This is a genomic window from Nonomuraea sp. NPDC047529, from assembly GCF_040642995.1.
GTDB lineage: Bacteria > Actinomycetota > Actinomycetes > Streptosporangiales > Streptosporangiaceae > Nonomuraea.
Map to the genome: position 1 here is coordinate 113,679 of NZ_JBEYTJ010000015.1, position 103,599 is coordinate 217,277.

Annotated in this window: 72 protein-coding genes and 2 pseudogenes (1 of these 74 cut by a window edge); 34 read left to right on the forward strand and 40 right to left on the reverse strand. The window is 72.3% G+C overall.

Features of this window, described 5'->3' with window-relative positions; translation table 11 throughout:
- Positions 1-133, forward strand: partial view of a tetratricopeptide repeat protein gene (locus ABZ815_RS24330; protein WP_357701512.1) — the end only. Its footprint begins 2,921 nt before the window's first position; the window shows 133 of its 3,054 coding nt (coding positions 2,922-3,054); its start codon lies beyond the left edge, outside the window; it ends in the stop codon at positions 131-133.
- 234 nt (positions 134-367) lie between these two features.
- Here ABZ815_RS24330 and ABZ815_RS24335 read toward each other — a convergent pair whose 3' ends face one another.
- From ABZ815_RS24335 to ABZ815_RS24345, 3 genes are all read right to left on the reverse strand, one after another.
- On the reverse strand, positions 368-1,738 hold the full coding sequence (locus tag ABZ815_RS24335; RefSeq protein ID WP_357701514.1) for a UDP-glucose/GDP-mannose dehydrogenase family protein: 1,371 nt from the start codon (positions 1,736-1,738) through the stop codon (positions 368-370).
- A 226-nt stretch (positions 1,739-1,964) separates the two neighbouring features.
- Positions 1,965-3,008, reverse strand: coding sequence for a serine hydrolase domain-containing protein (locus ABZ815_RS24340; protein WP_357701516.1), 1,044 nt, complete (start codon positions 3,006-3,008; stop codon positions 1,965-1,967).
- Between the two features lie 325 nt (positions 3,009-3,333).
- Complete coding sequence (locus ABZ815_RS24345) at positions 3,334-6,777, reverse strand: protein kinase (RefSeq protein WP_357701518.1); 3,444 nt, start codon at positions 6,775-6,777, stop codon at positions 3,334-3,336.
- Positions 6,778-7,078: 301 nt separating this feature from the next.
- Between ABZ815_RS24345 and ABZ815_RS24350 the strand changes: the two genes are divergently transcribed.
- Positions 7,079-7,774 (forward strand): hypothetical protein, encoded by a 696-nt coding sequence (locus ABZ815_RS24350; RefSeq protein WP_357701520.1) that lies wholly within the window; start codon positions 7,079-7,081, stop codon positions 7,772-7,774.
- Positions 7,771-8,730: a LysR family transcriptional regulator gene (locus tag ABZ815_RS24355; RefSeq protein ID WP_357701522.1), complete on the forward strand. Its 960-nt coding sequence runs from the start codon at positions 7,771-7,773 to the stop codon at positions 8,728-8,730. Before ABZ815_RS24350 ends, ABZ815_RS24355 begins: the two co-directional genes overlap by 4 nt.
- A 116-nt stretch (positions 8,731-8,846) precedes the next feature.
- Here ABZ815_RS24355 and ABZ815_RS24360 read toward each other — a convergent pair whose 3' ends face one another.
- Genes ABZ815_RS24360 through ABZ815_RS24370 form a run of 3 tightly spaced genes read right to left on the reverse strand, consistent with a single transcriptional unit; the run spans position 8,847 to position 23,783 of the window.
- Complete coding sequence (locus tag ABZ815_RS24360; RefSeq protein ID WP_357701524.1) at positions 8,847-10,073, reverse strand: MFS transporter; 1,227 nt, start codon at positions 10,071-10,073, stop codon at positions 8,847-8,849.
- A gap of 20 nt (positions 10,074-10,093) precedes the next feature.
- Positions 10,094-11,410: a serine hydrolase domain-containing protein gene (locus ABZ815_RS24365; RefSeq protein WP_357701526.1), complete on the reverse strand. Its 1,317-nt coding sequence runs from the start codon at positions 11,408-11,410 to the stop codon at positions 10,094-10,096.
- Position 11,411: 1 nt separating this feature from the next.
- Positions 11,412-23,783 carry an amino acid adenylation domain-containing protein gene (locus tag ABZ815_RS24370; RefSeq protein WP_357701528.1) on the reverse strand — a complete coding sequence of 4,124 codons (12,372 nt, stop codon included), beginning with the start codon at positions 23,781-23,783 and terminating at the stop codon, positions 11,412-11,414.
- Between the two features lie 331 nt (positions 23,784-24,114).
- Here ABZ815_RS24370 and ABZ815_RS24375 point away from each other — a divergent pair, with 331 nt between their 5' ends.
- Positions 24,115-24,657 (forward strand): hypothetical protein, encoded by a 543-nt coding sequence (locus ABZ815_RS24375; RefSeq protein WP_357701530.1) that lies wholly within the window; start codon positions 24,115-24,117, stop codon positions 24,655-24,657.
- Positions 24,650-25,819: an MAB_1171c family putative transporter gene (locus tag ABZ815_RS24380; RefSeq protein WP_357701532.1), complete on the forward strand. Its 1,170-nt coding sequence runs from the start codon at positions 24,650-24,652 to the stop codon at positions 25,817-25,819. Before ABZ815_RS24375 ends, ABZ815_RS24380 begins: the two co-directional genes overlap by 8 nt.
- Before the next feature lie 7 nt (positions 25,820-25,826).
- Here ABZ815_RS24380 and ABZ815_RS24385 read toward each other — a convergent pair whose 3' ends face one another.
- Positions 25,827-35,495 carry an amino acid adenylation domain-containing protein gene (locus tag ABZ815_RS24385; protein WP_357701534.1) on the reverse strand — a complete coding sequence of 3,223 codons (9,669 nt, stop codon included), beginning with the start codon at positions 35,493-35,495 and terminating at the stop codon, positions 25,827-25,829.
- A gap of 18 nt (positions 35,496-35,513) precedes the next feature.
- On the reverse strand, positions 35,514-36,542 hold the full coding sequence (gntD, locus tag ABZ815_RS24390; protein WP_357701536.1) for a guanitoxin biosynthesis L-enduracididine beta-hydroxylase GntD: 1,029 nt from the start codon (positions 36,540-36,542) through the stop codon (positions 35,514-35,516).
- A gap of 251 nt (positions 36,543-36,793) precedes the next feature.
- Between gntD and ABZ815_RS24395 the strand changes: the two genes are divergently transcribed.
- Positions 36,794-37,837, forward strand: coding sequence for a hypothetical protein (locus ABZ815_RS24395; RefSeq protein WP_357701538.1), 1,044 nt, complete (start codon positions 36,794-36,796; stop codon positions 37,835-37,837).
- Positions 37,838-37,848: 11 nt separating this feature from the next.
- On the opposite strand, the gene ABZ815_RS24400 is transcribed toward ABZ815_RS24395, so the two are convergent.
- The 3 genes from ABZ815_RS24400 to ABZ815_RS24410 are packed head-to-tail and all read right to left on the reverse strand — an operon-like array spanning position 37,849 to position 39,899.
- Entirely contained in the window at positions 37,849-38,760 is a 912-nt protein-coding gene (locus tag ABZ815_RS24400) for a TauD/TfdA family dioxygenase (RefSeq protein WP_357701540.1), read from the reverse strand.
- A 3-nt stretch (positions 38,761-38,763) separates the two neighbouring features.
- Positions 38,764-38,976 (reverse strand): MbtH family protein, encoded by a 213-nt coding sequence (locus ABZ815_RS24405; RefSeq protein WP_357701542.1) that lies wholly within the window; start codon positions 38,974-38,976, stop codon positions 38,764-38,766.
- Positions 38,977-38,996: 20 nt separating this feature from the next.
- Positions 38,997-39,899 carry a winged helix-turn-helix domain-containing protein gene (locus ABZ815_RS24410; RefSeq protein ID WP_357701544.1) on the reverse strand — a complete coding sequence of 301 codons (903 nt, stop codon included), beginning with the start codon at positions 39,897-39,899 and terminating at the stop codon, positions 38,997-38,999.
- A gap of 434 nt (positions 39,900-40,333) precedes the next feature.
- Between ABZ815_RS24410 and ABZ815_RS24415 the strand changes: the two genes are divergently transcribed.
- From ABZ815_RS24415 to ABZ815_RS24425, 3 genes are read left to right on the forward strand one after another with little or no spacing between them, the layout of a single operon-like run.
- A complete protein-coding gene (locus ABZ815_RS24415) occupies positions 40,334-41,926 on the forward strand; it encodes a tryptophan halogenase family protein (RefSeq protein WP_357701546.1) in 1,593 nt (530 codons plus the stop codon).
- Positions 41,923-43,230 carry a cation:proton antiporter gene (locus tag ABZ815_RS24420; protein ID WP_357701548.1) on the forward strand — a complete coding sequence of 436 codons (1,308 nt, stop codon included), beginning with the start codon at positions 41,923-41,925 and terminating at the stop codon, positions 43,228-43,230. Before ABZ815_RS24415 ends, ABZ815_RS24420 begins: the two co-directional genes overlap by 4 nt.
- A complete protein-coding gene (locus ABZ815_RS24425; RefSeq protein WP_357701550.1) occupies positions 43,227-43,766 on the forward strand; it encodes a flavin reductase family protein in 540 nt (179 codons plus the stop codon). Before ABZ815_RS24420 ends, ABZ815_RS24425 begins: the two co-directional genes overlap by 4 nt.
- A gap of 5 nt (positions 43,767-43,771) precedes the next feature.
- Here ABZ815_RS24425 and ABZ815_RS24430 read toward each other — a convergent pair whose 3' ends face one another.
- Positions 43,772-45,193 (reverse strand): glycosyltransferase family 39 protein, encoded by a 1,422-nt coding sequence (locus ABZ815_RS24430; protein ID WP_357701552.1) that lies wholly within the window; start codon positions 45,191-45,193, stop codon positions 43,772-43,774.
- Positions 45,194-45,468: 275 nt separating this feature from the next.
- Between ABZ815_RS24430 and mppP the strand changes: the two genes are divergently transcribed.
- The 6 genes from mppP (at position 45,469) to ABZ815_RS24460 (ending at position 53,012) form a co-directional block, all read left to right on the forward strand.
- Entirely contained in the window at positions 45,469-46,593 is a 1,125-nt protein-coding gene (mppP, locus tag ABZ815_RS24435; RefSeq protein WP_357701554.1) for an enduracididine biosynthesis enzyme MppP, read from the forward strand.
- Positions 46,590-47,831 carry an aminotransferase class I/II-fold pyridoxal phosphate-dependent enzyme gene (locus ABZ815_RS24440; protein ID WP_357701556.1) on the forward strand — a complete coding sequence of 414 codons (1,242 nt, stop codon included), beginning with the start codon at positions 46,590-46,592 and terminating at the stop codon, positions 47,829-47,831. Before mppP ends, ABZ815_RS24440 begins: the two co-directional genes overlap by 4 nt.
- Before the next feature lie 48 nt (positions 47,832-47,879).
- Entirely contained in the window at positions 47,880-48,752 is an 873-nt protein-coding gene (mppR, locus tag ABZ815_RS24445; RefSeq protein WP_357701558.1) for an enduracididine biosynthesis enzyme MppR, read from the forward strand.
- A 113-nt stretch (positions 48,753-48,865) separates the two neighbouring features.
- On the forward strand, positions 48,866-49,315 hold the full coding sequence (locus tag ABZ815_RS24450; RefSeq protein WP_357701560.1) for a helix-turn-helix domain-containing protein: 450 nt from the start codon (positions 48,866-48,868) through the stop codon (positions 49,313-49,315).
- 216 nt (positions 49,316-49,531) lie between these two features.
- Complete coding sequence (locus ABZ815_RS24455) at positions 49,532-50,599, forward strand: hypothetical protein (protein ID WP_357701562.1); 1,068 nt, start codon at positions 49,532-49,534, stop codon at positions 50,597-50,599.
- A gap of 334 nt (positions 50,600-50,933) precedes the next feature.
- The gene (locus ABZ815_RS24460) at positions 50,934-53,012 is read left to right on the forward strand and encodes a prolyl oligopeptidase family serine peptidase (RefSeq protein ID WP_357701564.1); all 2,079 of its coding nucleotides are present in this window, start codon (positions 50,934-50,936) and stop codon (positions 53,010-53,012) included.
- Between the two features lie 145 nt (positions 53,013-53,157).
- Here the strand turns inward: ABZ815_RS24460 and ABZ815_RS24465 are convergent, their stop codons facing one another.
- The 7 genes from ABZ815_RS24465 to ABZ815_RS24495 are packed head-to-tail and all read right to left on the reverse strand — an operon-like array spanning position 53,158 to position 62,027.
- Entirely contained in the window at positions 53,158-53,349 is a 192-nt protein-coding gene (locus ABZ815_RS24465; RefSeq protein WP_357701566.1) for a DUF1918 domain-containing protein, read from the reverse strand.
- Complete coding sequence (locus ABZ815_RS24470) at positions 53,346-54,899, reverse strand: AMP-binding protein (protein WP_357701568.1); 1,554 nt, start codon at positions 54,897-54,899, stop codon at positions 53,346-53,348. Before ABZ815_RS24470 ends, ABZ815_RS24465 begins: the two co-directional genes overlap by 4 nt.
- Positions 54,880-56,952 carry an acetate--CoA ligase family protein gene (locus ABZ815_RS24475; RefSeq protein WP_357701570.1) on the reverse strand — a complete coding sequence of 691 codons (2,073 nt, stop codon included), beginning with the start codon at positions 56,950-56,952 and terminating at the stop codon, positions 54,880-54,882. The genes ABZ815_RS24470 and ABZ815_RS24475 overlap by 20 nt, the downstream gene beginning before the upstream one ends.
- Entirely contained in the window at positions 56,949-58,505 is a 1,557-nt protein-coding gene (locus ABZ815_RS24480; protein WP_357701572.1) for an FAD-dependent monooxygenase, read from the reverse strand. Before ABZ815_RS24480 ends, ABZ815_RS24475 begins: the two co-directional genes overlap by 4 nt.
- A 6-nt stretch (positions 58,506-58,511) precedes the next feature.
- On the reverse strand, positions 58,512-60,281 hold the full coding sequence (locus tag ABZ815_RS24485) for an FAD-dependent monooxygenase (protein ID WP_357701574.1): 1,770 nt from the start codon (positions 60,279-60,281) through the stop codon (positions 58,512-58,514).
- A gap of 25 nt (positions 60,282-60,306) precedes the next feature.
- Positions 60,307-61,167: a VOC family protein gene (locus tag ABZ815_RS24490; RefSeq protein ID WP_357701576.1), complete on the reverse strand. Its 861-nt coding sequence runs from the start codon at positions 61,165-61,167 to the stop codon at positions 60,307-60,309.
- A gap of 26 nt (positions 61,168-61,193) precedes the next feature.
- Positions 61,194-62,027, reverse strand: coding sequence for an alpha/beta hydrolase (locus tag ABZ815_RS24495; protein WP_357701578.1), 834 nt, complete (start codon positions 62,025-62,027; stop codon positions 61,194-61,196).
- A 236-nt stretch (positions 62,028-62,263) separates the two neighbouring features.
- Here ABZ815_RS24495 and ABZ815_RS24500 point away from each other — a divergent pair, with 236 nt between their 5' ends.
- On the forward strand, positions 62,264-63,424 hold the full coding sequence (locus ABZ815_RS24500) for a helix-turn-helix domain-containing protein (RefSeq protein ID WP_357701580.1): 1,161 nt from the start codon (positions 62,264-62,266) through the stop codon (positions 63,422-63,424).
- A gap of 53 nt (positions 63,425-63,477) precedes the next feature.
- Here ABZ815_RS24500 and ABZ815_RS24505 read toward each other — a convergent pair whose 3' ends face one another.
- Complete coding sequence (locus tag ABZ815_RS24505) at positions 63,478-64,809, reverse strand: MFS transporter (RefSeq protein ID WP_357701582.1); 1,332 nt, start codon at positions 64,807-64,809, stop codon at positions 63,478-63,480.
- A gap of 397 nt (positions 64,810-65,206) precedes the next feature.
- Here ABZ815_RS24505 and ABZ815_RS24510 point away from each other — a divergent pair, with 397 nt between their 5' ends.
- Positions 65,207-66,391, forward strand: a complete 1,185-nt coding sequence (locus tag ABZ815_RS24510; protein ID WP_357701584.1) for a lipase — start codon at positions 65,207-65,209, stop codon at positions 66,389-66,391.
- Positions 66,392-66,519: 128 nt separating this feature from the next.
- A complete protein-coding gene (locus tag ABZ815_RS24515) occupies positions 66,520-66,801 on the forward strand; it encodes a hypothetical protein (RefSeq protein ID WP_357701586.1) in 282 nt (93 codons plus the stop codon).
- Between the two features lie 151 nt (positions 66,802-66,952).
- On the opposite strand, the gene ABZ815_RS24520 is transcribed toward ABZ815_RS24515, so the two are convergent.
- Positions 66,953-67,882, reverse strand: coding sequence for a LysR family transcriptional regulator (locus ABZ815_RS24520; protein ID WP_357701588.1), 930 nt, complete (start codon positions 67,880-67,882; stop codon positions 66,953-66,955).
- Between the two features lie 96 nt (positions 67,883-67,978).
- On the opposite strand from ABZ815_RS24520, the gene ABZ815_RS24525 reads away from it, so the two are divergent.
- Positions 67,979-68,995 (forward strand): nitrilase family protein, encoded by a 1,017-nt coding sequence (locus ABZ815_RS24525; protein ID WP_357701590.1) that lies wholly within the window; start codon positions 67,979-67,981, stop codon positions 68,993-68,995.
- Positions 68,996-69,219: 224 nt separating this feature from the next.
- Here the strand turns inward: ABZ815_RS24525 and ABZ815_RS24530 are convergent, their stop codons facing one another.
- A complete protein-coding gene (locus ABZ815_RS24530; RefSeq protein ID WP_357701592.1) occupies positions 69,220-70,107 on the reverse strand; it encodes an MFS transporter in 888 nt (295 codons plus the stop codon).
- On the opposite strand from ABZ815_RS24530, the gene ABZ815_RS24535 reads away from it, so the two are divergent.
- Complete coding sequence (locus ABZ815_RS24535; RefSeq protein ID WP_357701594.1) at positions 70,037-70,219, forward strand: hypothetical protein; 183 nt, start codon at positions 70,037-70,039, stop codon at positions 70,217-70,219. The two genes, ABZ815_RS24530 and ABZ815_RS24535, sit on opposite strands and share 71 nt — an antisense overlap.
- Before the next feature lie 170 nt (positions 70,220-70,389).
- On the opposite strand, the gene ABZ815_RS24540 is transcribed toward ABZ815_RS24535, so the two are convergent.
- The 3 genes from ABZ815_RS24540 to ABZ815_RS24550 all read right to left on the reverse strand — a co-directional run bounded on the left by ABZ815_RS24540 (position 70,390) and on the right by ABZ815_RS24550 (position 73,347).
- Positions 70,390-71,790: an MFS transporter gene (locus ABZ815_RS24540; protein ID WP_357701596.1), complete on the reverse strand. Its 1,401-nt coding sequence runs from the start codon at positions 71,788-71,790 to the stop codon at positions 70,390-70,392.
- A 624-nt stretch (positions 71,791-72,414) separates the two neighbouring features.
- On the reverse strand, positions 72,415-72,615 hold the full coding sequence (locus ABZ815_RS24545; protein ID WP_357701598.1) for a hypothetical protein: 201 nt from the start codon (positions 72,613-72,615) through the stop codon (positions 72,415-72,417).
- Between the two features lie 120 nt (positions 72,616-72,735).
- On the reverse strand, positions 72,736-73,347 hold the full coding sequence (locus ABZ815_RS24550) for a hypothetical protein (protein WP_357701600.1): 612 nt from the start codon (positions 73,345-73,347) through the stop codon (positions 72,736-72,738).
- A gap of 65 nt (positions 73,348-73,412) precedes the next feature.
- On the opposite strand from ABZ815_RS24550, the gene ABZ815_RS24555 reads away from it, so the two are divergent.
- Positions 73,413-73,655 carry a hypothetical protein gene (locus tag ABZ815_RS24555; protein WP_357701602.1) on the forward strand — a complete coding sequence of 81 codons (243 nt, stop codon included), beginning with the start codon at positions 73,413-73,415 and terminating at the stop codon, positions 73,653-73,655.
- 89 nt (positions 73,656-73,744) lie between these two features.
- On the opposite strand, the gene ABZ815_RS24560 is transcribed toward ABZ815_RS24555, so the two are convergent.
- A complete protein-coding gene (locus ABZ815_RS24560) occupies positions 73,745-74,173 on the reverse strand; it encodes a calmodulin-binding protein (RefSeq protein WP_357701604.1) in 429 nt (142 codons plus the stop codon).
- Between the two features lie 117 nt (positions 74,174-74,290).
- Here ABZ815_RS24560 and ABZ815_RS24565 point away from each other — a divergent pair, with 117 nt between their 5' ends.
- From ABZ815_RS24565 to ABZ815_RS24575, 3 genes are all read left to right on the forward strand, one after another.
- Positions 74,291-74,551, forward strand: coding sequence for a LysR substrate-binding domain-containing protein (locus ABZ815_RS24565; RefSeq protein WP_357701606.1), 261 nt, complete (start codon positions 74,291-74,293; stop codon positions 74,549-74,551).
- Between the two features lie 57 nt (positions 74,552-74,608).
- Entirely contained in the window at positions 74,609-75,424 is an 816-nt protein-coding gene (locus ABZ815_RS24570; protein WP_357701608.1) for a GNAT family N-acetyltransferase, read from the forward strand.
- Positions 75,425-75,531: 107 nt separating this feature from the next.
- Complete coding sequence (locus ABZ815_RS24575) at positions 75,532-77,268, forward strand: long-chain fatty acid--CoA ligase (protein WP_357701653.1); 1,737 nt, start codon at positions 75,532-75,534, stop codon at positions 77,266-77,268.
- Here the strand turns inward: ABZ815_RS24575 and ABZ815_RS24580 are convergent.
- A pseudogene (locus ABZ815_RS24580) lies at positions 77,167-78,018 on the reverse strand (helix-turn-helix domain-containing protein); the annotation flags it as partial. The gene ABZ815_RS24575 and the pseudogene ABZ815_RS24580 sit on opposite strands and share 102 nt — an antisense overlap.
- A gap of 246 nt (positions 78,019-78,264) precedes the next feature.
- On the opposite strand from ABZ815_RS24580, the gene ABZ815_RS24585 reads away from it, so the two are divergent.
- Complete coding sequence (locus ABZ815_RS24585; RefSeq protein ID WP_357701610.1) at positions 78,265-78,438, forward strand: DUF6011 domain-containing protein; 174 nt, start codon at positions 78,265-78,267, stop codon at positions 78,436-78,438.
- Positions 78,439-78,658: 220 nt separating this feature from the next.
- Here the strand turns inward: ABZ815_RS24585 and ABZ815_RS24590 are convergent, their stop codons facing one another.
- The gene (locus tag ABZ815_RS24590) at positions 78,659-79,099 is read right to left on the reverse strand and encodes a MarR family winged helix-turn-helix transcriptional regulator (protein WP_357701612.1); all 441 of its coding nucleotides are present in this window, start codon (positions 79,097-79,099) and stop codon (positions 78,659-78,661) included.
- 44 nt (positions 79,100-79,143) lie between these two features.
- On the opposite strand from ABZ815_RS24590, the gene ABZ815_RS24595 reads away from it, so the two are divergent.
- Complete coding sequence (locus tag ABZ815_RS24595) at positions 79,144-79,548, forward strand: hypothetical protein (protein WP_357701614.1); 405 nt, start codon at positions 79,144-79,146, stop codon at positions 79,546-79,548.
- A 149-nt stretch (positions 79,549-79,697) separates the two neighbouring features.
- Here the strand turns inward: ABZ815_RS24595 and ABZ815_RS24600 are convergent, their stop codons facing one another.
- Positions 79,698-81,263 (reverse strand): chitobiase/beta-hexosaminidase C-terminal domain-containing protein, encoded by a 1,566-nt coding sequence (locus ABZ815_RS24600; protein ID WP_357701616.1) that lies wholly within the window; start codon positions 81,261-81,263, stop codon positions 79,698-79,700.
- A 294-nt stretch (positions 81,264-81,557) separates the two neighbouring features.
- Positions 81,558-82,058 (reverse strand): GNAT family N-acetyltransferase, encoded by a 501-nt coding sequence (locus tag ABZ815_RS24605; RefSeq protein WP_357701618.1) that lies wholly within the window; start codon positions 82,056-82,058, stop codon positions 81,558-81,560.
- Positions 82,059-82,268: 210 nt separating this feature from the next.
- On the opposite strand from ABZ815_RS24605, the gene ABZ815_RS24610 reads away from it, so the two are divergent.
- Complete coding sequence (locus ABZ815_RS24610) at positions 82,269-83,408, forward strand: right-handed parallel beta-helix repeat-containing protein (RefSeq protein ID WP_357701620.1); 1,140 nt, start codon at positions 82,269-82,271, stop codon at positions 83,406-83,408.
- Positions 83,409-83,420: 12 nt separating this feature from the next.
- On the opposite strand, the gene ABZ815_RS24615 is transcribed toward ABZ815_RS24610, so the two are convergent.
- Positions 83,421-84,272 carry an oxidoreductase gene (locus tag ABZ815_RS24615; protein WP_357701622.1) on the reverse strand — a complete coding sequence of 284 codons (852 nt, stop codon included), beginning with the start codon at positions 84,270-84,272 and terminating at the stop codon, positions 83,421-83,423.
- Positions 84,273-84,368: 96 nt separating this feature from the next.
- Entirely contained in the window at positions 84,369-85,238 is an 870-nt protein-coding gene (locus tag ABZ815_RS24620) for a helix-turn-helix transcriptional regulator (RefSeq protein ID WP_357701624.1), read from the reverse strand.
- A 412-nt stretch (positions 85,239-85,650) separates the two neighbouring features.
- Here ABZ815_RS24620 and ABZ815_RS24625 point away from each other — a divergent pair, with 412 nt between their 5' ends.
- The 3 genes and pseudogenes from ABZ815_RS24625 to ABZ815_RS24635 form a co-directional block, all read left to right on the forward strand.
- Positions 85,651-85,803: a hypothetical protein gene (locus tag ABZ815_RS24625; protein WP_357701655.1), complete on the forward strand. Its 153-nt coding sequence runs from the start codon at positions 85,651-85,653 to the stop codon at positions 85,801-85,803.
- Positions 85,800-86,240, forward strand: coding sequence for a CocE/NonD family hydrolase (locus ABZ815_RS24630; RefSeq protein WP_357701657.1), 441 nt, complete (start codon positions 85,800-85,802; stop codon positions 86,238-86,240). The genes ABZ815_RS24625 and ABZ815_RS24630 overlap by 4 nt, the downstream gene beginning before the upstream one ends.
- A pseudogene (locus ABZ815_RS24635) lies at positions 86,228-86,401 on the forward strand (CocE/NonD family hydrolase C-terminal non-catalytic domain-containing protein); the annotation flags it as partial. The gene ABZ815_RS24630 and the pseudogene ABZ815_RS24635, both read left to right, overlap by 13 nt.
- A 148-nt stretch (positions 86,402-86,549) precedes the next feature.
- Here ABZ815_RS24635 and ABZ815_RS24640 read toward each other — a convergent pair.
- On the reverse strand, positions 86,550-90,248 hold the full coding sequence (locus tag ABZ815_RS24640; RefSeq protein WP_357701626.1) for a right-handed parallel beta-helix repeat-containing protein: 3,699 nt from the start codon (positions 90,246-90,248) through the stop codon (positions 86,550-86,552).
- 228 nt (positions 90,249-90,476) lie between these two features.
- Here ABZ815_RS24640 and ABZ815_RS24645 point away from each other — a divergent pair, with 228 nt between their 5' ends.
- Positions 90,477-93,341, forward strand: a complete 2,865-nt coding sequence (locus ABZ815_RS24645) for a CHAT domain-containing protein (protein WP_357701628.1) — start codon at positions 90,477-90,479, stop codon at positions 93,339-93,341.
- On the opposite strand, the gene ABZ815_RS24650 is transcribed toward ABZ815_RS24645, so the two are convergent.
- From ABZ815_RS24650 to ABZ815_RS24665, 4 genes are all read right to left on the reverse strand, one after another.
- A complete protein-coding gene (locus tag ABZ815_RS24650; protein WP_357701630.1) occupies positions 93,322-94,119 on the reverse strand; it encodes a hypothetical protein in 798 nt (265 codons plus the stop codon). The genes ABZ815_RS24645 and ABZ815_RS24650 overlap by 20 nt on opposite strands.
- The gene (locus ABZ815_RS24655; protein WP_357701632.1) at positions 94,116-94,475 is read right to left on the reverse strand and encodes a hypothetical protein; all 360 of its coding nucleotides are present in this window, start codon (positions 94,473-94,475) and stop codon (positions 94,116-94,118) included. Before ABZ815_RS24655 ends, ABZ815_RS24650 begins: the two co-directional genes overlap by 4 nt.
- A gap of 142 nt (positions 94,476-94,617) precedes the next feature.
- Positions 94,618-94,836: a hypothetical protein gene (locus tag ABZ815_RS24660; protein ID WP_357701665.1), complete on the reverse strand. Its 219-nt coding sequence runs from the start codon at positions 94,834-94,836 to the stop codon at positions 94,618-94,620.
- A gap of 138 nt (positions 94,837-94,974) precedes the next feature.
- Positions 94,975-95,724 carry an alpha/beta fold hydrolase gene (locus tag ABZ815_RS24665; protein ID WP_357701634.1) on the reverse strand — a complete coding sequence of 250 codons (750 nt, stop codon included), beginning with the start codon at positions 95,722-95,724 and terminating at the stop codon, positions 94,975-94,977.
- A 449-nt stretch (positions 95,725-96,173) separates the two neighbouring features.
- Here ABZ815_RS24665 and ABZ815_RS24670 point away from each other — a divergent pair, with 449 nt between their 5' ends.
- Complete coding sequence (locus tag ABZ815_RS24670; protein ID WP_357701635.1) at positions 96,174-97,034, forward strand: 3-hydroxybutyryl-CoA dehydrogenase; 861 nt, start codon at positions 96,174-96,176, stop codon at positions 97,032-97,034.
- A gap of 17 nt (positions 97,035-97,051) precedes the next feature.
- Positions 97,052-98,002: an acyltransferase domain-containing protein gene (locus tag ABZ815_RS24675; RefSeq protein ID WP_357701637.1), complete on the forward strand. Its 951-nt coding sequence runs from the start codon at positions 97,052-97,054 to the stop codon at positions 98,000-98,002.
- A gap of 14 nt (positions 98,003-98,016) precedes the next feature.
- Here the strand turns inward: ABZ815_RS24675 and ABZ815_RS24680 are convergent, their stop codons facing one another.
- A complete protein-coding gene (locus ABZ815_RS24680) occupies positions 98,017-98,271 on the reverse strand; it encodes a phosphopantetheine-binding protein (protein ID WP_357701639.1) in 255 nt (84 codons plus the stop codon).
- Positions 98,272-98,385: 114 nt separating this feature from the next.
- On the opposite strand from ABZ815_RS24680, the gene ABZ815_RS24685 reads away from it, so the two are divergent.
- Complete coding sequence (locus ABZ815_RS24685; RefSeq protein ID WP_357701641.1) at positions 98,386-99,915, forward strand: AMP-binding protein; 1,530 nt, start codon at positions 98,386-98,388, stop codon at positions 99,913-99,915.
- A gap of 29 nt (positions 99,916-99,944) precedes the next feature.
- On the opposite strand, the gene ccrA is transcribed toward ABZ815_RS24685, so the two are convergent.
- Positions 99,945-101,282, reverse strand: coding sequence for a crotonyl-CoA carboxylase/reductase (ccrA, locus tag ABZ815_RS24690; protein WP_357701643.1), 1,338 nt, complete (start codon positions 101,280-101,282; stop codon positions 99,945-99,947).
- A 43-nt stretch (positions 101,283-101,325) separates the two neighbouring features.
- Positions 101,326-103,599: SDR family NAD(P)-dependent oxidoreductase (locus ABZ815_RS24695; protein WP_357701645.1), on the reverse strand; the 2,274-nt coding region annotated here is incomplete at its 5' end.

Below are 103,599 nucleotides of genomic sequence, written 5' to 3' on the forward strand. Positions count from 1 at the left end.
GGCCGCCCACCTGGACCTGGTTCGAACGCTGACCGGAGCTCGCCGCCATGGTGAGGCCCGTAGACGCTACCGGCTCTATGCCGAGGCGATGAGGGAACTCGACGTGGAACCGGCCCCGCTCAGCCTCACATAAGCGCAGAAACGCGAAGCGTCCCCCGAAGGAACCGCGACCGGACGTCCACAACGACGACGCCACCGCCGCTCACCCCGCTCGACCGCATTTACGCCGTCAACCAGGCCGAGAACCTCCCGCACGGCGTGCCCGAACTCGGCACGCGGGCGGGGCCAGGCTGCGCAGAGTCGGTGGCCGGCGGGGGAGTACCCGCCGAGAGCCCCAGGTCTCGGAACTACGAGGGCCGACGCCTGGTCACGGTCGGCCGACGCTGAGATACGTGAAACCGGCCGAGCGCATTCCTGCCGGATCCAGCATGTTCCGACCATCAAAAAGCACCGGCCGTCGCATCCGCGACACCATTCGCGCCCAATCGACGTCCTTGAGATCGGGCCATTCCGTGACGATGATCGCCGCGTCCATGCCCTCGATTGCGGACTCGGGGCTCGCATGCCGGGTGGTCGACGTCCACGGCTCGGCTTCGGCAGGGCGTGCCATCGGATCCCAACAGTGCACCTCGGAGCCCTCGGCCAGCAAGCGGGCGGCCAGCACCGCGCTCGGCGCCTCCCGCATGTCATCGGTCCCCGGCTTGAAAGTCAGCCCGAGCAGCGCCACCCGCGTGCCCACCAAACTGCCCAGCTCATCTTTGATCTTCTGGATCGCCCGGCGCTTCTGCAGGTTGTTCACCTCGATCACGGCCGACAGCAACTGCAGGTGGTAGCCGGTGTTGTTGGCGAGCTGCCGCAACGCCTCGGAGTCCTTGGGGAAACAGGAGCCACCCCAGCCGATCCCGGGACGCAGGAAGTGCGGGCCGAGCCGATGGTCCAGACCGACGGCGCGGGCCACCTCCTGCACGTCAGCACCGGTCTTCTCGCACAACGTGGCGATCTCGTTGATGAAGCTGATCTTCGTGGCCAGCAGTGCGTTCGAGGCCAGCTTCACCATTTCTGCCGAGCGTACGTCCATCATGACGACGGGTCCGTCCACGTCGGCGTGCAGTTCAGCGACCAGACGGGCCGCGGCCTCATCCGAGGAGCCGACAACGATCCGGTCCGGATGCATGAAGTCGTGGACAGCCATGCCCTCGGCGGTGAATTCCGGGTTCGCGACGTAACCGACGTGTCCCAGGCCGGCCGCGTCCAAGGCCGCCCGGACTCTGGTGCCCGTCCCCACCGGAACAGTGGACTTCACCACGACTGCCCGCAGGTGCGCCGCGCCCTGCAGCGAGGTCACCACCGACCAGACCCGCGACAGATCCGCGTCGCCGGAGGGTGACGGCGGTGTGTCGACGCACACATACGCGACCTCGGCGTCCTGCAGCGCCTCACCAAGGTCCAGGGTGAACGTCAGACGCTCCTTGTTGCGCGCGATCATTTCGCCCAGCCCCGGCTCGTAGATGGGCAGATCACCGGCCTGCAGGAGCCGGATCCTCTCAGGGGCGATGTCCCGGATCACGACCCGGTGACCGAGCTCCGCCAGACAGGCGCCGGTCACCAGTCCGATGTAGCCGGCGCCGAACACAGCGACCCGCTGTTCTGCCTTGGCCTTCATGACCGACCATCCAATTCCGGCGCGGATCGAGCCGCTGCCTGGCAGTTCGTGAGCGATATCTTGAAAGGCGATCACTCTAACGCGTGGTGCGAATCATCATCCGACGGCATGGGGACTCGCGGTCCGGTCGCGGTCGATCCCCTTCTTGAGTGACGCGGTGTTGCCCGATGACGCGCTCGTCGCGGGGCTTTCCACCTCGCCCACAGGGCGGGCAGGAGCGCCGGTCGTCGGTCATGGCACTGATGCCGGCAACGCTCTGACGGGTCTTCCGGCGATCGGAGGCTGTGATCAACGTTGGTGATCATTGGAAGGCCAGTGCGCGAAAGGCGTTGCGGACGGTCATGAGTGGATCGCGGTCGCGGCTGAAGAAGAGCTTGTTGGTGAGCAGGACGGCCCATCGCTCCCGCTCTGTGGAGATCCACAAGGCGGTGCCGGTGAACCCGTAGTGGACGTAGATGCCGTCTTCAGGACAGGTGCCAGGGGCCGGGTGCCAGAACAGGCCGCGGGCCGGGGTCAGGTCGCCGGTGTGGACCTGCAGGGATTCACTCCCCCAAGCCGGGCCGAACCCGACATGCGCCGGCCCAGGCATCGGGGCCAGCAGGTGACGTTGGAAGAGTGTCAGGTCGTGCACGGTGGAGAAGACACCGGCGATGCCGCAGACACCACCGAGCAGCCGGGCGGAGAAGTCGTGAGGGACACCCTTGAGGTGCACGCCGGTCTCCTCGTCGAACTCGGTGGGCGCGCATCGCGCCGCGAGCGGTGCGGGCAGCGGGCCGAAGCGGGTGTGGGACATCCCCAGTGGTTGCCAGATGCGCTGGTGGGCGAGCTGGTCCAGTGGGGTGGCCGTCAGGTGTTCGGCGAGGTAGCCGAGGATGAGGGCGGCGCGGTCGGTGTATTCGACGGCCTGTCCGGCGGGACGATGCAGGGCTTCGGCCAGAACGCCGAGGCGGATGGCCTGGGGGTCGGTGCCATAGAGGCTCTTCAGGTTGGCCCGCAGAGGAACCCCGGCGGTGTGGGTGAGCAGGTGGCGGGCGGTGACCTGACCGAGCGGGCGGCCGGCGACTTCAGGCCAGAAGGTGCCCAGCTGTTCGTCGAGGGGAAGGACGTGGTCCTGCCACAGCGCGCCGAGGGCGGACCATACCGCGAGGATCTTGGTGAGACTGGCGACGTCGAAGATAGTCTCCATGCTCATCTCGACCTCGGGATGCGCCGGGTCGAGCAGGCCGGTGCGGCCGGAGTGCAGCGTGGTGTCGGCGTCGCCGACGGCCCAGACCGCACCGGGGAAGGTCCTTTGACGTACTGCGTCGGACAGCAGGTGGGCGATGTCGTCGGTGGGGTCGGCCATCGGCTCGGCCTTCCTACGGGATCGGCGGACGATGCCGGCCAGCGTAGTGACCGAATGCCGCCGTAGCGGTGATGTGCGGGCTGACCGCGCCTTCGGTGGCGGGACAGCTGATCTGATCCGCGTGGCAGGGGCCTGAGGCTGACACGGCGGCCGGACTTCAGGTCGAGTCGGCGCAGCCACTTGTACGTGATCCCACATATGCCCGGCGGCAGCGGCCGGTCCCGCGGTCACCGTGGACGCCGGTCACCAGGAGCCCCCATGGCTCTTCGCAGCGGCAGTCGTCACCGCGATCACATTCGGACCCGCACGGAGGCCATGCGTGCGTTCAGCAGAGTTCGCGGTACGGGGCGTCCGGGACGTAGCGTGACCAGTCGGTCCGGGAAGGGGAGCCGCCGACGCGGGCGCACAGCAGGGCGGCGGCGCGGGGGCCGTCGGTGACGTAGGTGAACAGGGCGCCGTCGCCGGTGAGCGCGTACAGGGTGCGGCCGTCGGGGGAGAAGGACAGGGCGAGCACGGGGCCGGCGGCGCCGGGGAACGGGAGGTCGGCGGCCTGGCCGGTGGAGGTGTCGCGTACGCGTACGCGCTGGTCCCGGTCGACGGTGGCGAGGGTGCGGCCGTCGGGGGAGGAGGCGGCGACGATGCCGGATTCGCTGACCAGCGGCGGCTCGATGAGGCGGCCCGTCCGCAGATCGGCCAGGTACAGCGCGTTGACGCCGGTGAGCGCGTACCGGGGGTCGGGCGCGAGGCCGCTCAGCGATCCGCCGACGGCGTCGGTGGTGATCCGCCGGACCGTCCGCCAGGAGGCGACGTCGAGCAGCACGAGCCCGTGGTCGTCGCGCGCCACCACTTCCCGGCCACCGGGGAGGAAGGCGAAGCTCCCGTAGGTCGCGCTCACCGTGTGGGCCGGCCGCCAGGAGGGGGCTGCGGTCCAGAGCTGGGTGGTCCGTTCCTCCTGGCAGGTGCCGGCCGCGCGGTAGGTCGTGGCGGCGGCGAGCGTCCTGCCGTCGGGGCCGAACGTGAGGTCGCCGACCCGCCACAGATCGCCCGGCCGTCGGGTCCGGCGGCCCGGGAGGCGGGCCAGTTCGCGGCCGGTGACGACGTCGCCGATCCGTACGGCTCCGCCCGGGGTGACCGCCGCGAGGGTGGCGCCGTCCGGGCTGAGGGTCACCGTGTGCTCGGGGTCGTTCGTGGTGGCGCACGGCGAGGTCGCCTCCTTGCCCTGGAAGACCAGGGTGGGCCCGACCTGGCGGCGGGTGCGCAGGTCCCACACCCGTACGCCGTCCGGCCCGGCCGTGGCGGCCCGTCCCGCCCCGACCGCCAGCGCCGCCTGCGCGGCCTGCCCGCCCAGCCGATCGGGCGCGGTCCAGGCGGCGACGTCGGCGAACCGTACGCCGCCCGGCCGTACCGTGTAGGCCAGGCCGCGGCCGTCGCCGGTGAACGCCAGCTCCTCCACCAGCGACGGCAGGCCCGGTACGACGGTCGCCGACCGGCGGGCGGGTACGTCCCAGAGCCGCAGGCCCTGGCTGCCCGCGGTCGCCAGCCACCGCCCGCCGGGGTCCGTGGCGAAGCTCTCCACGTGCTCCCCGGCCGCGGCGTGGTCGGCGAGCTCGGCGCCGGTGCCCGTGTCCCAGAAGCGGAGCTCGACGGCGTGGGTGATCAGGGTCCTGCCGTCCGGGGTGAAGCGCAGGGCGCGGATCTCGTCGTCGGAGGGCGGGACGGTGAACGCGCGTGCCGTACGCCCCGACGCGAGGTCCACCAGCTCCACGCGGCGGTCGGCGCCGGCCAGCGCGAGCGTCGAACCGTCGGGGCTCAGGGCCGCCGCCGTGACCGTCTTCCTGGTCAGCGTGCTCACGACAGTGCCGCGGCGCAGGTCGAGCACCGAGACCGGCCTGCCGGAGCTGTACGTGAAGACCGCCGCCCGGCCGCCCCCGGCGGCGAAGGCCGCTCCGTTGCCCACCAGGGGCAGTTCGTGCAGCAGGCGGCCGTCGCGCACGCCGAACACGCGGGCCGTGGACTGGTAGGAGTCGATGGCGAGCAGGAGGGAGGCGTCCGGGCTGAGGAAGCTGTTCGCGCAACAGCCGGGCGAGGCGATCGTGCCCAGCGTCCGGCGCGTGGCCGGGTCGCGGACCGTCGCGCCGTCGCTGTCCCAGGTCAGGACGTGCCCTTGGGCCGACACGGCGAGGTACCTGCCGTCGATGCCCGTACTGACGTCGGCCTGGCCGAGCGAGGCCAGCAGCCCGAGCCGCACCTCGGGCACGGGGGACAGCCGCCAGGCGGCGAGGCTGAGCTGCATCGCCGTGGTGGGTGTGTGCAGGCGCAGCGCGGGCACCCGCGCGGCGAGCCCGCGGGCGATCGCCTCGTCCCGCTGCCCGGTGACGGTGCGTCGCTGCGTCTCGGCCAGCGTGCCCAGGACCGCCGCCACCGCGAACAACGCGGCGAGCAGGGCGAGCAGCAGGGCCCTGCGCCGCCTGCGACGGCCCGCCAGCGCGGCCGAGGCGGCGAGGAACCGCCGTTCGACCGGGTCGAGCCGCAGGTGCCGCCTGGTCTGGCCGGCCCAGCGGTGGTCGCGTTCGAGCGCGGAGCCCTGGTGCAGGTCGGCGTCCTTGTGCCCGTTCGCCGCCCAGGACCGGGCCGCGTCGCGCAGGCGCTCGTGATCGGCCAGGCCGGGACGTTCGTCGGCCAGCCAGCCGCGCAGCCGGTGCCAGGCGACGGGCAGGGCGGGCGAGGCGATGCGCACGCCGTTCGCGTCGCCGGTCAGCATCCCCGCCCGGCGCAGGGCCTCGACGGCGACGGGCGCCGCCGGGTCGTCGCCGAGTTCGTCCAGGGCGGCGGATCTGAGCTGGTCGCCGGGGCCGACCAGGCGTACCAGGAGGCCGGGGACGGCGGCCTGCGCGGGCTCGGGCAACGCCGCGAACGCCTGCTCGGCGCGCTCGCCGAGCGGCGGCCGTACGGCGCCGTTCCTGGCGGCGACGACGCCCGCCGCCCGGCTGCCGGCCTCCATGAGGCTCCCGTGCGCGGCCCGGTGCTCCAGCAGGCCGAGCAGGAGGTCGCGGGTCGCCGGACGCTCTTCCGGCCGCTCGGCCAGCCCCGCGTCCACGAGCGCGCGGAGCGGCTCCGGCAACGGGACGGTGTGTGCCTGCGCCCGGTACGGCGGACGGCCCGACGCGGCGTACAACATGACGGCCGCCCAGCCGTAGACGTCGGCCGCCCCGCCCGCGGGGGCGCCGCGCAGCACCTCGGGGGCCATGTAGAGCGGGGTGCCGACGGCGCCGCCCGGGGTGATCGAGCCGGTGAGCAGCCGGGCGATGCCGAAGTCGATGACCCGGGGCCCGTCGGGGCCCAGCAGCACGTTGTCCGGTTTGAGATCGCGGTGCACCACGCCCGCGCGGTGGACCGCCACCAGGGCCGTGGCCACCCCCACCGCCAGCCGGTGCAGCTCGTCGCCGCGGAAGGGGCCGAGCTCCTCGACGGCCGCGCGCAGGCTCGCCCCCGACACGAACTCGCTGACGATGTACGGCCGCCCGGCCTCCAGGTCGAAGTCGAGGATCCTGGCGGTGCAGAAGGGGGCGATCCTCGACAACGCCCGCACTTCGCCGTCGGGCGGGCGGAGGGAGGCCGCGCCGGCGTGCAGCACCTTGACCGCCACCTGGTCACCGGCCGGCCCGTACGCCTCGTAGACGACCCCCTGGCCACCCGCGCCGAGCCGCCCCGCGAGGGCGTACACGCCGATGCGCCGGGGGTCACCGTCGAGGAGCGGGCTCCAAGCCACGACCCATTGTGTGCGCGAGGCCGTCACGAACGTCAATGCCCGGCCGGTCGGGAGGGCCGGATGGGGGGTCTTCTCCGACCACTACCGGGCGGCGCATGGTCGAGCTGCGGCACGTCGAGGGGTGTGCTCACTTCCGGAGTTCCAGCGGCGCGGCGTGGCTCTGACCCCGGGTGGAGACGCGGGCATGGCCGACGCGGATCGCGTTCGAGAGCGCCGGCGCCGAGATGGACATGAGCGATTGCTCACGGCGCACGCATGGTCCGGTATTGGCGCTCAGACCGGAACGCCGCATAGTGAGGCCATGGACCGACCCCTGCGCGTCGCGGTCATCGGCGACCGCGATCCGGCTTTTCCCCCGCACGTGGCTACCGACGACGCGCTGCGGCATGCCGCCGCGCACCTTGGCATCGGGGTGGATGTCCGCTGGCTGGCCACCGGACCGCTCGAATCCGACCTGGCCGAGGTCAAGGCCGCCGACGTGTTGTGGTGCGCGCCAGGCAGCCCGTACCGCAGCCTGCGCGGCGCACTGGCCGCACTTCGTCACGGCCGCGAGCACAGCCTCCCCACCCTGGGTACGTGCGGCGGCTGCCAGCACATGATCATCGAGTACGCCCGCCACGTGCTCGGCTACGAGGACGCAGAGCACGCGGAGTACGACCCGTACGCCTCCACCCTCTTCGTGACGGAACTGGCCTGCTCGCTGGCCGGCAAGACCATGCCCGTCACCCTGAACCCCGATACCCGGGTGGCCGCACTGTACGGACGGACCGAGGTCGAAGAGGAGTATTACTGCAACTTCGGTCTCGACCCCAGCCGGCAGAAGACCCTGCACGACGGTGGCTTCTCCGTCACAGGAGTGGACGGTGATGGCGAGGCCCGGGTGCTGGAGATTCCCGGCCACCCCTACTACGTGGCCACACTGTTCGTGCCGCAGGCCCGCTCGCGTCCCGAGGCCCCGCACCCGCTGGTCGTCGGCCTGCTGCGCGCGGCGCTATGACCTTCACCCAACTGAGGATCCTGCAGGCGGTCGCACGGACCGGCAACATGACCCGGGCCGCCGAGGAACTGTCCACCACGCAGTCTGCCGTCAGCCACGCGCTGCGCGCGCTGGAGAGCGAGCTCGGGATCGCGCTGCTGGTGCGGGGCAACCACGGGGTGAGCCTGACGGCGGCTGGACGTGCCGTGTGCCGCCGCGCCACGCTCATCCTCACCCAGGTGGAAGCGTTGGAGCAGGAGGTGGCCGCAGCCCAGGAGCATGAGCGTGGCAGCCTACGCGTCGGTGTCATCCCCAGCGCCAACGTCCGGCTGCTGCCGCCGATCCTGCGGCGGTTCGGGGAGTCCTACCCGCAGGTGCGGCTCACGGTGATGGAGGGCTCGGACGACGAGGTGCTGGAGTGGCTCGAAACGGGAGCGGCGGACATCGCAACCGTGTCCGCCGGGGTGGCGCGCGCACAGGCCACGCCGGCCTCGCTCCCCGCAGGGTTGACGGCGCGACCGCTCGCCACCGACCGCATGCTGGCCGTCCTGCCCAGCGGTCACGAACTGGGCGTCCGCGACTCGATACCGGTGGCCGAACTGTCCCGGCATCCGTTCATCATGTCCACGGGCGGCTGTGAGCCTCTGATCACGACACTCGCGCGGGCGGCGGGGGCGAGCCTGAAGTGCCATTACCGGGTGCGCGACACCAGCAGCATCCTCGCCATGGTCGCCGAGGGGCTCGGGGTGAGCATCGTCCCTGAACTGGCGCTGCCCGCCCATCGCCCGGGCGTGCACGCGATCCCGCTGGACCCGGCTGCCGAGCGCACCATCCTGCTCGCCTTGCCCGCGACCCCGCTCCCGACGGCCACCGCCTTCGCCGAACTGGCCCTTACCCTCACACCTCAACCCATCTGCGCCGAAGGGATGGGGCCCGGCAGGGAGTTCGCGGGCCCGGTCCAGGATTCCGTCGTATGAGCCGGAGGCTCCCGCCCCCGCCGGCGTCCAGTCGGAGAGGTCGGAGAGGTCGGAGCCCAGGACTACCGGCTCATGCCCACGCACGGCTACAAATGCGTGGCCGTCGTGAGGGTGGGTCAGTGGCGGGCGGTGGGGAAGCGGCGGAGGGTCGGGCTGAGCGTGGTCGCGGTCGCCACGAGGGCGAGCGCGGCGGCGCAGGCCAGGATGCCGCCGGTCCCCGCCGTGACCAGCGCTCCGCCGAGCAGCGGCCCGACCGCCGCCGCGCCGCCGCCGCACAGCCCCGTGACGCCCGTCAGCCGCCCGCGCAGCGCGTCCGGGGTGACGGTGATCTGGTAGGTCAGGATCGTGGTGTTGGCCAGGGGGACGAAGAAGGCGGCGCAGCCGAGCAGCAGCCCGAGCGGCAGGCCGCTCGGCACGACCGCCATCAGGGCCGTCAGCGCGGCGGTGACCCAGGAGAAGCCCACGATCACCACCGGCGCGGGCAGCGCGGCGTGCAGCCGGTCGGCCAGCGCGGCGCCGAGCAGCCCGCCCGCCCCCATGCAGGCCATGCTCAGCCCGATCACCCCGGCGCCCACCTGGTCCTCGTGGGACGTCGCCAGCACGATGATGATCAGGGCGGTGAAGACCAGGTTGGACAGCAGCATCCACAGCAGCGTCGTCCTGATGACCCGCCGGCCCAGCACCCACCGCAACCCGGCCACGAGGTCACCGCCCGGCCCCCGCTCCTCCCCGGCCGGATCCGGACGCGCGGGCAGCCGCAGGAAGAGCAGCGCGACGGAGGAGAACGCGAGCATGACGGCGTCCACCACGAACGGGATCGCCCGCTGCAGGGCGAACAGGAAACCGGCCAGCGCCGGTCCCACCAGGGTCGCGATGAACGGCCGCGCGGTGTTGGCCGCCACCGCCCGCGAGAGCTGCGAGGCGGGCACCACCTGCGGCAGCGCGGCCTGCTCGGCGGGCTCGAACGCGGCCCCGAGCAGGCCGTCGAGCAATGCCACCAGCAGGATGTGCGGGAAGGAGTAGACGTCCAGCCACACGGCGGCGGCGACGGAGGCCATGGCCAGCGCCCGCCCTGTCTGGCAGATCAGCAGGGTGCGCCTGCGGTCCCAGCGGTCGGCGATCACCCCGGCCGGCAGGTTGGCGATCATGTGACCGGCCGCCACCACCGACGAGGCCAGCCCGGCCTCCAGGGCGGAGCCGGACATGGCCAGGATCAGCAGGGGGATCGCGATGAAGTTGATCTCGTTGCCCAGCTCGGAGAGGAACTGGCCGCTCCACAGCGTGGCGTAGCTCCTGTTGCGCGACAGTGGCGCAGGCGCGGGTTCGACGGCGGAATCCTTCATGGTCGACGTGTTCCTCCCGTTCAGGACTCCGGCGGCAGGCGGCGGGCCAGTCGTCCGGTCACTTGGATCAGGCCGATCCGGCCGGCGTCGCCGCTGGGGACGTCGGGGATGAACCGGCCGGCGTGCGCGGTGCGGCCGTGGGGCGGCGGCTCGCCGACGGCGAACACCAGGCCGGGGAAACACGTGATCGCGCCCGTGGACCGCAGGCTCAGGCGGCCCCCGCCGTCCTCGGCCACCTCGAACCTGGCCGCGCCGTTCGCGTACGCTCCCGCGCAGCCCGGCGGACCCGGCACGGGCGGCCCGGGAGCGGCCAGCGGGCGGTGGTCGCCCACCTCGACGCCCGCCGCCGCCAGCCGGTCCACCAGGTCGCGCCACACGGCCAGGCCGGTGTTCGCGTTCGTGGTCAGCGCGACGACCGTGCCGCTGACGGGATCGGCGCGCAGGTGGCACGAGGTGCCCTCGCCCGTGCCGTCGTGGCCGAACCACTCGGCGCCGTCGCGGCGGTGGATCGCCCAGCCGAGACCCCACCCGTCCGCCATGCCGTACGGGCCGATCGCGGCGCCGGCCAGCCGGTCCACGCGCATCCGCAGCAGCGTGTCCGCGCCGAGCAGGGCGGGCAGGGACGGGTCGCCCAGGTGCAGGCGGGCGAAGGCGACCAGGTCGGCGGCGCTGAGCGCCAGCGCGCCGTCCGGGGCCTCGACGGGCGACTCCTCCTCGGCCGCCGCCACCACCACGTCCCGGGACGGGTGCACGGTGTGGCCGGTCGCCGCCCGGCGGGCCGTCGGCGGGCCCGCCACGTACGCGGGCGTGATCTCCAGCGGGGCCAGCAGCAGGTCCTCGACCGCCTCCCACCAGGTCATCCCGGTGACGGACTCGATCAGGTGCCCGGCCAGGACGTACCCGGCGTTGGAGTAGGAGAACGCGGGGACGATGCCGGGCCAGGCGGGCCCGCAGTGTCCTTCGGCCCACGCCCGCCTGCTGGGCGCACGGTCGGCGTCCTCGGCGTTGGCCGCCAGGCCGGCGGTGTGGCTGAGCAGCCGGCCCAGGGTGAGGTCCGCGGCGTACGGACCCAGCTCGGGCAGCGGTCCGGCGAGCGGCGTGCCGAAGCCCACGTCGCCGTCGTCGGCCAGCATGGCGGCCAGCGTCGCGGTGAACGGCTTGGTCAGCGACCCGAGCGGGAACGCGGTGCCGGCCGTCACCGGCAAGCCGCCGGGGGTCTGCACGCCGTACTCGGCGGTCGTCGTCCGGCCGTCGCGGTGGACGGCGAGCTGGGCGCCGGGGACACGGTGCCCGCGCGCCAGCTCGGCCAGCAGGCCCGGCAGGTCGAGGCGGTCCATGTCAGTCCACCCCACCGGAGCCGGAGCCGGAGCCGGAGCCGGAGCGGGAGTCGGGGGCGGGGGCGAAGCCGGAGCGGGAGCCGGTGGCGTGGCGGGGGCCCGGGTGGCGGGCCAGCGAGCGCAGGCAGGCCAGGAAGTCCGCCATGAGCCGGTCCACCGTGGCCCGGTCGTGCACGTTCCGCGAGTGGTACCAGTCGAAGGACAACCGGCCGTGCCGGATCGCGCCCACGACCTCCAGCAGGTGGTCGGCCCGCTCCAGCGGGCTCTGCTCGCGGCCGATCGGGTCGTGGAAGGCGCGAAGGAGGCCGCCACTGTGGCCGCCACTGTGAACGCCACTGTGGCCGCCGGGCGCGTCCGCCTGCCCGTGGTAGTTGAAGGCCACCTGCGGGACGGGCCGCGACGCCAGCTCCGCCCCGGCCGATCCCGGCGGGCCGAGATGGCGCAGCAGGCCGTAGCCGAGCCCGTTGCCGGGGATCGCGCGAAGCTGCTCGCGCACCGACCGGACGATCTTCACCCAGTCGTCGCCGCCGGGCAGCGTGAGGGCCGCCGGGTACTCCGTGGTGAACCAGCCGACGGTCCTGCTCAGGTCGAGGTCGTCGAACAGGTGCTCGCGGCCGTGGCCCTCCATGTCGATCACCACCCGCTCGTCGCCGCTCCACCGGCTGAGGGTCCAGGCCAGGGCGGCGACCAGCAGCTCGTGGAGCCGTACGCGGAAGGCGGCGGGGGCGGCGCGGACCAGCGCGCGGGTCTCCTCCTCCGACAGCGCGCCGGGCACGACGGCGACCGAGCCGACCAGGTTGTCGCCGTCGTGGTCCACGGGCAGCGGCGGCGGATCCGGCAGCCCGGTCCAGTACGCGGCCTCCCGGCCCGGTCCGTCGCCCGCGGCGTACCCGGCCAGCCTGGTCGCCCACGTGCCGAACGGAGAAGACGCGGGGCCGAGGTCGATCGGCTCGCCGTCGGCCGCCTGCCGGTACGCGGTCTCCAGGTCCTCGGTCAGGACGCGCCAGGAGACGGCGTCCACGACCAGGTGGTGGGCGGTGAGGTACAACCACGGCCGGCGGCCGGGGCCGGTGTCGAACAGCAGGGCCCGGCACAGGGGGCCACGGGCGAGGTCGAACCCGGCGTCCGCGGCGGCGGCCCGTTCATCCATGGCCCCTCGCAGGTCGGTGTCCGTGTCCAGGTGCGTCAGGTCGTGCCGGGCCAGCGGCAGCCGCGCGTCGTCGGCGGGGGCGATGTGCTGCCGCCATTGGCCGCCGTCCCGTTCGAAGCGGGACCGCAGCGCGTCGTGCCGCCGCGCCAGCGCGGCGAGCGCGGCCCGCAGGGCCTCCTCGTCCACCGGGCCGGTCAGCTCGGCCAGCATGGACTGGTTGTAGTGGTGCGGGGCGACCCGGTGACCGGCCAGGAAGGCCCGCTGCACCGGCGTCAACGGCACCGGCCCGCCGGTGACCTCGCCCGCCCCGAGAGCGCCGCCGGCCGCGGCGCCCGTGGAGGCCGGGGCGGCGCGAGCCACCGGGGCCAGCTCGGCGATCGTCTGGTGCAGGAAGAGGTCCTTGGTGGTGACGCCGATCCTGGCGCGCCGGGCCCTGGCGACCATCTGCATGCTGAGGATGGAGTCGCCGCCCAGGTCGAAGAAGTTGTCCTCGACCCCGAACGCCCCGGGCTCGACGCCCAGGACCTCCGCCCACACCTCCACCAGCGCCGACTCCACGCCGTCGCGCGGCGCGATCCGCTCGTCCGCCGCCGTGCCGACGTCCGTGGCGGACGGGTGCGGCAGGGCGCGCCGGTCCACCTTGCCGCTGCTGGTCAGCGGCAGCTCGTCCAGCGTCACGAAGAAGTGCGGCACCATGTAGCCGGGCAGCCGGCCGCGGGCGAACTCGCGCAGCGCGGCGGTCTCCGGCGCGGCCCCGGCCGCCGGCACGACGTACGCGGCGATCCGCGGCACGCCCTGTCCGTCCCCGAGCACCACGACGGTCGCCCGCGCCACCCGCGGGTGCTCGCCGAGCACCGCCTCGATCTCGCCGGGCTCGATCCGGAACCCGCGCACCTTCACCTGGTCGTCGGTCCTGCCGAGGTACTCCAGCGTGCCGTCGGGACGCCACCGCGCCAGGTCCCCGGTGCGGTACATGCGCCCGCCCGCTTCCTCGAACGGCCCGGCGACGAACCGTTCGGCGGTGAGCGCGGGCCGGCCGAGATAACCGCGGCCTAGCTGGTCACCGGCGAGGTACAGCTCCCCGGCCACGCCCACGGGGGCCGGCCGCAGCGTCCCGTCCAGAACGTACGCCCGGGTGTTGCGCATCGGCCTGCCCACGATGGGCCGTTCGCTGTCGGACAGGCGGCAGTACAGGGTGTCCACGGTGCACTCGGTCGGCCCGTAGTAGTTGTAGCCGGCGGTGTCCGGAGCCGTGCGCAGGTCGTGCCAGAGCGCCTCGCCCACCGCCTCGCCGCCCAGCATGACCACCGCCGGCCGGTGCCGTTCCCCGGTGAGCAGGCCGAGCGGCACGAGCTGCTCGGCGTAGGACGGTGTCAGGTCCAGCACGTCGATCCGGTGCCGGTCGATGTAGGACAGCAGCGCCTCCGGGTCGCGCCGCGTGAGGTCGTCGATCACGTGCAGCTCGTGGCCGTCGGCCAGCCACAGCACGCCCTCCAGCGAGGTGTCGAAGCTGAACGCCGCGGTGAGCCCCGCCCTGAGCCGCCCGCCGCCCGCCTCGGGCCGGATGAGGCCGGCCCGGTGGTCGAGGAACAGGTTGGCCAGCCCGCGGTGTTCGAGCACCACGCCCTTGGGCCGGCCGGTCGAGCCGGAGGTGTAGATCACGTACGCCGGGTGCCCGGGGAGCGGCGCGGGCCAGTCCGGGGGGCCGTCCGGCTGCCCGTCGAGCAGCGCGGGATCGTCCAGCATGATCAGCTCGCCGGGCACGGGCGGGCCGAACGCCGCCTCCCGGTCGGTCAGGACGATCACCGGCGCGGCGTCGTCCAGCATGAACGACAGCCGTTCGTCCGGCAGGTCGGGATCCAGCGGGAGGAAGGCGGCCCCGGCCTTGAGCACCGCCAGCAGGGCCACGACGGTCCGGTCGCCGCGCGAGCAGGCCAGTCCCACCAGCGTCTCGGGACGGGCCCCGCGCGCCCGGAGCAGCCGTGCCAGGCGGTCGGCGCGGGCGTCCAGCTCGGCGAAGGTGAGCGTGCGGTCGCGGAAGGACAGCGCGGGCAGCGCCGCGTCCGCGCGGGCCCGTTCGGCGAACAGGTCGGTGAACAGCGCGGACGACGCCGGGGCGCGCGTGCCGTTCCAGCCGGTCAGGACCTGCTCCCGTTCGGCGTCCGTCATGATCGGCAGGTCGGCCAGGAGGGCGCCGGGGTCGGCCGCGACGGCGTCGAGCAGCGTCGTCAGGTGGCCGGCCAGCCGTTCGGCGGTGGAATGGTCGAACAGCGCGGTGCTGTAGCCGATGGCCGCCGTCAGCCGGCCGCCGTGCTCGTGGAAGTCGACCGTCAGGTCGTGACTGACCTGGCCGGAGACGGCCGGCAGCGGCGCGGCGCGCAGGCCCGGCAGGTCCGGGTCGGCCGACGGCGTGTTGTCCAGCACCACCATGACGTCCACCAGCGGGTTCCTGCTCGGGTCCCGCTCCGGACGAAGCAGCTCGACCAGCCGCTCGAACGGCACGTCCTCGTGCTCGAACGCCTCCAGCACGGTCGAACGCACCTCGGCCAGGAAAGCGGCGAACGACGACGAGCCGTCGACGGTGGACCTGAGCACGACGGTGTTGACGAAGAACCCGACCAGCCCCTCCAGCTCGGCCCGGCCGCGTCCGGAGGTCGCCGTGCCGACGGCGACGTCCCGCTGTCCGCAGATCCGGGACAGCAGGAGCTGCGTCACGGCGGTCAGGACCATGAACAGCGTGGCGTCGTGCCCGCGGGCCAGCGCCTTGAGCCGGTCCAGCGTCCCCGGCGCGACGTCGAGCAGGCGCATCGCGCCGTCGGCCACCCGTACCGGCGGGCGGGGCCGGTCGACCGGCAGCGCGAGCGGCGTGAGGCCGGCCAGCCGGCGTTCCCAGTAGGCGGGGTCGGACGGGTGCCGGCGCTGCCAGGAGGCGAAGTCGGCGTACCGCAGCGGGAGCGGCGGCAGCTCGGCCCGCTCGCCCCGGAGCGCGGCGGCGTAGCAGGCGCCCAGCTCGGCGCCGAGCACGCCCATCGACCAGCCGTCGGTCGCGATGTGGTGCATGACCAGCGCGAGCGCGTGCTCGGCGGCGCCCAGCCGCACCAGCGTGGCCCGCAGCACGGGCCCGCGCCGCAGGTCGAACGGCCGGGACGCGGCCCGCTCCACGGCCTCCCGCATCGCCCGTTCGGGATCGTCGTCGCCGGACACGTCGGTCACCGGCAGGGGCACCGGGCCGGGAGGCAGGATCGTCTGCGTGCCGCGGCCGTCCACGTCGCCGTAGACCGTGCGCAGCGACTCGTGCCGCTCCACCAGCCGGTCGAGCGCGGTACGCAGCGCCGCCACGTCCAGCTCGCCGGACAGGCGCAGCCCGTACACGGTGTTGTACTCCGAGCCGCCGGGCTCGAACTCGCTGAGGAACCACAACCGCTGCTGGGCGAAGGACAGCGGCAGGCCCTCGTCGCCCGCGACCCGCTCGACGGCGTCGGGCACGGGCGCGGCGGTGAGCGTGCCGGCGAAGGCGGCGATGGTCGGGGTGTCGAAGAGCTGGCGCGGCGAGGGCGCCGCGCCGAGCGCCGCGCGCACCCGCGAGATCACCCGGATGCTGAGGACGGAGTCGCCGCCGAGGTCGAAGAAGTCGTCCTCGACGCCCACGTCCGCCACGTCCAGCCCCAGCACCTCGGCCCAGATCCCGGCCAGCAGCGATTCGGTGGCGTCGCGCGGGGCGACCCGGGGCACGGCCGCGTCGAGCGGCCCGTCGGGCACGGGCAGCGCCCGCCGGTCGAGGGTGCCGCCCGCGGTCAGCGGCAGGGCGTCCAGCCGGGCGAACGCCGACGGCACCGCCTGCGCGGGCACGTGCGCGGCCATGAACGCGCGCAGCTCGGCCGGACCCGGGACGTCCTCGCCGGCCGGCACGACGTAGCCGACCAGCCGCGTCCGCCCGGCCTCGTCGCGGTGCCCGGCCGCCGCGGCGGCGGCCACCCCGGGATGGCGGGCCAGCGCGGCCTCCACCTCGCCCAGCTCCACGCGGAACCCGCGGACCTTGATCTGGTCGTCGGCGCGCCCGACGATCTCCAGCTCGCCGTCCGCCCGGCGGCGGCCCAGGTCGCCGGTACGGTAAACGCGCTCCCCGGAGGCGTCGCGCAGGAACCGGCTCGCGGTCAGCTCGGGACGCCCCCAGTAACCGCGCGCGACCCCGTCGCCCGCGACGCAGATCTCGCCGGTCACGCCCACGGGCACCGGACGCAGCCCGGCGTCGAGCACGTGCACGCGGGTGTTGGCGAACGGCCGCCCGATCGGCGCGTACGCCCCCTGCCCCATGGGCGCCGCGCCGAGCTGGAACACCGTCGAGTCCACGGTGGTCTCCGTCGCGCCGTAGGCGTTGACCGCGATCGTCCCGGGCCCGAGGCGGGCGAGCACCCGTTCGGCCTCGGCCACCGGCCAGCCCTCCGAACCGACCATCAGCACCCGCAGCGCCTCCGGCCGCCGGCCCGAGCGCGCCAGCTCCTCGGTCACCGCCGCCGCCAGCGACGGCACGGTCACCATGAGGTGCGCGCCGCTGCTCACCAGCAGGTCGGCCATGGCACGGGGGTCGCCGACGTGGTCGGCCGGGCAGATCACCATCTCGCCGCCGAACATCGCCGACAGCAGGAAGTCGCCGAAGAACAGGTCGACCGACTGGCTGGAGACCGCCAGGCAGCGCGGCCGGGTCCCGGCCAGGCCGTAGCGGGCGTCCCAGGCGTGGGTCATGTGGTGGACGTTGCGGTGCTCGACCATCACGCCCTTCGGCCGTCCCGTCGAGCCCGAGGTGTAGATCACGTACGCCAGGTCGTCCGGCCCGACGTCCACGCGCGGCGGCCGGGCGGGGGCGCGGGCCGGATCGAGGGCGGGATCGTCCAGCAGGACGGCCTCCGTCCCGCCCAGCCGGTCGAGCAGCGCCGTACGGGTGACCACGAGCGGGGCGGCGCAGTCGGCCAGCATGGATTCCAGCAGGGCAGGCGGGTAGTCGGGGTCGAGCGGCACGAACGCCGCCCCCGACTTGAGCACGCCGAGCAGCGCGGCGACGGCGTCCACGCCGCGTTCGACGCAGACGCCGACCAGCGTGCCCGGCCGCGCGCCGCGCTCGATCAGCAGGTGGGCCAGCCGGTCGGCCCGCCCGTCCAGCTCGGCGAAGGTCAGGCTGTCGGGGCCGCAGCTCACGGCGGTGTCGCCGGGCGTGCGCGCGGCCTGCTCGGCGAACAGCTCGTGCACCGGGCGGGCGGCGGGGAAGCGCGCCGCGGTGTCGTTCCAGGCGGCGAGCTGCGCGCGTTCGGCGGCGGTGAGCACGGGCAGGTCCGCCGTCCGCCGGGCGGTGCCGTCGGCGAGGGCGTCGAGCAGGGTCTCCAGGTGGCCCAGCAGCCGGGCCGCGGTGGCCTCGTCGAGCAGCGCCGGGTCGTAGTCGGCGGCGATGGTCAGTTCGTCGCCCGCGTGCACGGTGATCATGAGCGGGTAGTTGCTGCGCTCGTCGCCGAGGTGTTCCAGCACCCGCACGCCGTGCCCGTCGCGCCGGCCCTCGGGGTAGTTCTCGAACACCAGCACGCTGTCGAACAGGGGCACGCCGCCCGGCAGCTCGCCGCACCGGTGGACCTGGGCGGGGGACAGGTAGTCGTACTGGCGGCACTCGGCCTGGTGGTCCTGGAGCCGGCGCAGCCAGCCGAACACCTCGGCCTCGCCGTCCACCTCGACCCGGACGGGCAGCATGTTGATGAACAGCCCCACGATCGACCCGGCGTCCCGCAGGCCGGCGGGGCGGCCGGAGACGGTGGCGCCGAAGCACACCTCGCGCTCTCCGGCGTACCGCGACAGCAGGATCGCCCACGCGCCCTGGAGCAGCGTGTTCACCGTCAGGCGCGCGTTCCTGGCCCGCTCGTACAGGCGGGCGGAGCGGTCGGCGGGCAGGCTCACCCGTACGGCGGCGGTGGAGCGTGACCGGTGCGCCCGCGCCGGAGGCCGGTCGTACGGGATCGGCGTCGGCGCGGCGAACCCGGCCAGCTCCCGCCGCCAGTGCCTCTCGGCCGCCGCCACGTCCTGCCGCCCGAGCCATTCCAGGTAGTCCCGGTACGGCCTGCGCACGGGGGCCGGACGGCCCGCGTACCGCTCGAACACCTGGGTCAGCACCTGCGCCGCGCTCCAGCCGTCGAGCATGAGGTGGTGCGCGGTCCAGAAGACCCGTACCCGGGTGTCGGTCAGGCGGGCGACGACCAGCCGCGCCAGCGGCGCGGTGGCCAGGTCGAGGCGGCGTTCGGCGCGGCGCGCCCACAGCCGTTCGGTCTCGGCCCGCCACGCGGACTCCGGCAGCCCGCGCCAGTCGTGCAGCTCGACCGGGAGGCGCACGCCGCGCCGCACGACCTGCACGGGCTCGGGCACGTCCTGCCAGACGATCGCCGTGCGCAGCGCCGGGATCTCGTCGGTGACCTGCTGCCAGGCCCGTACCAGGCGGTCCGGGTCGTCCACGCCGTCGAGCAGGAGGCTGAAGTGGGAGGCGTAGGTGTCGGCGGCGGGGTCGGCCAGCGAGTGGAAGAGCAGGCCGCCCTGCAACGGCGTGAGCGGGTAGACGTCCTCGACCGAGCGGCCGTCGCCCGCGACGCGGTCCACGGCGGCCTGGTCGAGCCGGGCGAGCGGGAAGTCGGAGGGGGTGCAGCCGCCCGCGCCGGGCTCCGCGCAGTGCTCGACGATCTCCGCCAGCGCCGCCGTCATCCGTTCGGCCAGGGCCGCCACGGTCGCCTCCCGATGCCGCCGGCACGAGTACGACCAGCGCATCTCCAGCCGGTCCCCGCGCACCACCGCGTTGACCTCCAGCAGGTGGACGCGCTCCTGGCGCGGGTCGCGCTCGGTCCCCTCGGGGGTCGGCAGCATGCCGCGCGACTCCATCCGGCCCAGGTAGTTGAAGGCGACCTCGGGCTGCCGGTCGTCGCGCAGCTCGGCCCCCGCGGGGGACAGGTGGCGCAGCGCGCCGTACCCGAGTCCGCGCAGCGGGACCGCCCTGACCTGCTCCTTGACGGACCGGAGCAGGTCGCCCCAGCCGCCGTCCGGGAGTTCCAGCACCAGGGGGGAGACGGTGGTGAACCAGCCGACCGTGCGCGACAGGTCCACCTCGGGGAACAGCTCCTCGCGGCCGTGCCCCTCCAGCTCGACCAGGACGCGGGCGCCGCCCGCCCAGCCGGCCAGCACCCGGCCGAGCGCGCCGAGCAGCACCTCGTCGACGCGCGTCCGGTAGACCTCCGGCACCTCGCGCAGCAGCCGCCGGGTGAGGCCGGCGTCCAGCGTGGCCGTCACCGTCCGCAGGTCGCCGGCGACGTTCGCGCCCTCGGCGTCGTCCACGGGCAGCGGGGGGACCTCGGAGGCCAGCTCCCGTACCCGCCGCCAGTGGGGCAGCTCGTGGTCGAAGCCGCCGGACGCCGCGTGGTCGCCCAGCCGCAGCGCCCACTCGCGGAACGACGTGGAACGCGGGCCCAGCCGGATCGGCTCGCCGGCGGCGGCCTGGCGGCAGGCGATCTCCAGGTCCGACAGCAGCACCCGCCACGACACGCCGTCCACGACCAGGTGGTGGGCGGCCAGGAACAGCCGCCGGGGGCCGTCGCCGGTGAACAGCACGGCCTTGATCAGCGGCCCGCGGTCGAGCGCGAACGAGGTCTGCGCCTCCACGGCCGCGCGGTGGGCGTACCCGGCGCGCTCGTCCTCGGGGACGCCGGACAGGTCGACGCGGCGCAGCACCCGGCCGTGCTCGGCGGCGGCGTTGTGCTGCCGCCACCCGGCGTCGTCCCGCTCCAGCCGCAGGCGCAGCGCGTCGTGCCGCTCGACCAGGGCCGTCAGCGCCGCCTCGACGACGTCGTCACCGGCTTCGGCGGGCGGTTCCAGCGCGACCGCCTGGTTGAACCGCGGCAGGCTGCCGGCCAGGTTCTCCAGGAACCAGTGCTGGATCGGCGTGAGCGGCACGTCGCCGCTCACCGGGCCGTCCCCGCCCGCCCGGTCGTCGGGCAGGTCGTCAGGCAGGTCGTCGGGCAGCTCGGCGGCCAGGTCGGCGACGGTCTGGCGGAGGAACATCAGGCGCGGGGTCAGCGCCAGCCCCGCCGCCTGCGCCCCGGCGACGACCTGGAGCCCAAGGATGGAGTCGCCGCCGAGGTCGAAGAAGTTGTCGTGCACGCCCACGCGCTCGACGCCCAGGACCCGCGCCCACACCTCGGCGAGCGCACGTTCGGCCGGGGTGCGCGGCTCGGCGTACTCCTCGCCGCTGTGGCGGGCGCCGGTCGGCGCGGGCAGGGCCCGCCGGTCCACCTTGCCGCTGTGCGTGAGCGGCAGGGCGTCCAGGATCACGAACGCCGTCGGCACCATGTGCTCGGGCAGCCGCCGCCGCAGGGCCTCGCGCAGCTCCGCGGGGTCCGCGCCGCCCTCGGCCGGTACGACGTAGCCCACCAGCCGCCTGGTCCCGTTCGCGTCCTCCTTGACCGCGGCGGCGGCGGCGACCACGCAGGGCTGCTCCGACAGCGCGGCCTCGACCTCGCCCGGCTCGATCCGGAACCCGCGCAGCTTGACCTGGTCGTCGGTGCGGCCCGCGTGCTCCAGCCGGCCGTTCGCCAGCCAGCGGGCCCGGTCCCCGGTGCGGTACATGCGCGTGCCCGGCGGCCCGTACGGATCGGCCACGAACCGCTCGCCGGTCAGGCCGGGCCGGTTCAGATACCCCCTGGCCAGGCGCGTGCCGCCCAGGTACAGCTCGCCCGGCACGCCGATGGGCGCGGGCCTGAGCCGCTCGTCCAGCACGTACGCCCGGATGCTCGGGAACGGCCGCCCGATGGGGACCGGCCCCGGGCCGGCGTCCGCCGGGGTCAGCGGCTCGCTCAGCGTGGCGCCGACCATCGTCTCCGTGGGCCCGTAGCCGTTGAACACCCGGCGCCCCGGCGACCAGGCGCGCACCAGCTCGGGCGGGCACGTCTCGCCCGCCACCACCACGACCGCGCCGCGCGGGACGCCGTCCTCGGGCAGCGTCGCGAGCGCGGTGGGCGGCAGCGTGACGTGGGTGACCCGCTCGCGGGCGATCAGCCCGGCCAGCGGCGCGCCGGGCGGGCGTTCGTCGTCGTCGGCGACCACGAGCGTGCCCCCGGACAGCAGGGCGAGCACCAGCTCCCAGAACGCGCCGTCGAAGGAGAGCGAGGCGAACTGGAGCACCCGCGCGCCCGGCCCGGCGTCCATGCGCTCGCGCTGGACGCGCACCATGTCGTGCACGCCCTCGTGCGTGACCACCACGGCCTTGGGCCGGCCGGTGGAACCGGAGGTGTAGATCACGTACGCGGGGTTCTCCGGTCGCGCGGCCGGGGGGCCACCGGACGGTCCGGCGGGCGCCGGGTCGTCCGGCCCGACGAACGGCAGACCGGCGGGCAGCGCGGACGCGCTCTCCCGGGTGGCCACCGCCAGCACCGGACGGGTGTCGCCGACCATGGCGGCGATCCGGCCGGCCGGCTGCCCCACGTCCACCGGCAGGTACGCGGCCCCCGCCTTGAGCACCGCCAGCACCGCCACGACCATGTCGATCGACCGGGGCAGCGCCACCGCGACGTACCGCTCCGGCCCCGCGCCCCTGGCGGCCAGCAGCCGGGCCAGCCGGTCGGTGCGCTCGTCCAGCTCGCCGTAGGTGAGCGAGCGGCCGCCGCACACCACGGCCTGGGCGTCCGGCCGGGCCGCCGCCTGCTCGGCGAACAGCCGCGTCACCGTCAGCGTCTCCGGCCCGGCGCCGGTCCCGGGCCACAACGAGGTCAGCAGCCGGTGCTCGGTCCGGCCGAGCAGCGGGATCCCGGCCAGCGGCCGGCCGGGCGCCGCCGCGATCCCGGCGAGCAGGCGCACCAGGTGGGCGGTCATGCGCTCGGCGGTGTCCGGGCCGTACAGGCTCGTGTTGTAGGCCAGGCTCCCGGCCAGGGCGCCGTCCCGTTCGGTGAAGTCGAACGACAGGTCCATGCTCGCGGCCAGTACGGGCGGCGGCAGCTCGGTGACCCGCAGGCCGGGGAAGGCGGCCGTGCCGGGCGGCAGGTTGCGCAGGTTGACCGCCACCTCCGTCAGCGGCGGGCGGCTCGGGTCGCGTTCCGGGCGCAGCGCCTCCACCAGCCGCTGGAACGGCACCCGGTCGTGGGCGAACGCGTCCAGCACCGTCGTGCGCGTACGGCCCAGCAGCTCCTCGAACGGGCGCGACTCGTCCACCTCGCCGCGCAGCACCAGCGTGTTGACGAAGAAGCCGACCAGGTTCTCCGTCTCGACCCGGTCCCGGCCGGAGACGACGGTGGCCACGGCCACGTCCGGACGGCCGGTGTAGCGGGCCAGCAGCGTGTGCACCGCGGCGACCAGCGTCATGAAGAGCGTGGCGCCGGCCCGCTCACCGATCTCCCGCAGCCGCCCGGTGGCGTCCGCGGGCACCTCGAACGCGCACGCCGCCCCCGCGGAGCTCCTGACCGGCGGGCGCGGCCGGTCCGTCGGCAGGTCCATGGGGGCCAGCCGGTCCAGCCGGCGCCGCCAGTACGCGAGCTGCTCCCCGGCCTGCGGCCCCGAGGCCCGCTCCCGCTGCCAGGCGCTGACGTCGGCGTAGCTCACCGGCAGCGGCGGCAGGGCGGCGGGCGGGCCGCCGGCGGCCTCGGCGTACAGGGCGGCCAGGTCGTCGAGCAGCACCCGCGAGGACCAGCCGTCGGTGACGATGTGGTGGGCGTGGGCGGTCAGCACGTGCTCGCGCGCGCCGAGCCGGATCAGCCGGGCCCGGAACACCGGCCCCACCCGCAGGTCCACGGGCCGGCGGGCCTCCTCCTCCAGCAGGCGGTCCAGCTCGCCGGGACGCTCCGACAGGTCCGTCAGCGGCAGCGGCACCTCGGCGGCCGGCATGACCCGCTGCGTGCCGCGCCCGTCCAGGGAGCCGAACGTCGTGCGCAGGGTCTCGTGCCGGGCCACCATCCGGGTGAGCGCGGTCCGCAGCGCGGGCACGTCCAGGTCGCCCCTCAGCCGGACGGCCAGCGGCACCAGGTAGTCCACGGCGTCCGGGTCCAGCTCGTACATGAACCAGAGCCGCTCCTGGGCGGGGGAGAGCGGGATCGGGCCGGTGGTGTCCGTACGCGGGATCGGGTCGGCGGCCGACCGGCCGGACAGTCTCCGCAGCATCTGGTCACGGAGGTGTTCCGGCAGTGCCGCGATCCGCTCGTCCCGCTGGGAAGAGATGTGCATCGGGGTGTCTCCAAGCCCTCCGGTTGACGGTCGGCCGCCCGCGCCTGGATGACGTTTCGATGAACTGCGGTAAGCGCGCGGCCCGGACCTCGCGGGCGTCGTCCGAGGCCGCCCGCCGCCTCCTCCTGATGGTGTCAACGGCCGCCCGGCCGCTCCAGAGCATTGAACCGACGGCTAAAGAACCAGGTCGGAGGCAGGTACGGGCGGCGGGCGCGGAGGTGGTTAGGCCGGTGGCCCAAGGGGCAGAGCAAGCACGACGTTGTCACGGTCGAAGCGGATGCGACACGATCGTGATCGGATGTCGATGCTGAATTGTTAGCCCTGGAGAGGTATGACTCCCGCCGGCAAGAAGTTCAGGCTCATGCGGCGTCGCTGCGCGGAGATCGCCCGCCGATTACCGATGCCGCGGCCCTATCGCGTCAGAACGCTCTGCGACCTGGTCGCCGCCGAGCGGGGGCGTCCCATCCGGCTCCTGGAGCTGCCCGGCGACGACGAGATGCTGGGCGCCTGGCTGGCCACCGAGGCGACCGACCTCATCTTCTACAAGCCCGACACGACGCCGCCGCACCAGGACCACATCATCCTGCACGAGCTGAGCCACGTGATCTGCGGCCACTACCCCGAGGCCGACCCGAAGGCCCAGCGGCACGTGTTGTTCCCCAGCCTCAACCCCGCCCTCGTCCGCCGTGTGCTCAGGCGTTCGATCTACGGGTCGGAGGAGGAGCAGGAGGCCGAGCTGCTCGCCTCGCTCATCTGGCAGCGGGCCTGCCGGGAGTCGCACCCGCGGGCGTCGGACGTCCGGCGCGTGGACGCCGCGCTCACCGGGACCGCCGAGGCGATCCACGGCGGGGTGTCCGGCCTCGGCCGTGGGTGAGTGGCTGCGGCTCAACGGCCCCGCGGTGCTGGCGTGCGCGCTGACGGCGTACCGGCTGGCCGCCGTGCGCTCCTGGGTGCGGGACCCGGCCGGGCGGGCGGTGTTCGTCATCCTGGCCGCGATCGCCGCCTCGACGACGGTCAACACGCCCTGGGCCTACGACGTCGTCTGGCGGCTGACCGGCGTGCCGAACCTGGCCAGGCTGGTGTCCCACGCGTTCATGCTGGCCCTCGCCTGGTCGGTCGGGACGTTCGTGCGGCAGGTGGGCGGGCCGCCGGAAGAGCCGCGCCGCCGTACGTGGGGTGAGGCCGCCTGGCCGGCGCTCGTGCTGCTCGGCATGTGCCTGACCTTCGCCCTGGCCCGTACGCCGGTCAACAGCCCGCGCTTCGCCGTCCGCTACGGGGACACGCCGGGCGTGCTCGAATACTGGCTCATCTTCCTGTGCTACCTCGTGCCGGTGTTGTGCCACGTCACCTGGTTCGCCCTGCGTGAGGCCCGCCAGACGGGGAACCGGGCGGTGAGCGCGGGACTGCGTCTGGTCGCCGTGGGCGCGTCCCTGACCGTGCTCTACCACCTGCACAAGGCGGCCTACTTCGCCTGCCGGCGGATCGGCGCCGACTACCCCGACCTGCTGCGGGCGCCTCTGGACATGCTGCTGGTGCCGCTCGGCGTGCTCGCGGTGCTGATCGGCCTGGCCCTGCCGTCGTGGTGGCCCGCGCGGCTGCGCTGGTTCCGCGACTTCCGGCTGCACCTGCGGCTGCGTCCGCTGTGGCGGGCGCTTTACCGGGCCAGCCCGGACATCGCGCTGCTGGCCCCGGCGCCCTTCCTGACCGAGCTGGTCACCTTCCGCGACCTGGACCTGCGGCTGTACCGGCGGTTCGTGGAGATCCGGGACGGCCGGATCGCGCTGGAGCCGTACCTGGACCAGCGCGTGACGGACGCGGCCCGCCAGGAGGGCGTGCGGTCCGGCCTGCGCGGGCAGCGGCTGGAGGCGTTCGCCGAGGCCGCCTCGGTGGACGCGGCCATCCGCGCCCGTGCCCGCGGCCGGCCGCCCGACGGCGGCGCCCAACCGGCGGCCGTGCCCGGCGGCGTCGACCTGAGCAGCGACGCCGCCTTCCTCGGCCTCGTCTCGCGCGCCTACCGGCGGCTGGGCGCGCGCTGAGCCGCCGTCACGACCGGTGGACCGCCTCCTCCAGGGAGTCCAGGATCCTGTCCTGCACCACCTCCGACAACGCGGCGACGGTCGGCGTCAGGAAGAGGTCGCGCGGCGACAGCTCGACGCCGAAGGCCGGTCCCACCCGCGACGTCACCCGCAGGCTGGTGATCGAGTCGCCGCCCAGGGCGAAGAAGTCGTCGTGCACGCCCACCCGGTCCAGGCCGAGCACCTGCTCCCAGATACGGCCGAGCGCCTCCTCGGTCGGGTTGCGCGGCGCGACGTACGACTCCGCCTTCTCCCGCGGCGGGGCGGGCTCCGGCAGGGCGGCGCGGTCCACCTTGCCGTTGGCGTTCAGCGGCAGCCGGTCCAGGGACACGAACGCCGCGGGCACCATGTACGCGGGCAGCCGCGCGCCCAGGCTCGCGGCCAGCTCCTCGTGCGAGGGCGCGGGCCCGCCGGCCGCCGGCACCACGTACGCCGCCAGCGTCCGGCGTCCGGCGGCGTCCTGCCGGGCCATGGCGACGGCCTCGGCGATCCCGGGATGCGCCAGGAGCGCGGCCTCCACCTCGCCCGTCTCGATCCGGAAGCCCCGGATCTTCACCTGGCCGTCCACCCGGCCGAGGAACTCCAGATCGCCTTCGGGCGTCCAGCGGACCCGGTCCCCGGTGCGGTAGAGCCGCCCGCCGCCGCCGAACGGGTCGGCCACGAAGCGTTCGGCGGTCAGCGCCGGCCTGCCGAGATAGCCCCTGGCCAGGCCGGCGCCCGCCAGGTACAGCTCGCCCGGCGCGCCGACGGGCACGGGCGCCAGGGCGGCGTCCAGCACGTAGGCGCGGGTGTTGTCCATGGGACGGCCGATCGGCGCCCGTCCCGCCCGTACGAGCTCGGGGGTCATCTCCCGGGTCGTGACGAACGTGGTGGTCTCGGTGGGCCCGTACCCGTTGTGGAACGTGGTCCTGGGGCAGCGGTCGATCACCCGCGCGAGCGCCTGCGGCGAGGCCGCCTCGCCCCCCGTCCACACCTCGCGCAGCCCGGCGAAACACTCGGGCAGCTCCTCGGCGAACAGGTTGAACAGCGCCGCCGTGAGGAACATCCCCGTGACGCCGTGCTCGGCCGCCAGCGCCCGCAGCCGCCGCGCGTCCAGGTCGCCGGGCGCGACCACCACCTCGCCGCCCGCCAGCAGCGGCACCCACATCTCGTACGTGGCCGCGTCGAAGGCGTGCGGCGAGTGGAACAACACCCGGTCGTGCCCGCCGCCGCGCCAGCGGTGGTCCATGGCCAGGCTCACCACGTTCTCGTGGGTGACCGCGACGCCCTTGGGCAACCCGGTCGAGCCCGAGGTGTACATCACGTACGCCAGCGACCCGGGCGGGGTGGCGGGCAGGGGGGTGGAAAGGGGGCCGGGCGCGGGCAGGTCGCCGTCCACCTCGACGGCGGGCAGGCCCAGATCGGCGGCGCGCCCGGCCAGCGACCGGTCGGTCAGCACCGCGACCGCGCCCGTGTCCCGCAGGATCCACCGCATGCGTTCGGCCGGGAAGTCCGGGTGCAGCGGCACGTACGCGCCGCCCGCCCTGAGCACGGCCAGCATCGACACCAGCGCGTCCGGCGAGCGCCCCTGCAACACCGCCACCCTGGACTCGACGCCCACGCCCAGCCCGGCCAGCACCTCCGCCAGCTCCCCGGCACGGCGGTCGAGCTCGCCGTACGTCAGCTCCGCGCCGCCGCCGCGCACCGCCACCGCGCCGGGCGCCTCCCGGGCCCGCTCGGCGAACAGCTCGTGGACCGTCCGGCGCGGGTGGTCACGCGCGGTGTCGTTCCACTCCGTCAGCGTCAGCCGCCGCTCCCGCGCGCTCACCGCGCTCAGCGACCCCACGGTCCCGCCGGGGTCCGCGGCGAGCTGCCCGAGCAGCGCCGACAGGCCCTCACCGAGCCGCCGCACGGTCGCGGCGTCGAACAGCTCCTCGTCGTGCAGCAGGACGAACGACAGCTCCTCGCCCGGGTAGACGACGAGGCCGAGCGGGTAGCCGTTCGCCTCGGCGGCGTCCACGTCCCGCAGGCGCGGGCCGGGGGCGGAGTAGTCGATCGGGTAGTTCTCGAAGACCACGATGCTGTCGAACAGCGCCGTCCCCGGCGGCACGTCGCTCCACGCGCGGATCCGGGTGAGCGAGGCCGCCTCGTGCTCCCGCGCCCCCGCCTGCGACTCCTGGAGCTCGCGCAGCCAGGGCAGCAGCGGGCGGGCGCCGTCCACGTGGACGTGGACGGGCAGCGTCTGGATGAAGATGCCGATCATGGACTCGGCGCCGTCCAGCTCCTCGGGGCGGCCCGACACCGTGGCGCCGAAGCACACCCGCGGCTCGCCGCTGTGCCGGGACAGCAGGATCGACCACGCGCCCTGGACCACGGTGTTGAGCGTCAGGCCGGCCGCCGCGGCCCGGTCGGCCAGCCGCCCGGTCAGGTCGGGCGGCAGGGCGGCGCGGACCCGTCCGGCCGCCTTGGGCCGGTGCCGCCTGCCGGGCGGCCGGTCGTAGGGGAGCGGCGTCGGGGCGGTGAGCCCGGCCAGCGCCTCCCGCCAGTAGGTCTCGTCCGCGGCGAGGTCGCGGCCGGCCAGCCATTCCACGTAGTCGCGGAAGGGGCGGCGCGGCTCGGGCGGGCCGCCGTCGCCCTCTCCGGTGAGCCGGGCGTACGCGGCCAGCACGTCGCGCAGCAGCCGGTGCACGCTCCAGCCGTCCAGCAGGATGTGGTGCAGGGTCCACACGACGCGCACGGTGTCGTCGTCCAGCCGGATGACCGCCAGCCTGGACGGCGGCGCGGCCGTCAGGTCCAGGCCCTCGGCCCGGTCGGCGGCGAGGAGGGCGGCCAGCGCGGCCCGCCGCTCGTCCTCGGGCAGGCGGCGCCAGTCCTGCCTGACGACCGGCAGGCGGGCCCGCCCGTGCACGATCTGCACAGGATGGTCCAGGCCCTCCCAGGCCAGGGACGTGCGCAGCACGGGCGTCCGGTCCACGACCGACTGCCACGCCCGCGCCAGCGTCCCGGGGTCGGTGACGCCGTCGAGCAGCATCCCGAACTGGGCCACGTACAGGTCGTCGCCGGCCGCCAGGCACTCGTAGAGCATGCCGGCCTGGCCGGGGGTGAGCGGGTAGACGTCGGCGATGTCGGCCGCGTCGCGTCCGTCGCCGAGCAGCCGATCCAGGCGCGCCTGGTCCAGCCCTGCCAGCGGGTAGTCCGACGGGGTGCGCCCGCCCGCGCCCGGTTCGGCGCAGTGGCGTACCAGCCGGGTCACGTTCGCGGCGAACCCGTCCGCGAGCCGGGCGACGGTGGCCTCGTCGTGCAGGTCGGCCGAGTACTCCCAGGTCACCTCCAGCCGGCCGGCGCGCACCGCGGCGACGACGTCCAGCAGGTGCGGCCGGACGTCGCCGGGGTCCTGGAACAGGCCGATGGGCGCGACGTCCCGGTAGAGGTCGCCCAGAGGCGGGTCGAACCGGCCGAGGTAGTTGAAGCAGACGCCGGGGTGGCAGTCGGGCGCGGTGCCGCGCAGGTGACGCAGCACGCCGTACCCGAAGCCGCGCCCCGGGACGGCCCTGACCTGCTCCTTGACGCTCTTCAGCAACTCGCCCCAGCCGCCGCCGTCGCCGTCTTCGTCGGGCAGGCTCAGGGCCAGCGGGAAGTAGGTGGTGAACCAGCCGACCGTGCGGGACAGGTCGGTGCCGGGGAAGATCTCCTCCCGGCCGTGGCCCTCGGTGGCCAGCAGCAGGTCCGTACGCCCGGTCCAGTCGCCCAGGGTGCGGGCCAGCGCGGCCAGCAGCACCTCGTTGACCTCCGTACGGTAGACGCCGGGGACGTCGCGCAGCAGGGCGCGGGTGGTCTCCTCGTCCAGCGACACCGTCGTGCGCCGTCCCGACGCCACGAGATTGGGCCCCTCGCGGTCCAGCGGGACGTCCGCCCTGTCCGGGGCGCCGGTCGCCCGGGTCCAGTGGGGGAGTTCGCCGTCGAAGGCGCCGGAGGCGGCGTGGGCAGCCAGGGTGCGGGACCAGCTCACGAAGGAGGCGGTCTCCGCGCCCAGGTCGACGGGCTCGCCGCGGACGGCCTGCCCGTAGGCGGTGTGCAGGTCCTGGAGCAGCACCCGCCAGGACACGCCGTCCACGACGAGGTGGTGCGCGGTGAGCAGCAGCCGCGGCGCGCCGGAGCCGGTGAACGACACCGCCGCGAACACGGGCCCGCGCTCGGCGTCGATGCCACGCTGCACGGCCTCGCTCTCGCGCGCGATCACGCCCTGTGCGTCGCCGTCGAGACGGACGTGGCGCAGGACGTTCCCGGCCGGTGGCGGGGTGACCTGCTGGGATCGTCCGCCGTCGTGCCGGGTGAAGTGGGTCCGCAGCGCGGCGTGCCGGGTGACCAGGGCGGACACCGCCACGCCCAGCGCCTCTACGTCCACGTCCGCCGCCAGTTCGGCCTCCACGTACTGGTGGAACGTCCCCGGCACGGTGAACCGGTCGAACAGGAAACGCTGGATCGGCGTCAGCGGGGCGGGCCCGCCGTCGGCGGCATCCCCGGCGGTGGCGTTCGCGGGCTGCCCGGCCCGCCGCACGTACGGCGCCAGGGCCGCCACGGTCTGCCGCCGGAACAGGTCGCGCGCGGTGAGCCGCAGCCCGGCGCGCTGCGCCCTGGACACGACCTGGATGGCCAGGATCGAGTCGCCGCCCAGCGTGAAGAAGGAGTCCTCGGCCCCCACGCGCTCGACGCCCAGCACCTCGCCCCAGATCGCGGCCAGCTCCCGCTGCACGGGCCCCGAGGGCGCGACGTAGGCCGCCGCCCCCGCCCGCGCGCCGGGCTCGGGCAGCGCCGCCCGGTCCACCTTGCCCCGCTCGGTCAGCGGGAACGCGGGCAGCACCATGATCACGGCGGGGATCATGTGGTCGGGCAGCGACCCGGCGAGGAAGGCGCGCAGCGCGGCGGGGTCGGGTTCGGCGTCGCCCGCCGGGGTGACGTACCCGTTGAGGCGGTCGCGTCCAGAGGAGGCCAGCACGACTGCGCCGCCCACCGAGGGGTGGCGCTGGAGGGCGGCCTCGATCTCGCCCGGCTCCACCCGGAAGCCGCGGATCTTCACCTGGTCGTCGCCGCGCCCCAGGTACTCCAGCTCGCCGCCGGGCAGCCGGCGGACCAGGTCCCCGGTCCGGTACATCCGTCCGCCCGGCGGGCCGAACGGGTCGGCGACGAAGCGCTCGGCGGTGAGACCGGGCCGGTTCAGGTAGCCCCTGGCCAGGCCGGGCCCGGACAGGTACAGCTCGCCGGGCACGCCCTCCGGGACCGGGTTGGCGTAGGCGTCCAGGACGTACCCGGCGCTGCCGGTCAGCGGGCGGCCGATCGGCGGCAGCCCGTCGCCCTCCCGGCTCACGTCCCCGGCGGTGGCCACGACGGTGGCCTCGGTGGGCCCGTAGTTGTTGACCAGCCGGAACGGGATGCCGGGCCGCGGCCTGCGGCGCAGCACGTCGCCGCCCGTCAGGACGGTACGCAGCGCCGTCCCGTCGATCGCGGGCAGGTCGAGCACGGTCTCCAGCCGGGGCGTCGGCAGGAAGCAGATCGTGGTGCCCATGGCGGTGAACCAGGCCACCAGCTCGTCCGGGTCGTCCAGCGCGTCCTGACCGGGGAAGGCGACGCGGGCCCCCGCGCACAGGTAGGGCCAGACCTCCCACACGGCGGCGTCGAACCCGAGCGAGGCCACCTGGGACGCCCGGTCCCGGGGCACCACCCCGAACGCCGCCACGTGCCAGGCGCACAGGTCGGCCAGGCCGCGGTGCTCGATCATGACGCCCTTGGGACGGCCGGTGGAGCCGGAGGTGTAGATGATGTACGCCAGGTCGCCCGGCTCCGTTTCGCGACCGGACCCGGGTCCGGGATGGTCGTCGCCCGTCTCCGCGTCGGGCCCCTCGTGGTCGTCGCCCGTCTCCGTGTCGCGGGGGCGTACGACGGGCAGCCCCTCGTGGTCCTCGTCGGCCAGCAGGATCGGCGCGCCGGTGTCGGCCATCACGTACGCCAGCCGCTCGGCCGGGATGCCGGGGTCGAGCGGCACGTACGCGCCGCCCGCCTTGAGCACGCCGAGGGCGGCGGTCACCATGTCCGGGCCACGTTCCATGCACACCACCACGGGCACGCCCCGGCCCACGCCGAGGCCGCGCAGCCGGTGCGCCAGCAGGTCGGCGCGCCGGTCGAGGTCGGCGTAGGTGCGGGTGCCGCCGTCCCACTCCAGCGCGACGGCGTCGGGCGCGACCCGCGCCCACTCACTCACCTGCACATGCACCGGCCGCCCGGCCTGGTCGCCGCGGCCACCGGCGGCGGGAGCGGCGGGACCGGTCAGCGTGGGGCCGGTCAGGGTGGCATCGGTCAGGGTGGCATCGGTCAGGGGGGCGTCGGCAGGCGCGGGGGCGGGATGCGGGGTGGGGGGCAGGGGCAGGCGGGCCAGGGGGCGGTCGGGGGCCGCGGTCACCGCTTCCAGCAGCGCGATCAGGTGCGCGGCCATCCGCTCGGCGGTCGCGGCCTCGAACAGGTCCGTGCTGTACTCGATCATCGCGTCGAGCGCGCCGCCGTCCTCGCGCTCGACGAACTCCAGCGTGACGTCGAAGATCGAGGACACGTGCGGCAGCCGGTACGGCTCGGTACGCGCCCCGGCGAAGCGCGGCGTCTTCGGCGGCGCGTTCTGCAACGCCACCATGGCCTGCACCAGGGGCGTCCTGCTGGGATCGCGCTCGGCGTCCAGCTCGCGCACCAGCCGGTCGAAGGGCACGTCCCGGTTGGCGAACGCGTTCAGCACGGTCTCCCGTACCGCGCCCAGGAACTCGGCGAACGTGGCGCGCTCGTCCACGGTGGAGCGCAGCACCAGGGTGTTGACGAAGCAGCCGATGAGCGGTTCGAGCTCGGGCAGGTCGCGTCCGGAGACGGGGGTGCCGACCGAGACGTCCCGCTGGCCGGCGTACCTGGACAGGAGCACCTGGCACGCCGCGACCAGCACCATGAACGGCGTCGCCCCGGCGCGGGCGGCGAGGTCCCCGAGCGCGGAGGCCAGCTCCGCGGGGACGGTGAAGCGGTGCGCGGCCCCCGCCGAGCTGCGTACGGCCGGGCGTGGCCGGTCGGCGGGCAGGTCGAGCGGGGTGATCCCGTCGAGCCGGCCACGCCAGTGGTCGAGCTGGTCCGCCAGGCTGTCGTCGGTCCAGCGGTCGCGCTGCCAGGCGGCGTAGTCGGCGTACCGGACGGGCAGCGGCGCGAGGGAGGCCCGGTGGCCGTGGCGGGCGGCGTCGTAGAGCAGGCCCAGTTCGTCGGCCAGGATGCGCATGGACACGGCGTCGATCACCGAGTGGTGCAGGCTCAGCACCAGCAGGTGGTCCTCGGCGGACCGGCGCAGCACGGCCAGGCGCAGCACGGGGCCGCGGGCCAGGTCGAAGGGCCGGGTCACCTCGTGCCGCACCATGCGGTCCAGCTCCTCGCCGGGGAGGCCGGCGACGTCGGTGACGGTCAGCGGCACCTCGACGGCCGCATGCACCTTCTGTACGGGTTCGGCCCGCGCGGGGTCGGCGTCGCCGTGCTCGATCGTCGTGCGCAAGGGCTCGTGCCGGGCGATGAGCTCGCCGAGCGCGGTGCGCAGCGCCTCGGGGTCGAACGGCCCGCTCAGCCGGTAGCCGAACCGGACGTTGTACTCGGTGCCGCCGGGGTCGTGCGCATGGAAGAACCAGAAACGCCGCTGGGCGTAGGAGAGCGGCGCGTCGCGTCCCGGCGGGAGCGGGGTGACGACGTCCGCGCCCGCGTCGCCCGCCTCGTCGCGGCTCGCGGCGCGAACCCCGCCCGGAACCCCGCCCGGAACCCCGTCCCGATTCCCGGCACGGTTCTCGTCGCCGGACTCGGCGGGGTTCTCGGTGGGGTTCTCGGCCGGTTTCAGGGAGGCGGCCAGGGCGGCCACCGTGCGTTCGCGGAAGATCGCCCGGGGGGACAGGCTCGTGCCGAGCGCGGCACGGATGCGCGGCACCACGCGGAAGGCCAGCAGGGAGTTGCCGCCGATGGCGAAGAAGTCGTCGGTCACGCCCACCCGGTCCAGGCCCAGCACCTCGGCCCACAACTCGGCGATCACCCGTTCCTCGTGACCGCCGGGAGGCGTGTAGCCGGTGGCGCCCTGGGGGCCCGTGGCGGGCAGGGCGGCGCGGTCCACCTTGCCGCTGGCGGCGAGGGGGAGCCGGTCGAGGTGCTGGAACACCGAGGGGATCAGGTACTCGGGCAGGTCCCGCGCGAGGAAGGCCCGCAACTGCTCGGGCGACGGCCCAGCCGCCCCCTCAAGGGACGCACCGCCCGGAGCGCCCGAAGGTGCCTCGGAGGTGGTGGCGGGCTGGGGGACGGGCCGGGTGACGGGGACGACGTGGGCCACCAGGCGGTCGCCGTCGGCGACGACCGCGGCGGCGGCCACCCGCGGATGCCGGGTCAGGGCGGCCTCGATCTCGCCGGGCTCGATCCGGTGCCCGCCCACCTTGACCTGGTCGTCCGCCCGGCCGAGGTATTCGAGCTCCCCGTCAGGCAGGAGGCGGACCACGTCCCCGGTGCGGTACATGCGTTCGCCGTCCGTCCCGTACGGGTCGGCGACGAACCGTTCGGCGGTGCCGCCGGGACGGCCCCGGTACCCGCGGGCCACCCCGGAGCCCGCGACGTACAACTCGCCCCGCTCACCCGGCGGGACGGGCCGCAGCCGGGCGTCGAGGACGTAGGCCCGCGACCCGGACATCGGCCGGCCGATCGGCACCGCGCCGCCGGGCGTGCCGTCGCCGGGTTCGAGGCGGAAGGCCACGCAGCCGACCGTCGTCTCCGTGGGGCCGTACTCGTTGACCACCGTCACGCCGGGACGGTCCGCGCGCCACCGGCCGAGCGCGTCGCCGTGCAGCGCCTCGCCGCCGATCACCAGCTCGCCGCGCTCCGGAGAGGCGTCCCCGCCCTCCAGCAGCGGCAGGTGGCTCGGGGTGATCTTCAGGAAGGACGGCCGGACGCCGCCCGGCTCGTCGAGCGTCCCCGCGTGGACGCGCCCGCCCGCGACGAGCGGCCCCCACAGCGTGGTCACCGACAGGTCGAACGAGATCGACGAGTGCAGCAGCGCCGTGCCCGCCAGCCCCGGGTAGTCCCGCAGGCAGCAGGCCAGGTAGGCGGCGAGCTGCCGGCGTTCGACGAGCACCCCCTTGGGACGGCCGGTGGAACCGGAGGTGTAGATCGCGTACGCCAGGTCCGCCGGACGGCCCGGGGGAGCGGGCGGCGCGTCGGCGAGCGGCGCGGGATCGTCGTCCACGCACAGCACCCGCGCCGCCGTCACGGGCAGGCGCCCGCGCAGCGCCCGCTGGGTGACGACGACGGGCGCGCCCGCGTCGTCGATCACGACGGCCAGGCGGCTCGCCGGCACGCCGGGATCCAGCGGCAGGTACGCGGCGCCCGCCTTGAGCACGCCGAGCAGCGCCACGACGAGGTCGAGGCCGCGCTCGGCGTAGACGGCGACGAGCGTGTCCGGGCCCGCCCCGAGCCCGCGCAGGCGATGGGCGAACCCGTTCGCGCGCGCGTCGAGCTCCCGGTAGGCCAGCGAGCCCGCGGCCGAGGACACGGCGGTCGCGCCGGGGGCCAGCCGGACCCGCTCGGCGAACAGATCGAGGACGTCACGTGTCGAGTTGTCCATCACCCGGTGCTCCTAGCCTCAGTAGATGACGCGGGACCGCGCGTCCAGCCGGAACTCGCGCGACTTGCGAAGATCCCTGGCCACGTTCAGCCGGCGCAGCCACCGGTCCGTCCCGTCGAAGCGGGCGCGGAAGGGCTTGCGTCCGTGCACGGCCTTGTAGTTGTCGATGACGCAGATGTCGCCGGGTTCGAGCACGACCCCGGTCATGGCCGCGTCCACGGTCGCGGCGAGGGCGGCGAGCGCTTTCTCCTCGTCCTCTCCCTGTATTCCTTGCATATAGTGCGGATCGACGCAGAGATACGGGTCGTCCGGGGCGCCGAAAAGCACCGGCATGGGCTTCGGGTCGGTCAGCGCGCTTTCGACCTGGCGATAACTGCGGCGTTTCAGGTCGGCCACCCTCGGGTCGTCGTCCCGGTCCGGGGCACGATTCTCCGGACGGTGCGAGTCGTCCGGGAGAATGAGAAATCGGTGCTCCCGGAGGAAGGCTTCTGTTGCCTCGTCGAGATGTATCGAACCGACCTCGGCGAAGGTCGTCTCCACCTTGTCGGGATTACGCAGGCAGAACAGCCCGAGATAATCCGTGCGGAGCGGGTGGAAGGCGTCCTCGGTGTGCCAGACCAGCGTTTCCTCGCTGCTCCAGCCGATTTGCTCGCGTTCGAAGCCGCGCATCGGGAAAACGTCGTGCATGATGCGCCCGTCCTGCTGCGTCACCCAGCCGATCGGCTCGCCCAACAGGCTCATGACCAGGTAGAACGCGATGTCCAGCGTCAGTGTCGGCGACGGCGTGGGACGTGATCTCCAGTCCTCGGGAGTGGGGCCGAGGGCGGCGTCGTCCACCGGCAGCCCGGAGATCACCAGCAGGCCGGAAGGCTCGGCCAGCCGGAAATCGTGCAACTCCGCGCGGAGGCGTCTCGGCAGCTCGTCGGCATAAACCCGGCCGATTTCCTGGAATTGCGCGGACTCGACTCCCGGATGCTGCCGGGCGAGCTCGCCCGCCAGCTCCGTGATCGCCGTCGCCTCGTCTTTCCGCAGTTCGAAAGTCGACACAACTCGCTCCCTTCCTCGGCGACACCCGTCCGGTCAAGGTTCGGTCGTCGGAGGGCCGGAGCTCAATGTGTTTGAGCCTCAAGCTAAACAGGGCAGTCACGAAGCCGGTGTGCTAGCGTCGAAAAGGTATCAGCGAGCGTCCCGTGCCGGTGTCGGCCCCCGGGCGGAAGCGCCGCGCAAGTGAAATTCGCCGACGACCCGGCTCCTGGTCGGCGCTTCCCACGACGTCATTGACAGCGGAGGAGGACCCGGTGCGCCGATCACGACTGGCAAGGATCACCAGTGCGGCGGCTCATCTGCAGGTGTTCGCCATCGCGGGGATCAGCGCGGTGCTGCTGATCAGGACCTGGCTGGCGAGCACGGGCTACCCGAAGCTCGGCGGCGGCGACCTGCACATCGCGCACGTCCTGTGGGGCGGCCTGCTGATGGCGGTCGGGCTCGGCCTCACCCTCGCCTTCCTCGGCGAGCGGGCCAGGACGTGGGGCGCGCTGCTCGGCGGGGCCGGTTTCGGCACGTTCCTCGACGAGGTCGGCAAGTTCGTCACCGAGCGCAACGACTACTTCTACCGGCCCGCCGCCGGCATCATCTACCTGGTCTTCGCCGTCCTCGTCGTGCTGGCCCAGTGGCTCAAGGGCCGCACCGGCTACACCGGCGCCGAGCGGACCGCCAACGCGCTGCACGCCGCCCTCGTCGGCGTCACCTCCGGGCTGACGGTCGAGCAGCGGCGCAGCGCGATCCGCCTGGTCCAGGACTCCGGCGACCCGCTCGACGCCGCCACGGTCCGCCTGCTCGGCATGGTGCCCTCCAGCGAACCGCCCCGCTTCCCCGCCGTGCGCGCCGTCCTGGCCTGGCTGGAGCGCTTGTGCCGGCGGCCGGTCGTGGTGGTGCTCGCGGTGGTCTACCTCGCCGTACGGGCCCCGCTGCCCCTGGTCGGCCTGGCCCTGGAGAGCTCCTACGACTCCCTCGGCCAGGAACGGGAGTGGGGAGCGGTGAGCGGCCTGGCGGCGTCCGCGGCGGTGACGGTGCTGCTCAGCCTGTGGGGCGCGGCCCGGTTACGGTGGAACCGGGCGGCCGCCTTCCAGGCGCTCTACCTCGCGCTTCTGGTCGACATCCTGTTCGGCCAGGTGTTCGCGTTCATCGTGAACCAGTTCTCCGCGGTGCCGGGGCTGGTCGCGGACCTGCTGGTGCTGGCCGTGCTCGGCACGACGAACCGGCACCTGCGCAGAACCGCCCCGGCCCGCGACCCCGGCGACGGGCCGGGGGCGCGGGCCGGGAACGAGGACCGGGACGGCTGAGGTCCCGGGAGCTACGACCCCGACGGCTCCGCCATGGCGACCGCGATCCGCCGCGCCCCCGTGTACGGCTCGCGCCCGTGCGAGGTGAGCATGTTGTCGATGACGAGCAGGTCGTCGGCCGCGTAGTCGAAGCGGCGGGAGGCCGCCCGGTAGCACTTGCGCAGGTGGTCGGTGACCTCGTCGGGGATGGCGCCGCCGTCGCCGTAGTAGGTGTTGCTCGGCAGCCCCTCCTCCCCGCACATCTCCAGCAGCCCCTCGCGCACGGCCTCGGGCAACGTCGTGACGTGGAAGAACGTGGCGTGGTTGAACCAGACGGGCTCACCGGTCACCGGATGCCGGTGCACCGCCGCGCGGACGGCCTCGGTGCGCAGCCGTCCGTCCCCGAGCCAGGTCGCCCGTACGCCGTTGCGCTCGCAGTACGCGGTGACCTCGTCCCGGTCGGAGGTGTTGAACGCCTCCGACCACGGCATGCCGAGTTCGTCGTCGTAGGTGCGCACGACCATCCAGCCGCGCCGCTCGAACTCCTCGCGCACCGCCGGGTCGAGGGTGTCGTGCACCTCCCGCGTCGAGGCCAGGGGCGTGGCCCCCTGCGACTCCGGCGGCCGCATGCAGTGGAAGAACAGCACCATGGGCCAGACGGCCTGGTAGGAGTTCTCGTTGTGGAGGAAGATCTCCTCCTCGGGCGGATAGTCGGTCGAGGTGTAGACGTTGCCCTTGATCACGCTGCGCGGCGACGACCGTTCGGTGTAGGCCAGTGGCGTCCCGGAGAACGCGCGCACGGCCGCGTCGAACCCCTCGACGCCGCCCACCTCGAAGCCGCGGAACAGCAGCGCCCCGTGGCTGGTCAGGCTCTCGCGCAGCGCGCGGTGCCCGGCCCTGATCCGGTCCTGGACGGGCTCGCCGCCGCCCTCGATGATCAGCACGGCTCACTCCTCCATCGCCGCGATGAGGCTCTTGGGCCGCAGGTCGGTCCAGTTCTCGTTGATGTAGCCGAGCGCGCGTTCGCGGTCGGTCTCGGGCAGCGCGACCGCCCATCCGGCCGGCACGTCCACGAAGGCCGGCCAGAGCGAGTGCTGTCCTTCGTCGTTGACGAGCACCAGGTAGATGCCCTCGGGGTCCTCGAAGGGGTTCGTGCTCATCGTGCGTCCTCCAGGGAAGGTCAGTTGCGTTGTGAGATGAGTCCGCCGCCGCGCAGCAGCGCCATGCCGAGCGACGTCAGCGTGTGCAGGGCCGTGTTGCGGTTGCGGGCGGTGGTGATGAGCCCGGCCTTGCGCAGCACGGTGGCGTGCTTGCTGGCGCCGGCCAGGGAGATGCCGAGCCGCTCGGACAGCGCGCCGGTGGTGCAGCTGTCCATGAGCGCCTGCATGGCCGCGGCCCGGGTGTGCCCGACGAGCGCGCCGAGCGCCTCGTCGTCGGCCGTGGGCTCGGCCACCAGGTCCGACAGTACGGCCGGCGTCCAGGGGACCGAGACCACGAGCGCGGGCAGCCCCGTCTCGTGCTCCCGGTCCAGGAACAGGCAGTGCCTGACCTGGAGGAAGAACGAGGGGCTGAGCAGCAGGCCCTTGCCGTCGAGGTACACGTCGCGGTCCTCGTCGTGCGGGACCTCCAGGACCGGCGGGTTCCAGACCAGCTTCGGGTGCAGGGTGTCCAGCAGGCACTCGACACCGTTGGTGATGGTGATCCGGCCGAACGTCTCCCGTTCGAGCTCCAGGTAGGCACGCACCCGCCCCCAGTACGGCAGCACCGCGGCCCGGCAGAACGCCAGCACGGTCGCGGTCGCCCACGGGACGGCGGCGTCCCCGGCGCGGAAGCCGGACTCGCCGGGGGAGCGGTCGAGCAGTCCGAGCAGCTCGCCGAGCGGCCGGCGCTCGCGGGCCAGCCGATCCACCTGGCCGGCCGTGCCGTTCATGCGTTCGCGCACGTCCCTCCGCCACTCGCCGTGGACCGCGCCGCCGCTTCTGGCGAACAGGTCGAGGGCGAACACGCTCTCGGTCACCGGGCCCAGCGTCGCCGCCATGCGCAGGCGTGCCAGGTCTTCGACCGTGAAATGAATCCGCAGCACCGCGGCTCCCATTTCGCTTTTTCCGGGTTCGTCGATCACGCCGCGGCGCGGGAAAAAGCGCACGACGCGGTGGCCGCGTGGATCAGGGCGGCTTGGCGATGAGGGCGTCCGCGGTGGGAGCCCCCAGTTTTGCTCAAGCTAACTCGGAGGCAGTTGGGAAGTCAACTGGGGTTGGTGGATCAGGAGTTTTGCATCTACGCCAGTTGATGACCGCCTGTGGGCAACCGTGAACGCCCTGCACAGGGGGCGCATGCCAAGCCGCGGGGCCGCGCGCCACCACCCTCCTGACCGCCCTGTTTAGCTCCGGCGTCAATGAGCTGGAAATCGGCCGGGGCCGTCCGGCACGCTCGGAAAAGGGCGGTCGGAGCACTGCCCAATCCTTTTTCCGGTTCTTCCGACGCGCGTTTCCCAACGCCATGGACAAGGGCTCAAGAATGGTAAAGAACGTCGTCATCGTGGGCGGCGGCACCTCGGGCTGGATGACCGCCGCATATCTCCGGGCGGCATTCGGTGACCGAATCGCCGTCACTCTGGTCGAGTCGAAGAACATCGCGACGATCGGCGTGGGAGAGGCCACGTTCAGTACGATCCGTCACTTCTTCGACTATCTCGGGCTGGACGAGCGGGAGTGGATGCCCGCGTGCAACGCCACGTACAAGCTGGGGATCCGGTTCGAGAACTGGCGCGCCCCGGGCCATCACTTCTACCACCCGTTCGAACGCCTGCGCGTCGTGGACGGCTTCCCCCTCACCGACTGGTGGCTCGACGCCCGTCCCGGCGGCGACTTCGACCGCGACTGCTTCGTCATCAGCTGGCTGTGCGAGGCCAAGCGCTCGCCCCGCTACCTGTCGGGTGAGCTGTTCGAGCAGGACTTCACCGAGAACCCCGACGAGCGCGCCTACCGCACCACCCTCACCGAGCAGAACACCCAGTTCCCCTACGCCTACCACTTCGACGCCGCGCTGCTGGCCTCCTACCTCACCCGGTTCGGCACCGAGCGCGGCGTCCGGCACGTCCTCGACGACGTCGTGGACGTCCGGCTGGACGAGCGCGGCTGGATCGACCACGTGCTCACCAAGGAGCACGGAGAGCTGTCCGGCGACCTGTTCATCGACTGCACCGGCTTCCGCGGCATGCTGCTGAACAAGGCGCTGGACGTCCCCTTCGTCTCCTACCAGGAGAGCCTGCCCAACGACCGGGCGGTGGCGCTGCGCGTGCCCGCCGACATGGCCCGCCGCGGCCTGCGCCCCTGCACCACCGCCACCGCCATGGACGCCGGCTGGATCTGGACCATCCCCCTGTACGGCCGCATCGGCACCGGCTACGTCTACGCCGGCGACTACTGCACCCCCGAGGAGGCCGAACGCGCCCTGCGCGAGTTCGTCGGCCCCGAGGCGGACGAGCTGGAGGCCAACCACATCCGCATGCGGATCGGCCGCAGCGAGCGCTCCTGGGTGAACAACTGCGTGGCCGTCGGCCTGTCCAGCGGCTTCGTCGAGCCCCTGGAGTCGACCGGCCTGTTCTTCATCCAGAACGCCATCGAGCAACTGGTCAAGCACTTCCCCGCCGAGCGCTGGGACGACCGGCTGCGGGAGTCGTACAACCGCCAGGTCGGCAACGTCATGGACGGCGTGCGCGAGTTCCTCGCGCTGCACTACCACGCCGCCGCCCGCTCCGACAACGACTACTGGAAGGACGCGGCCACCCGGCCCCTCCCCGATGGGCTGGCCGAACGCCTGGAGCTGTGGCAGGCGCGCCTGCCCGACAACGAGACGATCTTCCCGCACTACCACGGCTTCGAGTCCTACTCCTACATCGCCATGCTGCTCGGGCTCGGCGGCGTCCCGGTGCAGGCCCCGCCCGCGCTGCGGCACTTCGACCACGGCCGCGCGGAACGTGAGCTGCGGCTCGTACGCCAGCAGGCCGAGGCGCTGGTCGCCAACCTGCCCAGCCAGTACGAGTACATCGCCGCCCTCAACGGCGACGCCATGCCCGGACGGCGACCCGAGCTGAGCCGGACACGATGATCCCGGCAGAGGGACCGGCGCGGATCGCCCTGTTCGGCGTCCTGCTCGCGGCGGTCCTCCTCCTCGCCTGGGCAGGGCGGCGGCTGGCCGGCGTGCTGCGCCAGCCGGCCGTGATCGGCGAGGTGGCGCTCGGGATGGCGGCGGGCCCGCTGGTCGTCGCCGTGGCCGGTCCCGGCGCCGCGCGGGCGCTGCCCCTCGACTGGCTGAGCTGGTGCGGGCACGCCGGCCTGGTGCTCTACCTGGTCGGCGTGATCCACGAGCTGCGCCTGGCCGCGCCGCTCGTGCGCGGCCGGGCGGTGGGCTGGACCGCGGCGGGCGCGCTCATCGTCCCGCTGCTGGCCGGCGCCGCCGTGGCCGTGTGGGCGCTGGCCGGGGACGAGCCCGGCCTGCGCGGCACGGCCCCGGCGTCCGCGCTGGTCGTCTTCCTGGCGGTGTCGTTGTCGGTCACCGCCGTCCCCGTCCTGGCGCGGATCCTGTCCGAACGTGACCTGGTCGGCACCCGGGTGGGGGTGTTGTCGATGACGGTCGCCATGGTCACCGACGTGGCGGCCTGGCTGCTGATCGCGCTGGCGGTCAGCCTGGCGACCGGCGGCCTCGGGAACGTGGCCGTGCTGCTCGCCGTCACCGCCGCGGCCCTCACGGGTGCGGTCGCGGTACGGCGCGCGCTGAGCCCGGCCCCGCTCCTGGGGCTGCCCGCCCGCGCCCCGCGGGCGGCGGCGGTGCTCCTCGCCGTCTGGGCGCTGGCGGCCGCGGCGGCGATGCGCTCGTGGGGGCTGACCGAGATCCTGGGCGCGGCCCTCGCCGCCCTCGCCCTGCCCCTGACGGCCGCGGCTCCCGCCGATGGGAGTGCCACGGGCGGCGGCGAGGATCCGTGGGCACGGCCCGTGCGGCTGGTCGCGGGCGCCGGGCGGCTGCTCGTCCCGGTGTTCTTCGTGGTCACCGGGTTCACCGTGTTCGCCGAGCCGTTCGCGGTGGCCCCCTGGTCGGCGATCGTCCTGGTCACGCTGCTCGGCATGGCGGCCAAGGCCGGGGGCGCGTACGCCGGCGCCCGCCTCGGCGGCGAGCCGCCCGGGACGGCGCTCCGACTGGGCGTGCTGCTCAACACCCGGGGCCTGACCGAGCTGGTCGCGCTGCAGATCGGCCACGAGGCCGGGATCCTCACCCCGGCCATGTTCCTCGCGCTCGCCGTCATGGCGCTGGTGACCACGGCGGCGACCGGCCCGTCGTACGCCCTCCTCCAGCGGCCGCGACGGCCGCGCGGGACGGCCCCGGTACCCGTCGCACAGAACGGAGGCTTGCGATGACGGATCTCCCGCTGGTGGAGGCCCTGCCCATGACGCCGACGGTCGACCCCGACCGTTTCCGGTCACTGATGTCCACCTTCCCGAGCGGCGTCGCCGTCGTGACCGTGACCGACCCGGACGGCCGCCCGCGCGGCATGACCTGCTCGTCGGTGTGCAGCGTCACCCTCGACCCGCCGACGCTGCTGGTCTGCGCCCGCAGCCTGAGCCCCACGCTGCACGCCATGCTCAAGACCGAGCAGTTCACCGTGAACCTGCTGCACGCCCACGCCCGCGACACCGCCGAACTGTTCGCCTCGGGCGCCGCCGACCGCTTCGACCGGGTCAGATGGTCCGCCCGCCCCGCCTACGGCGGGCCGCACCTGGTGGAGGAGTCCCACTCCGTCGCCGACTGCCGGGTCGCCAGGACCGTGGAGGCCGGCGACCACATCGTGGTCTTCGGCGAGGTGTACGGCATCGAGTGGTGCGCGCCGGCCGTACCCCTCCTGTACGGCCTGCGCGCCTACTCGTCCTGGCGTCCGGGGACCGAGCCGTCATGACCGGCTCAGAAGGTGCCCGTCCACCGCAGCCGCCGCCACGTCTCCGCCCACGGCAGGCGCGGCTCCCGGCACACCAGCAGCTCCTTGCCCTCCTCGAAGTGCGGGACGTCGAAGGTGAGCCGCCCGCGTGCCTCGCACCGGCCGAACAGCGCCGAGAACGACGCCCGGTCCACCCCGACCGCGACGACCACGTCCACGCCGTCGGCCGGACGCCCGAAGTCGGCGTAGGAGTTCTGGGCGCTGTAGGTCCTGGGCAGCCCGTACGCGCCGCCGTACCGGGCCAGGGCCCCGGCCTCGCCGTAGTTCTGGGCGTACACGACGGCCCGCCGCCGTTCGTCCACCGGCAGCGCGCGGTGGACGGCGGACACCTGCGCGGCCAGGTCCGGCCAGCCGGTCTCCCCGAACTGCTCCTCGCCGAGCACGGCCAGCACCGGGTTGCCGGCGTACGTCGCGATGGGCAGGACCGGCAGCACCATGAGCGCCGCGAGCACCCCGTTGAGCACCGCCGCCGCCCCCAGCCACAGGCGGCGGCCGAGCGTCGCCGCCCGCACGCACCCGGCCGCCACCAGCACGGTCAGCAGCCCCTCGGTGTAGCGGGGCTCGGCCCCGAGCAGCATCAGCAGCGGCGCCACGACGAGGTACGCCGTGGCGACCGCCCGGTACGGTCGCCACTCCGCCCGCCGGAGCAGGGCCACCAGCCCGATCACCCAGACCGGCGTGAGGAAGGGCCCGATCATGAGCACCTGGCCCACCAGGAAGTTGACGGCGCCCGCCGGCCCCGCCGACATCTCGCTCGCCATCGTGAACTGCGGCCACCCGTGCGCGGCCTGCCAGACGAGTCCGGGCGAGGCGATCAGCAGCGCGACCCCGGCGCCGCCCAGGAGCCACCCGCCGCGCAGCACGCGCCGCGGCCCGGCGACGAGCAGCCCCGCCGCGAGGGCCACGACCAGCAGCACCACCAGGTACTTGGCCAGCAGCCCCACGCCGACGACCGCGCCCACGGCGAGCCACAGCCGCTCGTCGCCGGTCCGCAGGACGCGGATCACCAGCCAGCAGGCCGTGACCCACACCAGGTGGTCGACGGCGGTGGGGTGCAGCACGTGCCCGGCGGCGAGCGTGGCCAGCGTGGCGGCGCAGACGCACGCGGTCAGCACCTGGAGCCGGCGTCCCGCGCCGAGCTCGCCCGCGATCAGCCCGGTGACCAGCACCGACACGGCGGTCAGCAGCGCCGGCACGACCCGGATCGCCGTCAGCGAGTCGCCGAACAGCACGATCTGCAGCCGGGCCAGCAGGGGGACGAGCAGCGGCTGGTCGACGTACCCCCACGCGAGGTGCTCACCGGCGACCCGGAAATAGAGCTCGTCGACGTAGTAGCCGGGGCCTCCGGCGAACGCCAGAAAGACCGCGAGGACCGCGACGGTGACCACGGACAGGCCGATGGCGGCCCTTTGCGGAGATGTTTCCGCCCGAGGCGGAGAAATAGCTGCGACGGTGTCCACGAAAACCCCTTCCAGCGTTTGTGTGGAGGTGTAACCGCTGGTCGCAGCCTCCCATCGAGTCGATGAGGACACAATGGAATTGACTCGTCCGGAAAACACACAGCTCGTCGGCCGAGTCCTCCGCCATGCATTGACGGGAACGAATCGAGCGACTTATTTTGCGTCCGGGTATCCCACTCCAAAACGCACGTGAGGTGAATGTGATGCAGGAACTCCAGGCGATCAATCTCACCGAATTCGAATGTCTGGCGCTGAACAGCCCGCTGAACCTCGCCGACGGGCACGCCCGGCAGGCGCTCACCGCCAGCCAGGCGCGGATCATCGACGACCTGCCCAACCTGTTCGCCAAGGCCGCCGCGCGGGCTCCCGAGGAGGTGGAGCTCGACGCCTGCCGGGCGTACCTGGGCCTGCTCGGCCAGCACAGCCACCCGGTCGGCGAGAACCGCGTGTTCGCCTGCTACTCCTCCTCGGTGGCCATGGAGATCTTCGCCAGGGCCCTGGCCCAGAAGGGCGACACGGTCGCGCTGATCCACCCGACGTTCGACAACATCCCCGACATCCTGCGCGGCGTGGGCCTGAACCTGCTGCCCCTGGAGGAGGACGTCCTGCACGGCGGCGACCTGCCCCGCGCCCTGCTCGACGCGGTGAGCTGCGTCTTCGTCACCACGCCCAACAACCCCACCGGCCGCGTGGTGACGGAGGAACGGCTGCGCGCCCTGGCCGCCCAGTGCGCCGAGCACGACGTCGTCCTGACACTGGACACCTCGTTCCGCGGCTTCGACCCCCGGGCCCACTTCGACCACTACCGGGTGCTGGAGGACAGCGGCTGCCGCTGGATCGTCATCGAGGACACCGGCAAGCTGTGGCCCACGCTGGAGCTGAAGATCGGCTGGCTGGTCACCTCGGCCGAGCCCGGCCTGCCCGTCGCCAAGGTCTACTCCGACATCCTGCTCGGCGCCTCACCGCTCGTGCTGGCGCTGGTGCAGCGCTTCGCCGAGGACGCCGCCGACGGCGGCCTGCCCGACCTGCATCGCTTCATCGCCGGCAACCGCGCGCTGGTGCGGCGCTCGCTCGCCGGCCTGCCGGACGTGGACTTCCCCGACCCCGCCAGCCGGGCCAGCGTCGAACGGGTCCGCCTCGGGCGACGCTCGTCGCTGGAGGTGTGGTCCGCGCTGCGCGAGCACAACGTGTACATGCTGCCCTGCCAGAAGTTCCACTGGGCCGACCCGTCCGAGGGCGACCACATGCTCCGCGTGGCGCTCGCCCGGCCGGCCGCCTCGCTCGACGAGGCGACGCGGGCCCTCCGCCTCGTCCTGTCCTCCCGATGAGCCCCACCCCCGCCGCACCCCGCCCCCGCGCGGCCCCCGGCCCCCCGGTGTCCCCGGCGCGGGGGCGGGCCGGGCCCGGGTCGCACGCGCTGCGCTGGGAGGCGGGCGTCGTGCAGTCGGTGGCGCCACCCGGTACGACCGACCTCGGCCCCGGCTACCTCGGCCCCGGCCTGCTGCCCGTGGACCTGCTGGCGGAGGCGTACGCCGAGGCCCTGACCGGTTACGGCGCGGCCGCCCTGGCGTACGGCGACGACCGCGGCGCGCTCACCCTGCGCGCGGCGCTCGCCGCCCGCCAGGACGTGTCGTGCGGGCCAGGTGGCGTGCTGGTCACCGCCGGCACCTCGCAGGCCCTTCACCTGCTGGCCACCGCCCTGGCCCGGCCCCGCGACGCGGTGCTCGTCGAGGACTCCTGCTACGACCTGGGCAGGCTCGTCCTCACCGACTGCGGCCTGCGACCGTACGGGGTTCCGGGGGACGCCTCCGGGATGGACCCGCAGGCTCTCGACGCGGCCCTGACCCGCACCCGCCCCGCCTTCGTGTACCTCAACCCCACCTTCCACAACCCGACCGGCCGGGTCACGCCGCTCGGCCGCCGCCGCGAGCTGCTGGCCGTCGCGCGCCGGCACGCGACGACGATCGTCGAGGACGACGCCTACGCCGACCTGCGCCTCGACGGCGGCACCGGACCGCCCGCCCTGGCCTGCCTGGACGGGCACCGGGGCGTGATCAGACTGGGCACCTTCTCCAAGTCCCTGGCCCCCGGGCTGCGCCTCGGCTGGCTGACGGCCGAGCCCGCCGTGGCCGACCGGCTGGCCGCCCATGGCGTGTTCCAGAGCGGCGGCTGCCTGAACCACACCACCTCGCTGGCCGTGGCCGCCCTGCTGGAGCGGGGCCACTACGACCGCCACCTGCTCTGGCTGCGCGAACGCCTGCGCGAACGGCGCGACGCCTTGGTGGACGTCCTCGCGGCGCGGCTGGACGGCGGCTTCGCCCTCGACCGGCCCGCCGGCGGCCTGTTCGTGTGGGTGCGCGCCGACCGCCGTGAAGCCGGGCTGCTCGCCGCGGCACGCCGCGCGGACGTCCTGGTCGCCGCCGGCTCCCGCTTCGCCGCCGCCCCCGTCCCCGGCTCGACGGCGGGCGCCGTACGGCTCGCGTACGGCCTCAACGGCCCGGACGAGCTGGCCGCCGCCGCGGAACGGCTGGCGGAGGTCTGGAACACGATCCCCCCGGAGACCTGAGAATCCGCCCACCGAGAATCCGATGCCCCGACAGGAGACGACCCCCTGATGACCGCCCCCCCGAACACCGGACCCTCGCCCACCGCACCCTCGCCCACCGCAGCCGACCTCCAGCCCGCCGCGTCCCCACCCGCCGCGTCCCCGCACGGCTACACGCTCCCGCTCTCGCCCTCGGGGCGTGCTGCGATGGTCACCCCGCCGCCCTGGCACTTCTCCGGTGACGTCATCATGGCCGACTACCGCGTGGACCCCGAGGCCGCCGCCCGCTTCCTGCCCCCGGAGCTCACCCTGGGCCCCGACCCGGGAGCCGCCGCCGCGGTCTTCGCCGAGTGGCAGTGGTGCTCCGCCGACGGCGCCGAGCTGGCCGACCCCGCCCGCTGCCGGTTCGCGGAGTTCCTGATCCTGCTCGCCTGCGAGTACCGCGGCCGTCCTCTGGCCCGCTGCCCGTACGCCTGGGTGGACGAGCCGGTGCCGCTGGTACGCGGCTGGATCCAGGGCATGCCCAAACAGTTCGGTCAGGTGCACCAGATCAGGCCGGCCCGGGTCGGCAGGGCGGGGCCCAGGCTCGCCCCCGGAGGCCGCTTCGACGCCGCGCTGTCGGCGGGCGGCAGGCGCGTCGCCGAGGCGGCCGTGACCCTTGAGGGCCGCGCCGACGAGCCGCCCCGCCTGCACACCGTCCCGCTGGTGCACACGCGGCTGTTCCCGGCCTGGCTCCCGGCGGAGGAACCGGTGACGCGGCTGGTGACCTCGGAGGTGAGCGACGTGGAGTTCTCGGAGATCTGGACGGGCCGCGCCGAGGTGCGCTTCCCCGACGTGCCGGACTCCGACCTCGCCCGACTGGCCCCGGTCGAGGTGGGCAGGGGGTACGTCTTCTCGTACGCGGAAACGCTGTACCATGGCCGGGCGCTGGAGCCGACGTAGACTGTCGTTAACGGAACGCTATTCGGTCGTCAACTGAAGTTAATTCCTCTGCTATGCTGGCGGCAGCGTCCCCTTCTCCACCCAGCCGCCTCCGTGCATCCGGCAGAGGAATCATGCCCGACACCCCATCCGAGGGACGCCGTACCCTAGCGGCGAAGCTGGACCACCTGTTCCGCACAGTCCACTCGCCAGAGGGCGGCGAATACAGCTTCGAGGACGTCGCCGACGCGCTGCGGGCGGCGGGCGGGCCCACCATCTCGGGCACGTACATCTGGCAGCTCCGCAAGGGGTTGCGCGACAACCCCACCAAGCGCCATCTCGAGGCGCTCGCGGGATTCTTCGGCGTCCCGCCCGCCTACTTCTTCGACGACGAGGCGGCCGAGCGCATCGACGCCGAGCTGTCGCTGCTCGCCGCCATGCGCGACGCCTCCGTCCGGGGCATCGCGCTGCGGGCGGCCGGGCTCTCGCCGAAGAGCCTGACCGCGATCCTGGAGATGGTCGAGCGCGTACGCGAGCTCGAAGGGCTGCCCGACGCCGCCGGGGGCGACACCCCCGAAGAGTGACCCGCGAACGCGCCTGCCGCGGCGCGACGTGTCAGCCGACGCCCGCTCCGCCGACCTCGGCCGCCCCGGCGTGCCCAGGCCCGCCGCCCGCGAGCCGACGCCTTCCGGGATCGCCCGCGGACGGATGGTGACGTTCCCCTTCATGCCTTGGCGGCCGGCGATCGCGCCCATATCTTGGTGATCGTTTTTGCCGGCTCTTCGGACAGTGGGGTGACCATGAGAACCACACGCACGAGCCTGACCATCCTGGCGAGCATCCTCCTCATGGCCGGACAGGCGGCGGGCGCGGGGCCGGCCGCGGCGGACGGCTGCCCGGCGACCACCGACCAGTGGGAGGTCACCGACCTGGGCGTCACCGGGTACGCACTCGACATCAACGACCTGGGACAGATCGCCGGCTCCAGCGTGAGCGCGACCGGCGAACAGCGGGCGACCGTCTGGGACGGCGCGCAGGTGGTCGACCTGGGCAGTCTCGGCGGCGGCCACGCCTCCGCCGGCGCCCTCGACGAGGACGGCAACGTCGTCGGCAGCAGCTACACGGCGACGGAGAAGGGGCACGCCTTCCACTGGCGCGCCGGGACGATGACCGACCTCGGCATCTTCGGCAGCGTCCCCACCCTGGTCCACGACGTCAGCGCGGGCGTCGTCGTGGGCGAATATCGGTACTGGCTGCCCAACGGCACGGCCCGCTACCAGGCGTTCCGCATCCAGGACGGCGTCCGGACCGACCTCGCCGCCGTCCCCGGCAGCCAGGCGGCGGCCGTCAACCCGGCCGGGCAGATCGCCGGCACCCAGGGCCGCCTCGAACCGCCCGGCCCGGCCGGCCAGCGGACCCACCGGGCCTTCCTCTGGGAGGACGGCGTCATCACCGAGCTCGGCACGCTCGGCGGCCGGTGGAGCCAGGCCGAGGGGATTAACGGCGACGGTCACATCGTCGGCCAGTCGGCGCTCGGCGCGGACGGCGTGCTCGCGGGCGGCTACATCTGGAGCGCCGAGGAGGGCATGCGGCGCCTGCCCGACGCCGGCGGCCTGGCCGCGCCCAAGGCCGTCAACGACGACGACGTGATCGCCGGCACGCACACCTGCACGGGGGCCGGCACCGCCGCCCACGCGGCCGTCTGGACCGGCCCCGGCGCGGCTCCGGCCCTGCTGCCCGACCCGGCGACCGGCACCGCCACGATGGCCAACGCCGTCAACGCGCAGGGCGAGATCACCGGGTGGGCCGAGGCCCCCGACGGCTCGCGCCGCGCCCTCGTGTGGCGGCCCACGCCCGGGAACTCCTGAGCGCCGGCGAGCTCCGCCGTCGGAGCTGCTCGCTCACGGACGGGGACTCATCCCGTCGGCATCCGCACCTGATCTCTCCGTTAGCTGAATGTGACCGAGTGGCTACTTTCAGCAATACGGCGGCGGGCATGAGCAGGCGTACCAGAAGGTGCACCCGAAAGGATCACGTCATGAACGAACTGCCCGGCCTCCCTATTGGGCTTCTCTCCGACGAGATGGCCTCGCTGGAGGACTGGCGCTCCGAAGCCACGACCGGCGAGCTGAGCTGACCGGCACCGACGGGCCCGCCGACGCCTCGGCGGGCCCGTCGGCGAGCGGGAGGGGAGGGGAGCCCGTGCCGTCGCCCTACCCGCCCGCTCGCCGCGTCCCGACGGCGGACCTGCTGCACGGGCACCTGGTCACCGACCCCTACCGATGGCTGGAGAACGCCGACAGCGCCGACTGCGCCACCTGGCTCGACGGCCAGGCCGCGCTGCTGGCCGCGCACGCCCCCGCCTGGCGCCACCGGCCGCGGCTGCGGCGACTGCTGGAGGAGTTCGCGGCGGACGGCGGCCCGGCGGCCGGCCCACCGGTGATCCGCGGGCCGCGAAGCTTCTACCTGCACCGCGCCGCCGGGCAGGAGCTGCCGGTCCTCATGACCGCCCTCGCCGGCCGCGCACCGGCCCCGCTGCTCGATCCGCTGAGGCTGGACCCGTCGGCGCTGACCACCCTGGACGCCTGGCGGCCGTCGTGGACCGGCGATCTGCTGGCCTACCAGACCTCGCGCGGCGGCGACGAGCGGCCGGTCCTCCAGGTTCTCGACGTGCCTCGCCGGCGCGTCGTGGCCGGGCCGCTGCACCCCGGCCGGATCACGCCGATCGCCTGGCTGCCCGACGACTCCGGCTTCTACTACCTGACCCTCTCCACCGGCCCGTTCCCGCTCCGCCGCCAGGTACGGCTGCACCGCCTGCACACCGCGGACGACGACGCCGTCGTCTTCTCCACCGCCTGGCCGCATCTGTCCATCGCCATCAGCCCCCACGGCCACGGTCTGTCCATCAGCGCCGCCCCCGGGGCCCAGAGCGGCAACCGCCTGTGGCTGGCCCCGATCGTCCCAGGCCAGGAGCACATCCTGGACGCGCGCCTGATCCACGACGGCGTCCGGGACCACACCACCGCGATGCTCAAATCCGGCCCCGCCGGCCGCCTGTACGCCGTCACCGACGCAGAAGCCCCTTATGGTCGTGTCTGCGCCGTCGAGCCCGGCGACCCGCACGCCTCCCGGTGGCGGACGCTGGTCACCTCCAGCGCTCCCGCGGTGCTGTCCGGCTGCGTCCCGCTCGTCGGTCCCCGCCGGCAGCCGTACCTGTTGGTCAGCCTCATCAGCCCCGACGGCGCCGAACTGCGCCTGCACGACGGCGAGGGCGCCTTCCTGCGCACCGTCCCGGCACCCGGCCGCGGACCGGGCACCATCACGGGCCTGACCGGCCCGCCCGGCGGCGCCGAGGCCCACTTCACCTACAACGACTTCGTCACCGCACCGGCCGTGTACCGCTACGACCCGCGCGACCAAGGGTGCCGCCCATGGCGACGGCCCGGCGGGAGGCAGAGGGCGCCACGCCCGGCGAACGCGCCCACGGTCGCCCGGCTCACCTACCCCTGCGGCCAGAGCGCCGGGCACCTGTACGTGCTCGCCCGCCCAGGACCGCGAGGCCCGCGCCCGGCCGTCCTGACCGCCTACGGCGGCTTCGGCGCCTCCTTCCGGCCCACGTACTCGCCCACCACGCTGGCCTGGGTGGCCGCCGGCGGCATCTACGCCATCGCCGCGGTACGTGGCGGCGGCGAGTACGGCACGGCCTGGCACGCCGCCGGGCGCGGCGTCAACAAGCCCAACGCCGTGGCGGACTTCATCGCCGCCGCCCGTCATCTGATCGACGACGGCTGGACCACCGCCGGTCAGCTCGCGATCAAGGGCGCCTCGCACAGCGGCCTGCTCGTGGCCGCCGCGCTCACCCGCGCCCCGGAGCTGTTCGCCGCCGCCGTCTGCTCCGACTCCGTCACCGACCTCGTCCGCTACCCGAGCTTCGGGCTGGGCCGTTTGTGGACGACCGAACTGGGCGACCCGGACCACCCCGACCACCTGCCGGTGCTGCTCGGCTACTCTCCCTACCACCAGGTGCGACCCGGCATCCGCTATCCGGCGGTGCTGCTGACCACCCCGCGCACCGACCCCCGGGTGGACGCCATGCACACCCGCAAGTTCGCCGCCGCCCTGCAGCACGCCACCGCCTCCGAGCAGCCGATCCTGCTGCGCTGTGAGGACGGCGTGGGCCACGGCGCGCGCGCCGCCTCCCGCTGGCACGACCTGCACGCCGACGCGCTGGCGTTCTGCGCCGCCCACACCGGGCTCGCGGACGGCCCCCAGGGGGCGTGAGCCCGGTCAACGGCCTGCCCGAACCGGCAGCACCCGGACCGGCGCGCGCGCCGACGCGCATCCACGGCATGGCTCGCGCATCGCCGGAGCCCGCAGGGCGCCGAAACCCCGCGCACGAGGGTTCAGGCGGCCCGGCGGTGTTCGCTCATCGGACGGCGTGGACGACTCGCGCATCCGGCCCCGGAAAGACGAGGGACTCGTGATCGTCGTCCAGCCACCGAACCAGGTAGGGCGGCGAGCCGTCCGCGTGTGCCACCTCCACGATGAACCCCACGCGGCGGTGCTCGCCGTCGCGCGTGCCCTCCACGATCAGCTGATCACCTTTTGCAGCCTTCATCTCGACTCCCTCACGTCCTGTTCCATGAAGTGACGTCCGGCTGCTCCTACCCCTCCGAACGCGTCTCTCCCATCGCCCTCGCCCTGTGCCGCTTCGCGAGTGCCCGTGCCGCGCTGCTCCGCCCTGAGGCGGACGGCGATGTCGGTCCGGAGGGCCTTCTTGTCGATCTTGCCGACCTTGGTCCAGGCGAGTTCCCCGACGACGACGAGCCGTTCGGGAAGCTTGAAACGGGCGACCTCCGCGCTCTCCATCCGCGCGCGGATCTCCTCCAGCGTGACCGTCGCGCCGTCCCGGGGCACGACGTACACGCACACGCGTTCCCCGAGCAGGGCGTCCGGCATGGCCACGGCGGCGACCTGGCTGACCGAGGGGAGCTGGTACACGAGGTTCTCGACCTCCTCGGCGGAGATCTTCTCCCCACCCCGGTTGATCATGTCCTTGTCGCGGCCGGCCACCACGAGGTTGCCCTCGGGGGTACGCAGGCAGATGTCACCCGTGCGGAACCAGCCGTCGCCGGTGAAGGAGCGGGCGTTGTGCTCCGCGGCCCGGTAGTAGCCGCGAGGGGTGTACGGCCCGCGCGTGAGCAGGAGTCCGGCCTGGCCGTCCGGTACGTCCCGGTCCTGCTCGTCCACGATTCTGATCTCGTCGTCCGGGCACAGAGGACGGCCCTGCGTGGTGCACACCGTCTCCGAGGGGTCGTCCAGGCCGGTGAAGTTCAGCAGGCCCTCCGCCATGCCGAACACCTGCTGCAGCGTCGTCCCGAGCACCGGCTTGACCTTGTACGCCAGCTCGTCCGCCAGGCGGGCGCCGCCCACCTGGACGACCCGCAGGGTGGCGAGCTGCCCGGCGCCGTGCTCGGCGGCCCGTTCCAGCCAGCGACCGGCGACCGCGGGCACCAGCGCGGTGTGCGTGACGCCTTCCGCCGCGATCGTGGCGAAGGCCCGTACCGGCTCGGGCGAGGGCAGCATGACCACCCGCCCACCGGCGAGCAGGACGCCCAGGATCCCCGGGCAGGCGAGCGGGAAGTTGTGCCCGGCGGGCAGGCTGACCAGGTAGACCGACTCCGACGTGATCCCGGCGACCTCGGCGCTGGCCCGGGCGTTGTAGGCGTAGTCGTCGTGGGTGCGGGCGATGAGCTTGGGCAGGCCCGTCGTGCCCCCCGACAGCAGGAAGACGGCCACGTCCCGGGAGGAGGGAGGGGGCGCGTCGAAGCCGGCCCGGCCGGCGGGCGGGCCGCACAGGGCGCGCAGGCACGCCAGGAGGAGGACGACGAACTCCCACGAGTTGCCCAGCTGCATGATGATCCGCTCGCCCGGGGCGAGGCCGAGGTCACGCAGGCGCCCGGCGGCGGCGTCGGCGCGGTCGGCCAGCTCGCCGTACGTGAGGCGGAGGCCCGTCCCGTCGACCAGCGCCGTGGCGTCCGGATCGCGGTCGGCGACCTCTCGAAGCAGGGTGCCGATCGCGGCCCCGGCCCAGTAGCCCCGCTCGGTGAAACGGGCGACGTCGGCGTCCGGCCAGGGCACGGTGTGCTCAGTGATCGGTGTGGGCATCGTCGGCCTTCCTGGTGAGGATGACGGCGTCAAGCGCGATCAGACCTTGTGGCGTGAGCCGCAGCGGATTGACCTCGATCTCGTCCAGGAGCGGATTGGCGGCCAGCAGGTCGCCGAGCCTGGAGACGATCGTGCCGAGGTCGTCAGGGTCGAGGACGGGGCCGCCGTGCCACCCGGCGAGCAGGGCCCGCCCGGCCAGCTCGGACGGCATGCGGGCGGCCTCGCCGGGGGACAGCGGGGCGAGCCTGACGGTGACGTCGGCCAGGGCTTCGGCCACCGTGCCGCCCAGCCCCACGAGCACCAGGGGGCCGAAGACGACGTCGCGCCGCGCGCCGACCACCAGGTCGATCCCGGCCGGCGCCATGGCCTCGACCAGGTAGCGGCGCGCGCCGGCCGCGTCCAGCGCGTCGAGCGCCGCGTCCAGGCCGGCGTGGGTGGACACGCCCAGGTGCACGCCGCCGATCTCCGTCTTGTGCAGGATCTCGGCGTCCAGCAGCTTCACGGCGACCGGCGTCCCGACGGAGTCGAACGCGGCGTGGGCCGCCGCCCGGTCCGCGCAGGCACGGCGTGGCATGGTCGCCACGCCCAGCCGTTCGAGCAGCTCCTTGCCCTCGTGCTCGTCGTACCGGGTGGCCAGGCCGGTCGGCGCCTGCCACGGGTCCGGGACGGCCGGTCGGGGTGTGCGCGCGCGGGCGTCCGCCAGCAGAGCGGCGGTGGCGGCGGCGACGCCGCGGGCGTCGTGGGCCACGGGGACGCCCGACTCGCGCAGGGCCCTGCGGTCGCGGGTGACGTCGTCGCCCGTTCCCGCCAGCCCGAGGACGACGGGGACGCCCGCGGTCCCGCCTTCCGTGACGGCGGCGACGACGTCGACCGCGTCCGGCTCGTGCAGGACGTACCCGGCGATGACGTCGACGCCGGGGTCGGCGCCGGTGGCGGCGAGCACCGCTCCCAGCTCGGGCCCGGGGCGGCCGGTGTCGACCGGGTTGCGCTGGAAGGTCAGCGGCGGCAGCAGCCCGGCCAGGCTCCGGCGGGTGCCGGGAGTGAGCTCGGGCACCCGGATCCCCCGTCCTCGCAGGTCGTCGAGGAGCAGCAGCCCCGGACCCGCCTGGGCGGTGACGACACCGACCCCCGGGTCGGCGCAGGGCCGGGCCCGCGTCACCGCGAGCGCGCCGACGGCGTCGACGAGTTCGCGTTCGTCATCGACGAGGACCGCCCCCGCCTGGGCCAGTGCGGCGCGCGTGGTGCGCCAGGAGGTCGCGAGCGCCCCCGTGTGCGACGCGGCGAAGGCTCCGACATCGTGGCGGCCGACGACCAGGGCGACGACCGGCCGGGTCGGGGTGAGCCGGCGCACGCTCGCGACCAGCCGGGGCCCGTCCGCCACCGACTCCACGTGCAGGGCGACGGCGGTGGTGCGGGGATCGCCGGCGAGGTGGTCGAGGACGTCGGGGGCCGTGACGTCGGCCGCGTTCCCGAGGCCGACGGCGAGGCTGACGCCGTGCCCCGCCTCGGTCAGCGCGAACGCCAGGGCGTGGTTGACGCCGCCGCTGGCGGCCACGACGGCGACGGCGCCGGGCGTCACCCGGTGGGCGCCGGGGACGAAGCTGGCGGTCAGCCGCGCGTGGGGGGCCAGGAAGCCGCTGGTGTTCGGACCGAGGAGCCGAAGGCCGGAGTCCCGGGCGACGGCGGCGAGCCGACGCTGATGCTCGATCCCGGCGCCGCCCGCCTCGGCGAACCCGCCGCCGCACACGACGGCGGCCCGCACGCCCGCGGCGGCCGCCTCGCCGAGCACGTCGGCGCAGGCCGCGGCGGGGACGCAGAGCAGCGCGAGGTCGACGGGCCCCGCGCCGGCCGCGGCGCCGACGGACGGGTGCATGGTGGCGTCGCGCGGGTTCACCAGTGCCAGGAACCCGTCGAAACCGGACAGCGAACGGGCCATGGCGGCGCCGAGCTTGCCCGGGTCGCGGGAGGCGCCGACGACCGCGACGCCGCGCGGGGCGAACAGCGGGCCGAGGTCGTTCGCGCGATCGCCCCGCCCGGTTCCGAGGCCGTTCACGTGAGGACTCCGACCAGGTCCGCGCGGCCGGACAGCACCGTGGTCAGCGCCCGGTCCCGGTCAGATTCCCGTTCGATCAGCAGTACGGGGAGTCCCGCGCGCATCCGTGCCTCCTCGCACAGCCGGGTACGGGTCAGGGCCGTGCCGCCGTGCACGGCGACCAGCGCCGGTCCGGCGGCGATGGAATCGCACAGACCAGGCAGGCCGGCCTCGGTGTCCGGGGCCCTCAGCAGAGCGCCCCACGCGCCGGGCAGCGGAGTCACCGAAAGCGGCAGATCGCTCTCCCCCCGGACGGCGGCCGGGACGCCGTCCGCGGCGGCCACGACGTCGAGCAGCCGGCCGGGCGCCGACCAGCCCGCGGATTCGAAGCGCGTCTCCAGGGGAGCGGCGCCGTGCAGGTCCCGCCACCGGCGGTGGGCCCAGCCGGTGAACTGCGGCGCGCGTCTGGCCAGCCGCGCGTCGGAGATGCTGCGGGACATGAAGTGGTAGGCGAACTGCCACGGCTCAAGGGCGTCGTAGTAGCTGCCGAAGCTCTCCCACCAGGCGAGGCTGGGCCGCGCCGAGTCCTGGATGTGCCGGACCGGTGGCTGGGCCGCCCGCTCGTAGCTCGCGAGGGCCGTACCGAGGTCGCCGGGGTGTCCGGCCAGCGCCCGCGAGAGCGCGACGGCGTCCTCCATGGCCATCTTGGTGCCCGAGCCCACGGAGAAGTGCGCGGTGTGCGCGGCGTCGCCGAGCAGCACGACGGGCCGCGGGGTCAGGGTGTGCCAGTGACGGGTGCGGCGCGTGCGGAAGCCGGCCCAGCGGGAGTTGTTGGTGAGCAGCCGTCCGCCCTCGATCTGCTCGGCGAACAACCTCTCCAGGTACGCCTTGGAGCGCAGGTCGCTCGCCCCGGGCGGCAGGCTCTCGTCGAACGCGTCGAGACCGGCACGCCGCCAGGACGCCTCGTCGGTCTCCACGATGAACGTCGACATGGTGTCGGAGATCGGATACCCGTGCACCGCGAAGACGCCGTCGGGGCCGCGTTCGTGGATGAAGGTGAGCCCGTCGAAGAGGTGGTCGGTGCCGAACCAGATGAACTTGGCCGTGGCGGTCTCCACCTGCGAGCCGAGGCCGGGGCCGAGCTCCTCGCGGATCCGCGAGGAGGACCCGTCGGCGGCCACCACGAGGTCGTAGCCCGCCAGGTCGTCGAGCGTCACCTCGGTGGAGAACCGCAGGTCCGCCCCGACCGAGCGGGCCCGTTCCTGCAGCAGCAGGAGCAGCGTGCGCCGGACGACCGCGGCCATGCCGTTGCCGCCGCACCTGATCCGCTCGCCCTTCAGCCGCACCTCGATGTCGTCCCAGTGCCTGCCGTGCTCGGTCAGGGCCGCGCGCAGCACGGGGTCGGCCTCGTGGATCGCCTCCAGGGTCCGGTCGGAGAAGACGACCCCGAAGCCGAAGGTGTCGTCGGCGCGGTTGCGCTCGAAGACGGTTACCGCGGACGACGGGTCCGCCTGCCGGATCAGCGCGGCGAAGAACAGCCCGCCGGGCCCGCCGCCGACCACCGCGATGCGCATGGCCCCCTACTCCTTGGTCGTCAGGCCGAGGATCCGGCCGAGCGCGGCGCTCAGCGCCGCCTCCGGATCGTCCGCCGCGGTGGCGGACCGCCAGGCGACCATGTGGTCGGGACGGACCAGGAGAGCCCCGTCCTCCGCGACCTCGGAAAGGGCGCGGTAGTCGCCGTAGCTGTCCTCGAAGTCGCAGCCGCGGCCGATCGAATGGACGCGGACGGGCACGCCGAGGCGCTCGGCGACGCGTCCGGCCGCCTCCCGCCAGGCCGCGCCGCCGACGCCGGTGAGCAGGGTGAACCGGCCCCGGCCGCACAGGTCGAAGGTGGAGACGCGCTGCTGGTCCTTGGTCAGCCACACGTGCGGCAGGTGGCGTCCCGGACGGGTGGAGGCGAAGTGGTAGATCTCCTCGTCCCGCGGCGCGGGCTGCTCGGGTGTGCCGTCGGGGACGATCGCGCCGGACGTGTAGTGCTGGTTGGTCTCGACGCCGTGCGTGTTGAAGCACATGATCGTGGCCCGCAGCGCGGCGTCGAACTCCTGCCGCCGCTGGGCGCCCTCGGCCGTCGGCCGCAGCAGGGCGTCGAGGGCGTCCCGCAGTTCCCGCGCGCCCGAGGCGGGCGGCAGGCGCAGCGCCATGAAGATCGGCGGCATCAGCCCGTCGCTGCGCTTGGCGCGCTGGACGATCTGCTTGGCGACCGGCAGCCGCTCGTCCCGGTAACTGTCGAGCAGCGACGGCCCGGCTTCGCCGCGCAACACCATCGCGAGCTTCCAGCACAGGTTGTAGCTGTCCTGGATGGAGGTGTTCGACCCCAGGCCGTTCATCGGCGAGTGCCGGTGCACGGCGTCGCCGACGCAGATGACCCGGCCCGCCATGTTGTCGGTGGCGTAGACGTCGTTGACCGCCCAGATGGAGATCGACTCGACCTTCACCGGCACCTGGTCGTCCCCGATCAGCTGGTGCGCGATGCGGACGCCGTCCTCCTCGGTGAGCGAGGGACGCCCGGCGTCGACGTCGTATCCCCACACACCGACCCATTTGGTCCACGGGCGCACCATGCGCAGCACGCCGATGCCGTTGCCGTCGTGACCGACGCCCGGCTGAACGAACCAGTACATGTCACCCGGGCGGTGTTCGACGAAGCGGGTCAGGTCCGCCTCGAACACCACGTTGATCGAGCCGCCCAGCCCCATCCTGCCGACCAGCGGCAGGCCCGCCTGCGCGGCGACGGTCGAGTTGCCGCCGTCCGCGCCGATCAGGTACTTGCTGCGGATGCCGTACTCCTGGCCGGTCAGCCTGTCCCTGACCAGGGCGGTCACGCCGTCGTCGTCCTGCGTGAACGTCAGCAGCTCGGTGTTGAAACGCACGGACGACCCGCGCGAGGCGGCGGCGTTGACCAGGATCGGCTCCAGCACGTGCTGCGGCAGGTCGCACACGGAGGTCGGGCTGGCCAGGTCGTGTTCGGCCTTGAAGTGCGGATGGGTGTACCAGGTGCGCAGGCGGCCGAGCTCCTGCCCGGCGAGGCTGGTGGCGTACACGTGCTCGCCCATCAGGTGCTGCGGGGTCGCGTTCTTCGTCACCTCGCCTTCCAGCCCGAGGTCGCGCAGCACCTCGACGCCGCGCTGGTTGGTGATGTGCGCGCGAGGCGTGTTCGAGACGCCGGCGTACTTGTTGAGCACCACGTTGGCGATGCCGTACGTCGACAGCAGCGCCGCGGCCGTCGCGCCCGCCGGGCCGGCCCCGACGATCAGCACGTCCGTCTCCACGACGGGGGTGAGGGTTTCCATGTCAATGGCTCCTAGAAGGGTGACGTCAGTGCCGGTGGCCCCAGAGGTCGGGGCCGGGGATCTCGGTGACCTCCCAGGTCGCGTCGTCGATGAGGACGCCGCCGCTGCCGAACTCGGTGTGCACCCCGACGGGGGACTGCGCGTAGAAGGAGAACATCTGGTCGTTGCTGTGCCGGCCGAGCGTCATGGTGACCGGGACGTCGCGGTCGAGCACGAGGTCGTAGGTCCGGCCGACCTGGTCCATGTCGGGGACCTCCAGCATGAAGTGGTGCAGGAACGGCTGGTGGATGCCGAAGAACGGGCCGTCCACGAAGGCGATGCTGTGGTGACGCGGGTTCGTGTGCAGGAACGTGGCCTGGAACGGCACGCGCATCGTGTCGCTGATCTTGAAGCCGAGGACGTCGGTGTAGAACCGCTGCTGGGCCGCCACGTCCGGGCTGGCGAGCACGACATGGCCGAGGCCGAGGTCACCCGTGACGAACCGTTCGATGTCCCGCGCCGAGGTGAACTGCCCCTCGCCCGGCGAGGCCCCGTGGAACAGCTCGACCCGGTTGCCCGCGGGGTCGAGGAAGTGCGCCATGCCGGCCACACGGCGGATCTCCAGCTCGCGCTGCGTCGCCTGGTGGGCCACGACGCCGTGGTCGCTCAGCTCGTCGAGCGCGGCGCTCAGCGCGTCGGCGTCGGCGATCTCCCAGCCGTAGTACGCGCCGCCGTCCTGCTCTCCCGCCTCGACGGTGACGCGGTGGTGCACGTCGTCGATGCGGAAGTGGGTGGCGCCGTCCTCTCCCGCGACGCGCTGCATGCCGAGGATGTCCGTGGCGTACGTGGTGAAGGCGTCCGGCTCGCGCGCGGACAGGCCGAGGTAGCCGAGCTGCTTGATGTCCATGCCTGTTGTCTCCTGGTCGTACGAGGTCAGAACGCGTCGGTGAGGAAGCCGCGCAGCAGCGCCGCGTACTGGGCGGCGCGCTCGATCTGCACCCAGTGGCCGCAGTGCGGGAAGATGTGCAGTTGCGCGTTGGGCAGGTGCTGCTGCAGGAAGACACTGGAGTCGGGGGTGACGAAACGGTCCTCGCGGCCGTGCACGATGAGGAACGGGTGGGGCATCCGGCGCAGCGCCGACGGCGGCACGGCCATCTCGGCGGGCGAGGAGGAGAAGAAGCGCTCGAAGGAACGCCGCACCTCGGGCCGCATGACCTCCTTGTAGCGCGTCTCGGTGATCTCCGAGATCGACGTGCCCAGCGCGTCCTCGTCATAGACGAACCACTTGGTGAGGTTCTCCAGCGCGCTGATCGTCGGGTCCTTGTAGAAGGACACCATCCGCATGACCTCGGGCGTCGGCTGCGAGTGCCCGCCCGCGCTGCCCATCAGGGAAACGCGGGCGAAGCGCTCCGGCGCCGTCATCACCAGGTGCATGGCGAGCGCGCCGCCCATCGAGTTGCCGACCAGGTGCGCCCGCTCGATCCCGCGGACGTCCATCAGAGCGAGCACCTGCTCGACCCGCATGCGCATCCATCCGGTCAGGCTGCCCGGCATGTCCTCGGGATGGTCGGTGCGGCCGTAGCCGACGAGGTCGGGAGCCAGCACGTGATAGTCGTCGCTCAGGGCGGGGATGAAGCCGCTCCAGTTCGACACCGCGTTGGCGCCGGGGCCGCCGCCGTGCAGCAGAATTACGGTCTCGTGGGCCTCGTCGCCGCTTTCCAGGAAGAAAGTGGAATAGCCATGGGTTTCGACGGTGCGCTCGGTCACTAGAATGGGCTCCTTCCCGTCATGCACGGGCATTGCTCAGGATGCGCAGTGATCGGGTGAACGGCCGGGATCAGGCCCGCCAGGCGACGGCGGGCTTGGCCTTTTCACCTCTCGCATTGCTAACTTGTGCGCTGTCGCACCACCGTAGACAGACACCCTGTTGAAGCGCTTCGTACGATCTGTCGCTATTTGTTGGTGCCGATCCGACGTTGTGTCGCAGGAGAGGAGCAACCCCGGTGAGCCTTGATGACGCCGTCCAAGATCTGGCCGATCGCCTCGGCGTGGCGCTGGTGGTGCTCGACCACGACCTGAAGATCGCGGCGTTCAGCGTCCACGACACCGACGCCCGGCTCGCCCGGCTCGCGCGGTTGCTCGCGGGCTCGACGGCGCCGGTGACGAAGTCGCTGGTCAAGGAGTATCGGCTGCACCACGCCAAGCACGGCGTGCGGGTGACCCAGGACGACGGGGAGCTGGTCGTCCTGCCGTTGCGTCACGAGCAGCAACTGCTCGGCTACGTCTACTACGTCGAGGACCGGGAAACGCCGTGCGCCGACGACCTCGAAATCCTGGAATCCGCCGCGCCGGAAATGGGCGCGCTGCTCTCGTTGCGGATCTCCGAGCGCAGGCACGGCAAGGAGAATTCGAAGCACCTTCTCGCGGCATTGCTCGGAGGATCGCCGGAGGCCCGCTCGAAGGCAGCCGAAACCCTCGTCCGGGACGATCTCATCGACGATGTCGAGAATTACTCGGTTCTCGTTCTCCAGGCTCCGGAATCGTCCTCGAAGTCGGTGACGCGACTTGCCGTCGAGGCGACCCTTGAATTCACCACGAGATCGACGACCGTGAAGATCGTCGGTGCCGTTCTCGGGGCCGAGGGAATCGTTCTCTTTCCGCGTCCGGTCAATCACGACAGGCTTGAACGCGCACTCGCCGGTCCCGATCTGGAAGAGGTCGTGGCGGGCGTGGGCGGCGTGAAGCCGTCCTTGACGGAGGCGGTGCACTCCTACCACGAGGCCCAGCTCGCCTCCCGCGCCTCCCGGCTGGATCGGCACCGTTACGGCAAGCGGGTCTTCTGGGAGGACCTCGGCATCGACCGACTGTTCCTGCAACTGCCGCTCGACCGGCTGACGCCGAGCCAGCTCCCCACCGGAGTGCGACGCCTGCTGAACGCGCCGCACGGCGTCGAACTCGCGACGACCCTGGAGGGCTACCTCGACAGCGGTGGCGAGATCCAGGGCACGGCACGACGTCTGCGCATCCACCGCAGCACGCTCTACTACCGGCTCGACCGCATCCGCGAGGTCATCGACTGCGACATCACGGACGGGTCGGTCCGCCTGGAACTGCACGCCGGCCTCCGCATCGCCCGCCTCGCCGGCCTATGGCCACACAAGTGAGCTTCCGGCGCCCACCACGTCGACCGCAGGCCGGGCCGGGGGCGAGCGGGCGCTCAGTCCGTCGCTGTCCCGGCGCCCGCGGGGAGCGAGGAAGCGTGCGCGTGCACCCACCAGGCGAGCGGGAGTGCGATCAGCACCACCGCCTGGATCGCGAGCAACGCCGGAACGATGCCCCAGCGGTCTGCCACCAGGCCGGCTCCCAGGGCGACGAGCGCGTAGAGCACGCTGCCGAGCAGCGACGCGAGCGAACCCATCGTCGCGCGTTCCCGGTCGGTGAACTCGCGCTGCAGCAACGTCTGCTGGGCGATCGTCGACATGCCGTAGGCCGGGGACCCGAGCAGCAGAGGCGAGAACACCGTCGGCTTGACCAGCGCCAGGAAGTTCGCCACGTTGTCGAACAGCTCACCGAACAGCAGAGTGCGGGCCGCGCCCACCCGGCCGATCATCCAGCCACTGACGCGGAAGCCGATGAAGGCCACGCCATGGCCGAAGGTGCGCCACAGGCCCAGCGCCCAGAGCGGCCACAGCCCCGTCACGAACACGGGCGACAACTGGGCCGCGCTCTCGCTGCTGTAACGAAGCGCCGACACCAGCGTCATCCGGCGGAGCACCGGATTACGTCGGATGCCGCGCAGAGCCGATCCGAGATGCGCCGGCACGCTCGACTCCCGCGGGCTGTGCACCCGCGGTTCCCGGACCCGCAGGGCGACGAGCACGCACAGCACCTGCGGCACGACCGACAAGACGACCACCACCCGCGGCGACCAGGTGCCGGCGACCACGCCGCCCAGGGCTGCCGCCAGTGCGAGCGCGATCTGGAACATCGAGTTCACCCGGCCCGAGTGCCGGGGGAACTCCTCCTCCCGGCCGGCTTCGAGCAACGTGTCGTAGAGCAGGGACTCGTTGTTGCCGCTCCACAGCGAGGTCGCCAACCCCTCCAGCACCACGGCCGCAAGGAGGAGGCCGTAGCCGGAAGCGCCGGCGTAACCGAGATGGGCGGCCGTCATGACGACGGCGCCGGCGATCATCGTGCCGCGTCGGCCGAGGCGGTCGGAGAGCACCCCGGTAGGCACTTCGAACGCCGCCGAAGACAGCATCTTCACCGCCAGGAGGCTGGCGGCGGCGGCGTACGAGCCGGTGACCTGCGCGAAGTAGATGACCATGATCGGCCCGTACAGGCGGAAGTCGCCGAGGAAGTTGAACCAGCTCAGCAGGCGGACATTCCGGCTGACAGTCTGGTCAGCGGGGCTCGGAGCCGACGTCGACGGTTGAGGTTTCCTGCCGAGCAGGCGTTCGACCAGGACACGAACATGGAGCAGTGAAGAATGACGAGCGGACACAGCAAAACTCCCGGAAGGGCGAACGGAGACGCCGAACAGCGCCAAGGGTCGGTGACACGTGTCACTTCGCCCCGGTGACCGGGATGTGTGCTGACTTCGCTGCTACACGCGCGGCGTCACAAGGCCGCGACTGCGGTCACCAAGGGGCGAACGGAAGCTCCGGTCATCGTCGTGGACATCAGGCTCCTCAGTTCCCCAGGCGGACGGGATTCCGCATCGGCTCCGACCCTAGCGGCCGAAGGACCTACATGTCCGCTGAATTACGGTCACACGGCGGCCTCGCGCGGTGCATATCGATCTAGCAGGGAGTGCCGCCCGTTTCAACCTCAAACGGGCCCTGATCTCCCCTCCGAGCGGACGGGTGCTTCCGCCGTTCGCAGGAAGGCCGAACTCATCTCCGGTGGGGAGTTTCCGGACAGCGAGCCACCCTAGCGTGGCCGTCATGAACTACGCATTGCTCAGACGGGGCGTGGCCGCCGCGGTCGCGGTCGGACTTCTGGTCACCGGGCCCGCCGTACAGGCCGCGTCGAAGCCCGTCACTGTGGCCCTGCCCAAGCCGACAGGTCCGCGCGAGATCGGCACCGTCGCGCTGCACCTGCGCGACAGCTCCAGGGCCGACCCGTGGATCAAGACGCACGACCGGCGTGAGCTGATGGTCAGCCTGTGGTACCCCACCCGTCGTCCGGACGGCCACCCCGCCGCGCCCTGGCTGCCGCCTCGCGCCGCCGAGGCCTTCTACCGCACCAACGGCCTCTCGCCCGCGGCTGTCAGCCTGCCCTTGACCCATGGCCGAGAAGGGGCCCCGGTGGCGGGTCGAGAGCTGCCCGTCGTGCTGTTCTCACCCGGCAACGGCGCCGACCGTTCCATGAACACCGCCACGGTCGAAGAACTGGCCAGCCGGGGCTACATGGTGGTCACGATCGATCATCCAGGCGATGCGGGAGAGGTGGAGTTCCCCGACGGCACGGTCACCGGCCGGGTCCTGAAGCCGGTCCCGGTGAGCCGGCTGGAGGAGAAGGCCGAAGAGGTCAAGGTACGGGTGGCTGACACGCGCTTCGTGCTGGACCAGCTCAAGGAACTGAACAAGGGGCAGAACCCCGATGCCGAAGGCCGGAAGCTGCCGAAGGGGCTGCGTGGCGCGTTCGACCTGAGCAGGGTCGGCATGTTCGGCCATTCCGCGGGAGGAGCGACGGCCGCCGCGACGATGCTGGAGGATCGGCGGGTCAAGGCGGTGCTGAACCTGGACGGACCCGCACTCGGCAAGGTGGCCGCCAAGGGATTGACCAGGCCGTACATGCTGATGGAGGCCGAGATCTTCGACAAGCCCATCCGCGGGCAGAAGGCCTTCTGGTCCCGGCTGAAGGGCTGGCGGCTGCACGTGAAGACCAAGGGCGCCAAGCACAATTCCTACACCGACCTGCCGCTGGTGTACGAGCAGGCGGCGCCGGTGATCGGCCTGTCGAAGGAGCAGTTGCAGGCGGTGAACGGGACACTGTCGGCGGCGCGTTCCGTGGCCGTCACCCGCGCCTACACCACGGCCTTCTTCGACCTGCATCTACGGCGCAAGGGCAACCTGCTCGACAAGCGTTCCTCGCGGTTTCCCGAGGTGCGGGTGATCGCCCGTTAGGGCTCACACGACCATCTGGATGGATCACCCCGGGGGCGGTGGGTCATCAGGCGCTGGGCCAGCACTTTCGCATCTGCGGGCGATATGGAAGGATCCTTCTCCGCATCGATCATGCCGAAGGATCACGTATGTCCATCAAGGCGATCGTGTTCATTGCCTTCCTCTTTGTTGGTGCCGGTGTGCTTGCTGGGGTGATGCCCCTTACCGAAGGTGGCTCGGAGTGTGGTTCGGCCTTCATCTCGCCGTCCGATTCCGCCGGTCAGGACCATGTGAACGCGTGCGAGGACGTTCGCAATCTCGTTCAGATCCCGACCACGATTCTGCTGGCCGTCGGCGGTGTGTTGCTCCTCGCGGCCTTCTTCGTGGATGTGGGTCTGACGATGGAGAGACATCGAAGAGAAGAGCAGTGAGGCCGGCCTGGAGATCCGTACGGGCTCCGGCCGGAGAACCCCAGCGCAAGCTCTCGACGACCGCCTGCCATCGCTCCCGATCTCCCCAAACCAGGAGGTGATGGCCCCTGTGCCCACTCGTGAGGCGAGGCGGCGGATACGGGACGCCGCCTCAGCCGAAGTCGTCCGATGGTGACGTCGCACCGTATGTCGTCCGGCCGGACAACGCGGGAGTGTCTCGAAGAACGGCGAGGAAGTTGGCCGTCATGGGCTGAACGCGATCACGGTTCCACACCACGGCGATCTGCCACTCCGCCACCGGATGAAGGACCGGGGTGACGGTGACCGGCGGGGGCGCGATGCGGCCGGCGCGGGCCGGGACGAACGCCGCGCCCACCCCGGCTGCCACGAGCGCCAGCACGGTCTGCAGGTCGTCTGCCTCCTGGACGACGTCGGGACGAACCGTGAGGGCCCCGCACAGCCGTTCGATCTGCCCGACCAGGCCCGGCCCTCTGTCCTTCCTCAGTTGCACGAACCGGTGACGAGCGACCCAGCGCGGCAGGTCTGACGCGTCCTGCGGCGGCGAAGTGTGCTCGCCGGTCGAGGCGAGGGCGAGGCGATCGGTGTCCAGCACCATGTGGGCCCAGGCGTCCCCCTCGGGAAGCCGGACGAAGCCCACATCGAGTTCCCCGGTCGCGAGCCGGTCGAACTGCTCCTGGGAGGACATGTCGTCCAGGGTGACGTGCGCGTCGGGATGGCGCCGACGGAAGGCGGCCACGGCGCGCGGGGCCAGATCGATGCTCGACAGCCCGAAGCCGACCGACAGGCGCCCGATCTCCCCGGCGGCCGCCCTGGTGATGCGCAGAGCCAGGGCATCGGCGCGCCGCACCAGATCCTGCGCCTCGGGCAGCAGGATCGCCCCCAGGTCGGTGAGCGTGGCACCGTGCCGCCCGCGGTGGAACAGCCGGCCTCCCACCCGTGCCTCCAGGGACTGGATCTGCTTGGTCAGCGTCGGCTGCGTCACCAGCAGCTTCTGCGCGGCCGAACCGTACCTGCCCAGCTCGGCCACCGTCAGGAAGGCGCGAAGCAGCATCAATTCCATTCCTGGAGTCTATAGAAAGCCATATGGAATTCATTGGACGCATGGAAGACGCGTATGGTCACCTGCTGTCGAAACGGCGACGTGGAGGAGTCAGCAGTGGAACAAGGTGACGTGGCGGTGCGCGGCGCGACCGTTCAGTTCGAGCCCCGGCCCGACGACAAGAGCTACAACCTGGCCAGGATCGAGCATTACGTGCGCGAGGCGACCGCCGCGGAAGTGCGGATCCTCGCCTTCCCGGAGATGTGCCTGCTGGGGTACTGGCACCTGCGCCGACACCCCGTCGACCGGCTCCGCGAGCTGGCCGAGCCGCTGGCCGGGCCGTCGATCTCGGTCGTCCGGCAGCTGGCGGCCGATCACGGCATGGCCATCGGGGCCGGCTTCCTGGAGATCGACGAGCAGGGTCGCCTGTTCAACAGCTACGCCGTGTGCATGCCGGACGGGAACGTCCACTGCCACCGCAAACTGCACGCCTTCGAACACGAGGCGATCAGCAGTGGCGATTCCTACACCGTCTTCGACACCCCCTGGGGCGTACGCGTGGGCGTGCTCATCTGCTGGGACAACAACCTGGTCGAGAACGTCCGGGCAAGTGCGCTGCTGGGTGCGTCGATCCTGCTGGCCCCCCACCAGACCGGCGGCACCGACTCACGCAGCCCCCACGGGATGCGGCCGATCCCCGCGCAGCTCTGGCACGATCGCCGCCGCGCCCCGGAGGCGATCGAGGCCGAGCTGCGCGGCCCCAGCGGACGCGGGTGGCTGATGCGCTGGCTGCCCGCCCGCGCCCATGACAACGGCCTGTTCATCCTGTTCAGCAACGGCATCGGCCAGGACGACGACGAGATCCGCACAGGCAATGCGATGGTCATCGACCCCTACGGCCGCATCCTCGGCGAGACCTGGAAGGCGGGGGACGACATGGTGATCGCCGACCTCGACCTCTCCCTGCTGCCGCTGTCGACGGGCCGGCGATGGCTCCAGGGACGACGCCCGGAACTCTACGACATCCTCACCCGCCGGTTCGGAGACGAACGCGAGCCTCGTGCCGCGCGATTCGCCACCGATTCGGTGCCACTCCACCGCGCCCCCACCGACCACGACGGGCCGGCCACCTGAGCCACCAGCGGGGCGACACCCGGTCATCGGCCGCGTTCGTCCTGGCGGTGGCGCTCCGGCAGCTCACAGGCGGCACGTAGAGAGGGGCGGAGGTGCCGTGTGCGGACATGGCCACGTTCGGTGATCGCAGCTCGCTCATTTCGCCATGGTCGAGCCGCTGCTCGCCGCCACCACCCCGGAGGGTTCACCCGGGTCACGCAACAAGCCCACCGCGACAAGGGCGGTCAGCCAGAGCAACGCCGCGGCACCGGAGCGACGCCGCCACGGCGGACCGGCACCCCCAATGCCCTGCCAGCCAGGGCGCCCCTGCCGCACCCACCGCGTTCGCCGCGGCCGGCGGAGCGAGCGCCAGCCCCGCTTGGAGGGGAGTGAACCCATCCAGGAGCAGCGCCACGCCTGTGCCCCCTGCCAGCGCCGTCCCGGCGGACGGGTGGTCGCCCACCTGCTTCCCGGCGTAGACCGCCAGCCCGAGGCCGGCGATGGACAGCGCCGCGTCCGCCGGATTCCACCGGCGTGGCGCGGGGTCCCTGGACTCGGGGATCAGCCGGGCGCCGGCGATCAGCGCGAAGGCCACGAGGGGCACGTTGACCAGGAAGACCGCGCCCCACCACCAGCGCGCCGCCGAGAACCGGCCCGACGGTGGCGCCCGCGCTGTGCGCCGCGGCGGCGGAGGCGACGCCGAACACGGCGAACCCGGCCGGCACCATCTGTTTCCTGCCGAGCCGGTCGCCCAGCGTTCCGCAGGTCACCAGGAGCGCCGCCACCGTGAGCGAGTAGACGTCGACGATCCACGACACCTCGGTCGCGCCGGGCATCAGCTCTTCGGTCAGGCTCGGCAGGGCGACGTTCAGCACGGTCAGATCGATGCCGACCAGGAACAGGCTCGCGCACACCGCGAGAACCGCCCACCCCTCCGAGGCATGCACCACGTCGCACGACGCCTGGCGTGGGCGCTGCCTGGCGGACATCATGACTTCTGTCATCTCCCGCTCGTGATTGCGGCATCTGCCCCGAACGCCGCACCTCCGACAGGATCGAACCATGACGAAGAACGCGAAGAACACCACCCCGAACTGGATCGTCGGCCTGGCCGCGGGCGTCGCGCTGGGCATGGGCCTCGGCGTGACCCTCCACAACCTCCTCCTCGGGCTCGCGATGTCGGTCTGCCTCGGCGCGGCCCTGGCCTACGCGCTCCCCGCGAAGCGCACGCAGGACCAGCAGTAGGCGATCCCGCGCACCGGGAAGGCCGTCTCGGCCAGGTGACGCCACGAGCGACGGGCCCCGCGACCACGCGAGGGCCCTTCCGCTTTCTCCGGAGCCGTTCCCGTCTCCCGAACATCGCCGAGGCCCGCGGCCGGTCGTCGCGGTCGTCAGCGACCAGCACCTGAACGAGCTCACCCGCGCGCCGCTGCCCTCGGCCTGGGGACGCCGTCCGGAACGGCCCGCGGCGTCCGGCCCGCGCTCAGCCACAGGACGGTGAACACGGCGCAGGCCAGCATCACGGCACCCGCCACGAGGAAGGCGCTGTTGAGGCCGGATTCGAAGGAGGCTCCGCCGGACTCCCGCGTGTGAACGATAGCCCCGAGCACCGCCACGCCGAGCACCGCGCCGATCTGCCGGGTGGTGCTGCTGACGCCCGAGGCCAGGCCGCCCTCCTGCGGGCTGACCGCCTGGATGGCGGCCCCGGTCAGCGGCGACATGGTGAGAGCGAACCCGATGCCGACGACCGCCAGCCGCCACCACACGTTCCCGTAGCCGGTGTCGGCGTGCACGAAGCCCAGCGCCAGCAGCCCCAGCCCGGCCAGCGCCAGGCCGAGGCCGGCGACGACGCGGAAGCCGTACCTGGCCGCGAACCGGCCCGCGTACGGGCTGACGATCACCATGGCCAGCGAGAAGGGAAGCGTCCGCAGCCCGGCGACCAGGATCGAAGTGCCCTGGACGTAGACGAAGAACTGGGAGAAGAAGAACGACGACCCCATCAGCGCGAACCCGACCACGACCATCGCCGTGTTGGACACCGTGAACAGCCGCTGACGGAACAGCCGCAGCGGCAGCATCGGCGTCGACACACGACCCTCGACCACGACGAACGCGACCAGCAGCACCAGCCCGGCGGCGAAGCTGCCCAGGATCACCGGCGAGGTCCAGCCTCGGGAACCGCCCTCGATCAGGCCGTAGGTCACAACGCCCACGCCCGCGACGGACAGAACCGTGCCGGGGACGTCGATCGGCGGCGCGCTCGCGTTGCGGGATTCCCCCAGCACGCGCAGCCCGGCCAGCAGCAGGACCGCCCCGATGGGCAGGTTGACCAGGAAGATGGCGGGCCAGCCGAAGGACTCCACCAGGATCCCGCCCGCCAGCGGTCCGGCGGCCAGGCCGATGCCGCTGAACCCGGCCCACAACCCGATCGCTCTGACGCGCTCCCCCGGGGCGGGATACGCGGCGGTGAGCAGCGCCAGCGAGGCGGGGCTCAGCGCCGCGGCCCCGACGCCCTGCAGCACCCGCCCGGCGATCAGCCAGCCGATCGAGGGCGCCAGCGAACACACCACCGACGCGGCCGTGAACACCACCACCCCGGCCAGGAACACCCGCCTGCGGCCGAACCGGTCGGCGAAGACGCCGCCCGACAGCAGCAGCATGGCCACCAGCAGCACGTAGGCGTCGACGATCCACTGCAGGCCGGTCAGCCCGGTGTGGAGCCGCTGCTGCATGTCGGGCAGGGCGGCGCCGACGATCGTGTTGTCGAGCAGCACCATGAACTGACCTGCGCAGGTCAGGGTCAGCAACGCTTTCACGCAAATCCTTCCTCAGAGCAGTTGATTCTCGCGCTGTGAACGCGGTCAAGGGTGTGCGGAATCTTCTCCAAGCTCGGCCATCGGTTCGCGCCCGATTTGCCGGCCTGGACGCCCCGCGATCAAAAAGTCGATTCCATGAATGTGCACCCTAATGGCACGCCGCAAGCGCTCAAAAAACCGAAAAAACTGCCTCTGGGATATCTTTTCCCAGGTCAGATGGGGTGTCGGCGGTGAAGCCACAGAATGGCGTTCCGCACAATGAGATAGATGTCTCTCTGCTCATCGGTGCGTAGCCATATCGAGCGAGATTTGTCCAGTAGTGAAATCTGCGGGCTTAGAAACGGGCCATTAAGAGGAGAGGCCGCCTTTTGGGCCCTCCCTGGTGGCCGAACGGCGCATCAAGACCCGCCGCCAGGTCGGCCGCGACGCCGTCGCCGCCATGGCCGCGATGGTGCCGAGAGCACCCTGCCGTCTCTAAGGCGATCATCGGCTGGGCTGCCAACTTCGGGGCAGCGGTTGATCGGCCGTTCCGCCTCCAGTTCCGTCCACGGAAATGTGGCCGTCCTCCGGCGCGCCGGAGGACGGCTGCGGCGGCCGTGCCGGATCCAGTACCGGCGAGATGCGTTAGGAGGTCAGCCGTTCCACGCTGAGGGTGAAGGCGGGGTGGGCGGCCGGCGCCACGTTCGGCCACGGCATCGCGACCAGCGGCAGCCCCAGGCCGATCGCTTCGTTCAGCAGCCCGAATGCCGACGTGTCGGAGATCCCGCCCGCCCATTTGTTGATCGTCGCCGGGACCACCGCCATCGCGTCGGCCGGTGGCAGCACGTCCGCTCCTCCGGCCGTTTGCAGTCCTGCGGACCGGATGGCCCGTCAACCGTGGTGCTGGGCGGCGGTCAGTGCCGATGCGTCCGGCCTGCAACCGACCCCGGACGCCCCCTGGCGGACCTAGCCGAAGACCACCTCCTTGTAGTTGCCCACCTTGCGCTTGGTGTACAGGTAGGTGCCGCCGGCGGGTACGTTGCGCTCCTCGACGACCCCGGACGTGTTGAGCTCGGCCAGCGCCTGCAGCTGCTTGGAGGTGTCGCCGCTCTGGGTGCCGAACCCGATGGGCAGGAACGGGTGGCGCCAGCCCTGCTGGGAGGCGGCGTCGGTCACGGTCTCGCCTTCGCGCTGCGCGGGCCGGAAGCTGTAGGGGATCTCGTAGTGGTCGAGGACCACCTTGCAGAAGTCGCAGACGGGCGCGCAGCACTTCAGGTACTTGATGGACGACAACTTCTTCTCGCCCACCGCGGCCAGGATGCACATCTCGGCGTGGTTGCTGACGTTGTCGCAGAACGGGCCGGCGATGCACACCAGCCGGTCGGTGTTGAGGCGCCGGGACTCGATCTCGCTGACGATGGCGTCCGGGCCCTCGCCGGTGACGCCGCCGAGGCCGTTGGACTTGGTGAACCAAAGGTTGTCGTCGACGATGGCGAGCGTGTAGTTGGTGGTCTTGCCGAACTTCTTGCCGGCGATCCACTCGACCAGGGAGTCGATGTCGGACTTCTGCAGTGTCATGGGGCCCCTCCTCCTCGTGACTGTCCACTCGGGTCGGAGGGCGTACGGGCGCGGAAAATACCCCGGTGAGCGATCCCCACCCGCACCCCGCCTCCGAGGACTTCTCCCGCGTGCCGGCTCAGGTGCCCGGGGCTTTCGTGTTCCTGGGCACGCGTCCGGCGCGCCTGAGCCGCGACGAGGCGGAGGAGAACCACTCGCCACGCGCCGAGTTCGACGACGTGGTGCTGAACGATGGCGCGCGGCTCCTGGCCGAACTCGCGGTACGGCGACTGAACGCGTACGCGATGAATGCGGCGATGCATTTGTAGGCGACGCATGTCGCGGGGTCGGCTCCGGTGCATGCGGGCGGCCCCCGGAGTGGTTCTCCAGGGGCCGCGAGGGCAGGCGGCGCCAGGGGCTACGGCGTGATTTCGCGCACGAGCCTGGTGGTCCAGCCGCACCAGACGAGGCCGGGCAGGAACGCCCCGCCGGCCTCGTCCAGGTGATCCTCGACGTAGGGGATCGTCGCGTCGCAGACCTCGATGATCTGGTCGAAGAAGTCGATGGTGTCGGCGTTCAGGTGGTAGCTCCAGCGCGGGTTGAAGTCGGTCTGGCGCTTGAGGATGCGTCCGACGACGTGCGGCCGGTCCATGGTCTCGCCGTTCACCAGGTCGCGAGCGTGTTGGATCTTCGCGGGGTCGGTGAGCTTGACGATGAACTCCTCGCGGGTGATGTCGGTCATCACGAAGTAGGCCGCGTCCGCCGCCTGGGCGGGGGCGGGGGCGGTGACGCCGAGGGCCGCGACGGCGACGAGCGCCGTGAGGGTCTTGGTCAGGATGCTGCGCATGGGGATCCCTTCACCAGGTGTGACTGCATTGCGTAGCGGAATGGCAACGCCAAGTAATCACACGGCTTGCCGCCCAGCACCTGACGCCACCGTGACAACGCAGTCACCCCGGCCGACATGAGCGCCCCCGTTCAGCCTCGGCGCACCGGTCCGTCAGTGACGGACTGGCAGGTGGTGCTCTCGCTGGTCGCGGCGGGCAAGGGCGTCTCGCCGGCCGGCGTCTGGGCGGCCGAGTACCACGTCCGGCCCGGCCTGGTCTTCGTGCCGTTCCACGACGCACCGCCGATCGAGTCGGGGCTGGTGTGGCCCACCGCCAGGCAGACTCCCCTGGGCGAGGCGTTCGCCCAGGCGGTCGCGGCGATCGAGGTCAATGCCTGACGTCGTCGGGGACGTCCGGGGCCGGGCCGCAGTGGCCGACGGAGTAGGTTCTCTCCCGTGACTGACATTCGACTTCTCGCTCCAGCGGAACTGCCCCTGTGCCGGCGGCTCGAAAGTGATCGCGAGTGGTCCACCGACGAGGCCAAATGGCGGCTGATGTTCGAGGTGGGCGAGGTGTACGCCATCGACGCGGCCGACGGCGACGGCCTGGCCGGGTGCGTGGTGGTGACCCGCCACGGCGACGCGCTGGCCGACGTCGGCATGATGCTGGTCGCCGCCAGGTACGGCAGGCAGGGGCTCGGCACGCGGCTGATGGAGCACGCCCTGGAAGTCGCCGGGGACCGCGTCGTGGAGCTGACCGCGACCCGGTTCGGGCGCCCCGTTTACGAGCGGCTGGGCTTCGGGCCCACCGGCAGCCTGACGATCACGATGGGCCCGATGGAGGGGGCGTCGTCGTCCGGGGTTCGCGTGGCGACACCGGAGGACCACGCCGCGCTCCTCGCCCTGGACGCCGAGGTCACCGGCGCCGACCGGAGCAAGGCGCTGACCGCGCTGCTGGCCACGGCCGAGCGCACGGTCGTCACCGACGGCGGCTTCGCCGTGGCCTGGAACGCCGGCCCTCACCGCGTCATCGGCCCCGTCGTCTCACCCTCGGAGGAGGCGGCCCGCGAGCTGATCCTGGCCGCCGCCCACGGCTCCGACCGCGACGTGCGGATCGACCTGCTGGACGCCTACCCGGGCCTGCGCCCGTGGCTCACCAAGCTGGGGCCCACGGAGGGACCCGCGGCCCTGCCGACGATGGTCCACGGCGCCCGCCGCCACCCGGGCGACCGTGGGCGATACGTCGCGCCCATCCTCATCTCGATGGGCTGACCGGCCGCCGCCCGGAGCGGGGGAGGAGTCGGCACGTTCGTACAAGTGCCGCCGTGATCCACCGGAGCATCCTGGGGACGGACGACCGTTCCCAGGAGAGGGTCACGATGCTCAATCTGTCGATCGTTCTGGAAGACAGCGCCCGCAACGCGCCGGACCGTACCGCCCTGGTCCTCGGTGACCTGCGCCTGTCGTACGCCGTGGTGGACTCCGTCGCGAACCAGGTGGCCAACCTGCTGGTGACGCGGGGGATCGGCAGGGGCGACAAGGTGGCGCTGCTCTGCCCGAACCTCCCCTACTTCCCGTTCGTCTACTTCGGCATTCTCAAGGCCGGGGCGACCGTGGTCCCGCTCAGCGTGCTGCTGCAGCCGCGCGAGATCATCTACCACCTGACCGACAGCGACGCCAAGGCGCTCTTCTGCTTCGAGGGCACCGATGAGCTGCCGACGGGGGCGCGCGGGCGGGAGGGGTTCGACGGCACGCAGGGCTGTGAGCACTTCTTCGTCCTGCCCGCCACGCCGCTGGCCGCCGAGTCGGAGCACGGCGAGTCGTTCTGGGCGGCGCTGGACGGCATGCCCGGGAAGTTCGAGACGGTTCGAACCGGGCCGGAGGACGTCGCGGCCGTCCTCTACACCTCCGGCACCACCGGCCGGCCCAAGGGCGCCGAGCTCACCCACGCGAACCTGCTGATCAACGCCGTCGTCAGCGACCAGATGTTCCCCGCCGATCCCGAGGGTGACGTCTCGCTCGCCGTACTGCCGCTCTTCCACTCCTTCGGCCAGACCTCCGTCATGAACGTGAGCCTGCGCCGCCGCGCCACCCTGGTGCTCCTGCCACGCTTCGAGCCCGGCCAGGCCCTGGAGCTCATGCGCCGGGAGAAGGTGACCATGTTCGCCGGGGTGCCCACCATGTACTGGGCGATGTTGTCGAAGATCCACGCGGAGGGGGCCGAGGTGCCCCCGACGCTGCGGGTGGCGGTGTCGGGGGCGGCCGCCTGCCCGGTCGAGGTGCTCAAGGATTTCGAGGCCACGTTCGGCATCCCGATCCTGGAGGGTTACGGCCTGTCGGAGACGTCGCCCGCGGCCTGCTTCAACCAGCTCAGCCGGCCCACCAAGCCCGGCACCATCGGCTTCCCCCTCTGGGGGGTGGAGATGCGGCTGGTGGACGGCGACTGGAACACCGTCCAGGGCGAGGGGCCCGGCGAGATCGCCATCCGCGGTCACAACGTCATGAAGGGCTACCACGGGCGACCCGAGGAGACCGCAGAGGTCCTGCGGGACGGCTGGTTCCGCACCGGCGACATCGCCACCCGCGACCAGGACGGCTACTACGCCGTCGTCGACCGCACCAAGGACCTGATCATTCGGGGTGGGTTCAACGTCTACCCGCGCGAGCTGGAGGAGGTGCTGATGACGCACCCGGCGGTCTCGCTGGTGGCGGTGGTCGGCGTGCCGCACGGCTCGTACGGGGAGGAGGTCAAGGCGTACGTCGTCCCGTCGGCCGGTGCGACGGCGAGTGAGGACGAGCTCGTCGCCTGGTGCCGGGAGAACATGGCGGCCTACAAGTACCCGCGGACCATCGAGTTCCGTGAGAGCCTGCCGATGACCGCGACCGGCAAGATCCTCAAGCGCGAGTTGCGCCAGGCGCTCGCCCGGGGGTCAGGGCAGCCAGTCGATCGCGGCGGCGAGCTCGGAGGGCACGCTGCCGAAGGTGCGCCGGAAGGCCCGGGTGAAGTGCGGGCCGTCGGCGAACCCGGCCGCGTGCGCGGCCGCCGTCAACGTCTCCCCGGCGGCCACCCGGTCGATGGCCCGCCGCAGGCGCAGCCACCGCACGTACGGCCGTAGCGGGAGCCCCACGTGCGCGCTGAACAGGTGCGCGAGCCGGCTCGGCGACAGGTGGACCGCGTCCGCGACCGCCCGCAGCCTTACCGGTCCTCCTGCCAGGAGCGCGGGGATGACGGCGATCGCCGCCTCCACCGCCGGGTGCGGCGGGACGCCGCCGGGGCCGCCGGGGCCGACGAGGCCGCCGGAGCCGCTCCACGCCTCGACGGCGCGCAGCGCGCCGGCTGCCTCGGCCGAGCGCGCGTGACCGACCGGCGGCTCGGTGAACATGAGCGGCCGTGTTCCCACACGGCTCGCCGGCTGCGAGCTCACGGGCTCGATCGGCGGAAGGCCGTGTCCGGCCCGGGTGGCGGACGGTGACCAGGACGAAGCCCCCGGCCCGGCGCCGGCGCGCGCGAGCAGGGACCTGCCCGGCGAACTGCGCGGATCCAGGTGGGCGAGCAGGGCGTCGCGCGCCCCGGTCAGCACCGTGTGGCCGGTGTCGGGCGGGACGACGGCGACGCGCGTGGTCAGCTGTTCGCCGTGGGCGTCGGCCAAGGTGAACGGCTCGGCGGCGATGATGAGCTGGACCGCGTGGTGCGCGTGCAGGTCGTTGCCGCCGATATCGCCGCCGTACAGCATGAGGCCGGGCCGCAGGAGACACCAGCCGCGCCAGGCACGCGACATCACTCCGCCCTCCTTCTCAGGGGGTGGGCCCGCTGCGCCCGGCCGGTCCCCGAAGCCGGCCGGCGTCCACCCGGCCTGCTCCATCATCTCCCTGACGGGCTCCGCAGCCGGCTTGATGTCATGGATCAGGCCCCATCAGCCAAGGTGTCTCCCCCCGGTCGGCCTCCGCCTCCGGGACCGCCGGCGGTGCGAGAGCGCGCCGGTCACGGCCTCGGCCGGCTCTACGCGCGGCTTCGTACTGCGGCAATCCGCTACATTCTCCGCAGCAGGGTCCTGTCCCAAGCGCGATGGCCAACGTCGGGAGAATCTGTGCTGACGTCTGCGGCGGAACACGTGTCCCTATCCATCCTCGACTTCGACGAGCCCGCCGCTCGGGACCACGTCACCAAGTGCGCGGCCTGCAAGCACTCCCTGCGCGCCGCAGAGTCCCGTGCTCTCGGCGTGGGCCCCGACTGCGCGTCCAAGCTCCTGGTTCAAGCAGGCAGCTCCGGACGGACGGCTCTTTGAGCGACCACCAATGTGAGCGCCCCGCCGGCGCACACGCCGGCGGGCAGCCGTGGCGGTGCCTCGAATGCGGGCTGTCGTGGGAGCCGCTCCCCTTGTCGCCGGTCAGCCGCCCCCGGCGAAGGCTCGCCGTCACCAAGAACGGCGTCATCATCGCTGGTCTGGTGGTTGTGGGCGCGCTCGGCCCATGGAGGTCGCGCCGAGAGGTGATCGTCAGTGACCGTCACTGCCCCACGAGGCCGGTCGCAGCGGCGATCCGCCCCAGGATCTGGCGTAGGGCCGCCACCTCGGCGGGGTCGATGGCGCTCAGCAGGTCCTCGTCGTTCTGCCGCGCCAGCGAGAGCGTCTGGTGCCGCAGGTCCTGGCCGGTCGGTGTCAGCTCGATGAGCTGACGCCGACGGTCTGCGGTGTCCCGTACTCGTCGTACGGCGCCGAGCTTCTCAAGTTCGTCGAGCATGTCGACGACCACACTGGCGGTCACCCCGACGGCCTTGGCCAGCTCCAGTTGCGCCCGGGGCCCGCCCGCCAGGAGTTCGAGGACGGCACAGTGCCGCGGACGCAGGCCGAGCGGGGCCAGGCGATCCGCGAACTGCCCGTTCGCCTGCTGGCCCAGCTTGCCCAGCAAGAACCCCACCGTGTCGGTCAACGACCCTTCCGCTGTCACAGCATCAATGCTAGCGTGCCCATATGATTCGGCAACCGAATGATATGGCTACCTCACTAAATGCGCGTCGATTCGGCGCGCTCGTCGCCGTCCTCAACGTGATCGCCTCCGGCTACTTCGCGGTCACCAGCCTGGTGGACCCGGGCGCGCTGGTGCCCGGAGGCGATCAGGCCGCCCCCAGGACCTATGCCGCCTACATGGTGGTCCGCAGCGTGGTGCTGCTCGGCGGAATGGCCTGGTTGCTGGCCCTGCGCGCATGGCGTGCCCTTGCCCTGCTGCTCGCGTTCAACGGCGCGGTCCAGCTCGGCGACACGGCGATCGGCGCGGCTCACCACCAGGTCCCTCAGACGATCGGCCCCCTGGTGTTCGCCGTCGCCCTGCTGATGGCCGCTTGGCTGCTCACCGGCCGCAATCCGGCCCGGGGACGAGTTCAACCGGCCTCACAGTGAGACCGGCCGCCATCCGCCTCGTCCGCCCAGAGAAATCGACCAGACAGCCCACAGGCGCGCAGCGACCCCCGGACTGGTGGGTCCCCAAGAGCTGAGAGTCCCGTTACCGATCACGTGCCTGATCGGTAACGGGATGTCGAAGGCGGTTACTACTTCAGCACGTCCACGGCGACAGGTGACTGGTTGCCCTGTGCGTCGACCGCGACGACCTCCGCGCGATACTTCACGCCGTCGCGCGTGACCGGGACCGGAATGTCCATGGAGCCGGCGGCGGGCACCACGTCGAAGCGGTTGGCGACCCTGGTGCTGAGCACCTCGTCGCCGTTGTCGGCCCGGGTGACGCGCACCTTGTAGTGGTACACCAACTCGTCGTCCGCGGCCTGCTCGACGCGCAGCGCCAACTGGCCGTCCTTGCCGGTCTGCGCCGACAGGGGGTGCGACGACGTCCAGCGCGGGGCCGTGCGGTTGCGGTTGGCGTCGGTGTAGGTGAAGTTCTCCACGACCTGGGCATCGCTACCGGCCGTCTTGATCTCCCAGGGCTTGCCGGCCAACGTCCCGTCGCTCTGGAACGGCGGCTTCCAGTTCGCCGACCATTTCCCGCCGGTGTACATGTCGTGGAGGTCGGCGTTCAGGTTGATGCGGTTGATGACCGTACGGCCCGGGTAGATCTCGACGGCCAGCCCCTGGGCGGCGGGGGTCTCGAAGCGATTGGCCAGTCGCCCTTCCGCGTCGAGCATCTGGTAACCGTGGTCGATTTCGATGTACGACGAACTGGAGTCGTTGACCGCGGTGAAGTTCTTCTGGTGGATCGAGCGCGGGTCGTTCAGGTTCAGATGCGAATGGCCCGAGAAGTAGATGGCGCGCGGGAACTTCGACAGATCCTCGGCCAGGCGCGGGTTGCTGGTCTGCTGGCCGTCCATGACGGTTCCCGGAACCGGCCGGTGCCCCCCGACGATGATCGGCAGGTCCCGGTAGGCGGGGTTCGCGGAGATCTGGCCGAGCTGATCGCGCAGCCAGGCGGCCTGGGCGGGGGAGTAGTCCTCGGTGTTGACCGTGACGATCGGGATCCCCTTGACGTCGGTGCGGTAGTAACCGGCACCGGAGTCCGGGAACCACTCCTTGGGGTAGCCCGCACGGACTTCGGCCAGGGTCGCGTCATGGTTTCCGTACGCCATGAGCACCTGGGTCGCGTTCATGCCCTTGCGTTCGAGGTTCTCCTTGAAGATGCGGGCGGTCAGCTGGTGATCCTTGCCGCGTCCGTCCCAGTTGTCGTTGATCATGTCGCCGTTGGAGAGGATGGCGTCCGGGGTGCCCAGGACTCCGGCGAAGGTGTCGAAGTAGGACGACCAACGGTGGCGATCGGCCTCGTAGTCGCCGATGTGCACGTCAGAGACGATCATCATGCGGGCGATCGGCTGCTCACCCTCGCGGATGAGGTACCCCTCGGACTTGAAGGCGCCGGCCTGGTTGCCCTTGAAGGCGCGTGCCGTCAGGTTCGTGTCCGCGGTGATGCGGATCGGCTTGCCGGCGTACGTCGGGCTGCTCTTCGTGGGAATGCTGCCGTCGGTGGTGTAGCGGATCGTCTCACCCTGCTTGGCCTTGAGCTCGACGGACACCGCCTGCTCGTAACGGCCGCCGTCGACGCTGAACGCCGGGGCCAGTGGCGTCCCGCCCGGGACGGCTGAGGCGGCTTGTGTCAGCGGGAAGAGTCCCATACCGAGGCCAACCGAGACTGCTGCGATGTGGCGCCAGGTTGCCGATTCTCGGCGACCGGTGAAGTTGGCATGTGGCATGTGGTTGCCCCGATCTCGTCACGACGCACTCGGCGCTGTGACGTGTGCTTCAAAAGTTAACGACTTGAACCTGGAGCACCAAGATGTACGGAAGCGCCGACCTGCATGAAGTTCCTACGACGTCGAAGGTAAGAGGTGACCGTTCGGCCGCTCGACGCACGCGCCGGCCGGCGGCTCTCGCCCGGGACGGGCTCCAGCCGCCGGCCGCATCACCTGTCAGGCGGTCGTGAAGGAGATCCACACGTCCGGCGGGACGTCCGGCCGGTGCGGGACCGCGTGGCGTTCCTCCGTCCACGCCTCGCCGGCGATCGTGGTGGCCACTCGCCTCCAGAACGCCACGGCCGCCGTGTTGGAGTCCTGGAAGGCGATCTTCCACGGGCCGGGATGCCGGGAGATCACGTCCCGCACGACCGTCATCCCGATCCCGGACCGGCGTGCGCCGCGTACGACGAAGAAGCTGTTCAGCACCCGCTCCGGGCCGGACAGCGCGCGTACGAAGGAGAACCCGATCGGGTGGTCGTCGCTGGTGAACAGGTAGGACGCCCAGTCGTCGTCCTGGAACGCGGCCCGCAGCCGGTCGCTGTGATAGGTGGCGTCGGCGGCGGGCAGCCCGCCCTGGAACTCCGACATGTCGTGACGGAACATCAGCCAGAGTCGTTCGACGGTGGGGAAGTCCGCAGCGCTGGCAGGCCGCACGCTTGCCTTGAAAGTGGTCATACAAGCACTTTCCGGCCGAAATCAACATCAGGCCGGAAAAGTAACAATACCAGAGGTTGATCATCAACGGCGCACGGTGCGATGCGTTACAGCTGCGGCGGCCACAGTTTTCCCACTCGTCGGTCGCGATCGAGTGACTCCTCCGCAGGGATCATCCCGCGCATGCTTCTGATCACGACCCCCTGTTCCACGGACCGACAGGAGATCATCATGCCCGGAGCACCCACGGTGGCGATCGCGCGCGGAGCGGCCGCGTGCCTGCTCCTCTTATCGGCCGCCCTGACGTCGGCGAACCCCGCCGGGGCGAGCACATCGGCGGTGGCGTGCGGGGACGTCCTGACGACGAACACCACGCTCACCGACGACCTGACCTGTCCGGGCGGCGCCCTGACCATCGGGGCCAACGACGTCGACCTGGACCTCAACGGGCACACGATCACCGGCTCGGGCACCGGCAACGGGCTGATGGTCGCCGGCCGGCGGGGCACCACGGTCCGCAACGGCACGATCGCCGGCTTCGCCTACGGGATCTACGTCGACTTCGGCGGCACCGTCCTCACCGCCACCGACGTACGGCTGCTCGCCCCCGTCGACGTCTGGCGGGGCACGGTCACCTTCACCGGCACCCGCCGGGACGCCTGCCTGCTGTCCGGCATCAGGCTGATCGACGGGCTGCTCACGGCCGACCGGTGCACGGTGACCGGGCAGACCGTCCTGGTGCGCAGCTCCGGCTCGACGATCCGCGACAGCGCCCTGACCGGCGGAAGCCTCACCGTCAGCGCCACAGACCGGAGCGTCTTCACCGGCAACGTCTTCGACGCCTTCCCCATGGGCCTGTCGAACGACAGCCGCCGCAACCTCGTGAAGACCAACGTCTTCAAGAACTCGCCCACCGCGGGCCTCGGCGCCAACGAGACCTTCCTGCCGCAGGACGCGAACACCATCGAGTACAACGTGTTCACCGGCAACGACATCGGCCTGCACTCCAGCTCCATGCTGAAGCACCTCATCGTCCGCAAGAACGTGTTCAACGGCAACAAGACCGTCGGCATCTTCGTGGAGAACCCGTGGGGGACAAACCGGGCCGGTCCTGATCCCGTCTCCGACAACGTGTTCGTCGGCAACGGCCACAACCCCAGTGGGCTCGTCGACCGCCTGGGGCAGATGGTCCAGGGCGGCATCCACCTGACGTCGCGCGCGGCTCTCACCCCGCCGGTCACCTTGAGGAACAACGTCGGCACCGGCAACGCCGGCCATCTGATCTGGGCGCCCCCGGGCACGGTCGCCGACGGCGGCGGCAACCAGGGACCCTGCGGCCCCACCCCCAACCCCGACCTGACCTGCTGGTGACGCCCTCGGCGGTCAGGCGACCGTCACGCCGCCTTCGGGGGAGTCGGTGGAGCGGCTGAGCTCCGCCCAGGCGTCGAAGTCGTCCTGGACGCGTCGGCGCCCGGCGCTGACCAGGCGCAGCGCGTCCGAGCCGAGCAGGAGGTGCACGGGCGGCTCCTCCACGTCCAGGAGGGTGAGGATGGCGTCGCCCGCACGATCCGGGTCGCCGATGCCCTGCCCCGCGAGGGCCTGGCGGCGGGTCCGGATCGGGTCGAACAGCGCGTCGTAGTCGGCGATGCTGCGGGGTGCGCGGACCAGTGACCTGCCTGCCCAGTCGGTCTTGAACGCGCCGGGCGCCACGGCGGTGACCCGCACGCCGAACTGGGCGACCTCTTGTGCCAGGGTGCCGGTGATGCCTTCCAGCGCGTGTTTGCTGCCTTCGTAGAACGCCAGTCCGGGGAAGGTGGTGTGCCCGCCCATCGAGGTGATGACGAAGATGTGGCCGCCGCGCCGTTCCCGCATGCCGGGCAGGACCGCTTTCATGGTCGCCACCGTGCCGAACACGTTGACCTCGAACTGCCGGCGCAGATCGGCCATCGACGACTCCTCGAAGGTGCCTTCGAGCCCGTAGCCGGCGTTGGCCACGAGCACGTCGATCGGGCCCAGTTCCGCTTCGGCGGCCCGGACCGTGGGGTCGATCCGGTCCGCGTCGGACAGGTCGAGGATGAAGGCGCGGGCGCGGTCGGGGTCCAGCGCCCGGAAGGCGGCCGCGTGCCGCTCGGTGCGTACGGTGCCCGCGACCCGGTGACCGGCCGCCAGGGCTCGCCGGGCGACGGCCAGTCCGAGGCCGGTGCTGACGCCGGTGATGAGGAATGTCTTGCTCACTACGGATGTCCTTTCGTGGACGCCGGGCGTGCGTGCGCACGGCGGCATCGACCCCACAGGTTGGGCGGGGTCGTGTCCGGGTGGTTTCAGTGGTGGTCAGGACCCGGCGGCGGCGTCCCGAGCGGTGACGGGTTCGCTGCCCCAGCTGGCCAGGAGCCGCAGGCGCTCCTCGGACGGCGAGCCGGACGGCGCGCAGTAGACGACGAGCGACTGGCCCGGGTCGGCGACCGAGGTGAAGATCTCGTACTGCAGTTCCAGGTCACCGGCGACCGGGTGGCGGAGGCGTTTGAGACCGGTGCTGCGTTCCTGGACGCGGTGTTCCGACCACCACGCCGGGAACTCGGGGGAGCGCATCATCAGCTCACCGATCAGGTTGGCGATGTGCTGGTTCCGCGGCTGGGCGGCGGCGGCCAGCCGCAACCCGTGCACGTAGTCGCGGGCGACGCGTTCCCAGTCGCACCACACCAGGCGGGCACGCGGATCCAGCAGCGTCCAGCGCGCCATGCTGCGTTCCCGGCGTGGCAGCTCGGCCACGTCGGGGAACAGCGACGCCCACAACCTGTTCCCACCGACGACGGTGAGGTTCCGGTCGGTGACGAAGGCGGAAGCCGTCTCCATCGACTCCAGCACCTGCCGCAGCGCCGGTCGTATCCGTGACGAGTGCTCGGCCCGGTCCTTGCGCCCGGCCGCGGCGCCCGCGAGGGTGAACAGGTGCCGCCGCTCGATGTCGTCGAACCGCAGCGCGTCGCACAGGGCATGCAGCACCTGTTCGGACGGCTGCCGGGCGCGGCCTTGCTCCAGACGGGTGTAGTACTCGGTGCTCACCCCGGCCAGTTGCGCGACCTCCCCGCGCCGCAGACCGGCGACCCGGCGACCGGCGTCGAACTCGACCGGCAGGCCGATCTCGTCCGGCGTGAGTCCGGCACGGCGGGCCCGCAGGAAGTCGCCCAAGTCGTTGTCGCCCATGCCCCAAGTCTGCTTCCTCGCCCAGCCGGCCACCAAGGGCGTAGCAGGCCCTGCCAGTACTACACACGTCCGTGGTCAAGCGCCGCTCGCCGCCTGCCCGCGGCGCCGGCGTCGGCCGCGCCGCCCCTCCTTGTGCGGAACGGGCGGACCCGGCCCGCCTTTTCCTGCGCGGAGGCGGTGCGCGAGACGGTGTACGTCGAGACGCCGATGGACAGCGGTCGCGACGGCCGCCGCGACCGGGTCGCCGTGGCCGTGATGCGCCCTCCCTGAGCGGGATGAGTGTCGCCACGATCCTGAAGGCGACGCCCTACTCGGGCCGGGAGTCGCCATCGACGGTGCCCGACCCGGGAGTGTTCAACGACTGGTCGACGAGTACTTCGTGCCACGGGGTTACGCCGCGGTGGAGGTCGAGGTGCAGGGCATGGGCGCCTCGGAAGGATGCCCGACGACCGGTGGCCGTGAGGACGTCCTCAGCGCGACCGCGGCCGTCGACCGGCTCAACGGAGGGACCGACGCGAACGGCGCGCGGTGGCCGTCGACTGGAGCACCGGCGCCGTGGGCATGATCGGGCTGTCCTACGACGGCACTCTCGCCGAAGCGGTCGCCGCCCGAGGGGAGGGGCTCAGGACCATCGTTCCCGAAGGAGCGATCTCCAGCTGGTACGACTACGCGCGGGATCGGGATCGCCTATCCCGATTCCCGGCCGGTTCGCATGTGGTTCGGTCCGGCCGATTCGTCGGCTGTGGGCACCCTCGGAGACACGCCCGCCACGAGCGCGACCCAGACCTTCACCGCCGACCCCACGCGGTACGCAGCGGAAATGATCGCCAACCCGTCGGCCGGCGCACCTTACCGGCTCGCCTACCTCGCGGCCCCCTGGCTCTCGCCCCGAGGGTCAAGCCGACCAAGCTGCCGATCGTCACGCGCGGTTCCATCGACGTCAAGAACCGTGACTCCGTGACCCGTCCGAAGGCCGTCGCCCCGGCCAGGCGTACACCGTGAGCCGGCGCCTGCACGCCACGGACCACGTCTTCCCGGCCGGCCATCGCATCGGGATCGTGCTCGTCGCGAACGACAAGGACCACGTCATTACCGACCCCGTCGCCAGGTCCGTGACCGTCGACCTCGGCCCGAGCAACGTGATGCTCCCCTTGGCGAACTGACCTCGCACCGCTGGGGACCCGGCGCCCGGCAGCGGTGCCCCTCACTCGCAGAAGAGCTCCACCCCAAGCCGCCCCACGCCCACCGGCGTCTGAATCCGTCGGGCACCGAGGTCGCAGCGGTCGGTCAGGACGACGTTCCCGATCCCCTTCACGGAAGTGGGTCGGGGACGTCGTCGCCCGTGAAGAGGGTCAGGGCGTCGCGGTCGGGGGCGAGGGTTTCCGACAGGCGCTCGGCCTGGCGGTCGATCATGCGCTCCAGCGTCTTCTCCGCATGCCTTGCGTTGCCGAAGGAGTCTGTGCGGGGATACTGCCGGTACGCCTCCAGCAGCCGCTCCAGCGCCTCGGGCGCGCAGCGATAGCCCTCGGCCTCCGCCTTGCGGCGCACGATCTCCACCATCTCCTCATCGTCATAGGAGGTGAAGGGGACGGTCGCGCCGAAACGGTGGCGCAGGCCCGGGTTCGCGTCGAGGAAGTGCTCCATCTCCTGCGGATAACCTGCGACGATCAGCACGGTGTCGTCCCGGTGCTCCTCCATCAGAGTCAGCAGCGTGGACAGGGCCTCGGGGCCGAAGTCGTTCTGCGTCGCGCTCTGAGGCATGAGCGAATACGCCTCGTCGATGAACAGCACCCCGCCGACCGCGCGCTTGAACGCCTGCCGGGTCAGCGGCGCGGTCTTCCCCACGTACGGCGCGATCAGGTCGGCCCGCGTCACGACGGTGACCTGGCCTTGCGGGAGCACGCCAAGGGCCGCCAGGATCCGTCCGTACAGGCCGGCGACCGTGGTCTTGCCCGTGCCGGGCGGGCCGGTGAAGACCAGGTGGCGCACCGGGACCGTGGTCGGCAGTCCGGCCTCGGCCCGCCGACGGGTGTTCTCCATGCGCATCACCAGGCGCTTGACCTCACTCTTCACCTCGGACAGCCCGATCATCGCGTCGAGCTGCGCCAGCGCCTCGGCGAGCGCCGCCTCGTCCCGGCGGCGTCCACCGCCGCGCACCTCCGCGGGCAGGTCCTCGGGGAGCAGCGTGTCCAGATCCGCCCCGCCCGCCGCGGCTCGCGCCGCCAGGTTGTCCGCCATCTTCTCCAGCAGGTTCCGGGCGGCACGCCCGTTGGAGAAGGTCGGCCCGACGAGCTGCTGCTGGAAGTGGGACGCGAGCAGCGGCAGAGTCTCCTGGGGCAGCTCGTACCCCTCGTCCCTGGCCAGCTTGGCGGTGATCTCCACCAGCTCCGCCGGCGAGTAGTGCGGGAAGGAAATGGTGCGGCTGAACCGGTCGCGCAGCCCCGGGTTGCTGTCGAGGAAGCGTTCCATCTCGGCGGGATAACCCGCCACAATCATGATCACTTCATCCCGGTGCGCCTCCATCAGCGTGAGCAGCTCGCCGATCGCCTCGCCACCGAAGTCGCGGCCCGAATCCTCCGGCACGAGCGTGTAGGCCTCGTCGATGAACAACACCCCGCCGAGGGCCCGTTCAAAGGTCTTCCGGGTGCGCGGCGCGGTCTCACCGATGTGCTCGCCGACAAGGTCGGCTCGTTTCGCCTCCACCAGATGACCGCTCTTCAGCGCCCCGAGCTCGGCGGCGATCCTGCCCCAGAGCTGGGCGACGGTGGTCTTGCCCGTACCGGGTGGACCCACGAAGACCAGGTGCTGCTGCGCGCTGCGTACAGGTCGCCCTGCCTGTCGGCGCCGCATGTCCAGGCGCAGCCGGTCGGCGAGCCGTCGCACCTGGGCCTTGGCCTGTTCCAGGCCGATGAGCGCCTCCAGTGCCGCCATCGCGGACCCGGCCGGGCTCTCGACGTCCGGTCTGCCGCTGGTGGACTCGCCGATCTCGGCAGGACCGGCGTGTGCGGGAGCAGCGGTCGCGACGACGGCGGGTTCTTCCCCCACGGCGGTGGCGGGCCCGAACTCCCCGTCGTGGTCGACCAGCCGTACTCCGGGACGATGGGCGCCGATCAGGTCACCGCCTGCGTTGTCCCGTACAGTGCATCCGTCCAGGAGCACGCTTTCATCCGTACGGATGATCACACCGCTCCCGGTGCTGCCGGTCACCTTCGTCTTCCGCAGGGTCGCCGCCGCCCCCTCCGCAAGTTCGGCGCCGGTGGCGCAGCTCTGTAAGGTGACGTCCTCCAGCCGCACCCGCCCGCCATGGACGTGGAAGCCGGCTCCGCCGGCGGCGACCGCACGACACCGGGTGAAACTGCCGTTGTCGACCGTGTACGCGTGACGGCCCGCCCGCTCGACAACCGAGTCCCGGACGGTGATCGAACCGCCCCCGCCGGCCTCCACCCCGAACACTTGGGGGTCCGTGATGCGCAGGCCCGCGAAGACACCACTCGAAGAGTTCACCACCAGCCCCGACTGGCAGTTCGCGATGCGCGCGTCCTCCACAGTGGGGTCGCCGCCTTCGCCGACATAGATCGCGGGGTAGGTCGCGCCCTCGATGGCGATGTCGCTGTAGGAGCCCCCCGAGGCGTCGATCTTCAGTCCGTTGCCCGCGACATCGCGGATCCTCACCCGGCGGGCCACCGGTCCGGCGGCCTCCGTCATCCAGAAGCTCGGTTCCGTCCCGCCGCTGATGTCGACATCCTCATACGTGCCGCCGGCGCCCTTGATCAGCAGGCCGCTGCCCCTCGCCTCGATGATCAGGTCACGCAGCACGGGGTCGCTGCCGCCGGCCACCCCCACCGCCGCTGTCGTCCCCCGGCCGGTCGCCGAGAACCGAAGAGAGCTGTAGGTTCCCCGAGAACGTTCCAGGATGGCCAGCCCGTTGCCGGCCACTCTCCGTACCGAACAGTTGGTGATCTCGGGTGCTGCCCCTCCGGTGACGAAGATCGCCGGATCGGTGGTCACCTCGTTCTCCCCGCCGTCGATGGTGCAGTTCTCGATGACGGGCCGGCCCCCGTTGATGAAGATCGCGTTGCTCCGGGAGCGATGAATCGTGCAGTCGCGCAGCGTGGGCCTGGCGTTGCCCAGGATCGATATGGCGGAGGCCCGGCTGTCATCCCTGATGTCCACGGACTCGAACGTGCCGGACGCGTCGGTGATCTGCAGTCCGACGCCGTTCATGCGGAGGTTCCGGAAGACCGGGGAGCTCCTGTCGGAGACCGACACCCCGAACTGCGTCCCGGCTCCCGGGTCGGAGATCCGGCAGTCCGAATACGTTCCCGTGGAGTCGCCCTCGATGAGGAGGCCGGTCGCCGAAGCCCGCTCGATGTCGCACCTCTCGACCGTGGGGGCGCTTGTCTCCTTCACCACCACGGCCGGGCAGTTCTCCGGGCCCCCTATGATCCGGCAGCGCACGATCGTGGGGTTGCTTCCGCGCACCACGATGGCGTTTCCGGTCGAGTTCGCCATTTCGCAGTCGCGGATGGCGGCGTCCGTGCCGTTGACGAAGGCGAAGCCCAAGGTCTCCTGAATTCGGCTTTCCTTGATTTCTCCCCGAGCGCCGTCGAAGACGATGGCGTGCCCACCGGTTCCGGCAATTGTGACATCTGACGCGACAAGGCGAGAGTCGGGCACGGCGAACAGTCCGTATTCGTGGCAGTCGTGGACGCGGCTGCGGCGAATACGGGCCATACCACCCTGATTCACGTAAACGCCACCGCATGAGGACGCCGAAACGGAGCAATCCTCAAGCAACGCCCGGCCGCCGTCGCCCACCACGACTGCGGCCCAGTCGGTCGCCGTCCCGTGGAACGCGATCCCGCGCACAATGACCTCTTCGGGAGAGGTGACCAGAAGTGCCGCCTGGGGGGATACCACGCGTACGGTGCCCGCATCGGCCGCTCTGAGCACCACGAAACGATTCAAATGCACCATTTCTCGGTACTCTCCGGGCAGCACCGTCACCACGTCGGACGCACGTGAAGCGCGTATTGCGTCCCCAATTGTCCAGAACTGACCCTGGCCATGTGCCGAGACCACCAAATCGCCCAACGCGCACCCCGTACCCACCAACCGAATACGTTTCCCACGCAGTCTAGAGTTGGTGATCTGCCATGTCTTGACCTGAATGGCCATGCTCCCACGAATGACCCCCGGGAACAGCGGCAACGGCACTTCGGAGGGAAGCTCGCCCGCATGGAACATGACGAGGTGGCGGAGCGCCTGCGCGAGCTGCTCACCGCGACAGCCGAGCAGTCGGCGGCCGTGGCGCTGGTGTGGCAGGAGATCGAGCGTCAGGCGGACTGGAGCGAGACGGCGACCCGGCTCCTGACCCAGGCTCAGCAGTTCGACAGCCCCCTGCTGACGGCGTCCGCCGCGGGCGTGCTGCTCTGCCTGCTGCGAGAGCCCGATCGCAGCACGGAAACGGAGCTGGCGGCACAGGTGTCCGCCCTGGGAGCGTGCCGCCCGGTGCCCGCGGACTGCCTTTCGGTGTCCGAGGCGTGCAACCGGCTCGTGACCGGCGGCGCCACACTGGCTCTGGCGGACTGCGCCGTCGAGCTCCTCCAGGACTGCCTCTCCCGGCTCCCGGCGGACTCCGCCGAACGCCCGGCACTGCTGGCGGTGCAGGCGAACGCCTGGCGGTTGCGATATCTCAGGAACGGCGCCGAGACTGACCTGAGCCGAGCAGTGGCAGCTGTGGACGAGGCCCACGCACTCGCCGGGCCCGAGCACCCCCTGCATGCCAGGATCCGGCACAGCCGCGCCACCGTGCACGACCTCGTGGGCGGCCCGGACAGGATCGGCAGCAGGCATCGCGCCTCCGCCGAGGACGGCGACACTGATCCGGGCACCCGAGGTCGCGCTCTGCTCAGCACCATCACCGAACTTCTGGCCCGCTTCCGCAAGAGCCAGGACACCGGAGCGCTGGACGAGGCGCTGGCACTGGCCGGGCAGGCGCTGGATCCCGCCTTCCAGCACGCCGGCGAGCGATGGTTTCTGCTGATGCGTGCCGCTCAGCCGTACGCGGTCAAGGGCTGGCACACCAAAGACGCGGAGCTGCTGGCCAGATCGATCGAGCTCCTGCGCGAAGCGCTCGACCTCCTGCCGGCCGGCCACGCGCTGGCCGTGGGCCTGCTGAACGAGCTCGGCTCCAGTCTGCACCTGCGGGCCCTGGTCCTGGACGACGAAGGCGAGCTGGCCACGGCGCTCTCCTTACTGCGCCGCTCGGTCGAACGCACACCCCACGCATCCGCCGACTACGCGTCCTTCTCGTCGAACTTCGCCATGGGCCTGTGGACGCTGTGGAAGCGCGGGCGAAGCCCGGCCGTCCTCGCCGAGGCGGTCCGCGTCGCGACGGACGCCCGCGACTCGGCCGCGGCCAACCCCACCTCCCGCCAGCACCTCGGACATCTGGAAGGGCTCGTGGGCACGCTGACCGGGCTGTGGGTTCAGCACTACCCCGCCACGGCCGGCCGGCATGAGCAGGCGAGGGCCGGGCTGGCCGCAGCCATGCGGTTGGGAGGGGAGACGGTCAACAGCGTGCTGACGGGCAGCATGAGCGTCGCTCTGGCCGCCGCCGCGGAAGACTGGTCGCTCGCGACCGATCTGAGCGCACAGGTCATCGAGTTGCTGCCGCACGTGGCCTCGCCCGCGCTGAGCCTCAGGGACCGTGAGCGCGGCCTGGCCGGGCTCACCACCGATCTGGCCCGTGACGCCTGTGCCTGCGCCTTGACCACGGGCTCCCCGCAACGGGCCCTGGAACTGCTCGAACAGGGCCGGGCCACACTCATCGACCAGGCTCTCGCCGGACGCCAGAACCACGACCTCGACCTCATCCGGCCATACGCCCCGGCCGAGGCCGTCCGGATGGCAGAGTTGCGCGAGCAGCTCGCGGAAACGGGGGAGGCCCGTCATGGAGCCGCGACCGACCGCCGCCACACGCTGGCCGACGAGATGCTCAGGCTGACGCGGACGATCCGATCTCTGCCAGGGCTGGAGCGCTATCTTCTGCCCCCTCGGCTTGCCGACGTGCGCACGCGTCTCGGGTCCGACCCGCTGGTGGTGATCAATGTCAGCCGCCATCGATGCGACGCTCTCATCGTCACCGGCTCACGCGATGTCACCGTGGTTCCCCTGCCTGATCTGACCCTGGAAGAGGCCGGCGAGCACGCGGCGGGGTTCACGGCAGCGGTCACCAGGCTGTCCGACCGCCCAGGGCCGCGCGAGCGCAAACAGCTCACAGGCGCCCTGCGGGAAACGCTCGCCTGGTTGTGGGAGGTGGTGTCCGAGCCGGTACTCACGGCTTTGGGCGTCACCTCCGCCACCGACGATCCGCCGCGGGTGCATTGGTCGCCGACCGGGCCGCTCGTCTTCCTGCCGCTGCACGCGGCCGAGCGCGATGGCAACTGCGTGCTGGACCGAGTCGTCTCCTCCTACGTTCCGACACTGCGGCTGCTCCCCGCCCGACGGGAACCTCCGGCCACCGGCCCCTCTCTCATCGTCTCGGTGCCGCGCTCCACGCTGCTGCCGGGCCGGCCGCTCGACGAAGCAGCCCACGAAGTCGAAGCGCTGGTTCGGGCCTTCCCCGAGTCGGTGCTGCTGGAGCACGACGACGCCGACGCCGGCAGCGTGCTCGCGGCACTCGGCCGCAGCCGGCGCGTGCACTTCGCCTGCCATGGGGAGACCGACGCGCACCATCCATCGAACAGCCATCTCGTCCTGCAGAACGAGAGACTCACCGTTTCGGACCTGATGCGGCAGCGGCTGGACAGCCTGGACCTCGCGGTGCTGTCCGCGTGTCACACAGCGCGTGGCAGTGAGCACATGCCGGACGAGATGTTGCACCTGACCTCCGCCCTGCAGATCGCCGGCGTGCGTCACACGGTCGGCACGCTCTGGCAGGCGGGAGACAAGTCCGCCAGGCGGTTCACCGAGCTCTTCTACCAGAATCTGCAGGGGGGACACCCGGTCGCCGCCGCCGTCCACGCGGCTGCGCGCACCCTACGGGGCGAGTCGACCACCCCGGCTGCGTGGGCGCCGTTCATTCACGTCGGCTCCTGACCGGGGGTGCGCTCGGCGCGGCTGGACGAGAGCGTGGTGAGGGTGGACGGACCTTGTGCAGGTAGGGCGCCAGCAGGATGCCGAGCTCAGCCGGGGTCGCCGCGCCCGACGGTGCGATGCCCAGCGACCTGGCCACCGGTCTCAGCCCGATGTCCACGGCGGCCTCCACCAGCGCCGCCAGGTTGGCAGTGCGCTCTCGCGCGAGGAACCACCCGGTCGCGTACACCACCGCCCCGCCTACGGCGGCCGGCCACCACACGATGCCCAGCAACAGGTAGGCGAGCCCCCAAGCGCTGGTCAGTACGGCCGAGTCGAGCGCCGACGCAGCGTCGCGCAGCCCGCCGCGCACCTGGGCGGACAGGACCAGCCACAGGCGGGGCCAGAAGAGAGTCAGATCCAGAGCGTAGAAATCGGACACCCGCTGTTCGGCCGACCGCATGCGCGCACCGATCGCGGAATGCGCGGCCAGCCGCTTCCACCTGGGGTTGAACCAGAGGCTGAGCAGCAACCTGGCCAAGCCCTGAGCCAGAACCCCGGCAAGCGCCGCGCCCAGCAGCACTCCGGCGGCTTCCGCGGCGAGAATGCCGGGCCGCGTCCGGGCCAGCTCGTCCAGCAGGTCGGCGCTCGCATGCGCAAGATGGTTCCAGTCGACCGCGTGCTCCTGCCTCAGGCGGAACGCGATGACCAGGAACACGCCGTACAGGAAGCCGGGCAGCGCGAGTCGCGCGAGCCAGCGTTCGGCCAGCTTGCCGCCGAGACCGGCCAGGAAGCTGGTCATGCGCGCGGCACCCACTTCTCAGGCATCGTCCGATTCTGGATCGCGCACGAGAGCACCGGCCTCCCGGGGTCATCCATGTCGCACGGCACCATCCGCGAGCAGACACCGTTGGGGCAGACGGCCTTCAGCACAGCACCTTGATCACCCCGCAGCCCGGGAGGGAGGCCGTAGCCGCCACGGGTGGGCTCGACGTCCTGCCCCATCTTGACCAACAGCCCGGTGAGCCGGTCGGTGCAATCCTCTCCGCGCAGGATCCCGTCGAGGCAGGACTCGAACTCCTCGGACAGGTCATGCTCGACGGCTTCTTCGCGAAGTTCTTCCAGAAACTCACAACACCATGCGATCAGCTCGCCCATCGAATTCTCTTCCCTCGTTTCCTGCGCGAACCCAACCGAGCCTTCTCACCCTGGCGACGCTGGTCACGAGGGAGGTATGCCTAGAGCGACAGCGGGGTGACAGGAGGCTCCCGGTCGGGCCGAGAAGATCCTCGTTGCTGTCTTACCGTGCCTCGATTCCGCTGTCCAACCACACCTCGACCCGTCTGGCCCACCTCATCCGCACACAGCGGGGGCTGGTCACCCGGTTCGAGGACGTCAGGGCGGCGACAGCAGGGGAGCCGCGGGAGGTGGTGGTGGCGGCGGCGGAGACGCCGGCGTACCTGACGGACCTGTGCGCGGCCGAGCGGGCCGATCCGGCCGACGACCTGATCAGCGCCATGGTCCGGGTGCACGACGAGGACGGTCCAGCTGATCGGCCACGGCATCCACTACTGCCGGGGCGCACCGCCGGCCCGCGTCGAGGGCGAGATCGCCTTGGGGTAAAGCCACTTCCTACGGGCGTCCCGCCGCCTGCCGATCATTCACGGTACGCGGACCGCTTCCGGAACTCGCCGATCGCCTCGGCCACGTCGGCGTAGTGGTCGCGGATGAAGAAGTGGCCCCCGGAGAAGGCGCGCAGCTCGAAGCCGGCGCTGGTGTGCAGGCTCCACGCCTGCACCTCCGCCAGGCTCGTCAGGGGGTCGTCATCGGCGGAGAACGCCACGACGGGGCAGGACAGCGGGGCCTCTCCATCGAACCGGTAGGTCTCGATCGCGCGGTAGTCGGAGCGGATCACGGGGAGTACGAGGGGGCGCAGCTCCATGTCGTCCAGCACCGCCGCGGCGCTGCCGTCCAGCATCTTCACGTGTTCGACCAGTGCCTGGTCGTCGAGCAGGTGCGTCATCTCGAAGCGGGCCCGGCTCGGGGCGCGTTGCCCCGACGCGAACAGCGCCACGGGGCCGCGGCCGCCCAGAGCCACGGCGGTCTGGAACGCCACGAGGGCCCCCATGCTGTGCCCGAAGAAGAGCCGCGGCCGGTCGTCGGCCTCGGCATCCAGAGCGTCGGCGACCTGGCCGGCCAGTGTCCGCAGGTCCTTGACCAACGCCTCGTGGCGGCGTTCCTGCCTGCCGGGGTACTGCACCGCGAGCACCTCGGCCGAGGGCGAAAGGACGGCCGACAAGGCGTGGTAGAAGCTGGAGGAGCCGCCGGCGTGCGGAAAGCAGACCACCTGCAGGTCGCCTTCCGGCGACGGATGGAAGCGGTGGAGCCAGGGATTCGCTCGGGTCACTGCGTCCCTCCTTCGTGACGACCGTGCTCTTTTCGCAAAAGAAGCCGGGACGATGAAACGGCGAATCATCTCTCGCGAGAATGCCGATCATACCCACTCGCCACAGCCCGCTCCCGGCGAACCCGGGACGGGTAGGGGGATGTCCTGCTGAGCACAGCCTTTGCCGAGCACTGTGGAAGCGCCTTTACGGGAGGGATAGGGGAGAGACGCCGCATCCAGATGCTTGTCGCGAAAGCCGCTAGGGGGGACGTAAGGGTTGGGGTGTGGAAAACGCCCATATAGCGTGCCGGTTGAGCAGGCAGGAAGCCAGCCTTTCGAAAGGGAAGCGCCGTTTTCCGTAATGGCCGTCCATCGATGGTCACGGTGACGGGAGAGGTGTGTCCCGACGTCGTCCGAGAGCCGGCGCGTGCTCCCTTTCGCTGGTCGAGGCAGACGTCACGGGAGACACGATGAGAGAGATCAGCAAGGTCGGCATCGTCGGAGGCGGCGTCATGGGCTCGGGCATCGCCGAGGTGTGCGCCCGCCGGGGGCTGGACGTGCGCGTCGCGGTCTCCGCCGAGACGTCGCTCGCACCCGCCCGGCGGCGTCTGGTCGCGTGGCTCGACCGGGGCCTGCGCAAGGGCGGGATCACCGAGGCCGAGCGGGACGCGGCATTGGGGCGCGTGTCGTTCGTCGCCGATCTCGGCGAACTCGCCGACCGGCACCTCGTCTTCGAGTCCGTGCCGGAACGTGAGTCGATCAAGCTTGAGGTGCTGGGCGCGCTGGACAAGATCCTCGACGACCAGGACGCGATCCTCGCCTCGAACACCTCCTCGATCCCGATCATCAGGCTCGCACGGGCCACCGGCCGGCCGAGCCAGGTGATCGGGGTGCACTTCTTCAACCCGGCTCCCGTGCTTCCCCTGGTGGAGCTGATCGGATCGTTGCTGACGGCGGAGGCGACGTTCGCGCGGGTGGAGTCGTTCGTCGCCGGGACGCTCGGCAAGGACGTGATCCGGTCGCCGGACCGCGCCGGATTCGTGGTGAACGCGCTGCTCATCCCCTACCTGCTGTCGGCCGTGCGCATGGTGGAAAGCGGGTTCGCCCCCGCCGAAGTGGTCGACAAGGGCATGACGCTGGGCTGCTCCCACCCGATGGGCCCGCTGAGGCTGGCCGACCTGATCGGCCTGGACGTCGTGGCCTCCATCGCCGAGGCCCTGTACGAGGAGTTCAAGGAACCGCTCTACACGCCCCCGCCGCTCCTGCTGCGCATGGTCGACGGCGGCCTGCTGGGCAAGAAGGTCGGCCGGGGCTTCTACGACTATCCGTGATCCTGACCGGAGGACTGGTGGACTTCAGCGACAGCGCCAAGGGCGGCACCGCGATGATCTTCCCGGGGATGGGCCCGGTCCGGTTCGCGGACGTCGCCGAGTTCATGCGGGGCGATCCCGCCGCGCGCAGACTGATCGCCCTGGCCGACGACGTCGTCGGCTACCCGCTGACGGACCGGTTCCACCGGTCGGAGGGCGACTACTCGGAGGCGGCCCAGGTGGCGTTCATGGTGAACTGCCTGGCCCTCGCCGACTGGGCGGAGCGCACCCTGGGCGTGACGCCGGCGGTGTGCGCCGGACCGAGCTTCGGCGGGAAGGCGGCCGCGGCGTACTCCGGCGCCCTGTCCTTCGAGGACGCCGTTCGCATGACGGCGGGCCTGGCCCGCTGCACCGAGGAGTACTTCGGCCGGGCCCATCAGGACATCGTCACCTGCTCGTTCGTCAGGACCCCGGAGCCCAGGCTCCAGGAGGTGCTGGCCGAGCTCGACGAACGCGGCGAATGGCACGACCTCTCCTGCACCGTCGACCACGACTTCTTCATGCTCTCCCTGAGGGAGCGGCAGGTGGAGTGGCTGGAGCGGCGGGTGCGCGCGGCCGGCGGGCTGCCGCTGTACACGATGCGCCCGCCGATGCACTCGGCCGCGTTCGAGCCGCTGCGACGCCTGGCCGAGGAGCGGGTCATGGGGGAGCTGTGCTTCGCCGACCCGAGGCTGCCGGTGGTGGACGACCACGACGGGACCCTGCTGACCACCGGGGAAGGCGTGCGGACGATGCTGCTGGACGGCTTCGTCAGGCCCCTCCGCTGGCCGGAGGTGGTGGCCGCGCTGCGGCGGCTGGAGATCGCCAAGGTGTGTGTCGCCGGTCCGGACGCGCTGTTCGGCCGGGTGGCGATCACCAGGGAGAGCTTCGAGGTGACGCCGGTGACCCCGAGGACGGCGATGACGCCGCCCCGGGCCCCGGTCGCCTAGACCGGCCCGGCCTGTCAGTGGCCGGGCGACCGGTCGGACAGCCCGCTCAGCACGCCCCACAGCGTGCCCGGAGTGCGAAAGGTGTCCAGGGCCAGCGCCTCGTCCTGGAACCGTACGTCGAATGCGCTTTCCAGAGCGGCCAGCAGGTCGACTATGCCGAGCGAATCCAGGCCGAAGGCCATCAGGTCGAGGTCCTCCTGAACCTTCTCGTCGGGTGCGAGAAAGGGCAGGCGCATTCGCAGAATGGTCTCGAACTGATCGTTCCACATTATGTGCGAACCCTTTCTTGTCGGCGGATTCGGAGCGTAGGTCTATTGTGACGATATAGGCCGTCTGCGGCAAAGTCCAGAAAACATAAGTGAATGCCAGGCGAGGAGGAAAGAATGGCAGGGGAATCCGTCTCGGCCCTCTACGGACTTTTTCTGGACGGCCTGCGGAAGTCGCCGGGCCGGACCGCGTTCCGGGTCGGCGACGACAGCGCGACGTACGAGCGGCTGCACGAGCTGGCCCTGTCGTGGGGCGGGGCGCTGCTGCGGACGCCCTCCCCGCGGCCCACTGCCGTGGGAGTGCTCGCCGGCAAGGGGACCGTCTGCTACGCGGGCATCCTCGCCGGCCTCGCCGCGGGGGTGACCGTCGTGCCGCTGCGCCCGGACTTCCCGGCCGCGCGCACCAGGCAGATGATCGAGGCCGCCCGGGTGTCCACGCTGATCGTCGACGAACGCGGGGGAGAGGTCGCCGCCACCCTTCGGGCAGAGGGCCTGGAGGTGCAGGTCCTCGCGGTCGGCGCGAGCCGCGCCCTGCCGGAACCTCGGCCGGTCCGCGCCGACGACATCGCCTACGTGCTGTTCACCTCCGGCTCCACAGGCGTTCCCAAGGGAGTGCCGATCACCCACGGGAACACCGGCCACTACTTCCGGTTCCTGGCCGGGCGGTACGACTTCACCTGCGACGACGTCTTCTCGCAGACCTTCGACCTGACCTTCGACTGCGCCATGTTCGACCTGTTCTGCGCCTGGGGAGCGGGCGCGACCTCGGTGGCCGTGCCCCCGGCCGCCTACCGGGACCTGCCGTCGTTCCTGGCGGAGCAGGGCGTCACGGTGTGGTTCTCCACCCCGAGCGCGATCTGGACGGTCCGGCGGACCGGCGGCCTTCGCGCGGCCGCCATGCCGCACCTGCGCTGGAGCTTCTTCGCCGGAGAGGCACTGAGGTGTGCCGACGCCGCCGACTGGCAGCGGGCCGCCCCCGCCTCCGTCGTGGAGAACCTGTACGGCCCGACCGAGCTGACCGTCACCATCGCCGGCCACCGCTGGTCCCAGGAGGCCTCGCCCGGGCTGGGCGTCAACGGCCTGTCGCCGATCGGGTCCGTGAACCCCGGGCACGACCACCTGCTGATCGAGGACGGACGGCTCGCGGACACCGAGGGAGAGTTGTGGATCACCGGGCCACAGCTGACTCCCGGCTACCTCGACCCCGACCACGACAAGGGACGATTCGTCGAGCGTGACGACCGCGTCTGGTACAACACCGGCGACCGGGTCCGGCGGGCCGCCAACGGCGAGCTGGTCTACCTCGGGCGGGCCGACAGCCAGGTCCAGGTGCAGGGCTGGCGGGTCGAGCCGGCCGAGATCGACCACGCCGTGCGCGGCTGCGAGGGCGTCGAGAACGCGGTGACGGTGAGCACCACGGCCGGGAACGCCACCGAGCTCGTCGTGTTCTACACCGGGCGACCCACGTCGATCTCCCGCTTCGCCGCCCAGCTCCGCAGGACGCTTCCGACGGGTCTCATTCCCCGTCACTACCGCCATCTGGACGAGCTGCCGTTGAACCCCAACGGGAAGGTCGACCGGGCGGGGCTGCGGGACAGGGCCGCGGAACTGGTCGCGGGGACGACGGTGGCCCCTGACGACCTTTGAGACCTTGACGCTTCGTTCCGGAAACGCGGTCAGTCCTCGCGGAAGCGGTTGATCTGGTCGATGTGGCGGGCGCGGAACTCGGGATCGTCGACGCCGAGGCCGGGACGCGGCGCCAGGCACAGCACCCCCACCTTGCCGCTGTGGGTGTTCTCGTGGACGCGACGGGCCGCCGCCCCGACCTCGTGCAGGCCGTACACGGCGGACAGTGTGGGGTGGACCGCCCCCTTGGCGATGAGCCGGTTAGCCTCCCACGCCTCACGGTAGTTCGCGAAGTGGGTCCCGATGATCCGCTTCAGGGCCATCCACAGGTAGCGGTTGTCGTACTGGTGCTGGTAGCCGGAGGTGGAGGCACAGGTGACGATCGTGCCGCCGCGGCGCGCCACGTACACGCTGGCGCCCATCGTCTCCCGGCCGGGATGCTCGAAGACCACGTCAGGGTCGTCGCCGCCGGTGAGGTCGCGGATCCGCGAGCCGAAACGCTTCCACTCCGTGGTGTCGGGGGTCTCCGGGTCCTTCCAGAACCGGTAGCCTTCCGCGCTCCGGTTGATGATCAGCTCCGCCCCTTGGGCGCGGACGAGCTCCGCCTTCGTCTCACTGGACACCACGCACACGGGGATCGCCCCGGCGCGCAGGACGAGCTGGGTCGCGTACGAACCGAGCCCGCCCGCGGCGCCCCAGATGAGCACCACGTCGCCGAGCTTGATCTGCCCCCCGTTGCGTGAGATGAGCTGACGGTAGGCCGTGGAGTGGACGAGGCCGGAGCAGGCCGCCTCCTCCCAGGTCAGGTGGGCGGGCTTGGGCATGAGCTGGTTCGCCTTGACCAGGCTGAGCTGCGCGAGGCCGCCGTAGTTGGTCTCGTAGCCCCAGATGCGCTGGTCGGGGTCGAGCATGCTGTCGTCATGGCCGTCGGCCGAGGAGAGCTCGACCGACAGGCAGTGCGCCACGACCTTGTCGCCGGCCTGCCAGCGATGCACCCCCGGACCGGTCTTCAGCACGACCCCGGACATGTCCGAGCCGAGCACGTGGAAGGGCTGGTTGTGGCCGCTGGCGGAGGGGACCGACTTGGCGTACCGCTTCAGGAAGCCGAAGGTGGGCATCGGCTCGAAGATCGCACTCCAGACCGTGTTGTAGTTGATGCTGCTGGCCATCACCGCGACGAGCGCCTCGCCGGGGCCCGGCTCCGGCGTGGGGATGTCCCAGATGGTCAAGGACTTGGCGGGATCGCGGTTCTCCGTGGGGGTCCCGTCGAAGAGGTTGACGTCGTCGCGGAGCACGACCGCGCCCCGGTAGCTCTCCGGTATCGGGAGATGCCGGACCTGTTCGGCGTCGAATTCCCCCGACACCAGGACGTCTCTGATCTCGTCCATCGATTCTCCTTGGGTGGGTTGTGGCTGGGAGGTGGTGCCCGGATCAGGACGGGCCGAGCTGATCGTCCAGCGTGGCGAAGAGCTCGTCGTCCGTGAGGTCGTCGAGGTCCTGCTCCTCGGGCAGGTCGGACGCCTCTTCGGCCGCCAGCAGGATGGCCCGGCACCGCTTGCCGATCTCGGACCTGTCCTCGGGGGACATGGTCTGCTCCCGCAGCAGCCGCTCCAGCTCCTCCAGCTGGACGAGGACGGAGCCGGACGTGCTCGGCGCCTCGGGAAGAAGCCTGTTCAGGATGAAGCGGGCGAGGGCCGTCGGGGTGGGATGGTCGAAGACCAGCGTGACCGGCAACTCCAGCCCGGTGGCCTGGTTCAGCTGGTTGCGCAGCTCGACGGCGGTCAGCGAGTCGAACCCCAGCTCGTTGAAGACCCGGTCCGGCTCGACGGAGTCGTCCGAGACGTGTCCCAGGACCGTCGCGGCCGCCGACCGCACCAGTGACACCACCACGCGCTCCCGCTTGGCCGCGGGCAGGCCCTCCAGGGAGGCCGCCAGCCCCCTGTTCTCCTCGTCGTCCTCGCGGGTGGACGGACCGTCGAGCGCCTGACCGAACTCGGGCACGCCGCTCATCAGCGGGCGGGGCCGGGCCAGCGAGAAGACGGGCGCGAAGCGTTCCCAGTCGATGTCGGCCACCACCAGGTGGGCGGCGCCACCGCCCACGACCTGGCCGATCGCGATCGCGGCGGCGTCGGGCGCCATCGCCCTCAACCCGCTGCGGCCGAGCCGCTCTCCGGCGGCCTCCATCATTCCGCCGCCGCCCCAGCCGCCCCAGGCGATGGAGGAGCCGGCCAGCCCTCGGCCACGTCGACGCAGGGCCAGCCCGTCGAGGAAGGCGTTGGCGGCGGCGTAGGGAGCCTGTCCGCTCGACCCCCAGACGGCCGCGCCCGACGAGAACATCATGAACGCCTCCAGAGGGCGGTCACCCAGGAGCTCGTCCAGGATCACGGCTCCGCCGACCTTGGCCCGTCCGAAACGGGCGAAGTCGTCCAGGGTGATGTCGGCCACCAGCACGTCGTCGTGTCCGACGCCGGCCGCGTGCATCACCGCGGTCAGCGGGGCACCGCCGGGCAGCGAGCCGAGGAGGTCGCGCACGGCTGCGCGGTCGGTGACGTCGCAGGCCGTGACCGTGACCGCGGCCCCCAGGCCCGTCAGCTCCGCTTCCAGCTCGGGGACGCCCTCGGCGTCGCGGCCGCGCCGGCTCACCAGCACCAGGTGGTCGGCGCCCTCCCGGGCGAGCCACCGGGCGACGTTCGCGCCGACCCCGCCGGTTCCCCCGGTGATCACGACCGTTCCGTGCGGCTTCCAGCCCTGCGTCGGCTCTTCCTCGCCGTACGGGGATCGCACCATGCGGCGTGCGTGCAGGACGCCCGCCCGGATCGCGACCTGGTCCTCGCCCGTCGTTCCCGCCAGCGCATCGTGCAGCAGCGCGACGTCCGCCGCGCCGGGCGTGTGCGGCAGGTCGACGAGCCCGCCCCAGGTGTCCGGATGGTCCACCGCGAGCACCGCGCCCAACCCCCAGACGGAGGTCTGGAACGGGTTCACGGACTCGCGGGCCTCGTCGACGGCCACCGCACCCGCGGTGGCGAGCCAGAGCGGCGCGGTCACGTCGGCGTCAGCCAGCGCCTGCACCAGCGTGAGGACGGACGCGGTGCCGCGGGACAAGGTCGGGTGGGCCGCGCTCGGTTCGTCGTCGAGCGGAAGAAGGCACAGCACGCCGGACACGGGAGGTTCCGCGCGAAGGGTGTCCGCGAGCGTCGCGCGGTCCTCATCGCCGACCACAAGGGTGCGAACCTGGACGCCGTTCTCCGGCAGGCCGGCGAGGACGTCGCGGACGATCGGCAGGTCCTGCCTCGGTACGGCCACCAGCCACGTCGCGTCCCTCGGCTTCTCCTGGGCGGGGGCGGTGGTCGTGCGCCAGGTCACCTTGTAGCGCCAGGTGTCGAGCTTGGACCTCTTGCGTTCCTCGTCCCGCAGTGACGTCAGGGCTGGCAGGACGGCCTTCAAAGAATCGGTGTCGACGTTCAGCCGGGTGGCCAGGTCGTCGCTGTCCGCCGACGCCACCTTCTCCCAGAAGCCGTCGTCCGCCGTGGAGACCGGTTTGCGGGTGGTCTTCGGGAGGAGCCAGTAGCGCTGGTGTTGGAAGGGGTAGGTGGGGAGGTTGGTGGGGGTTGGGGTGGGGGTGAGGAGGGTGTTCCAGGTGATGGGGGTGGTGGTGTGGGTGTGGATGGTGGCCAGGGCGTGGAGGAGGGTGGGGGTTTCGGGTTG

Coding starts and splice junctions, on each gene's coding strand:
- ABZ815_RS24340 (WP_357701516.1), bottom strand. CDS start 3,008: ATGGCCGACCCCACCGACGACATCGCCCACCTGCTGTCCGACGCAGTA.
- ABZ815_RS24350 (WP_357701520.1), top strand. CDS start 7,079: ATGGACCGACCCCTGCGCGTCGCGGTCATCGGCGACCGCGATCCGGCT.
- ABZ815_RS24355 (WP_357701522.1), top strand. CDS start 7,771: ATGACCTTCACCCAACTGAGGATCCTGCAGGCGGTCGCACGGACCGGC.
- ABZ815_RS24360 (WP_357701524.1), bottom strand. CDS start 10,073: ATGAAGGATTCCGCCGTCGAACCCGCGCCTGCGCCACTGTCGCGCAAC.
- ABZ815_RS24365 (WP_357701526.1), bottom strand. CDS start 11,410: ATGGACCGCCTCGACCTGCCGGGCCTGCTGGCCGAGCTGGCGCGCGGG.
- ABZ815_RS24370 (WP_357701528.1), bottom strand. CDS start 23,783: ATGCACATCTCTTCCCAGCGGGACGAGCGGATCGCGGCACTGCCGGAA.
- ABZ815_RS24375 (WP_357701530.1), top strand. CDS start 24,115: ATGACTCCCGCCGGCAAGAAGTTCAGGCTCATGCGGCGTCGCTGCGCG.
- ABZ815_RS24385 (WP_357701534.1), bottom strand. CDS start 35,495: ATGGACAACTCGACACGTGACGTCCTCGATCTGTTCGCCGAGCGGGTC.
- ABZ815_RS24405 (WP_357701542.1), bottom strand. CDS start 38,976: ATGAGCACGAACCCCTTCGAGGACCCCGAGGGCATCTACCTGGTGCTC.
- ABZ815_RS24415 (WP_357701546.1), top strand. CDS start 40,334: ATGGTAAAGAACGTCGTCATCGTGGGCGGCGGCACCTCGGGCTGGATG.
- ABZ815_RS24420 (WP_357701548.1), top strand. CDS start 41,923: ATGATCCCGGCAGAGGGACCGGCGCGGATCGCCCTGTTCGGCGTCCTG.
- ABZ815_RS24425 (WP_357701550.1), top strand. CDS start 43,227: ATGACGGATCTCCCGCTGGTGGAGGCCCTGCCCATGACGCCGACGGTC.
- mppP (WP_357701554.1), top strand. CDS start 45,469: ATGCAGGAACTCCAGGCGATCAATCTCACCGAATTCGAATGTCTGGCG.
- ABZ815_RS24440 (WP_357701556.1), top strand. CDS start 46,590: ATGAGCCCCACCCCCGCCGCACCCCGCCCCCGCGCGGCCCCCGGCCCC.
- mppR (WP_357701558.1), top strand. CDS start 47,880: ATGACCGCCCCCCCGAACACCGGACCCTCGCCCACCGCACCCTCGCCC.
- ABZ815_RS24450 (WP_357701560.1), top strand. CDS start 48,866: ATGCCCGACACCCCATCCGAGGGACGCCGTACCCTAGCGGCGAAGCTG.
- ABZ815_RS24455 (WP_357701562.1), top strand. CDS start 49,532: ATGAGAACCACACGCACGAGCCTGACCATCCTGGCGAGCATCCTCCTC.
- ABZ815_RS24465 (WP_357701566.1), bottom strand. CDS start 53,349: ATGAAGGCTGCAAAAGGTGATCAGCTGATCGTGGAGGGCACGCGCGAC.
- ABZ815_RS24470 (WP_357701568.1), bottom strand. CDS start 54,899: ATGCCCACACCGATCACTGAGCACACCGTGCCCTGGCCGGACGCCGAC.
- ABZ815_RS24480 (WP_357701572.1), bottom strand. CDS start 58,505: ATGCGCATCGCGGTGGTCGGCGGCGGGCCCGGCGGGCTGTTCTTCGCC.
- ABZ815_RS24485 (WP_357701574.1), bottom strand. CDS start 60,281: ATGGAAACCCTCACCCCCGTCGTGGAGACGGACGTGCTGATCGTCGGG.
- ABZ815_RS24490 (WP_357701576.1), bottom strand. CDS start 61,167: ATGGACATCAAGCAGCTCGGCTACCTCGGCCTGTCCGCGCGCGAGCCG.
- ABZ815_RS24510 (WP_357701584.1), top strand. CDS start 65,207: ATGAACTACGCATTGCTCAGACGGGGCGTGGCCGCCGCGGTCGCGGTC.
- ABZ815_RS24515 (WP_357701586.1), top strand. CDS start 66,520: ATGTCCATCAAGGCGATCGTGTTCATTGCCTTCCTCTTTGTTGGTGCC.
- ABZ815_RS24520 (WP_357701588.1), bottom strand. CDS start 67,882: ATGGAATTGATGCTGCTTCGCGCCTTCCTGACGGTGGCCGAGCTGGGC.
- ABZ815_RS24535 (WP_357701594.1), top strand. CDS start 70,037: ATGACGAAGAACGCGAAGAACACCACCCCGAACTGGATCGTCGGCCTG.
- ABZ815_RS24530 (WP_357701592.1), bottom strand. CDS start 70,107: ATGCCCAGCGCGACGCCCGCGGCCAGGCCGACGATCCAGTTCGGGGTG.
- ABZ815_RS24550 (WP_357701600.1), bottom strand. CDS start 73,347: ATGACACTGCAGAAGTCCGACATCGACTCCCTGGTCGAGTGGATCGCC.
- ABZ815_RS24560 (WP_357701604.1), bottom strand. CDS start 74,173: ATGCGCAGCATCCTGACCAAGACCCTCACGGCGCTCGTCGCCGTCGCG.
- ABZ815_RS24565 (WP_357701606.1), top strand. CDS start 74,291: ATGAGCGCCCCCGTTCAGCCTCGGCGCACCGGTCCGTCAGTGACGGAC.
- ABZ815_RS24575 (WP_357701653.1), top strand. CDS start 75,532: ATGCTCAATCTGTCGATCGTTCTGGAAGACAGCGCCCGCAACGCGCCG.
- ABZ815_RS24595 (WP_357701614.1), top strand. CDS start 79,144: ATGGCTACCTCACTAAATGCGCGTCGATTCGGCGCGCTCGTCGCCGTC.
- ABZ815_RS24600 (WP_357701616.1), bottom strand. CDS start 81,263: ATGGGACTCTTCCCGCTGACACAAGCCGCCTCAGCCGTCCCGGGCGGG.
- ABZ815_RS24605 (WP_357701618.1), bottom strand. CDS start 82,058: ATGACCACTTTCAAGGCAAGCGTGCGGCCTGCCAGCGCTGCGGACTTC.
- ABZ815_RS24610 (WP_357701620.1), top strand. CDS start 82,269: ATGCCCGGAGCACCCACGGTGGCGATCGCGCGCGGAGCGGCCGCGTGC.
- ABZ815_RS24620 (WP_357701624.1), bottom strand. CDS start 85,238: ATGGGCGACAACGACTTGGGCGACTTCCTGCGGGCCCGCCGTGCCGGA.
- ABZ815_RS24630 (WP_357701657.1), top strand. CDS start 85,800: ATGATCGGGCTGTCCTACGACGGCACTCTCGCCGAAGCGGTCGCCGCC.
- ABZ815_RS24645 (WP_357701628.1), top strand. CDS start 90,477: ATGGAACATGACGAGGTGGCGGAGCGCCTGCGCGAGCTGCTCACCGCG.
- ABZ815_RS24650 (WP_357701630.1), bottom strand. CDS start 94,119: ATGACCAGCTTCCTGGCCGGTCTCGGCGGCAAGCTGGCCGAACGCTGG.
- ABZ815_RS24655 (WP_357701632.1), bottom strand. CDS start 94,475: ATGGGCGAGCTGATCGCATGGTGTTGTGAGTTTCTGGAAGAACTTCGC.
- ABZ815_RS24660 (WP_357701665.1), bottom strand. CDS start 94,836: ATGGCGCTGATCAGGTCGTCGGCCGGATCGGCCCGCTCGGCCGCGCAC.
- ABZ815_RS24670 (WP_357701635.1), top strand. CDS start 96,174: ATGAGAGAGATCAGCAAGGTCGGCATCGTCGGAGGCGGCGTCATGGGC.
- ABZ815_RS24680 (WP_357701639.1), bottom strand. CDS start 98,271: ATGTGGAACGATCAGTTCGAGACCATTCTGCGAATGCGCCTGCCCTTT.
- ABZ815_RS24685 (WP_357701641.1), top strand. CDS start 98,386: ATGGCAGGGGAATCCGTCTCGGCCCTCTACGGACTTTTTCTGGACGGC.
- ccrA (WP_357701643.1), bottom strand. CDS start 101,282: ATGGACGAGATCAGAGACGTCCTGGTGTCGGGGGAATTCGACGCCGAA.